At 66.3% G+C, this 110363-nt stretch carries 113 protein-coding genes, 9 tRNA genes, 1 pseudogene and 1 riboswitch (1 of these 124 only partly in view); of the genes and pseudogenes, 39 read left to right on the forward strand and 84 right to left on the reverse strand.

All coding sequences use genetic code 11. The annotated features are described in order from the left end of the window. From ispD to K5K93_RS04980, 8 genes are all read right to left on the reverse strand, one after another. On the reverse strand, window positions 1–402 hold the 5' portion of the coding sequence (gene ispD, locus K5K93_RS04945; RefSeq protein ID WP_032976507.1) for a 2-C-methyl-D-erythritol 4-phosphate cytidylyltransferase. Its footprint begins 297 nt before the window's first position; 402 of the gene's 699 nt are visible here — the first part of the coding sequence; it begins with the start codon at window positions 400–402; its stop codon lies off the left edge, out of view. Then, window positions 399–749 (reverse strand): cell division protein FtsB, encoded by a 351-nt coding sequence (gene ftsB / locus K5K93_RS04950; protein WP_093820071.1) that lies wholly within the window; start codon window positions 747–749, stop codon window positions 399–401. Before ftsB ends, ispD begins: the two co-directional genes overlap by 4 nt. Before the next feature lie 4 nt (window positions 750–753). Beyond that, on the reverse strand, window positions 754–2046 hold the full coding sequence (eno, locus tag K5K93_RS04955) for a phosphopyruvate hydratase (protein WP_080149197.1): 1293 nt from the start codon (window positions 2044–2046) through the stop codon (window positions 754–756). A gap of 97 nt (window positions 2047–2143) precedes the next feature. Further along, window positions 2144–2476: a hypothetical protein gene (locus tag K5K93_RS04960; RefSeq protein ID WP_093820073.1), complete on the reverse strand. Its 333-nt coding sequence runs from the start codon at window positions 2474–2476 to the stop codon at window positions 2144–2146. Then, window positions 2476–2823, reverse strand: coding sequence for a hypothetical protein (locus K5K93_RS04965; RefSeq protein ID WP_222389998.1), 348 nt, complete (start codon window positions 2821–2823; stop codon window positions 2476–2478). Before K5K93_RS04965 ends, K5K93_RS04960 begins: the two co-directional genes overlap by 1 nt. Next, the gene (gene kdsA / locus K5K93_RS04970) at window positions 2820–3650 is read right to left on the reverse strand and encodes a 3-deoxy-8-phosphooctulonate synthase (RefSeq protein WP_012510652.1); all 831 of its coding nucleotides are present in this window, start codon (window positions 3648–3650) and stop codon (window positions 2820–2822) included. The genes K5K93_RS04965 and kdsA overlap by 4 nt, the downstream gene beginning before the upstream one ends. A gap of 88 nt (window positions 3651–3738) precedes the next feature. Then, a complete protein-coding gene (locus K5K93_RS04975) occupies window positions 3739–5403 on the reverse strand; it encodes a CTP synthase (protein ID WP_222389999.1) in 1665 nt (554 codons plus the stop codon). Window positions 5404–5803: 400 nt separating this feature from the next. Further along, window positions 5804–6037, reverse strand: coding sequence for a hypothetical protein (locus K5K93_RS04980; RefSeq protein ID WP_025878895.1), 234 nt, complete (start codon window positions 6035–6037; stop codon window positions 5804–5806). A gap of 160 nt (window positions 6038–6197) precedes the next feature. Here K5K93_RS04980 and parE point away from each other — a divergent pair, with 160 nt between their 5' ends. From parE to K5K93_RS04995, 3 genes are all read left to right on the forward strand, one after another. Further along, entirely contained in the window at window positions 6198–8087 is a 1890-nt protein-coding gene (parE, locus tag K5K93_RS04985; protein WP_025878894.1) for a DNA topoisomerase IV subunit B, read from the forward strand. 230 nt (window positions 8088–8317) lie between these two features. Beyond that, window positions 8318–8896: a GNAT family protein gene (locus tag K5K93_RS04990; protein ID WP_059063745.1), complete on the forward strand. Its 579-nt coding sequence runs from the start codon at window positions 8318–8320 to the stop codon at window positions 8894–8896. Window positions 8897–8994: 98 nt separating this feature from the next. Next, window positions 8995–10491, forward strand: coding sequence for a S10 family peptidase (locus K5K93_RS04995; protein WP_088101354.1), 1497 nt, complete (start codon window positions 8995–8997; stop codon window positions 10489–10491). Between the two features lie 471 nt (window positions 10492–10962). Here the strand turns inward: K5K93_RS04995 and K5K93_RS05000 are convergent, their stop codons facing one another. Further along, entirely contained in the window at window positions 10963–12084 is a 1122-nt protein-coding gene (locus K5K93_RS05000; RefSeq protein WP_025878891.1) for an inorganic phosphate transporter, read from the reverse strand. A gap of 13 nt (window positions 12085–12097) precedes the next feature. Next, complete coding sequence (locus tag K5K93_RS05005) at window positions 12098–12724, reverse strand: DUF47 family protein (protein ID WP_025878890.1); 627 nt, start codon at window positions 12722–12724, stop codon at window positions 12098–12100. A gap of 277 nt (window positions 12725–13001) precedes the next feature. On the opposite strand from K5K93_RS05005, the gene K5K93_RS05010 reads away from it, so the two are divergent. Next, window positions 13002–14321 (forward strand): hemolysin family protein, encoded by a 1320-nt coding sequence (locus K5K93_RS05010; RefSeq protein WP_093820083.1) that lies wholly within the window; start codon window positions 13002–13004, stop codon window positions 14319–14321. Continuing rightward, window positions 14305–14958: an exopolysaccharide biosynthesis protein gene (locus tag K5K93_RS05015; protein WP_025878888.1), complete on the forward strand. Its 654-nt coding sequence runs from the start codon at window positions 14305–14307 to the stop codon at window positions 14956–14958. Before K5K93_RS05010 ends, K5K93_RS05015 begins: the two co-directional genes overlap by 17 nt. A gap of 89 nt (window positions 14959–15047) precedes the next feature. Here K5K93_RS05015 and K5K93_RS05020 read toward each other — a convergent pair whose 3' ends face one another. From K5K93_RS05020 to K5K93_RS05035, 4 genes are all read right to left on the reverse strand, one after another. Continuing rightward, window positions 15048–15545, reverse strand: a complete 498-nt coding sequence (locus K5K93_RS05020) for a pyridoxamine 5'-phosphate oxidase family protein (protein ID WP_025878887.1) — start codon at window positions 15543–15545, stop codon at window positions 15048–15050. A 67-nt stretch (window positions 15546–15612) separates the two neighbouring features. Beyond that, the gene (locus tag K5K93_RS05025; protein WP_032976501.1) at window positions 15613–16608 is read right to left on the reverse strand and encodes an LLM class flavin-dependent oxidoreductase; all 996 of its coding nucleotides are present in this window, start codon (window positions 16606–16608) and stop codon (window positions 15613–15615) included. Between the two features lie 122 nt (window positions 16609–16730). Next, the gene (locus K5K93_RS05030; protein WP_222390001.1) at window positions 16731–17498 is read right to left on the reverse strand and encodes a sulfurtransferase; all 768 of its coding nucleotides are present in this window, start codon (window positions 17496–17498) and stop codon (window positions 16731–16733) included. A gap of 308 nt (window positions 17499–17806) precedes the next feature. Beyond that, window positions 17807–18172, reverse strand: coding sequence for a DUF6164 family protein (locus tag K5K93_RS05035; RefSeq protein ID WP_222390003.1), 366 nt, complete (start codon window positions 18170–18172; stop codon window positions 17807–17809). 69 nt (window positions 18173–18241) lie between these two features. Here K5K93_RS05035 and K5K93_RS05040 point away from each other — a divergent pair, with 69 nt between their 5' ends. Beyond that, window positions 18242–18676, forward strand: a complete 435-nt coding sequence (locus K5K93_RS05040) for an FKBP-type peptidyl-prolyl cis-trans isomerase (RefSeq protein ID WP_025878883.1) — start codon at window positions 18242–18244, stop codon at window positions 18674–18676. Next, window positions 18663–19910, forward strand: a complete 1248-nt coding sequence (locus K5K93_RS05045) for a TIGR03862 family flavoprotein (RefSeq protein WP_222390005.1) — start codon at window positions 18663–18665, stop codon at window positions 19908–19910. The genes K5K93_RS05040 and K5K93_RS05045 overlap by 14 nt, the downstream gene beginning before the upstream one ends. A gap of 25 nt (window positions 19911–19935) precedes the next feature. Here K5K93_RS05045 and K5K93_RS05050 read toward each other — a convergent pair whose 3' ends face one another. The 5 genes from K5K93_RS05050 to K5K93_RS05070 all read right to left on the reverse strand — a co-directional run bounded on the left by K5K93_RS05050 (window position 19936) and on the right by K5K93_RS05070 (window position 25000). Beyond that, on the reverse strand, window positions 19936–20397 hold the full coding sequence (locus K5K93_RS05050) for a GNAT family N-acetyltransferase (RefSeq protein ID WP_222390007.1): 462 nt from the start codon (window positions 20395–20397) through the stop codon (window positions 19936–19938). 43 nt (window positions 20398–20440) lie between these two features. Continuing rightward, entirely contained in the window at window positions 20441–22063 is a 1623-nt protein-coding gene (locus K5K93_RS05055) for an FMN-binding glutamate synthase family protein (protein ID WP_222390009.1), read from the reverse strand. 44 nt (window positions 22064–22107) lie between these two features. Beyond that, complete coding sequence (locus K5K93_RS05060; protein ID WP_222390010.1) at window positions 22108–23394, reverse strand: nucleotide sugar dehydrogenase; 1287 nt, start codon at window positions 23392–23394, stop codon at window positions 22108–22110. Between the two features lie 111 nt (window positions 23395–23505). Next, window positions 23506–23958 (reverse strand): BLUF domain-containing protein, encoded by a 453-nt coding sequence (locus tag K5K93_RS05065; RefSeq protein ID WP_261311929.1) that lies wholly within the window; start codon window positions 23956–23958, stop codon window positions 23506–23508. Between the two features lie 58 nt (window positions 23959–24016). Then, window positions 24017–25000, reverse strand: a complete 984-nt coding sequence (locus K5K93_RS05070; protein WP_222390011.1) for a TraB/GumN family protein — start codon at window positions 24998–25000, stop codon at window positions 24017–24019. Between the two features lie 154 nt (window positions 25001–25154). Between K5K93_RS05070 and K5K93_RS05075 the strand changes: the two genes are divergently transcribed. Beyond that, a tRNA-Leu gene (locus K5K93_RS05075) sits at window positions 25155–25241 on the forward strand. A gap of 176 nt (window positions 25242–25417) precedes the next feature. Next, window positions 25418–25897, forward strand: a complete 480-nt coding sequence (locus K5K93_RS05080; protein WP_222390012.1) for a hypothetical protein — start codon at window positions 25418–25420, stop codon at window positions 25895–25897. A 9-nt stretch (window positions 25898–25906) separates the two neighbouring features. Here the strand turns inward: K5K93_RS05080 and hemN are convergent, their stop codons facing one another. Next, window positions 25907–27316, reverse strand: coding sequence for an oxygen-independent coproporphyrinogen III oxidase (gene hemN, locus K5K93_RS05085; RefSeq protein ID WP_222390013.1), 1410 nt, complete (start codon window positions 27314–27316; stop codon window positions 25907–25909). Between the two features lie 44 nt (window positions 27317–27360). After that, entirely contained in the window at window positions 27361–27801 is a 441-nt protein-coding gene (locus K5K93_RS05090) for a group III truncated hemoglobin (protein WP_032976493.1), read from the reverse strand. A gap of 180 nt (window positions 27802–27981) precedes the next feature. Between K5K93_RS05090 and K5K93_RS05095 the strand changes: the two genes are divergently transcribed. Together K5K93_RS05095 and K5K93_RS05100 are read left to right on the forward strand one after the other, a co-directional pair. Next, window positions 27982–28266, forward strand: a complete 285-nt coding sequence (locus K5K93_RS05095) for a hypothetical protein (RefSeq protein ID WP_032976492.1) — start codon at window positions 27982–27984, stop codon at window positions 28264–28266. After that, entirely contained in the window at window positions 28263–29312 is a 1050-nt protein-coding gene (locus K5K93_RS05100) for a 4Fe-4S dicluster domain-containing protein (RefSeq protein WP_222390014.1), read from the forward strand. The genes K5K93_RS05095 and K5K93_RS05100 overlap by 4 nt, the downstream gene beginning before the upstream one ends. Here the strand turns inward: K5K93_RS05100 and K5K93_RS05105 are convergent, their stop codons facing one another. Continuing rightward, window positions 29313–29549, reverse strand: a complete 237-nt coding sequence (locus tag K5K93_RS05105) for a hypothetical protein (RefSeq protein WP_093817858.1) — start codon at window positions 29547–29549, stop codon at window positions 29313–29315. 351 nt (window positions 29550–29900) lie between these two features. Further along, a complete protein-coding gene (locus tag K5K93_RS05110; RefSeq protein ID WP_025875167.1) occupies window positions 29901–30110 on the reverse strand; it encodes a transcriptional regulator in 210 nt (69 codons plus the stop codon). A gap of 78 nt (window positions 30111–30188) precedes the next feature. Here K5K93_RS05110 and K5K93_RS05115 point away from each other — a divergent pair, with 78 nt between their 5' ends. Both K5K93_RS05115 and crcB read left to right on the forward strand, forming a co-directional pair. Beyond that, window positions 30189–30629 carry a helix-turn-helix domain-containing protein gene (locus tag K5K93_RS05115; protein WP_223485056.1) on the forward strand — a complete coding sequence of 147 codons (441 nt, stop codon included), beginning with the start codon at window positions 30189–30191 and terminating at the stop codon, window positions 30627–30629. 22 nt (window positions 30630–30651) lie between these two features. Beyond that, window positions 30652–30715: riboswitch (Fluoride riboswitch) on the forward strand. 81 nt (window positions 30716–30796) lie between these two features. Next, window positions 30797–31189, forward strand: a complete 393-nt coding sequence (crcB, locus tag K5K93_RS05120; protein WP_222390015.1) for a fluoride efflux transporter CrcB — start codon at window positions 30797–30799, stop codon at window positions 31187–31189. A gap of 3 nt (window positions 31190–31192) precedes the next feature. On the opposite strand, the gene K5K93_RS05125 is transcribed toward crcB, so the two are convergent. After that, entirely contained in the window at window positions 31193–32026 is an 834-nt protein-coding gene (locus tag K5K93_RS05125) for an AraC family transcriptional regulator (RefSeq protein ID WP_222390016.1), read from the reverse strand. A 150-nt stretch (window positions 32027–32176) separates the two neighbouring features. Here K5K93_RS05125 and K5K93_RS05130 point away from each other — a divergent pair, with 150 nt between their 5' ends. Then, window positions 32177–33259: an alpha/beta hydrolase gene (locus K5K93_RS05130; RefSeq protein WP_222390980.1), complete on the forward strand. Its 1083-nt coding sequence runs from the start codon at window positions 32177–32179 to the stop codon at window positions 33257–33259. Window positions 33260–33272: 13 nt separating this feature from the next. On the opposite strand, the gene K5K93_RS05135 is transcribed toward K5K93_RS05130, so the two are convergent. Together K5K93_RS05135 and K5K93_RS05140 are read right to left on the reverse strand one after the other, a co-directional pair. After that, window positions 33273–33542, reverse strand: coding sequence for a hypothetical protein (locus K5K93_RS05135; RefSeq protein ID WP_025875177.1), 270 nt, complete (start codon window positions 33540–33542; stop codon window positions 33273–33275). Between the two features lie 134 nt (window positions 33543–33676). Further along, window positions 33677–34315 carry a helix-turn-helix domain-containing protein gene (locus tag K5K93_RS05140; protein WP_261311930.1) on the reverse strand — a complete coding sequence of 213 codons (639 nt, stop codon included), beginning with the start codon at window positions 34313–34315 and terminating at the stop codon, window positions 33677–33679. A gap of 171 nt (window positions 34316–34486) precedes the next feature. Here K5K93_RS05140 and K5K93_RS05145 point away from each other — a divergent pair, with 171 nt between their 5' ends. After that, complete coding sequence (locus tag K5K93_RS05145; protein ID WP_314819829.1) at window positions 34487–35128, forward strand: flavin reductase; 642 nt, start codon at window positions 34487–34489, stop codon at window positions 35126–35128. A gap of 9 nt (window positions 35129–35137) precedes the next feature. Here K5K93_RS05145 and K5K93_RS05150 read toward each other — a convergent pair whose 3' ends face one another. The 5 genes from K5K93_RS05150 to K5K93_RS05170 form a co-directional block, all read right to left on the reverse strand. Next, window positions 35138–35683 carry a DUF4124 domain-containing protein gene (locus K5K93_RS05150; protein ID WP_261311931.1) on the reverse strand — a complete coding sequence of 182 codons (546 nt, stop codon included), beginning with the start codon at window positions 35681–35683 and terminating at the stop codon, window positions 35138–35140. A 91-nt stretch (window positions 35684–35774) separates the two neighbouring features. Next, the gene (locus K5K93_RS05155) at window positions 35775–36473 is read right to left on the reverse strand and encodes a DUF998 domain-containing protein (protein ID WP_222390018.1); all 699 of its coding nucleotides are present in this window, start codon (window positions 36471–36473) and stop codon (window positions 35775–35777) included. A 1-nt stretch (window position 36474) separates the two neighbouring features. After that, window positions 36475–36548, reverse strand: a tRNA-Cys gene (locus tag K5K93_RS05160). Between the two features lie 66 nt (window positions 36549–36614). Beyond that, window positions 36615–36690: transfer RNA gene (locus K5K93_RS05165), tRNA-Gly, on the reverse strand. Between the two features lie 154 nt (window positions 36691–36844). Further along, a tRNA-Gly gene (locus K5K93_RS05170) sits at window positions 36845–36920 on the reverse strand. Window positions 36921–36994: 74 nt separating this feature from the next. Here K5K93_RS05170 and K5K93_RS05175 point away from each other — a divergent pair. Next, entirely contained in the window at window positions 36995–37447 is a 453-nt protein-coding gene (locus K5K93_RS05175; RefSeq protein WP_222390019.1) for a hypothetical protein, read from the forward strand. Between the two features lie 12 nt (window positions 37448–37459). Here the strand turns inward: K5K93_RS05175 and K5K93_RS05180 are convergent, their stop codons facing one another. Genes K5K93_RS05180 through K5K93_RS05195 form a run of 4 tightly spaced genes read right to left on the reverse strand, consistent with a single transcriptional unit; the run spans window position 37460 to window position 41586 of the window. Further along, window positions 37460–38371: an HlyD family efflux transporter periplasmic adaptor subunit gene (locus K5K93_RS05180; protein ID WP_222390020.1), complete on the reverse strand. Its 912-nt coding sequence runs from the start codon at window positions 38369–38371 to the stop codon at window positions 37460–37462. Beyond that, entirely contained in the window at window positions 38368–39096 is a 729-nt protein-coding gene (locus K5K93_RS05185; protein ID WP_025875189.1) for an ABC transporter ATP-binding protein, read from the reverse strand. Before K5K93_RS05185 ends, K5K93_RS05180 begins: the two co-directional genes overlap by 4 nt. Window positions 39097–39106: 10 nt before the next feature. Next, window positions 39107–40246: an ABC transporter permease gene (locus K5K93_RS05190; RefSeq protein ID WP_222390021.1), complete on the reverse strand. Its 1140-nt coding sequence runs from the start codon at window positions 40244–40246 to the stop codon at window positions 39107–39109. Beyond that, the gene (locus K5K93_RS05195) at window positions 40243–41586 is read right to left on the reverse strand and encodes a TolC family protein (RefSeq protein ID WP_261311963.1); all 1344 of its coding nucleotides are present in this window, start codon (window positions 41584–41586) and stop codon (window positions 40243–40245) included. The genes K5K93_RS05190 and K5K93_RS05195 overlap by 4 nt, the downstream gene beginning before the upstream one ends. A 314-nt stretch (window positions 41587–41900) precedes the next feature. Between K5K93_RS05195 and K5K93_RS05200 the strand changes: the two genes are divergently transcribed. Further along, window positions 41901–42248 carry a hypothetical protein gene (locus tag K5K93_RS05200; RefSeq protein ID WP_261311932.1) on the forward strand — a complete coding sequence of 116 codons (348 nt, stop codon included), beginning with the start codon at window positions 41901–41903 and terminating at the stop codon, window positions 42246–42248. A gap of 67 nt (window positions 42249–42315) precedes the next feature. Here the strand turns inward: K5K93_RS05200 and K5K93_RS05205 are convergent. The 15 genes from K5K93_RS05205 to K5K93_RS05275 all read right to left on the reverse strand — a co-directional run bounded on the left by K5K93_RS05205 (window position 42316) and on the right by K5K93_RS05275 (window position 57601). Then, a tRNA-Gly gene (locus tag K5K93_RS05205) sits at window positions 42316–42391 on the reverse strand. A 105-nt stretch (window positions 42392–42496) separates the two neighbouring features. Continuing rightward, entirely contained in the window at window positions 42497–43603 is a 1107-nt protein-coding gene (locus K5K93_RS05210) for an NAD(P)/FAD-dependent oxidoreductase (RefSeq protein ID WP_222390022.1), read from the reverse strand. A gap of 138 nt (window positions 43604–43741) precedes the next feature. Then, window positions 43742–43817, reverse strand: a tRNA-Gly gene (locus K5K93_RS05215). A 201-nt stretch (window positions 43818–44018) separates the two neighbouring features. Then, on the reverse strand, window positions 44019–44645 hold the full coding sequence (gene pgsA / locus K5K93_RS05220; RefSeq protein WP_025875200.1) for a CDP-diacylglycerol--glycerol-3-phosphate 3-phosphatidyltransferase: 627 nt from the start codon (window positions 44643–44645) through the stop codon (window positions 44019–44021). A 17-nt stretch (window positions 44646–44662) separates the two neighbouring features. Continuing rightward, entirely contained in the window at window positions 44663–46507 is a 1845-nt protein-coding gene (uvrC, locus tag K5K93_RS05225) for an excinuclease ABC subunit UvrC (RefSeq protein ID WP_222390023.1), read from the reverse strand. Further along, entirely contained in the window at window positions 46504–47916 is a 1413-nt protein-coding gene (locus K5K93_RS05230; protein WP_222390024.1) for a hypothetical protein, read from the reverse strand. Before K5K93_RS05230 ends, uvrC begins: the two co-directional genes overlap by 4 nt. Next, a complete protein-coding gene (locus K5K93_RS05235) occupies window positions 47913–48401 on the reverse strand; it encodes a low molecular weight protein-tyrosine-phosphatase (protein ID WP_222390025.1) in 489 nt (162 codons plus the stop codon). Before K5K93_RS05235 ends, K5K93_RS05230 begins: the two co-directional genes overlap by 4 nt. Next, window positions 48398–49171 (reverse strand): 3-deoxy-manno-octulosonate cytidylyltransferase, encoded by a 774-nt coding sequence (gene kdsB, locus K5K93_RS05240; protein WP_222390026.1) that lies wholly within the window; start codon window positions 49169–49171, stop codon window positions 48398–48400. The genes K5K93_RS05235 and kdsB overlap by 4 nt, the downstream gene beginning before the upstream one ends. A gap of 75 nt (window positions 49172–49246) precedes the next feature. Then, window positions 49247–50266: a tetraacyldisaccharide 4'-kinase gene (lpxK, locus tag K5K93_RS05245; RefSeq protein ID WP_025875213.1), complete on the reverse strand. Its 1020-nt coding sequence runs from the start codon at window positions 50264–50266 to the stop codon at window positions 49247–49249. Beyond that, window positions 50266–52014 (reverse strand): lipid A export permease/ATP-binding protein MsbA, encoded by a 1749-nt coding sequence (gene msbA, locus K5K93_RS05250; RefSeq protein WP_025875215.1) that lies wholly within the window; start codon window positions 52012–52014, stop codon window positions 50266–50268. Before msbA ends, lpxK begins: the two co-directional genes overlap by 1 nt. Beyond that, window positions 52011–52433, reverse strand: coding sequence for a biopolymer transporter ExbD (locus K5K93_RS05255; protein ID WP_025875217.1), 423 nt, complete (start codon window positions 52431–52433; stop codon window positions 52011–52013). Before K5K93_RS05255 ends, msbA begins: the two co-directional genes overlap by 4 nt. A gap of 3 nt (window positions 52434–52436) precedes the next feature. After that, entirely contained in the window at window positions 52437–53099 is a 663-nt protein-coding gene (locus K5K93_RS05260; RefSeq protein WP_059063709.1) for a MotA/TolQ/ExbB proton channel family protein, read from the reverse strand. 3 nt (window positions 53100–53102) lie between these two features. Then, the gene (locus K5K93_RS05265) at window positions 53103–55514 is read right to left on the reverse strand and encodes a DNA internalization-related competence protein ComEC/Rec2 (RefSeq protein ID WP_222390028.1); all 2412 of its coding nucleotides are present in this window, start codon (window positions 55512–55514) and stop codon (window positions 53103–53105) included. Between the two features lie 70 nt (window positions 55515–55584). Further along, window positions 55585–56928 (reverse strand): HAMP domain-containing sensor histidine kinase, encoded by a 1344-nt coding sequence (locus tag K5K93_RS05270; protein WP_032975720.1) that lies wholly within the window; start codon window positions 56926–56928, stop codon window positions 55585–55587. Window position 56929: 1 nt separating this feature from the next. Further along, window positions 56930–57601, reverse strand: a complete 672-nt coding sequence (locus tag K5K93_RS05275; protein ID WP_025875225.1) for a response regulator transcription factor — start codon at window positions 57599–57601, stop codon at window positions 56930–56932. A gap of 144 nt (window positions 57602–57745) precedes the next feature. On the opposite strand from K5K93_RS05275, the gene K5K93_RS05280 reads away from it, so the two are divergent. Together K5K93_RS05280 and K5K93_RS05285 are read left to right on the forward strand one after the other, a co-directional pair. Next, window positions 57746–58513: a MipA/OmpV family protein gene (locus K5K93_RS05280; RefSeq protein ID WP_222390030.1), complete on the forward strand. Its 768-nt coding sequence runs from the start codon at window positions 57746–57748 to the stop codon at window positions 58511–58513. A gap of 38 nt (window positions 58514–58551) precedes the next feature. Continuing rightward, window positions 58552–58839, forward strand: coding sequence for a hypothetical protein (locus tag K5K93_RS05285; protein ID WP_093817841.1), 288 nt, complete (start codon window positions 58552–58554; stop codon window positions 58837–58839). 8 nt (window positions 58840–58847) lie between these two features. Here K5K93_RS05285 and K5K93_RS05290 read toward each other — a convergent pair whose 3' ends face one another. Then, window positions 58848–58988 (reverse strand): hypothetical protein, encoded by a 141-nt coding sequence (locus K5K93_RS05290; RefSeq protein ID WP_162887621.1) that lies wholly within the window; start codon window positions 58986–58988, stop codon window positions 58848–58850. Window positions 58989–59095: 107 nt separating this feature from the next. Here K5K93_RS05290 and K5K93_RS05295 point away from each other — a divergent pair, with 107 nt between their 5' ends. The 4 genes from K5K93_RS05295 (at window position 59096) to K5K93_RS05310 (ending at window position 60728) form a co-directional block, all read left to right on the forward strand. Further along, window positions 59096–59665, forward strand: a complete 570-nt coding sequence (locus K5K93_RS05295) for a TlpA disulfide reductase family protein (protein ID WP_093817840.1) — start codon at window positions 59096–59098, stop codon at window positions 59663–59665. 11 nt (window positions 59666–59676) lie between these two features. After that, window positions 59677–59871 (forward strand): hypothetical protein, encoded by a 195-nt coding sequence (locus K5K93_RS05300; protein WP_025875233.1) that lies wholly within the window; start codon window positions 59677–59679, stop codon window positions 59869–59871. A 65-nt stretch (window positions 59872–59936) separates the two neighbouring features. Then, window positions 59937–60131, forward strand: coding sequence for a hypothetical protein (locus tag K5K93_RS05305; RefSeq protein ID WP_032975716.1), 195 nt, complete (start codon window positions 59937–59939; stop codon window positions 60129–60131). A gap of 264 nt (window positions 60132–60395) precedes the next feature. After that, window positions 60396–60728 (forward strand): hypothetical protein, encoded by a 333-nt coding sequence (locus K5K93_RS05310; protein ID WP_222390031.1) that lies wholly within the window; start codon window positions 60396–60398, stop codon window positions 60726–60728. 113 nt (window positions 60729–60841) lie between these two features. Here K5K93_RS05310 and K5K93_RS05315 read toward each other — a convergent pair. The 3 genes from K5K93_RS05315 to uvrB form a co-directional block, all read right to left on the reverse strand. Next, window positions 60842–60916 (reverse strand) — tRNA-Val (locus tag K5K93_RS05315). 97 nt (window positions 60917–61013) lie between these two features. Further along, window positions 61014–61088, reverse strand: a tRNA-Val gene (locus K5K93_RS05320). A 107-nt stretch (window positions 61089–61195) separates the two neighbouring features. Further along, window positions 61196–63220, reverse strand: a complete 2025-nt coding sequence (uvrB, locus tag K5K93_RS05325; protein ID WP_222390032.1) for an excinuclease ABC subunit UvrB — start codon at window positions 63218–63220, stop codon at window positions 61196–61198. A gap of 150 nt (window positions 63221–63370) precedes the next feature. Here uvrB and K5K93_RS05330 point away from each other — a divergent pair, with 150 nt between their 5' ends. Beyond that, entirely contained in the window at window positions 63371–63904 is a 534-nt protein-coding gene (locus K5K93_RS05330; RefSeq protein ID WP_222390033.1) for a GspH/FimT family pseudopilin, read from the forward strand. A 61-nt stretch (window positions 63905–63965) separates the two neighbouring features. Here the strand turns inward: K5K93_RS05330 and K5K93_RS05335 are convergent. From K5K93_RS05335 to grxD, 11 genes are all read right to left on the reverse strand, one after another. Next, window positions 63966–64042 (reverse strand) — tRNA-Asn (locus K5K93_RS05335). A gap of 56 nt (window positions 64043–64098) precedes the next feature. Further along, window positions 64099–64470: a type IV pilin protein gene (locus tag K5K93_RS05340; protein WP_105164961.1), complete on the reverse strand. Its 372-nt coding sequence runs from the start codon at window positions 64468–64470 to the stop codon at window positions 64099–64101. Window positions 64471–64535: 65 nt separating this feature from the next. Beyond that, window positions 64536–68237: a PilC/PilY family type IV pilus protein gene (locus tag K5K93_RS05345; protein ID WP_261311933.1), complete on the reverse strand. Its 3702-nt coding sequence runs from the start codon at window positions 68235–68237 to the stop codon at window positions 64536–64538. 34 nt (window positions 68238–68271) lie between these two features. Beyond that, window positions 68272–68805 carry a PilX N-terminal domain-containing pilus assembly protein gene (locus K5K93_RS05350; RefSeq protein ID WP_164280331.1) on the reverse strand — a complete coding sequence of 178 codons (534 nt, stop codon included), beginning with the start codon at window positions 68803–68805 and terminating at the stop codon, window positions 68272–68274. A 2-nt stretch (window positions 68806–68807) separates the two neighbouring features. After that, window positions 68808–69959, reverse strand: a complete 1152-nt coding sequence (locus K5K93_RS05355; protein ID WP_105163801.1) for a PilW family protein — start codon at window positions 69957–69959, stop codon at window positions 68808–68810. Further along, a complete protein-coding gene (pilV, locus tag K5K93_RS05360; RefSeq protein ID WP_222390035.1) occupies window positions 69956–70435 on the reverse strand; it encodes a type IV pilus modification protein PilV in 480 nt (159 codons plus the stop codon). Before pilV ends, K5K93_RS05355 begins: the two co-directional genes overlap by 4 nt. Beyond that, window positions 70432–70962, reverse strand: a complete 531-nt coding sequence (locus K5K93_RS05365; RefSeq protein WP_222390991.1) for a GspH/FimT family pseudopilin — start codon at window positions 70960–70962, stop codon at window positions 70432–70434. The genes pilV and K5K93_RS05365 overlap by 4 nt, the downstream gene beginning before the upstream one ends. Before the next feature lie 172 nt (window positions 70963–71134). Then, complete coding sequence (ppnN, locus tag K5K93_RS05370; protein ID WP_222390036.1) at window positions 71135–72523, reverse strand: nucleotide 5'-monophosphate nucleosidase PpnN; 1389 nt, start codon at window positions 72521–72523, stop codon at window positions 71135–71137. 251 nt (window positions 72524–72774) lie between these two features. After that, a complete protein-coding gene (locus K5K93_RS05375; protein ID WP_222390992.1) occupies window positions 72775–75969 on the reverse strand; it encodes a carboxypeptidase regulatory-like domain-containing protein in 3195 nt (1064 codons plus the stop codon). 226 nt (window positions 75970–76195) lie between these two features. Then, entirely contained in the window at window positions 76196–76993 is a 798-nt protein-coding gene (locus K5K93_RS05380) for an SDR family NAD(P)-dependent oxidoreductase (protein WP_093817828.1), read from the reverse strand. Beyond that, a complete protein-coding gene (grxD, locus tag K5K93_RS05385; protein WP_025875264.1) occupies window positions 76990–77310 on the reverse strand; it encodes a Grx4 family monothiol glutaredoxin in 321 nt (106 codons plus the stop codon). Before grxD ends, K5K93_RS05380 begins: the two co-directional genes overlap by 4 nt. A 119-nt stretch (window positions 77311–77429) precedes the next feature. Here grxD and K5K93_RS05390 point away from each other — a divergent pair, with 119 nt between their 5' ends. Beyond that, a complete protein-coding gene (locus tag K5K93_RS05390; protein WP_093817827.1) occupies window positions 77430–78008 on the forward strand; it encodes a superoxide dismutase in 579 nt (192 codons plus the stop codon). 154 nt (window positions 78009–78162) lie between these two features. Here K5K93_RS05390 and K5K93_RS05395 read toward each other — a convergent pair whose 3' ends face one another. Together K5K93_RS05395 and purE are read right to left on the reverse strand one after the other, a co-directional pair. After that, the gene (locus tag K5K93_RS05395) at window positions 78163–79311 is read right to left on the reverse strand and encodes a 5-(carboxyamino)imidazole ribonucleotide synthase (RefSeq protein WP_222390038.1); all 1149 of its coding nucleotides are present in this window, start codon (window positions 79309–79311) and stop codon (window positions 78163–78165) included. Continuing rightward, window positions 79308–79811 (reverse strand): 5-(carboxyamino)imidazole ribonucleotide mutase, encoded by a 504-nt coding sequence (gene purE / locus K5K93_RS05400; protein ID WP_049466980.1) that lies wholly within the window; start codon window positions 79809–79811, stop codon window positions 79308–79310. The genes K5K93_RS05395 and purE overlap by 4 nt, the downstream gene beginning before the upstream one ends. A 58-nt stretch (window positions 79812–79869) precedes the next feature. Here purE and K5K93_RS05405 point away from each other — a divergent pair, with 58 nt between their 5' ends. The 4 genes from K5K93_RS05405 (at window position 79870) to K5K93_RS05420 (ending at window position 82500) form a co-directional block, all read left to right on the forward strand. Continuing rightward, complete coding sequence (locus K5K93_RS05405) at window positions 79870–80139, forward strand: Trm112 family protein (protein WP_025875269.1); 270 nt, start codon at window positions 79870–79872, stop codon at window positions 80137–80139. Continuing rightward, window positions 80136–80987 (forward strand): carboxylating nicotinate-nucleotide diphosphorylase, encoded by an 852-nt coding sequence (gene nadC, locus K5K93_RS05410; protein WP_093817825.1) that lies wholly within the window; start codon window positions 80136–80138, stop codon window positions 80985–80987. The genes K5K93_RS05405 and nadC overlap by 4 nt, the downstream gene beginning before the upstream one ends. Window positions 80988–81099: 112 nt before the next feature. Next, window positions 81100–82080, forward strand: a complete 981-nt coding sequence (locus tag K5K93_RS05415; RefSeq protein WP_222390040.1) for a DUF2272 domain-containing protein — start codon at window positions 81100–81102, stop codon at window positions 82078–82080. Between the two features lie 69 nt (window positions 82081–82149). Beyond that, window positions 82150–82500, forward strand: a complete 351-nt coding sequence (locus K5K93_RS05420; protein WP_093817823.1) for a DUF3301 domain-containing protein — start codon at window positions 82150–82152, stop codon at window positions 82498–82500. Between the two features lie 37 nt (window positions 82501–82537). On the opposite strand, the gene K5K93_RS05425 is transcribed toward K5K93_RS05420, so the two are convergent. From K5K93_RS05425 to K5K93_RS05455, 7 genes are all read right to left on the reverse strand, one after another. After that, on the reverse strand, window positions 82538–82993 hold the full coding sequence (locus K5K93_RS05425) for a ClpXP protease specificity-enhancing factor (protein WP_025875278.1): 456 nt from the start codon (window positions 82991–82993) through the stop codon (window positions 82538–82540). A gap of 84 nt (window positions 82994–83077) precedes the next feature. After that, window positions 83078–83713: a glutathione S-transferase N-terminal domain-containing protein gene (locus K5K93_RS05430; RefSeq protein ID WP_025875280.1), complete on the reverse strand. Its 636-nt coding sequence runs from the start codon at window positions 83711–83713 to the stop codon at window positions 83078–83080. A 134-nt stretch (window positions 83714–83847) separates the two neighbouring features. Continuing rightward, entirely contained in the window at window positions 83848–84597 is a 750-nt protein-coding gene (locus K5K93_RS05435; RefSeq protein WP_025875282.1) for a cytochrome c1, read from the reverse strand. Beyond that, window positions 84590–85849 carry a cytochrome bc complex cytochrome b subunit gene (locus K5K93_RS05440; protein ID WP_222390041.1) on the reverse strand — a complete coding sequence of 420 codons (1260 nt, stop codon included), beginning with the start codon at window positions 85847–85849 and terminating at the stop codon, window positions 84590–84592. The genes K5K93_RS05435 and K5K93_RS05440 overlap by 8 nt, the downstream gene beginning before the upstream one ends. Continuing rightward, a complete protein-coding gene (gene petA / locus K5K93_RS05445) occupies window positions 85849–86469 on the reverse strand; it encodes a ubiquinol-cytochrome c reductase iron-sulfur subunit (protein WP_025875286.1) in 621 nt (206 codons plus the stop codon). The genes K5K93_RS05440 and petA overlap by 1 nt, the downstream gene beginning before the upstream one ends. Before the next feature lie 195 nt (window positions 86470–86664). Next, a complete protein-coding gene (locus tag K5K93_RS05450; RefSeq protein ID WP_093817820.1) occupies window positions 86665–87603 on the reverse strand; it encodes a lytic transglycosylase domain-containing protein in 939 nt (312 codons plus the stop codon). A 46-nt stretch (window positions 87604–87649) separates the two neighbouring features. Continuing rightward, window positions 87650–88618, reverse strand: coding sequence for a WYL domain-containing protein (locus K5K93_RS05455; protein ID WP_222390043.1), 969 nt, complete (start codon window positions 88616–88618; stop codon window positions 87650–87652). A gap of 80 nt (window positions 88619–88698) precedes the next feature. Here K5K93_RS05455 and K5K93_RS05460 point away from each other — a divergent pair, with 80 nt between their 5' ends. Both K5K93_RS05460 and miaB read left to right on the forward strand, forming a co-directional pair. After that, entirely contained in the window at window positions 88699–89319 is a 621-nt protein-coding gene (locus tag K5K93_RS05460) for a glutathione S-transferase (RefSeq protein WP_093817818.1), read from the forward strand. 159 nt (window positions 89320–89478) lie between these two features. Further along, window positions 89479–90897 carry a tRNA (N6-isopentenyl adenosine(37)-C2)-methylthiotransferase MiaB gene (gene miaB / locus K5K93_RS05465; RefSeq protein WP_222390044.1) on the forward strand — a complete coding sequence of 473 codons (1419 nt, stop codon included), beginning with the start codon at window positions 89479–89481 and terminating at the stop codon, window positions 90895–90897. A 126-nt stretch (window positions 90898–91023) separates the two neighbouring features. On the opposite strand, the gene K5K93_RS05470 is transcribed toward miaB, so the two are convergent. From K5K93_RS05470 to K5K93_RS05480, 3 genes are read right to left on the reverse strand one after another with little or no spacing between them, the layout of a single operon-like run. Further along, entirely contained in the window at window positions 91024–92136 is a 1113-nt protein-coding gene (locus tag K5K93_RS05470) for an ABC transporter permease (RefSeq protein WP_080149299.1), read from the reverse strand. Further along, complete coding sequence (locus K5K93_RS05475) at window positions 92133–93056, reverse strand: ABC transporter ATP-binding protein (RefSeq protein WP_222390045.1); 924 nt, start codon at window positions 93054–93056, stop codon at window positions 92133–92135. The genes K5K93_RS05470 and K5K93_RS05475 overlap by 4 nt, the downstream gene beginning before the upstream one ends. Window positions 93057–93076: 20 nt before the next feature. Then, the gene (locus K5K93_RS05480; protein ID WP_093817814.1) at window positions 93077–94033 is read right to left on the reverse strand and encodes an HlyD family efflux transporter periplasmic adaptor subunit; all 957 of its coding nucleotides are present in this window, start codon (window positions 94031–94033) and stop codon (window positions 93077–93079) included. A 364-nt stretch (window positions 94034–94397) separates the two neighbouring features. Here K5K93_RS05480 and K5K93_RS05485 point away from each other — a divergent pair, with 364 nt between their 5' ends. From K5K93_RS05485 to K5K93_RS05520, 8 genes are all read left to right on the forward strand, one after another. Further along, on the forward strand, window positions 94398–95381 hold the full coding sequence (locus tag K5K93_RS05485) for a PhoH family protein (protein ID WP_093817813.1): 984 nt from the start codon (window positions 94398–94400) through the stop codon (window positions 95379–95381). A gap of 38 nt (window positions 95382–95419) precedes the next feature. Further along, window positions 95420–96286: a hypothetical protein gene (locus K5K93_RS05490; protein WP_261311934.1), complete on the forward strand. Its 867-nt coding sequence runs from the start codon at window positions 95420–95422 to the stop codon at window positions 96284–96286. A gap of 56 nt (window positions 96287–96342) precedes the next feature. Then, window positions 96343–96828 carry an rRNA maturation RNase YbeY gene (ybeY, locus tag K5K93_RS05495; RefSeq protein ID WP_093817812.1) on the forward strand — a complete coding sequence of 162 codons (486 nt, stop codon included), beginning with the start codon at window positions 96343–96345 and terminating at the stop codon, window positions 96826–96828. A gap of 47 nt (window positions 96829–96875) precedes the next feature. Continuing rightward, on the forward strand, window positions 96876–97484 hold the full coding sequence (locus tag K5K93_RS05500) for a hypothetical protein (protein ID WP_222390046.1): 609 nt from the start codon (window positions 96876–96878) through the stop codon (window positions 97482–97484). Between the two features lie 79 nt (window positions 97485–97563). Continuing rightward, window positions 97564–98118: a hypothetical protein gene (locus K5K93_RS05505; RefSeq protein WP_222390047.1), complete on the forward strand. Its 555-nt coding sequence runs from the start codon at window positions 97564–97566 to the stop codon at window positions 98116–98118. A gap of 64 nt (window positions 98119–98182) precedes the next feature. After that, entirely contained in the window at window positions 98183–99064 is an 882-nt protein-coding gene (locus K5K93_RS05510; protein WP_033830752.1) for a transporter associated domain-containing protein, read from the forward strand. Beyond that, window positions 99061–100302 (forward strand): DUF4105 domain-containing protein, encoded by a 1242-nt coding sequence (locus K5K93_RS05515; RefSeq protein WP_093817810.1) that lies wholly within the window; start codon window positions 99061–99063, stop codon window positions 100300–100302. The genes K5K93_RS05510 and K5K93_RS05515 overlap by 4 nt, the downstream gene beginning before the upstream one ends. Before the next feature lie 6 nt (window positions 100303–100308). Further along, window positions 100309–101343 (forward strand): magnesium and cobalt transport protein CorA, encoded by a 1035-nt coding sequence (locus K5K93_RS05520; protein WP_222390048.1) that lies wholly within the window; start codon window positions 100309–100311, stop codon window positions 101341–101343. A gap of 295 nt (window positions 101344–101638) precedes the next feature. Here the strand turns inward: K5K93_RS05520 and K5K93_RS05525 are convergent, their stop codons facing one another. The 7 genes and pseudogenes from K5K93_RS05525 to K5K93_RS05555 all read right to left on the reverse strand — a co-directional run. Next, complete coding sequence (locus tag K5K93_RS05525; protein ID WP_222390051.1) at window positions 101639–103003, reverse strand: NAD-dependent succinate-semialdehyde dehydrogenase; 1365 nt, start codon at window positions 103001–103003, stop codon at window positions 101639–101641. A gap of 62 nt (window positions 103004–103065) precedes the next feature. Further along, on the reverse strand, window positions 103066–103908 hold the full coding sequence (locus K5K93_RS05530; RefSeq protein WP_093817808.1) for an ABC transporter permease subunit: 843 nt from the start codon (window positions 103906–103908) through the stop codon (window positions 103066–103068). Continuing rightward, window positions 103905–104837, reverse strand: a complete 933-nt coding sequence (locus tag K5K93_RS05535; RefSeq protein ID WP_093817807.1) for an ABC transporter permease subunit — start codon at window positions 104835–104837, stop codon at window positions 103905–103907. Before K5K93_RS05535 ends, K5K93_RS05530 begins: the two co-directional genes overlap by 4 nt. After that, entirely contained in the window at window positions 104834–105970 is a 1137-nt protein-coding gene (gene potA, locus K5K93_RS05540; RefSeq protein ID WP_093817806.1) for a polyamine ABC transporter ATP-binding protein, read from the reverse strand. Before potA ends, K5K93_RS05535 begins: the two co-directional genes overlap by 4 nt. A 110-nt stretch (window positions 105971–106080) precedes the next feature. Then, window positions 106081–107541, reverse strand: a complete 1461-nt coding sequence (locus tag K5K93_RS05545) for an efflux transporter outer membrane subunit (RefSeq protein WP_261311964.1) — start codon at window positions 107539–107541, stop codon at window positions 106081–106083. 92 nt (window positions 107542–107633) lie between these two features. Beyond that, complete coding sequence (locus K5K93_RS05550; RefSeq protein ID WP_222390055.1) at window positions 107634–109190, reverse strand: DHA2 family efflux MFS transporter permease subunit; 1557 nt, start codon at window positions 109188–109190, stop codon at window positions 107634–107636. After that, a pseudogene (locus tag K5K93_RS05555) lies at window positions 109187–110293 on the reverse strand (HlyD family secretion protein); the annotation flags it as partial. The gene K5K93_RS05550 and the pseudogene K5K93_RS05555, both read right to left, overlap by 4 nt. Window positions 110294–110363 lie beyond the last annotated feature (70 nt).

Consider the following 110363-nt stretch of genomic DNA (forward strand, 5'->3'; position numbering starts at 1 on the left):
CAGGATGGCGCCGACCGGATCGGTGCGGCCCACTTCCAGCAGGCGGCCAAGATCGGCCTGCGACAGGTTCGGACGCGCCGCGTCGTGCACCAGCACGAATTCATCGGCACGCACGCTGTCCGGCAGGGCCTGCAGCCCCGCCAGCACCGAGGCGGCGCGGGTGGCGCCACCGGTGCAGGTCAGCACCGGCTTGCCGGCCCATTCGCTCCAGCCCGGCCAATCGGCATCGTCCGCACCGATCACCACCATCGCCCCGGCCACGGCCGGGTGTGCCAGCAGTGCGTCCAGGGTGTGGGCGAGCAGGGTCTGCCCGCCCGCCTGCAGGTACTGCTTGGGCAACGGCGCACCAAAACGCGTGCCGCGCCCTGCGGCCGGAACAACCACCCAGATCGCCGCGCTCATGGCACGTCCGCCGGATGGTCACCGGCCGGGGCCACAACCGGCGCAGGCTGCGCCGGACGCGTCGGTGCATCTTCCACGACGCGGTAGAACTTCTCGCCGGGCTTGATCATGCCCAGCTCGCTGCGCGCGCGCTCTTCGATGGCGGACTGGCCTTCCTTGAGGTCCTTCACTTCGGCAGCAAGCGCATCGTTGCGCTGCTGCAGGCCGTCATTGTCCCGCTCCTGGTTGGCGACCTGGGCTTCGAGCATCATCACTTCACCCGAATTGCCCGGGCCGAACCAGAAACGGTACTGCAGCCATGCCAGCAGCAGGGCCAGCAACAACAGCAGCCAGCGCCAGTCGCGCATCGGCTCAGCGCTTCAGCGACACGAACGCGTCACGACCCGCGTAACGCGCGCCGGCACCGAGGGCTTCCTCGATGCGCAGCAGCTGGTTGTACTTGGCCACGCGATCGCTGCGGCACAGCGAGCCGGTCTTGATCTGGGTGGCGGTGGTCGCCACCGCAATGTCGGCGATGGTGGTGTCCTCGGTTTCACCCGAACGGTGAGAGACCACGGCGGCGTAACCGGCACGGTCGGCCATGGCGATCGCTTCCAGCGTTTCGCTGAGGGTACCGATCTGGTTGACCTTGATCAGGATCGCGTTGGCGGTGCCCGAATCGATGCCTTCCTGGAAGATCTTCGGATTGGTGACGAACAGATCGTCGCCGACCAGCTGCACTTTCTTGCCGATGCGATCGGTCAGCAGCTTCCAGCCCGCCCAGTCGTTCTCGGCCAGGCCGTCTTCGATGGTGATGATCGGGTACTGCGCGGCCCAGTCGGCGAGGAAGTCGACGAACTGCTCGGAGGTCAGGCGCTTGTTCTCGCCGACCAGGTTGTACTTGCCGTTCTCGAAGAATTCGCTGGAGGCCACGTCCAGGCCCAGCAACACGTCTTCACCGGCGGTGTAGCCGGCCTTGCCAATGGCTTCGAGGATGGTGTCCAGCGCTTCGACGTTGCTGCGGAAGTCCGGCGCGAAGCCGCCTTCGTCGCCCACCGCCGTGCTCAGGCCGTGGCCCTTCAGCACCGACTTCAGCGAATGGAAGATTTCGGTACCGGCACGCAGCGCTTCGGAGAACGAGGTGAAGCCGACCGGCAGCACCATGAACTCCTGGAAATCGACGTTGTTGTCGGCGTGCGCGCCGCCGTTGATGATGTTCATCATCGGCACCGGCAGCGACGGGGTCGCGCCGGTCTTGGCGGCCAGGTACTGCCACAGTGCCTGCTTGCTGGAGGCAGCGGCGGCGTGCGCGGCAGCCATGGAAACACCCAGCAGTGCGTTGGCGCCCAGGCGGCCCTTGTTCTCGGTGCCATCCAGATCGATCAGGCGACGGTCCAGGCCGGCCTGGTCGGTGGCCTCGAAACCCTTCAGTGCGTTGGCGATGGCGCCGTTGACGTTGTCGACGGCCTTGCGCACGCCCTTGCCGAGGTAACGGGTCTTGTCGCCGTCACGCAGCTCCACCGCTTCCTTGGTGCCGGTCGATGCGCCGGAGGGAACCGCGGCGCGACCGAACGAACCGTCCTCCAGGGTGACTTCGGCTTCCAGCGTGGGGTTGCCACGGCTGTCGAGGATTTCACGGGCATGGATGCTGCGGATCGTACTCATGGTCGGGCCGGTTACCTGTATGGAGAGGGGGCGACAAAAACGAATGCCGCGTGATTATCCCCGGCTACCCCTCACTTGCCAAATGGCGTGATGGGCATCAGCCCCAGCTGGACCCGATCACGATCAGCAGCAGCGACACCAGCATCACCAGCAGGGCTCCGGCAATGGCCGCGCACACCGGCCCGCGCCGACGTCGCCAGGCCATCACCATCGCCACCAGGCTGCCCACGAAGGACAGCACCAGCGTGACCAGCGCGCCCAGCATCCAGTACTGCATGGCCTGCACGCCGTTGTTGCCATCCCCCGGCGGACGGAAGCTGGCGGCGAAGGCCAGCACGCCCACGAGCAGGCCGCCCCAGGCGAGCACCGACAGCAACAGGGCGATCAGGCCCCACGGCCAGCCGCGCGAGGGTTCAGGCGTCGTATTCATCAAAGAAGATCGTGCAGCAGGATGCCCGCCCACAGCGACAGCAGGACCATCGCCAGTGCAGCGGTAACCCTGCCCCGGTTCAGGCGCCAGCCGAGCACCGCGGCGAAAAGCCCTGCGGAAATGGTCAGCACTTCGGCCACCGCCAGGGCGATGACGAAGGGCATCAGGTTCACTACCGGACCGCCGGCACTGGACGGGCGCATGCCGGCACCGAACAGCATGCCGATGGCGAACACACCCGAAACCGACAGCAATGCCAGGCCGAGTGCGATCGGGCCCCACGGCCACTGCTGCCAGCGCCGGCGACGACGCTGGATCTCCAGCGCCGCCTGCGAGTGCTGGCTCACGCGAAGCGCGAGAAGCCGTGCTTCTTGGTCACCGCGTCGAGCTCCATCAGGGTCTCGAGCAGGGCTTCCATCTGGTCCAGCGGCCACGCGTTGGGGCCGTCGGACAGCGCCTTGGACGGGTCCGGATGGGTTTCGGCGAACAGGCCGGAGATGCCCACGGCAACCGCGGCACGCGCCAGTACCGGCACATGCTCGCGCTGGCCGCCGGAACTGGTGCCCTGCCCGCCCGGCAACTGCACCGAATGGGTGGCGTCGAACACCACCGGGCAGCCGGTATCGCGCATCACCGCCAGCGAACGCATGTCGCTGACCAGGTTGTTGTAGCCGAAGCTGGCGCCACGCTCGCAGACCATGATCTGCTCGTTGCCGGTGGCCTTGGCCTTCTCGACGACAGGCTTCATGTCCCACGGCGCCAGGAACTGGCCCTTCTTGATGTTGACCGGCTTGCCGGCCGAGCACACCTTGCGGATGAAGTCGGTCTGGCGGACCAGGAACGCCGGGGTCTGCAGCACGTCCACCACCGAGGCCACTTCGTCCATCGGGGTGTATTCGTGCACGTCGGTCAGCACCGGCACGCCGATCTGCTTCTTGACCTCGGCCAGCACCTTCAGGCCCTCTTCCATGCCCGGGCCACGGAAGGCCGTGCCGGAGGTGCGGTTGGCCTTGTCGAAGCTGGACTTGAAGATGAAGTTCACACCGAGCCTGTCGGTCACTTCCTTCAGCTTGCCGGCGGTATCCAGCTGCAGCTGCATCGACTCGATCACGCAGGGGCCGGCGATCAGGAACAGGGGCTGGTCCAGCCCGACCTCGAATCCACACAGTTTCATGGCGTTTCCTTGTTGTCCGCTACACCGGCAGTGCCGGTGCGCTGGGGTTGAAGCGAGCAAGATGGGGGCCGGCGGCCCCCATGACAAGTCAGGCGCGCACTTCCTGCAGCAGCTTGCCGCCGGCCTTGCGCTCGCGCGCGGCACGGATGAAGCCGATGAACAGCGGGTGGCCATCACGCGGGGTGGACAGGAATTCCGGGTGCGCCTGGCAGGCCAGGAACCACGGATGCTGGTCGCGCGGCAGTTCAATCACTTCCACCAGGGTGTCGTCCATCGACTTGCCGGCGATCACCAGGCCGGCGTCTTCCAGCTGGGTGCGGTAGCGGTTGTTGAACTCGTAACGGTGGCGGTGGCGCTCGGCGACCACGTCCTTGCCGTACAGTTCGCGGGCCAGCGTGCCCGGCTTCAGGCGCTGCTCCTGCAGGCCCAGGCGCATGGTGCCGCCCAGGTCACTCTTGTCGTCACGCTTTTCCACGTCGCCGGTGGCAGTGCGCCATTCGGTGATCAGGCCGATCACCGGGTTAGGCGACTGGCGATCGTTCTCGGTGCTGTTGGCGTCTTCCAGGCCCACCACGTGGCGCGCGTAGTCGACCACCGCAGCCTGCATGCCGTAGCAGATGCCGAAGTACGGCACCTTGTGCTCACGGGCGTACTGCGAGGTGAGCACCTTGCCTTCGAAGCCACGGTCGCCGAAACCACCCGGCACCAGGATGCCGTCGACATCGGCCAGCGCGGACATGTCGCTGCCTTCCAGGTCCTGCGCTTCCAGCCACTTCAGGGTGACCTTGGTGCGCTGGCGCAGGCCACCGTGCTTGAGCGCTTCGCCGACCGACTTGTAGGCGTCCTGGTGGTCGATGTACTTGCCGACCACCGCGATGGTCACCGCATCCAGCGGATGCAGGGTGGCATCGACGGCGTCTTCCCACATCGACAGGTCGGCCGGGCCGGCCTTGTCGGCCAGCTTCAGCTGGTTGATGACGATCTCGTCCAGGCCCTGTGCGTGCAGGCCCATCGGAATGCGGTACAGCACATCGACGTCGGGCACGCTGATCACCGCGCGCTCGGAGACGTTGGTGAACTGGGCGATCTTGCGACGCTCCGAATCCGGTACCGGCTGTTCCGAACGGCACAGCAGCACGTCCGGCTGGATGCCGATCGAGCGCAGTTCCTTCACCGAGTGCTGGGTCGGCTTGGTCTTCAGCTCACCCGCCGCAGCGATGTACGGCACCAGGGTGAGGTGCATGAACAGCGCCTTTTCCGGGCCGCGCTCGGTGCGTACCTGGCGGATCGCCTCCAGGAACGGCAGCGACTCGATGTCGCCGACGGTGCCGCCGATCTCCACCAGGGCCACGTCGAAGCCCTCGGTGGCTTCGTCCATGCAGCGACGGATCTCGTCGGTGATGTGCGGAATGACCTGCACGGTCGCGCCCAGGTAGTCGCCGCGGCGCTCCTTGCGGATCACTTCCTCATAGATGCGACCGGTAGTGACCGAGTTCTTGCGGCTCAGGCGGGTGCGCACGAAGCGCTCGTAGTGGCCCAGGTCGAGATCGGTTTCGGCGCCGTCGTCGGTGACATACACCTCACCGTGCTGGAACGGGCTCATGGTGCCCGGGTCGACGTTGATGTACGGATCGAGCTTCATCATCGTGACCTTCAGGCCACGCGCTTCGAGAATGGCGGCCAGTGACGCGGCGGCAATACCTTTGCCGAGCGAGGACACCACGCCGCCGGTTACGAAAATCAAGGGAGTCATGGCTGCAAGCATCCTGTCTGGAAATGGAAAACGGCAGCGCCACGCCTGCCCGGGGGGCGGGCGTGGAGCAGAAAGGGGGTTTTCCGGTTCGCTGGAGCAGCGAGGGAGGTGCGGGCCCGGCCAGCGCAATGCGCCAGCGGGGAACCACCCTGCGAGGTCGGGGCGGCCGTGCCGGTCACTTCGACCGTCACCTGCGACCCGCTTTGCTGGAGGCCACGCTTGGCCGTGCCAGCCCATTCGCAAATGGTGGACACGCACTTACTCCCGGAAAGCCATAGTTTACAGATAGATGGCCGCCAACCCAAGGGGCAGATGGCGCCATCGGCAAAAAGAAACGCCCCGCTGGGCGGGGCGTTCGAGGGGGAAACCCTTGTGGCAAGGGCCTCGAAGGGCAGAAGAATTACTTCTTCTTGCGTGCCTCTTCCTCTTCTTCCTGCTGCGGCACCGGCTGGCCCTTGGCCTTCATCTCGGCATTGGCCTGCGCGCGGCGCTTGGCCTTGGCCTCGGCTTCGGACTGCGCCTTGTCGGCCTGGTCACCCTGCTGCGGAGCAGGCTGGCCGGCGTTCTGCGCCAGCACCATCGGCACTGCAACAGCGGCGGCAGCCAGGATCGCAATGGTCAGCAACTTCTTCATGGAGTCCTCCTCGCGGTATGGCTCGGATGTGGGGGGCGCCGGTGTTCGGTTCCAGCGGTTGCCATTTTACCCCCTCCCCGCCAACGAGGCTGAACCGCAGGCGTGCAAATTCCCGGTCCAGACCGCACACTTGCCCGTCGCTCCACGCTTTCGAAGACAGATGAACGCCCGCTATAACGCCGCCGATATTGAAGTCCTGTCCGGCCTTGACCCGGTCAAGCGCCGCCCCGGCATGTATACCGACACCGCGCGCCCGAACCACCTGGCGCAGGAAGTGATCGACAACTCGGTGGACGAGGCCCTCGCCGGCCATGCCCGCTCGATCGAGATCACCCTGTTCAAGGACGGCAGCGTGGAGGTCAGCGATGACGGCCGCGGCATGCCGGTGGACATCCATCCGGAAGAGAAGATCCCGGGCGTCGAGCTGATCCTGACCCGCCTGCATGCCGGCGGCAAGTTCAACAACAACAACTACACCTTCTCCGGCGGCCTGCATGGCGTCGGCGTCAGCGTGGTCAATGCGCTGTCGACCCTGGTGGAAATCCACATCAAGCGCGACGGTGCCGAACACCGCATCACCTTCCGCAACGGCGACCGCGCCTCGCCGTTGGAAGTGGTCGGCACCGTCGGCAAGAAGAACACCGGTACCCGCCTGCGCTTCTGGCCGGACCCGAAGTACTTCGATACGCCCAAGTTCGCCGTGCGCGCGCTCAAGCACCTGCTGCGCGCCAAGGCCGTGCTGTGCCCGGGCCTGACCGTCAAGCTGACCGACGAAGCCACCGGCGAGGTCGACACCTGGTACTACGAGGATGGCCTGCGCGATTACCTGAAGCTGGAACTGGGCGATCGCGAGTCGCTGCCGGCTGATCTGTTCGTGGGCAACCTGAAGAAAGACACCGAGATCGTGGACTGGGCCGTGGCCTGGCTGCCGGAAGGCGAGCTGGTGCAGGAAAGCTACGTCAACCTGATTCCCACCGCACAGCACGGCACCCACGCCAACGGCCTGCGCACCGGCCTGACCGAAGCGCTGCGCGAGTTCTGCGACTTCCGCAACCTGCTGCCGCGCGGCGTCAAGCTGGCCCCGGAAGACGTGTGGGACCGCGTGTCGTTCGTGCTGTCGCTGAAGATGACCGACCCGCAGTTCAGCGGCCAGACCAAGGAACGCCTGTCCTCGCGCCAAGCCGCCGGTTTTGTCGAAGGCGCCGCGCACGATGCGTTCAGCCTGCTGCTGAACCAGAACGTGGAGCTGGGCGAGAAGATCGCGCAGATCGCCATCGAGCGCGCCAGTGCGCGCCTGAAGACCGAGAAGCTGGTCGTCCGCAAGAAGGTCACCCAGGGCCCTGCCCTGCCCGGCAAGCTGGCCGACTGCATCAGCCAGGACCTGTCGCGCACCGAACTGTTCCTGGTCGAGGGCGACTCGGCAGGCGGCAGCGCCAAGCAGGCCCGCGACAAGGATTTCCAGGCGATCCTGCCGCTGCGCGGCAAGATCCTCAACACCTGGGAAGTGTCCTCCAACAGCGTGCTGGCCTCGGAGGAAGTGCACAACCTGGCGGTGGCCATCGGCTGTGACCCGGGCAAGGAAGACATCAGCGGCCTGCGCTACGGCAAGGTGATCATCCTGGCCGACGCCGACTCCGACGGCCTGCATATCGCAACGCTGCTGACCGCACTGTTCCTGAAGCACTTCCCGGCGCTGGTCGATGCCGGCCACGTGTTCGTGGCGATGCCGCCGCTGTTCCGCATCGACGTGGGCAAGCAGGTGTTCTACGCCCTGGATGAGGAAGAAAAGCGCTCGATGCTGGACAAGATCGAACGCGAGAAGATCAAGGGCGCCATCAACGTGACCCGCTTCAAGGGCCTGGGCGAGATGAATCCGCCGCAGCTGCGTGAATCCACCATCCATCCGGACACCCGTCGCCTGGTGCAGTTGACCATCGACGATGGCGAGCAGACCCATTCACTGATGGACATGCTGCTGGCCAAGAAGCGCGCGTCGGACCGCAAGGGCTGGCTGGAGAGCAAGGGCGATCTGGCTTCGCTGGAAGTCTGATTCCGGTGCGTCATTGCACGGGGCCGTGGCGACGGCCCCAACCTCGCCGTGCGGGCATTGTTCACTCGGCGCGGGCGATCTGGCTTCGCTGGAAGTCTGATTCCCGGACCGGCACTACCGGACCTCTTCGTGCTGCCGGCCAGCGGCCGGCATTACCGGGCCGTTGGATCGGCCGCCATCGGCAAACCCTGCGGGTCCATAATGCGCGTTCATCCGCGTGGACGACCCCATTGCCCGCCAACTCACTGCTGTTCCCCGGGCTGCCGCTGCACAGCGCGCGCCTGGTACTGAGCCCCATTCGCCGCGATGACGCCGCGGCCCTGTTCGCCCTGCAGTCCGACCCGGACGTGATGCACTGGTGGAACCACCCGGCGTGGACGCGTCCGGCCGAAGCACGCGCGCAGATCGACGACGACCTGGCTGCACAGGCGACCGGCACGCAGTTGAAGCTGGCCCTGCGCGAATCGGTGGACGGCCCCCTGCTGGGCATCTGCGTGGTGTTTGCCCTGGATCGGGATGCGGCGCGCGCGGAAATCGGCTATCTGCTGGCACCTGGCAGGCAGGGCCACGGCTACATGCATGAAGCGCTGCAGCAGGTGCTGGCCTATCTGTTCAACACCCTGCAACTACACCGGGTGGAAGCGGAGATCGATCCACGCAACCACGCCTCGGCACACGTGCTCGAACGCCTGGGCTTCCACCGCGAAGGCCTGCTGCGGCAGCGCTGGCGTATCCAGGGTGAACTGGCCGACTCGGCCGTGTATGGGCTGCTGGCCGACGACGCGGTGCGCTCAGCCACCGTCGCTTGACCGGATCAGGCCACAACGCCGGCCCATGCCTTTGGACACATACGGTGCGCGGCACCCCGCCCTAGCATCGGGGTCCCTTCCGCTGCCGTTCCGGTGCCATGAAGTTCCTGCTGCACTCTGCCGCGCTCTGCGTCGGCCTGCTGATCGCCCCTGCCTGCGTGCTGGCCGCGCCTGCTGCTGACGGTGCCTCCGAAACGAAAGAAGAGAAGACCGAAGCCGCTCCCCTGCCGGCCGATGCGTCGGCTCGCCAGAGCATGCGCCTGGCTGGGCGCACCCTCGACTACACCGCCACCGTCGGCACCCTGCCGGTACGCGATGCGAAGGGCAAGGTGATCGCCGATGTGGTGTTCACCGCCTACACGATGCCGGGCAAGGACCGGCCGGTGACCTTCGCGCTCAATGGCGGCCCCGGCGCGTCTTCTGTGTACCTCAACCTGGGCGCCATCGGCCCGAAGGTGGTGACCTTCGGTTCGGAAGGCGACAGCGCATCGGCGCCGGCGAAGCTGCACGACAATCCCGGTACTTGGCTGGACTTCACCGACCTGGTGTTCATCGACCCGGTCGGTACCGGCTTCAGCCGCGCCCGCATCGGCGATGAGGAGGCGAAGAAACAGCTGTATACGCCCAGTGCCGATGTCGAGTACCTCTCGCGCACGATCTACGACTGGCTGCTGCGCAACCAGCGCATGGCCTCGCGCAAGTACCTGACCGGCGAGAGCTATGGCGGCTATCGCGGCCCGCGCATCACCCACTTCCTGCAGACGCGCCTGGGCGTGGCGATGAACGGCCTGGTGCTGGTGTCGCCTTACCTGAGCCCGACCCTGGAAGACAACGCCGATGTCTCGCCGATGGCGTGGATGCAGACCCTGCCGTCGATCGCTGCCGCGCACCTGGAACGCCAGGGCAAGCTGACCGACGCGGCGATGCGCGAGGTGGTCGAGTACACCCGCGGTGACTACGCCACCGCGCTGATGAAGGGCCGCAGCGATCCGCAGGCGACCGAGGCGATGCTGCGCCGGGTAGCCGAGTTGACCGGCTTGGACCCGCAGTTCGTACGCCGCGCCGGCGGCCGTCTGGAGACCCAGGCCTACCTGCGCGAGGTGTTCCGCGACAAGGGCACGCTGGGCAGCCGCTACGATTCCAACGTCACTGCGTTCGATCCGTTCCCGAACGATCCGGAGCAGCGCGCCAACGACCCGCTGCTGGACAGCATCATCGCCCCGACCACCACCGCGATGGTCGACTTCGTCACCCGTGAGGTCGGCTGGAAGGTGGATGCGCGCTACCAGGCACTGAACTACGACGTGAACCGTCTGTGGGATCGCAATGGTGACCTGCGCGAAGGTGCGGTGACCCAGCTGCGCCAGGCCGTGGCGATCGACCCGCATCTGCAGGTGCTGATCGTGCATGGCTGGAATGACCTGTCCTGCCCGTTCATGGGCTCGATCCTGACGGTGGACCAGATGCCGACGATGGGCAGCAACCCGGACCGCGTGCAGGTGCGCAGCTATCCGGGCGGGCACATGTTCTACAGCCGGGCTGACAGCCAGGCGGCGTTCCGCAGGGATGTGCAGGCATTGTTCCAGCGCAATTAAGGGGTTGTCGGCCGGGCCTGCGGCCCGGCACCCGCAGAATCGACGGCAACGGCAACGGCAACGGCAACGGCAAGGGCAACGGCAACGGCAACGTCAAAAACTGGCTTTCCGTGGGTTGGCGGGGTGGGCCCGGTTGCGGGGGACGCCGTAAACCCCCAGACCGGCCCAGCCGCTGGCGGCTGTGCGTTCGGGCGCTTGCGAAGCAGTGCTTCGCAAGCAAAGCGCCCTCACCCTTGGGGGCTTGGCCGCGGCATCCATGCCGCGGACACCCCCGCAACCGGACCCACCCCGCCTTCGACAGGTTCCGCTGCTGTTGGTGGGTGTCGACTTCCTGCTGCTGTTGGTAGGTGTCGACCTTGGTCGACACTGTAGATCCACGCCATGCGTGGATAACGGAAACCGGATGCTTCATGAAATGAAAAAGCCCGCCGGAATCCGGCGGGCTTTTTGTTTCCAGCGTTGGCGTGGAACTCAGGTCCAGCCGAGCAGCTCGAACAGCTTCAGGATCAGGTAGGCGCAGCCGCCTGCCGCCGGGATGGTCAGGATCCAGGCCCAGACGATGCGTTCGATCACGCCCAGGCGCAGCGAACGCGGGTTCTTGGCGAAGCCTACGCCCATGATCGCGGTGGAGATGCTGTGGGTGGTCGATACCGGCATGCCGAAGTGCGCCGCCAGGGTCAGCACGGTGGCCGAGCTGGTTTCCGCGGCGAAGCCGTGGATCGGGTGCAGCTTGACCATCTTGTGGCCCAGGGTCTTGATGATCTTCCAGCCGCCCGAGGCGGTACCGGCGGCCATCACCACCGCACAGGTCAGCACGATCCACATGGCAATGCCGTCGCCGGCGTGCGCGTCCGGATGCATGAAGGCCAGCCACGACGGCAGGTCGTTCAACGCGCCGGTCGCCTCGGCACCGATCAGGGTCATCGCGATGATGCCCATGGTCTTCTGCGCATCGTTGTGGCCGTGGGCAAAGCCCATGTAGGCCGCCGAAGCGATCTGTGCCTTGCCGAAGAACGCATTGACGATGCGCGGACGTGCCAGCCGGCCGATCGCGCCGCCGATCTTGGCCAGGCCTGCGATCAGTGCCCACAACAGCACCATCACTGCGATGCCGAGCAGGAAGCCTGCGATCGGCGAGGTGATCATCGGCACGAACACCTTCCACAGCAGGCCCTTGTTCTGCGCCCAGCTGCCAAGCCGTTCGGACCAGATCAGCGCGTCCCAGTTGTTGTGGGCCGCAGCCAGGCCGGCGCCGCACAGGCCACCGATCAACGCGTGCGAGGACGAGGACGGCAGGCCCTTCCACCAGGTGATCAGGTTCCAGATGATGCCGCCGAGCAGCGCGCACAGGATCACCTGCGGGGTCACGTCGACCACGTTGGTGTTGAGCAGGCCCGACGCGATGGTCAGTGCGACCGCGGTGCCGGTCAGGGCACCGATGAGGTTCATGAAGGCGGCAAGCATGACCGCCCAACCGGGCGACAGTACTTTGGTTGCCACCACGGTAGCGATGGAGTTGGCGGTATCGTGGAAGCCGTTGATGAACTCGAAGACGAGCGCGGCCAGGATCACCACCAGGACTAGGGTGAGCATCGGTACCGGCCCGTCAGCTGTTCTTCAACACGATCTGGTACGCCACCACACCGGCCTCGCGGCAGCGGTCGATGGCCTTTTCCAGGATCTCGAAGAATTCCTTGAGCAGGAACATCTGCAGGTTGTCCAGGCGACCGGAATAGATGTCACGGTACAGCTCGAGCATCAGGCGATCGGCCTCGTTTTCCAGCGAGCGCAGGCGCTCGTTGAGCGCGGTCATCCGGTCCAGGTTCATGTGGCGCAGGTCGGCGACCATCTCCACCACTACGCCAGCGGCCTGCTCCAGCATCGCCGCGCGCGGCGCGAAGTCGATGTGTTCCAGGTGGGTGGTGGCCAGCGAATAGCGATCGGCGAACTTCTCGATCTGCTTGGGAATCTTGTACAGGGCCGAGCCCAGCGCTTCGATGTCTTCGCGCTCGATCGGGGTCATGAAGCTGTCCACCAGCGCCTGGCTGATCTTGTCCGAGGCCGCGCGTTCGCGCAGACGGGCCAGCTTGAAGGCATCCAGGGCGGGCTGGCGATCGGCGTCGCGCAGCATGGAATGCAGTGCCTTGGCGGCGTCGGAAGCCGCGACGGCAGCCTCATCGAGCAGGGTGTAGAACTGTTTGCCGGAACCGAAAATGGTCTGCAGAGAGAACATTGAGAAACCTGTCAGCCGTCGCGGGAAGGACGGCACCAGTGCGAATTATGACGGCTAGATGACCATCACGGGTATCCCTGCCCCTTTCCGGGGGTCAGGACGCCCAAAACTGAACAGGCATTTGCCACCGAGCCACGGCCCTTTGCTAAGATGCCAGCGCGCCTTCGGGCGCACCTTATGGACGACGACCCTTATCCCCCAGCGCCGCGCCGGACCCCGTTCCTGAGCGCCTGCCGCCATCGCAAGCACCCGCCCTCCCTGCCACCAACCGGGGACGATGCCCGTGTTTGAAATGATCCTGATTGTTTTCGCGCTTGTTCTGCTGAACGGCTTCTTTGCCATGTCCGAGATGTCAGTCATGACCTCGCGCAAGAGCCGGCTGAAGCAGCTGGCCGGCAATTCCAAGCGCGCGGCCAAGGCCCTGGAGCTGTCGGAGAAGCCGGAAGCCTTCCTGTCCACCGTCCAGATCGGCATCACCGTGATCGGCGTGCTGACCGGCTTCCTCGGCGGCGAGGCCCTGGGTGAAGCCATCGGCGGCTGGATCCAGGGGCTGATGCCGGGCTTCGCCTACGCCGGCGGCATCGGCAAGGCCCTTGCGGTCACCTTCATCACCTTCATCACCCTGATCTTCGGCGAACTGGTGCCCAAGCGCCTGGCCCTGACCCGCTCGGAGGACATCGCCGGCCTGGTGGCGCTGCCGATGAGCTGGCTGGCCAAGCTGGCCTTCCCCTTCGTCTGGCTGCTGTCCAAGACCACCCAGCTGGTGCTGCGCCTGTTCGGCCTGGGCAAGGACGAGGTCGCGTCGGTGACCGAAGAGGAGATCCGCATGCTGGTGGCCGAGAGCCACGAGGCCGGCGTGATCGACAGCCACGAGCGCGACATGATGAACCGCGTGATGCGCCTGGGCGACCGTACCGCCGACAGCCTGATGACCCCGCGCAACCGGATCGCCTGGCTGGATACGCTGGGTGGCCTGGACAAGAACCTGGAGATCATGGCCGAGCACGAGTTCTCGCGGTACCCGGTGTACCGCGACAACGACATGGACGTGGTCGGCGTGCTTGAGCTGAAATCGCTGGCCACGCGGATGGCACGCGGCGACAACGCGCTGTTCCAGACGTTGCGCGAACCGCTGTACGTCTCCGAATCCACCCATGCGATGAAGCTGCTGGAGATCTTCCGCGAAGAACAGCAGTCGATGGCGCTGGTGGTGGACGAGTACGGCGAGATCCAGGGCCTGGTAACCATCAGCGATTTGATGGGCGCGGTGGTCGGCCGCCTGCAGGCAACGGAAAATGCCGACGAGGACGCGCTGGTGGTGACCCGTGAGGACGGCTCGCTGCTGGTGGACGGCTCGCTGCCGATCGAGGACCTGCGCGAGCTGATCGGCAGCAACGACCTGCCCGACGCCGAGGATGGCGATTACTACACCCTGGCCGGCATGTGCATCCACTTCTTCGGCCGCATCCCCCACGCGGGCGAGTACTTCGACTGGGCCGGCTGGCGCTTCGAGGTGGTCGATCTGGACGGTGCGCGCGTGGACAAACTACTGCTTCGCACCCTGTCCGACGAGCAGGCCGATGAGCTCACCGCCTGACGCCGGCCCCGGCGCTGCATCGCCGGAGTACCGCAACGAGGGCATCCGGACCCTGCTGGCGATGTTCGCCTTCGGTGACCCGGCCCAGCACATGAAGCTGGGGCAGATCCTGCAGGATCTGCAGCAGAGTGCCTTTGGTGTATTCCTGTTCGTCGCCATCCTGCCGGCCTTCATCCCCATCCCGGGGCTGGGCGGCGCAGTCAGCGGTCCGTTGGTGATCCTGATCGGCCTGCAGATGCTGTTCTGCATGCGCCGGCCCTGGCTGCCCGGCTTCATTGCCCGTCGCGGGCCGAAGCGCGGCACCATGCACCGGTTCCTGGATCGCATCGATGGTGCCCTGCGCCGCCTCGACCGCATGCTCAAGCCGCGCATGCCGCAACTGCTGACCCCGGCTCCCGCCCACGCCTTCAGCGGCCTGCTGCTGGTGCTGCTGGGCCTGCTGCTGTCGTTGCCGATTCCGTTCACCAACTATCTGTTCGGCTTCCAGTTGCTGCTGTTCGCGCTGGCCCTGCTTGAACGCGACGGCGCGCTGATGTTGTTCAACTGGGTGGCTGCGCTGGTGGCGATCGCTTTCTTCGGCTTCAGTTCCGGGCAGCTGGTGGGCTACACCGTCGACCTGTTCCAGCGCTGGTTCTGAGCGCCTGCCGCTGCGCTCGCCGGGCATGGTCCGGCGCTACCCTGAGCCCCGCCCGGTAGCGCCGGGCCATGCCCGGCGGGTTGCTGCAATCAACGCAGATCGATGAATCCGTTGTCGCCCAACCGTGCCGGTTCATCCTGCACCGCCGACAACACGAAACTCAACGCCGAGCCGAGCAGCGTGCCCGGTCCGTCCCAGTACTCGGCGGTCTCTGCACGCACGTGGATCAAGCGCAGGCTTGGGTCATCCGGGCCGCCCGGGAAGAACAGCTTCATCGCCGGCGACCACAGCTCTTCGACCTTCGCGCGGTCGTCGATGATCCGTGCCACGCCGGCTACCGACACATACGTATTCTTCGATGGCGAGGCATAGGCCACGTTGACCCGCGGGTCGAGCGCGATCTCGGCCACCTTCGGGCTGTCGGCCGCAGTGGCGAACCACAGGTCGCCATCGAAGGCGACCTGCTGGGTGCCAAGCGGACGGCTGTAGAGGCGCCCATCGACACCACGGGTGGTGAACATCGCCACCTCCACGTCCTTGATCAGTTCAGCCAGCTGGGCAATGTGCTCGGTACGCGATTCGTCCATGGGGGACTCCGGAAGTGGGAGTCCCCATCAGACGCGTCCGCACCGCAAATTGCCGTGACGCAATTGTTCAGCCCGCGTGGCGGGCATGCCAGGCGTGCATTGCCAGCTCGAACGAGCGAAGGCGCGCGCGGTGGTCGTACAGGTTGGCGGTAAGCATCAGTTCGTCGGGCTGATGGCGCTCGACGAACGCCGCAATGCCATCGGCGACCTGCTGCGGATCACCCAGCACGGTGCACGCCAGCGCCCGCTCCACGCCGAGCTTCTCGTGGGGTTCCCAGAACGCTTCGATGTCATCGATCGGCGCCGGAATCTTGCCCGGACGGCCGCGACGCAGGTTGACGAAGCTCTGCTGCTGGCTGGTGAACAACCGCCGCGATTCGGCCTCGCTGTCACTGGCCACCACGTTCAACGCCAGCATCGCGTGCGGCTGCTTGAGCGTGGCCGAAGGGCGGAATTCGCGGCGATACACCGCAAGCGCTTCATCCATGGAATCGGGGGCGAAGTGCGAGGCGAAGGCGTACGGCAGGCCCATCGAGGCGGCCATGCGTGCGCCGAACAGGCTGGAACCGAGGATCCAGGTCGGCACCCGCAGGCCGCCACCCGGTACGGCCTGCACCGCCTGCCCAGGCTGCACCGGTTCGAAGTAGTGCAGCAGCTCGCGTACGTCCTGCGGGAACTGGTCGGCACTGTCGAAATAGCGGCGCAGGGCGCGGGCGGTCGGCTGGTCGGTACCCGGCGCGCGGCCCAGGCCCAGGTCGATGCGATCGGGATACAGCGAAGCCAGCGTGCCGAACTGCTCGGCCACCTGCAGCGGCGCATGGTTGGGCAGCATGATGCCACCGGCGCCGACGCGGATGCGTTGGGTGCCACCGGCCACATGACCGATCAGCACCGCCGTGGCGGCACTGGCGATGCCAGGCATGTTGTGGTGTTCGGCCAGCCAGTAGCGGCGGTAGCCCAGCGCATCGGCATGCTGGGCCAGCTCAAGCATGTTGGCAAAGGCGGCAGTGGTATCGCTACCCTCGCAGACCGGGGCCAGGTCGAGAATCGACAACGGGATCATCAGGCGGTTTTCCGTCACAGGATCCCCGTTTGATGGGGTCGCCCTGCCGCCACGGCCAGTGCCGGTGGCGGGACGCTGATTCCTGCCTGGCCGGTTCAGGCCCGCAGGCCAATGTGGAAGGGTCAGAACGCGCTGGGGCGTGGCTCGGGCAACGGCTCGTCCACCAACGGCTTCAGTTCGGCATCCAGCGCCACCCGTTCGTCGAACACAAAACAACGACCTTCGTAGCCCTCACCGCCGACTTCCTCGAAGTAACCGAGGATGCCGCCATCGAGCTGCAGCACGTTGTCCATGCCGTCGTTGAGCATCCACAGCGCCGCCTTCTCGCAGCGGATGCCACCGGTGCAGAAACTGACCACGGTGCTGTCCTTCAGCGCTTCACGATGGGGCGCCAGCGCCTCGGGCAGATCGGTGAACTTGTGGATGGGCAGTACCAGCGCATCCTTGAAGGTGCCGTACTCGATCTCCTGCAGGTTGCGCGTATCGAGCATCACCACGCGCTTGCCAGCATCATCATGCCCCTGCCGCAGCCAACGCTGCACGGTGGCAGGATCGATGGCCGGCGCGCGCGGGTAGTCCAGCGGCTGGCCATCGTCACGACGGAAGCTGATGATCTCGTCCTTGACCTTGGCCTTCAGCCGCGCGAATGGCTGGTGCTCGCTGAAGCTGGTCTTGACCCGCATATCGGCGAAGCGCGCATCAGCACGCAGTTCCGCGTAGAAGCCATCGATCGCGGACGGTGCACCCGCCAGGAACAGGTTCAGCCCCTCGCCCGCCACCAGGATCGTCCCCTGCAGGCCGGACGCCTCGGCACACGCCTGCAGCTGGTCGCACAGGGCCTGGGGGGCGTCGATGACGGCGAAATGATAGGCAGCGGTATTGGCGATCATCCCGCCATTTTAGCGCCTGACCGCCCCCGCATCAGCCTCCACCGTTCATCCACGCATGGCGTGGATCTACCACAGTGTCGACCAAGGTCGACATCTACCGACAGCACCCGGAACGCGTCCGGGGCGGGGCGGTATAGGCAGGCGGGACCGTTGGCGCGATGGATGGCGCCATCGAGCCCCCAAGGATGGGTCTACGGCGTGTCCCGCCTGCCTATACCGCCCCGCCCACCACGGAACGCCCGCTGTTGCTGTTGCTGTTGCTGTTGCCGTTGCCTCTGCGGGTGCCGGGTGCAACCCGGCCGGACCCCCTACCCCCGCAGCAGCATGAACGGCAGCAGCACCAGTGCCGCCGCCACCGCCATGCCCAGCAGCACCAGCACCACGAACACAGGGCGGCGCCGGAACAGGCTGCCAAAGGTCTCGGCAGTGCCGTCGCGCAGGGCCTGTTCGCGCTCGGCACGGACCCGCACGCCACGGGCCGCCTGGTAGTCGGCCATCAGCGCCTTGGCACGCGGCTGGTCGGCATCCTCGCGCAGCCACAGGCCACCGTTGGAGATGCCCCACGGACTGGGTTCGGTGCGGTACCAGGCGATGCCGTGCTGGTCCAGCAGCGTGCAGACATCGGCATATTCGTCGTTGCCGACATTGCGCAGATTGAGCAGGAGTTTTGCCATGCCACCATGATACCCGGCGCCGATGCGCTAACCTTGCCGCCCTCGACTCATCGCCCCTGGAGACGCCTGATGCGCCGCCTGCTGCTTCCCCTGCTGCTGTCCCTCGCCGCCGTTGGTTGCTCGTCGGAGCCCTCCGGTCCGCCGCCGGGAGGCACCATTGCCACGTTCGAGCGCATCGACACCCAGCCGGGCAGCGGTGCCGAGGCCGTGCCGGGCCAGAAGGTCAGCGTGCATTACACCGGCTGGATCTACGACGAGCGCGCCGACAACAAGCACGGCAAGACCTTCGACAGTTCGGTCGAGCGCGGCGAGCCGTTCACCTTCACACTGGGCGCAGGCCAGGTCATCCGCGGATGGGATGAAGGCGTCGCCGGCATGAAGGTCGGCGGCAAGCGCACGCTGATGATTCCGCCCGAATTCGGCTATGGCGACCGCCAGGTCGGCCCGATTCCGGCAGGTTCGTCGCTGGTGTTCGACGTCGAGCTGCTCAATGTCCAACAGTGACGTCCGCCCGCCGCGCCGCATCGCCGTCATCGGCGGCGGCCCGGCCGGGTTGTTTGCCGCCGAGCGGCTGCGCGCGGCAGGCCTGGATGTCGATCTGTACGAGGCCAAGGGCTCGCCGGGCCGCAAATTCCTGATCGCCGGCAAGGGTGGGCTCAACCTCACCCATTCCGACCCGCGCCCACTGTTCGACAGCCGCTACCGCGAGCAGGCCACCCGCGTCGGCCGCTGGCTGGATGGTTTCGACGCGCAGGCGCTGCGCGACTGGGCCGCTGGCTTCGGCGTGGAGACCTACGTCGGCAGTTCCGGCCGGGTGTTCCCGGTCGACCGCAAGGCGGCACCGTTGCTGCGCGGCTGGGTCCGCCGGCTGAAGGAACAGGGCGCGCGCCTGCACGTCAACCATCGCTGGCTGGGCTGGAGCGACGACGGCGCTCTGCGTTTTGCCACCGACAACGGCGAACTGGAGGTGCGTGCCGATGCGACCGTACTGGCACTGGGCGGCGGAAGCTGGCCGCAGCTCGGCAGTGACGGCGCATGGGTTCCGGCGTTGCAGGCCCGCGCCGTGGACATCGCGCCGCTGCAATCGGCCAACTGCGGATTCGACGTTGCATGGACGCCGTTCTTCGCGCAACGCCATGCGGGTGCACCCCTGAAGCCGGTCGTCGCACATTGGCATGGCCTCGACGGTGAGCCCCGCGCCCTGCAAGGGGAGTGCGTGGCCAGCGAGTACGGTATCGAAGGCAGCCTGATCTACGCCCTGTCGGCCGACCTGCGCGAAACCCTCAACCGCGACGGCCATGCCACTCTGTGGCTGGACCTGGTTCCGGGCCGCGACGAGGCACGGCTGCTGGCCGACCTTTCGCAGCCGCGCAAGGGACGAAGCTTCGGCGAGCACCTGCGTCGCCGGGCTGGACTGGACGCAGTGAAGACCGCACTGGTGTTCGAAACACTGGGCAAGGATGCCGGCAACGATCTGGCCGCGGTGATCGCCACATTGAAGCGCCTGCCACTGCGCCTGCTGCGCCCGCGGCCGATGGCCGAGGTGATCAGCACGGCCGGCGGCGTGCGCCTGGACGCGCTGGACGAGGGCCTGATGCTGCGTGCCTTGCCCGGCGTGTTCTGCGCCGGAGAGATGCTGGACTGGGAAGCGCCGACCGGGGGTTACCTGTTGACGGCGTGCTATGCCAGCGGACTGCGTGCGGCAGAGGGCGTGAACGCGTGGTTGGCCACGCGTTGATCAACGCGCGATAGCGCCGGAAATTTCACGCCGGCCGGCGCATCTTCACCGACGCCAATGCCACGCCACTGGGATGCGGATACAGTTCCTCGCGCTCGGCGACGAAGCCCTGCCGCTGGTAGAACGGCACGGCGTTGAGCGAGGCCGACAGCACCACCTCCCGCGTCGGGTCGGCCAGGGCCAGCAACCGCTGCATCAGCGCCTGGCCGATACCCTGCCCGCCCCGATCCGGATCGACGAACAGCGCATCGATCTCGTTGCCCTCGGCATCGAACACACCGAACCCCAGCACATTGCCCCGGTCATCCTCGGCCACGACGCAGCCGCCCTGCCCCAGCAGCCGCGAATACTGCACCGGCGGCGGCGATGCCGACCAGGGTGCAATCACCTCCGGCGGATAGTGGCTGCTGCACAGCTCACGTACGCAGCGCGTTCGCAGGGCCCACAGTGTGCCCACATCATCGTCGGTACCCGTCCTGAACTGCATGCAGCCTCCGTATGCCTCTGCTTTTCATGCCCTGCAACGCGGGTCACCGCGACTTGCTGGCCCGCAGCGCCTGGATCTTCGGTGGCGGCTGGAACGAATCGCTGCGTGCGTCCGCCCAGAACGAATGGAACACCGCGTGGTCGGGCACCTTGTGCAACAGCTCGCCCGGTTCCAGGTAACGATACAGCGAGGCCAGCGAACGGATCTCGACCGGTGACACCCGGCGCAGAATGTGTTCCGGGCCGAGCTCGGCCGGATCGTTCAAGCCCGCCGCGCACAGCAACTCCTTCAGCGCGTGCAGGGTGTGCTCGTGGAAGCTGTACACGCGCGTGGCCTTGTCCGGTGCATCCAGATGCTTCCAGCGGGCCGGATCCTGGGTCGCGATGCCGGTCGGGCACTTGTCGGTATGGCAGCTGAGCGACTGGATGCAGCCCAGCGCGAACATGAAGCCGCGCCCTGCATTGCACCAGTCGGCACCCATGGCAATGGTGCGGGCGATATCGAACGCGCTGGTGATCTTGCCTGCAGCACCAATACGGATGTGCTCGCGCAGGTCCAGGCCGACCAGGGTGTTGTGCACCAGCAGCAATGCTTCGTGCATCGGCACCCCCACGTGATCGACGAACTCGGCCGGTGCCGCGCCGGTACCGCCTTCGGCGCCATCGACGACGATGAAATCAGGCAGCAGACCGGTCTCGTGCATCGCCTTGGCAATGCCGAACCATTCCCACGGGTGGCCGATGGCCAGCTTGAAACCAACCGGCTTGCCACCGGACAGTTCGCGCAGGCGGGCGACGAACTGCAGCAGTTCAACCGGCGTGGAGAAGGCCGAATGGCGCGATGGCGACACGCAGTCCACGCCCATCGGCACGCCACGCGTCACCGAGATCTCGGCGGTGACCTTCGGCGCCGGCAGCACCCCGCCATGGCCGGGCTTGGCGCCCTGCGACAGCTTGATCTCGATCATCTTCACCTGATCGTGGTTGGCATTGGCAACGAAGCGTTCCTCGCTGAAGCCGCCCTTCTCGTCACGGCACCCGAAGTAGCCCGAGCCGATCTCCCACACCAGGTCGCCGCCCATCTCCCGGTGATACGGCGAAATCGAACCTTCGCCGGTGTCGTGGTAGAAACCACCCCGGCGCGCGCCTTCGTTCAGTGCACGGATCGCATTGGCCGACAGCGAGCCGAAACTCATCGCCGAGATGTTGAACACGCTCGCCGAATAGGGTTTGGCGCAGTTCGCGCCGATCAGCACGCGGAAATCATGCTTGGCGATAGTGGTGGGCGCCAGCGAATGGTTGATCCATTCGTAGTCCACCGCATACGTGCTGCGCAGGGTACCGAAGGGCACCGTGTCCATCTGGTTCTTGGCGCGCTGGTAGATCAGCGCACGCTGCTGCCGCGAGAACGGCACATCCTCCAGGTCGCTCTGCACGAAGTACTGGCGGATCTCCGGGCCGATCGATTCCAGGCCATAACGGAAGTGCGCCATCACCGGATAGTTGCGGCGCAGGGTGCTGCGCTTCTGCAGCAGGTCCCAGGTCCCCAGCGCCACCATCGCAGCTGTAATGCCGACGCCCCAGTACCAGGCCGGCCAGATCGTGGCCAGCCACAGGCAGATCGGAAACATCACGATGGCGAGCAGGTAGACGATATACCGGTGCATGGCGTTCCTCGGTTGCAACTGCCCCGAGTCTACCGCGCAAGCACCTACAGGCGATCGTCGACCACGCTGCGCGGCCAGGCGGACTTCACGTCATAGACCAGCCCACCGGGCGCCAACAGGCTGCGGATATGGGCATCGTCCATCGCCTTGAAGCTCTCATGCGCCACCGCCAGCACCACCGCGTCGTAGCTGCCGGGCACCGGCTCGGCCAGCCAGTTCACGCCTTCGTCCGCCATGGCAGCCGGCCCCACCCACGGATCGCTGACGTCCACCTGCGCGCCGCTGCCGGCCAGCCGCTGGGCCAGTTCCAGCGCGCGGCTGTTGCGCAGGTCCGGGCAGTCCTCCTTGAAGGTCACGCCCAGCACCAGAATGCGCGAGTGCGCTGGCATGCGGCCACGTTCGGCCAGCATCGCCAGCACCCGTTTGGCCACATGTTCCCCCACCCGGTTGTTGACCTGCCGGGCGGTGTGGATGAGGTCGGGGTGGTAGCCCATGCTTTCGGACTTGTGCAGCAGGTAGTACGGGTCCACGCCGATGCAGTGGCCTCCCACCAGCCCCGGCCGGAACGGCAGGAAGTTCCATTTGCTGCCTGCGGCGTCGAGCACATCCTGGGTGTCGATGCCAAGCCGATCAAAGATCAGCGCCAACTCGTTGACCAGCGCGATGTTGACGTCGCGCTGGATGTTCTCCACCACCTTGGCCGCTTCGGCGACCCGCATCGACGGCACCGGGAACGTGCCGGCGGTGATGATCCGCTGGTACAGGCCATCGACCACCGCAGCCACGTCCGGCGTTGAACCGGAGGTGATCTTGCGGATGTCGGCCAGGCGCCGTTGGCGGTCACCCGGGCTGACCCGCTCGGGACTGTAGCCGCAGTAGAAATCCTCGTTGAAGCGCAGGCCCGAGCCCTGTTCCAGCAGCGGCACGCAGACTTCTTCGGTGGTGCCCGGGTAAACAGTGGATTCGTAGATCACCAGGTCACCGGCGCGCAGATGGCTGGCGATCAGTCGCGTCGCCGAGCGCAAAGGCTCCAGATCAGGCTGCTCGTAGGCATCGATCGGCGTGGGCACGGTGACGATGTAGACGTTGCAGGTGTCGAGCTGTGCCGGATCGCTGCTGTAGCGCAGCAGCGACGCGCTGGCCAGTTCATCCGGTTCCATCTCCAGCGTGTGGTCCTGCCCGCCGGCAAGTTCGGCGATGCGTGCGGAATCGATATCGTATCCCAGGGTGGGCAGCTGGCGGCCGAAAGCCACCGCCAGTGGCAGCCCGACATATCCCAGGCCGATGATGGCCGGGGACGGGCTCTGTGCTGCGCCGATCGGCGCACTCATGCGCGGTGTCCAACAGGTGGCAACGGTGTCCACTGGGTCATGCGAGGATCCGGGAGCAGGCAAACGTGCCGACAAGGTTAACCGCGGCAGCGGCGCCAGACCACGCCCGGATCAGGATCCGAGGCTGACGGCAGCCGGCTCGAGTTCGCCGTGCCGCCCCGTCCAGGCCCGCAACAACAGGCAGAAGCCATGCTCCGGAGGCTCCTGCTCCAGGCTGAAACCATGCCACGGGGCCGCCACGATGCTGTCCAGCGTCGCCGCATCCACGTGCCGGTTGGCCATCGTCCAGCGCGGGAACCAGCGGCTCGGGATCGGGCCTGCGGCAAGTTGGATGATGCTGCCGTGGCGACGCGCGTTGCCGATCCGCGCGTGCACCGAAGCCAGCCCATCCCGTGGGCCTTCGATGTACTGCAGGAAACGGCTGCCATCGAACATCAACGCCCCGGTCACCCCGGCCATGCGGTTGAACGCGGTCGCATCGGCCAGCAATGCATCGAGCTCGGGCACGTCCAGTCCCTCCCTGGCCGTGCTGACATAGGCGTACGCATGCAACGGCATGTCCATCACTCCCCTCCTGAGTGCAGAGGAATATGACAGGAAGCACGAGGACTTCAAGCGTTGGTTATTCCGGCGGCGACTCGACCTGGTAGCCGCGTTGCACCAGCGCATCCAGATAGCCCTCGCCCAGCAGCAGGCTGACCGGCACCGTCGCGAAGGTGCCTGGGTGACGGCTCAGCGCGGCATCCACGCCCTGCAGCCAGCGCGTGCGTACCTGCTGCGGCATATCGCTCCAGCCGCGCCGGCGCACGAAGGCCGAATCCTGCAGCAGTTCGCGGCAGGTCTGGGCCATCGACGAGCCCGACAGCCGACGCAGTGCCGCGACATCCCCCAGCGCCCAGGCGTTGGCGCGCTCGCGCAGCACCGGTGCCTGGAATTCCACCGTGTCGAGCGTGCGTTCGAAACACGCGCGGTCATCGACTTCGGTGGCCTGCAGCTCCTTCAACGTGCCACGGATGTCGTCGACCTTCAGCTTGACCTGCACGTCTTCCGGCTTCAGATCGTGCGCCTTGTACGCGCGCCCGAGTGCTTCCTTGACCTGCTTGCCATCGCGCAGGCCGTTGCGCTTGAGGAAGGCCTGGTACAAGCGGCCGGAGGCCACCAGCGGACGGTCCTTTTCCACGCCACGGTCATTGCCCAGGTAGGTCTGTTTCAGGCCGAGCCAGCGCGCGTGCGTTGCCGGCGGCAGGATCTGGTCAAGCGTGCGCCCCTGCGGATCGCGCGCGGTCTTCAATGCCAGTGGCAGCAGGGTCAGGCCCTTGAACACACCGATCTTCGCATCGAGGGCGAAACCCGGATCGCCCAGCACATGGTCGACGCCGGCAATGGTCCGTTCGACTTCGTCAGAGCGCCATTGCACACCGCTTGGCAACGGTGAGACCGTGCCCAGGATCCACAGCACGTGCCCCTGCGGAGCGGTGACCTTCCAGAGGCCGGGGCCGGGCTGTTCGCCGGTCACCTGCACCGTGTCCATGTCCACCACCGGGCCAGTGGGCGCTGGTGCCTGCTGCGCGGCGGCCGCGCCTATCGCCAGCATCAGCCCCAGCACGGCACTGCATCCGATCCATCGCCTGCCACGTGCACGCATATCGCCATCCCCGGGTACGTTGGCGGACTGTACCCAGCGCCGCGCCCGGTTGCGTAAAAGCCGCGTTAGCCGGCGGCAGTGGCGGCGATTCCGTTACAATCGGCGCGCGCTGCAGGCCCGGATGGCGAAACTGGTAGACGCATCGGACTTAAAATCCGCCGGGGGCAACCCCATGCCGGTTCGATTCCGGCTCCGGGCACCACCCAATCAAGCATCGACGCCCCCGCACCACGTCCGCACATCGCTGGTTGCACAGCAGCCCGCCGGAGGGAATGCGGCCATTCGGCTGCCCTCTCCCCGATCAGGACGCCTTCAGGCCGGCATGGCAGAATCGAACGCGCCATACCGGCCGCCGAACGACGCATAAGGAGATCAGCCATGAGGTGGATAGGGATCGCATCATCGCTGGCGCTGGTCACGCTGCTCGCCCAGGCTGCTGCACCGGCATCGGCGCAGAGCCGTTCGGACAGCCACCGCAACCTCGACGGAAGCCTGGATATCCGCAACAGCGACGGATCGGCCAGCCGCATCAAGCGCGACCTGTCCGGCCGGGTGATCGCCGAGCACAGCAACGGCAGCCGTTCAACCACCACCACCGACCTGAGTGGCCGCAAGCGCACCACCCACAGCGATGGCAGCTACTCCAACAGCAGCACTGACCTGAGCGGCAACATCCGCACCCAGTACAGTGACGGCAGCTACTCGGTCAGCAAGCGTGACCTGAGCGGCAGGTGGCGCACCGAGTACAGCGACGGCTCCTACTCCACCAGCGTGCGCGATCTGAGCGGCAACTGGAGCACCACCTCCAGTGGTGGCATGGCCGCTCGCCACCCCGAACGCGGCGTCGGAAAGCGCTGAGACCTGCGCTCAGATCGCACGCGAATAACGCGGCTGCTCCTGCGCAGCGCGCAGATAGGGATCGAAGCACATCGCCAGCAGACGCAGCAACGGCCGCCCCGGCTCGCTGGCACGCACCACGCCATCGCGGTACTCGGCCAGGCCATCGTGTTGCAGGCGTTGCACGGCCTGCAGGTCTTCGGCGAAGTAGGTCTCGAAATCAATGCCGTGGCGCTGGGCCAGTGACATTCCATCCACCTCACCCTGGCACATCAACTGCTGGATCAGCTCGGCGCGCAGCTGGTCGTCGGCACTGAGTGCGACGCCGCGCCAGACCGGCAGCTGTCCCTGGTCCACCGCGCTCTCCCACGACGGCAGGTCACGCGGATTCTGGCTGTAGGTGGCACCGATGTGACTGATCGCACTTACGCCAAGGCCGAGCAGATCGGTGTCGGCGTGGGTGGTGTAGCCCATGAAGTTGCGATGCAGCTGGCCGGCGCGCTGGGCACGCGACAGATCTTCTTCCGGCAATGCGAAGTGGTCCATGCCGATGTACTGGTAGCCGGCTGCGGACAGGCGCTCCACCGCCAGGCCCAGCAGCGCCAGCTTGTCTTCCGGCGAAGGCATCCGGCTTTCGTCGATCTGCCGCTGCGCGCGGAACAGGTGCGGAAGATGCGCATAGCCATACACCGCCAGTCGATCCGGACGCAGCGCCAGCACAAGTTCCAGGGTGCGGCCGAAGCCCTGCAGACTCTGCCCTGGCAGGCCGTAGATCAGATCGACGTTGACCGAACGCATGCCGCTGTCGCGGCACGCACGCAGGATATCCAGCGTCTGCCGTACGCCCTGCACCCGGTTGATCGATTCCTGCACCTGCGGGTCGAAATCCTGCACGCCCAGGCTGGCGCGGTTGAAGCCCAGCCGGGCCAGCATCGCTACGTCGCTGGTGTCGATGAAACGCGGGTCCAGTTCGATGGAAAAATCACGCTGCGGCGAACCGCTGAAATCGAAGCGGCGGCGCAGGCCCTCGACGAGCGCGGTCATCGCATCGGCATCGAGGAAATTCGGCGTACCACCGCCAAGGTGCAGCTGGATCACTTCACGACCATCGGCGAACTGCGGTGCCAAAAGGTCCGCCTCGGCCAGCACGCGTGACACGTAACTGTGCCCACGCCCGCGATCGCGGGTGATCACCCGGTTGCAGCCACAGTAGAAGCAGGGGCTGGAGCAGAATGGAACGTGGACATACAACGACAGCGCGCGCGCCAACGGGTTGCTGTCGGCGATCGCCTGGCGCAGCGCGGGTGCATCGAAGCCGTCATGGAAGTGCGGCGCGGTGGGATAGGAGGTGTAGCGTGGGCCGGGACGGTCATGCCGTCGCAGCAGATCGGGATCGAAGGTCCAGGCCAGGCCACCGGCAGCGGGAGAGAACGTGTCCATGGCGCCAGCATCGCCCCAATCCTGGCGGTACGCCTTGACCCAGATCAATCCTTGGTGGGCACGCCCAGCACCGGCAGCATGACCTGCGGCCAGCGCAGCATCTGGTAGCGGCGCCAGAAGGTGTCGGCGATGCGGGCGGCCACATCGTCGGCCAGTGCCTGCATGGGCGGGTTGTTGCATTCGGCCGTGGTGATGTGGAACAGCACCAGCCAGCGGTCGAACAGATCCTTTTCCAGATCGATCGCCATGTGCTTGGACATCGGCGAGCCCTTGAACCTGCGGGTCCCGCGCAGCATCGCCGACCAGAAATCGACGAGCTGGGCCAGGTGTTCCGGCCAGTCGCGCACATGCCCTTCGAATACCGGCCCCAGACGCTCCTCTTCACGCACGCGCGCATAGAAATCGTGGACCAACCGGGTCACTTCCTCCTCGCTGCACAACTCTGGCGAAGCAATGGGAAGGGCAGTCGTGGGCGTTGCGTTCATCAGGGCACCAAGTGCGGATCGGCAGTGTGCCGCATGCCGCCACCACCGCTGTTGATCCAGATCAATGTCAGCGCACTGCGGCGCACCTAGGCTGGCACGCTTGCAGGAAGCATGCCCTGCGGATGCTGCGCCAACCACGGCGAAGTATACGCGCCGCCCTCTTCTTCAACCCGAACCCGCATGAACACACCGACTTCCAGCCGCCAGCGGCGTATCCAGCATTGGGGTGCAGTCCTGTGGCCCAGCTTCATCGCCGCCGGCCTGGCCTGCGTGGTGTTCTTCGCCTTCGTCGATCCACTGCGGCTGCAGGCGATCAGCTTCCCGGGTACGGCCATCAGCCGTGAGCTGGGCTACACCGCAGGTTTCTTCATGTTCTGGGCGGTCACCGCACTTTCCAGCGCGGTGACCGGCTACCTGCTGCGGCCGATGCCGAACGAAGAGGATGAGGAGCTGCCACTGGGATGAGCATCACCGCATCCTCGCCCCTGCGCGCATGGCGTTGGCGCCGCACCCTGGGCCTTGCGTTGCTGGTCCTGTTCCATGCGCTGCCGTGGCTGCAGTGGGATGGACGGCAGGCCCTGCTGCTGGACCTCAACGCGCGCCGCTTCGACCTGTTCGCCTGGACCCTGTGGCCGGATGACATCGGTGTGTTGCTGGGGCTGCTGGCGGTGATGGCGGTGGGTCTGGCCCTGCTCACCCACTTGGCCGGTCGCGTGTGGTGCGGACATGCCTGCCCGCAGACGCTGTGGACACGAGCGTTCGACGGAATCGCGCAGGCATTGGCCCGCATGCTGCCAGCGAAGCTGGCGCGGCCGGCCACCCAGTTGGCCTGGTTGCTGCTGTCGCTGTGGACCGGGATCACGTTCGTCGGGCTGTTCAGCCCGATCCGCGAACTGGTCACCGGCGCGTTGGATGGCGCATGGAGTGGCTGGGAGACCTTCTGGGTGCTGTTCTATGCCGGCGCCACGTGGGGCAATGCCGGGTTCCTGCGCGAGCAGGTGTGCCGATCACTTTGCCCGTTCGCGCGCATGCAGCCGTTGCTGACCGACCCGCACACCCCGCGCATGTTGTATGACCCACGCCGCGGCGAGCCGCGCGGCGCCCGCCCGCCGGCATTGGGCGGCGTGCTCGGCCGCGGCCGCGGCCTGCTCGACGCGACCACCGCGCAGGACTATGTCTTCCGCGCCGCGCATCCGCTGCTGGCCGGACCGATGCCCACCTTCAGCGCGGATCGGCTGGGTGACTGCCTCGATTGCATGGCCTGCGTACGCGCGTGCCCGATGCAGCTGGATATCCGCCATGGCCCACAGGCCGACTGCCTGGCCTGCGGTGCCTGCCTGGACGCGTGCGCGCAGCAGCAGCATCAGGCCGGTTTCGGTCCCAGCCTGGTGCGCTACTGCAGTCCGCAGGTGATGGCAGGCCAGCCGCGCCGGTGGTGGCGCCCCCGCACCACGGCCCTGGCATCGTTGCTGCTGGCGCTGCTGGTGTGCGGCGCTTGGCGCCTGCTCTGATCAGCCCGGCTCGCCCGGGCGTGGCGGTACCAGCTGGGCGCGACGGACGATGCCCAGTTGTTCGATGATCAGCGCCATTTCATTGGTGACATCGGTACGCCCGGTCCCCTGGGGAACCAGACGATCAAGCACCTGCTGGTAGGTATCCCAGAACGCCGGACCGCATCCGTGTTTGTGATAACTGGCTTCCAGTTCGCGGCGTACCCGTTCAGCCAAGCCATGCATGCCGTATTCCATACGACCTCCGTTGGACTTGTTCTGCATCGTTGACGGTCGACCGATTCACTTGCGAGCTACTGAAAGACTCCCGGCCTTCACAGCCGGTTGATGCCAATTAGTCATAGATTTCACGACACGTCAATTACAGGCCGCGACTTTCGCGATTGAAATTATTAATCGTTCATGAAAGGCCGTAGCGACCGGGATCAGAAACGTCCGTGCCGATGTCGACAAAGCCAGCCGGCGAACCAAGGTATCCATCACAGATCGGACCATCGCTGGGCACACGTCGATCGATTCTGTCTATGTTGCTAAGCATACTTAGCAAATCGATCTTGGCGGCTTGTCTGCGACAACCATCGACGCATCTCATGCGGTTTCGTCGTGCGAGTCGTCATCCATCGGGAACAACGCAGGGTATCGCTGCTGCAGGATGTAGCGCCTGAGCGGCGGGATGGGAAAGCCCCTGGGCCACTGCGAGACAGCGGATCTGCTGATTCCAAACAACCTGGCGAGCTCTGCGTCGGTGGAAAAGCCCAGCCGCGTGCGGACCTGCCGCTTGCTCCAGAATTCGTCCATTTTCGATCCCTTTCATCATCAAACTTATTCTTGCGCCAAGGCCTCTTTCGCTTCCACGCGTTAAGCTGGCTTGCATAGATGAATACTCTTGGACAACGACTCGCGGTCGCCATGAAGGACGCCGGGCATGCACGCCCGGCCGACCTGGCGCGTGCCGCCGAAACGACGACGGCAACGGTCAGCAACTGGCTCAACGACCACGTCAAGGCCAACCACGTGAAAGCCGAACAGCTGTTCCGCATTGCCGATGCGGTGAAGCTGGACCCTCGCGAGCTGCTGTTCGGCCCGCTGGGACGGGGAGTCGGCGAGCGCGGCACGGCCTACATGCACATGCCCAGCGAAGCCCATCTGGATGTCTGGCAAGCAGCCTATGAGCTGGTCGCCCACATCCTTGACGAGCGCGGCCTGGAGGTGGGCTACCGTCGCGAAGCCACGCTGGGATTGATGGCCCATGACCTGCTGATGGAGGGCGTCAGCCGCGGCAAGGTCGCACGCGTGGTGATGACTGCCCTGCCCTGACCCATCGCGGGCTGGTAGCATGGCCATCGATGGGGATGGGGCTCCCCCGATAACCGCCTGAGATGGCTGATGGCTCCTGCTGAGACGAACCCGGCGTTCGTCGATGGCAGGCCGTGCCCGCCATTGCGTCCGCCGTCGAACCTGCGAACACGCACTCGAGGCAAGCAATGCAGACGTTCAACAACTATGTGCTGGTATTCCTGGGCGGCGGTGTCGGCGCCTGCCTGCGCCATGCCTGCAATCTGATCGGCGCCCGCGTCGCCATCGGCAGCTCCTGGCCCTGGTCGACGTTCCTGGTCAACATCAGTGGCGCCATGCTGATGGGCGTGGTGGTGGAGGCGTTTGCGCTGCGCAATGGCGCGTCGCCGCAACTGCGCCTGCTGCTGGCCACCGGCATTCTTGGTGGCTACACCACGTTCTCCACCTTCTCGCTGGAAACCGGCCTGCTGCTGCAGCGGGGCCAGCATGGCCTGGCCGCACTGTACGCCGGCGGCTCGGTAGCCCTGGGCCTGGCCGGGCTGTTCGCCGGCATGAAGCTGACCCGGCTCGCGCTGGGGTAACAGTCAGCCGGCAGCAGCGCGCGCCTGTCCGCGCCACTGCCGTGGCGATTGCCCGGTGTGTGCCTTGAACGCCCGCGACAACGCGGCCTCGCTGCCATAGCCAACCTCGTCGGCGATCCGTTTCAACGGTCGCCCCTGCCGCAACGCCTGCTGCGCCAGGCCTACCCGCCAGCCCTGCAGATACTGCCCGGGCGTGGTACCCATGGCCTCGCGGAAACTGGCGGCGAACACGCTGCGCGACATGCCTGCAACGTCGGCCAGATCTTCCAGTGTCCAGGCCTGGGCGGGGGCCTCGTGCATGGCCACCAGCGCCAACCGCAGCCGTGGATGGCCAAGCCCGGCGAACAGGCCGCCGCGCATCTCGCCCCCCTCCATCAACTGCCGCAGCACCTGGATCATCACCACCTCGAACAGGCGGTTGACCATCACCGTGCGACCGCAGCGCTGCTCGAATGCCTCCTCGAACAGCAGCTCCAGGGCGGCATGGCCGCCATGCAGTTCGGCCAACGGCAGGCAGATGAAATCGGGCAGCGCGGCACTGATCGGGTTGAGCCTGCCGCCCTCGAAATGGAGATTGGCGCAGGCCATGTCCGCGCCATGCTGTGGATCGGTGTGGAAGCGGTGTGGCAGCGGACGCGGATACAGCAGCAGGCTGGGAACGTCGACCTGCACCGTCTGCGTGCCATGACTGACCTGCAACGGACCGCGCCGCACCAGGTGCAGCTGGCCGGCGTCGCCTTCGGCCTCCTGGCTGTTGATGCCGCACAGCGCGCCGGCATGGAACACCGAGGCGGTGACCGCGAAGCGTTCGAGCAGGATGGCGAGGCGATCGACCATGGTGGGACTCCAGATCAAATTGAATGGAGAATATACGGCAGATCGTATCGAATTCGATTGCATTGCGTCAGGGGCTAGCCACCGTGCAGGGGCAGCGCTATACAGGCGGCACCTTCCGCGCAGACCGCACCGGCCAGGGCAAAGACCATGATGCGAACCTTCCACCGGCTGGTCCTGGCACTGATCCTGCTGCTGCCGCACGTGTCGCAGGCCGCCGCGCCGCCCGCCCCGCCACGCACCTCCAGCGGCGAGCTGCAGGGCGCGCGCTGGCGCCTGGACGTGCCCGCCGGCTGGAACGGCGAACTGGTAATGCTGGCGCATGGCTATGAACCAGTGGGCGTGCCGCAGCCATCACCGATGCCGGCCAACGACAGCACCGCCAGCCTGCTTGCAGCGGGCTATGCCGTGGCGCAGAGCGCCTATGCCAGCCAGGGCTGGGCGGTGGCAGATGCGATCGTGGACATGGAACGCCTGCGCGCGCACGCCCTGTCCGAATTGAAGGACGTGCGTCGCACCTGGATTGTCGGCTTTTCGATGGGCGGTGCCGTGGCCATCGCCACCCTCGAACGCCTGCCACGGCACTACGCCGGTGGCGTGTCGCTGTGCGGGGCCAACCTGCCCGGCGAACAACTGGCCAACGACCTGCTGACCACCCTGGTGGCGTTCGACTATTTCTTCCCCGGGGCGAAGGGATTGCCCCGGCAGGGCCTGGCATCGGCGGAAGCTGCGGCACTGCCGCAGATGGAGCTCTATCAAGGCATCGCTGCCGCGCTTCAGACCCGGCCGGCCGTGGCTGCGCAACTGGCTGCACGGCTGCAGGTAAGCGTGGAGGCATTGCCGGGCACGATCAGCCTGCACGCGATGATCCTGCACGAACTGGCCACGCGCGCCGGCGGCATGCCGGTCGGCAACGTTACGACCGTCTACCGCGGATTCGGTGACGACAAGGCGTTCAACGCGGGCGTGCAGCGGCTGGCACCTGTTGCGCCGGCACAGCGATACGTGCGCGAAAAGCTGGCGTTGACCGGCGCGGTCAAGCGACCGCTGGTGATCCAGTTCAACAACAACGACCCGAGCATCGTGCCGCACATGCAGACGGTGTATCCGCAACTGGCCGAGCGCGCTGGCGCCACGCCATTGCCGCGCGTACTGCCTGCGGTGGGCGAGGGGCACTGCGGCTTTACGGATTCACAGGTGGTCGAGGCGTTGAAGGCAGCCGCGGCTCCCTTCTGAGCAGCCGACCGCATCAGTGGCCGAGCGTACCCATGGTGAAGGTATAGCCGGAGCGCATGAGGAAGTCGCGCATACGCAGTTCGGCGCGGCGCGGAGACGGAAGATCCGGCGGGCCATACAGGGCATAGACCACGCCAGCGCCCTCGATACTCTCCCGGCGCACATCGCAATGACGGCTCTCCGAGGCGACGACCCAGCCATCCTTCAGTTGATCGGGGCCGATGGACTGCCCGTTCTTCAGCCGGAATGTAAGCCAGCGCACATCTGCGGTTGACCTGCTCATTGCCGACCAGCCGCATCGTGCATGCGGCCCCTCATGTCCTTGCCTGCCATTGCTGCTCCCGAAGACCAGGACTCCGACCATACCCCGTCGCAATGTCGTGGCCGGCTGAGACTGCCGGCGGCGCGCGGCGGGCTTCACGCGCGTACGTCAAACAGCCTGCGTAATGCCTCCTGCCCGGCAGGTGTGACCTGCAGGTCGCGCCGCCCCGCGAGGCGACGCAGCCAGTGGTTCTGCAGGAAACTCTCCAGCAGTGCTTCACCCACCATGCCGGCCATGTGCGGGCGCCGCTCGGTGCAGTCCAGGCAGCCGCGGCAGTATCGCGCGGGCGTCACCTGTGGCGATCGCGCGATCAATTCTTCCAGCGGCTGCCCCACCGCGCGCAGGACGTCAGCGCCATGAGCCGTCATCTGCCAGTGGTCTGCCGCCGCGGTAATCGCCCCGATGGTCAGCAGGTGGTCACAGATGGCAACGGCGTATTCGCCCGCCAGGTGCCGGTAGCAGGTGCGCGCCCGGCGGAAGCCGGCATCAAACCGTACGGTTCGTGGAGAAAGCGGTGGCCGTTGATCGCTGAAACGCAGGATGCCTTCCAGCATGTCGGCGACCTCGGTCGAGGCAATCCGGTGATAGCGGTGGCGTCCCTGCACCTCCACGGCCAGGATGCCGCCGTCGAGCAACCGCCGTAGATGACTGCTTGCCGTCTGCGGCGAGATGCCAGCCACGCCGGCCAGCTCGGACGCCGTGTGCGCCCGGCCATCCATCAACGTCAACAGCATGGCCGCGCGTGCATGGTCACCGACCAGCGTGCCGACATGGATGAAGGAGCGGGACGTCTGGACCATGGCCGCATTGTGGCATGCCGCTTTCCGCGCATCGTTCGACCCGGATCGAAGCATGCTCTCCCCTGCACAGTGCACAGTCATCGCCCGCACCCCACGAGCCCAGGCATGCCACCGGAAGACTTCCAGCGCCGCTGCATCACCCCCTCCGTGCTCTACCCGGGAACACCGGTAGTGCTGATGACCACGTTGAATGAAGACGGCAGTGCGAACATCAGTCCGCTTTCATCATTCTGGGCGCTGGGCGACCGCGTGGTGCTCGGTATCGGCGAACAGGGCCAAGGCTGCAGCAACCTTCTGGCACGCGGCGAATGCGTACTGAACTTCGCAGATGCCACGCAGGCGGCGCAGGTTGAAGCCATTGCCCGCGCCACCGCTCGCACCCCGGTGCCGGAATCGAAGCGTTCCATGGGTTACGTGCACGTGCCTGACAAGTTCGCACTGGGCGGCTTCAGCCGCGTCGATTCGGTGCAGGTGGCACCGCCCGCGATTGCCGAATGCCCGCTGCAGGTGGAGGTCACGCTGCTCGCCTCGCATCGGCCCAGCGGAACGCAGGATCAGGGCTTCATGATCGTCGAAGGACGGATCTGCCGGGTGCATGCGCACGAGGCGATCACCGTTGCCGGAACCCAGCACATCGACGTGCAGCGCTGGGCACCGTTGATCTACCTGTTCCGGCACTATGTGGGCACCACCACGCCGGTGGCGCGCAATTTCCGTGCTGACGATCCTTTGCCGCTGACTGCATGACAGCTGCAATCAGGAAGAAGACGCGGGCGCGTTGGAGTACTTCTCGCGAACCTCCTTTTCGCGGTCGCGACGCGCACTCGAGCAGCGCTCGCGGGCTGTCGTCATCTGGCTGTCGGCCGAGGTCCGTTCAGAACTCAACGACTGCTGCAGACTGGAAATCTGCGCACGGATGCCGGATTCGCTGGTGGCACCGGCGAGATTGCTGCTCGCTGCAGCCAGCTGCCGGTTCAGATCGGCCACCTGCTGATTGACCGCCTGGCTGCGCGATTCCAGCGGGCCGTAGATGCGCGACTGCTCGCTCTGCAGGCAGTTGCGCTCGACAATGCCGGCGTCATTCAATTCGGCAGTGCGATAGACCGCGGTGCGGTTGGCAAGCTCGCCAGCCGATTCCGCTGCGGCGCGGTTGGAGCGCAGCTTCATCGGTTCTGCGCCGGCACCGCACGGATGCTGTGAATAGGTGGTTTCACCGGACGCACCCTTGCACTTGTAGACCTGTGCCGATGCCAGCGGCGCGACCAGCAGCAATGCCAGGACGATGCCAGGTTTCATGTTCATGCCAGACCTCCTGTCCCGGGCCCTGCGGCCCCGTTTGGCCATACGCTACGACTGATCGTACCTGCGGGCAAATGCCACCGCGCCAGGCCAATCAGCGCCGGGATCGACGCAGCTCCAGCGCGGCGAAGGTGTACCAGCCGAACGCCGGCAGCAGCGCGATGCGCTGGGTGAGGCCGCGATAGGGCTCCGGGTCGAAGCCGGAAAGCATCAGCCACAGATAGGCCATCCCCAGCAGCGAGGTGGCGCGCGCAATCCAGGCCATCCGCGTCGACGCAGCAGGGCCCAGCTCAGCCAGGAACAGCAGCGGGGTCAGGATCGAGAAGATGCCGATGCCATAGAGGCCATGCAGCGGGCTGCCCGTGGTGAAGACGCCATTGCTGACCATGGACACCCCGAACAGGGTGGAGGTGAGCACCGTGAGCGCGAAACGGCGGCTTTGTGCGAGCAACGCAAGGCTGAAGACGATGATGGCCGAGCCACTGACCACCGCGCCGACCTGCACCGCCTTGGCTGGCAGCCCCGGTATCAGGCCCAGCTCGCTGAGGTGCTGGGAGAGCGGGTGGTAGCCGGGCACGGTGAAAGCAAAAGCGATCAGCGCCAGCATGGCGCCGAGGGGAACGTATACCGCCTGCTGGATCGCCAGGTTCCGCACTGCAGTCACCACCGCTGAAGAGAAGTGCGGCGACGCTAGCAGCCGGTCCCGCCGGGTCGCATGTGCAGTTTGGTACCCCTGCTGGCGCCAGGGGTCCGCACAAAGAAAAAAGCCCTGACCGAAGTCAGGGCTTTTCAATTGGAGGCCTCAAGCGGAATCGAACCGCTGTAAACGGATTTGCAATCCGGTGCATAGCCACTCTGCCATGAGGCCAACGTACTGCGATCAGGAACGACGCCCCTGACATGACAAAACCCCGCGATGGGGCCTGTCGGAACATGGAGCGGGAAACGAGACTCGAACTCGCGACCTCAACCTTGGCAAGGTTGCGCTCTACCAACTGAGCTATTCCCGCATAAGCCGTCATGGTACCGGAAGCCCGGGACACACACCAGCCATTTCACAACAGTTTTCACTTTTCTGACTGCGCGAAGAGCCTTGTGGCTCAACGTGCCCCGCCTTGCCGTGGCAGGAGAAAAACAAGGCCCCAACCGGGGCCCTGTGCAATCTGGAGCGGGAAACGAGACTCGAACTCGCGACCTCAACCTTGGCAAGGTTGCGCTCTACCAACTGAGCTATTCCCGCAGATTCTCCGACCTGCGTCGAAGGAGCGCTATTGTGTCCAAATTCCTTCACGCCGTCAACAGTCGGCTGCACCGATGAACCCGACCACGAGACCTCGTTTCGCCCGCCTGTGCTGGAGCCTTGTCGCCCTGGCCTGGCTTGCGGTGATTGCTGCACTGATCAATGCAGGCTTCACCCCGGACTACTGGATGCTGCGCCACTTCGAAGGCGCAACCCTGCCCTACCCCACCGGCGCGGTCATCCAGTTCGCTGTACTGGCGGGAGTGGAACTGATGGTCACCGTGCTGATCGTGCGTCCCTGGAAACCAGGGCGACTGTGGCTGCGGCTGCTGATCGCCCTGGTGCTGCTGCTGGCCTGGTCGTTCCCCTGGCTGGCCGCTGCCCTGCACCAGGCGCCGGTACAGGGCATGCATCTGCTGTGCCTGCTGCTGCTCGACCTGGCTGTGCTGCTGGCGCTGTGCGTGGTGTCGCTGGCCAGTGCGTGGCGGGCGTTGACCGGGAAACAGACCCGACGCGCGCTCCCCTAGCGAAGCACGCCCCTACCTGTGGAACTCCACCCGCACATGCTGGCCGACGCGCGCCTTGGCGGCGCTGTCGAATTCCAGCACGCACTCCACCACCTTGGCCACGCCGCGCCCTGCGTCTTCGGGCAATCGTGCCTGCGCGAACACCGGGCTGATGCGGACCACGCGTGCCACCGGCAGTGGCTTGCCCTCTGCGCCATCGCTATCGATCACCACCGTCGCACGCATGTCAACCTGCACGGCATCGGCGTAGGCCGCACTCAGCTCGGCACGCACCTGCAACGGTCGCGCCGGTAACAGTGACATCGCCGGCTTGCCGGCCTGCACGAACGCACCCACGCCCGGCACCTGGCCGACCACGATGCCGGCGTCCGGTGCGGTCAGCGACATCTGTCGCAGCTTGAGCCTGGCGTGCTCCAGCTTGTGCTGGGCCAGGTCGACCTGCGCTCCGGCCACATCCACATCGGCGCGGACGCCGGCCAGCTGCTGCCTGGCTGCGTCGGCCTGCTGGCTGGACGACACGCCTTCGCTGGCGCCGGTGGCCAGGCGGGTGGCGTTGCGCTCCAGTTCGCGCAGTTGCGCCTGGCTGCCCTTCAGCCGGTCGGTGGCCAGCGCGAGATCGGCATTGGCCATGCCCACCTCCTGTTCAAGCAGTGCGCCATCCAGGGTGAGCAGGACATCGCCCTTGCGCACCACCGCCCCTTCCTTCACCGGCGCGGTGCTGACGGCGCCATCCATCGCTGGCACCAGTGCAATCAGCCCGCCTTCCACATCGATGATGCCGCGGGCGACGGCGACGTTGTCCGCGCTGGCGGACGTGGCAGCGGTCGGCTGCGCGGGTACGGGTGCATCCTTGCTGCAGGCACCCAGCAGCAATGCCGCGCCCAAGGAGAAGCTGAGGGAGAACAACGGCGGCATTCTGGTCATGGGCTGGGCTCTACGGTTTCGTTCTGGCGGCGATCATCGCGGACCGTGCCGTCTTCCATGGCGATCACCCGATCGGCATGGCGGATCAGGCGTGGATCGTGGCTTACACACAACACCGTGGCCTGATGCGCACGCGCATAACGGTGCAGGATGTCGATGACGCGCTGGCCGTTCTCGGCATCCAGTGCGCTGGTGGGTTCGTCGGCGAAGATCAGCGTGGGTGACTTGGCGAACGCCCGGGCAACGGCTACGCGCTGCTTTTCGCCGCCGGACAGCTGCGCCGGGCGCATGTGGCTGCGGTGCGAAAGGCCGACCTCGTCCAGCGCCTGCCGCGCCAACGGCTCGCTGTCGCGGTTGCGCATGCCGCGATAGCCCAACGGCAGCTGCACCTGCTCCAGCGCCGTCAGCGCCGGGAACAGGTTGAAGCCCTGGAACACGAAACCGACGTGGTGCAGACGGAAGCGCTCCACCTCGCTGCGGGTCATGTGGCTGACGTCCTGGCCAAGCGCATGCACGCGACCGCCATCAGGCGTTGAGAGCCCGGACATCAGCGACAGCAGCGTGCTCTTGCCGCACCCGGAGGGGCCCGATACCAGGGTCAATTCGCCGGGATAGATGTCCAGCGACAGGCCACGCAGCACGGGCACATGCACATCGCCGGACACGAAGCCCTTTTCGAGTGCGTCGGCACGCAGGGTCGGGATCGCGATGGGAGCATTCGTCATCGGTGGCCCCTCAACGCAACAGCAGCGATGGATCGGAACGGACGACGCTGCGCACCGCCATGATGCTCGACAGCATGGCCATCACCGCGACCAGCGCCACGCAGCCAAGGACCACCATCGGCGTGAGCTGTACCGGTACGCGCTGGGACTGCGCGGCCATCAGCACCACTGCGCTGAAGGCTGCGGCGAGCAGCATGCCGACACCACCGATCAGCACGGCCTGTTCGAACACCACACGGGCCAGCGCATAGCGGCCTGCGCCGAGCGCATTGAGGGTGGCGTACTCGCGAACCGACCCGGCCACCACCGCGGCAAACGACTGGTTGGTGATCACCGCGCCGACGAAGCAGACAATGACCGCCATGAACAGCACTGCGATGCCGGCGCCGGTATCGAACAGCCAGTACTGCTGCGAACGACTGGCGAACTCCGGCGCTGTCCAGAACTCGACGGGCGTGGCGCGGCCCGTCGATGCACCGAGTCGATCGCGCACGCGCGCGGCCAGCTCCGGTGAGCGCGTGCCCGCCACGAAATAGGTGCTGCCTTCATGCGGATCGGTTCCGGCGATGGCACGCGCGGTATCCAAAGACGCCAGCACGTTGACGCCGCCAAGGCCACGTAGGCCGGGTTGCGCGGCAACCACACGCACGGCCTTGCCATTGATCCACGCGCGGTTGCGGTGCAGATCGACGCCCAGCGTATCCAGGTCCGCGCTGTCGACGATCACCGCACCGGGTTCGCGCAACCGGGCACGCAGGTCGGGCGACAGGATGCGCGAGAACATCATCGCGTCGCCTGCCGTGGAGATGCCGGACAGATACACCGACACGTTGCCGGCACCCTGTGCGCTGGAGCGCCACTCGCCATCGACCCACTCGTAGGGTTCGACGCGGGTGACATCCGGGTCCATCCGCAGGCGATTCTCTACATCCGCACTGATCGCATGACCGTAGTTCACGCTCTGCGTGCCGGCAAAGCCCGCCCAGACATCGGCGCTGGATGCCTTCACGTAGATCGCGGCGGTGCCGAAGATGCCCAGCACCAGCGCCGCCTGCACGATCAGCAGCACGCCGGCGAAACACATGGCCAGCACTACCGGCAGGAAACGGCGCCACTCGTAAACCAGGGTCTTGCGGGCAAGCGCGATCATTGCGCGTCGCCTTCAGGCTCGGCTGGCAAGGGAGCACCGCCCACTGCGCGATAGAGCGATGCGAATGCAAGTACGCGAGCACCCTGCGCGCCGATCAGGTCGGCCTGCGCGGACAGCGCGGCACGCTGGGTTTCCAACCCGTCGAACTCGCTGGAAAGACCAAGCTGCACCTGCCGGGCCTGTCGTACGACCTGCTGCCGGGCTGCTTCGTCGGCCACCTGCAGCGACTGGATGCTGCTGTCCTGGCGGGCCAGGCTGCCCAATGCACCCTCCACTTCCGCCACGCCCTGCAGCACTGCCTTGCGATACCCCAGCAAGGCTGCATCCAGCTGCTTGTCGTCGGATTGATAGCGCGCGCGACGTTGGCCCCAATCCCACAGAGGGATATCGATGTAGGGACCGATCGATGGGCTGGAATCGGAATTGGAGCGAGCGTTCTGGGTCAGGTTGTAGGCGTACAGGATGGAACCGCCCAGGCTCAGCTTCGGGAACATCGACGCGCGTGCACTGCCCTTTTCGGCGGCAGCCTGCAGCACATCAGCCTCGGCCAGCAGGATCTGCGGGCGATGGCGCAGCAGATCGGCGGGTACCTGCTGCAGGGTGAAGGCGCTCAACTGCGGTGGCGTGCGGTAGGCATTCCAGGCCGGATCCGGACCATCGCGACCCAGCAGCAGCGCCAACGCGCGCGCGGCGTTGCCCGCGTTTTCATTCGCCTGTGCAATGGCCGCGCGCGTGGCCGCCCGCCGCGCGCGCAGGCGATCCAGTTCACCGGGCTCGTCCAGATGCAGGCGCTGCCGCACCAGGCCCAGTTGCTCGCCACGTGCGTCAACGGCCTGCTGCCTGCCGAGCAGATCCACCTGCGCCTGCGCGACGGAAAGATCCAGGTAGCTGCGCACCACATCCGCGATGACCGCCACCTGTGCCGCATCGCGCAGTGCTTCGGCATTTCCGTTGGCCGCCTGCGCGCTCAGACGGGCACTCTCCGCTGCGCCAAACAGGCCAAGATCCCAGATCGCTTCAACGCCGGCGTGGAAGTACGTGTCGACCGCGGCGGCGTCCTGCACCTGCTTGGCACTGGCGGAGATTTCCGGACGGAAGCGCGCATCGGAAGTGCCCGACAGCAGGCGTACCGCCTGCAACCGCAGGGTGGCCTGGCGCAGGTCCAGATTGCCGGCGATGGCCTCGTCCACCAGCGCGTTCAAGCGCGCATCGGCCAGCACCTTCCACCACTGCCGCGCGTCGACCGCTACGCCCTGCCCTGCCGCGGTCTGACTCCACACTGCTGGTACGCGATCAGGCAGATCGGGAACCGGCACCGACATGCAGCCCACCAGCATCATGCCGGTCAGCAGCGCCCCGGTACCCAGGACGATGCGTGGGACGACGGCATACCGTTTCGCGAACGCTGCCGGGAAAGTGATACGACTGGCCACCCGCCCGCCTTCGTGGAGAGAGAAGCCGAGGAGGCTACGCCGCGATTGTGGAGTGGACATGGAGAATCGGTCGGAGGTGCGTTACAGCGCGTGTGCGGTGCATGCATTGCGAACCCTCGGCCTTTCCACAGCCTTTCATCGGCGCCGCCAAGCTGAACGCTGGACTGTCCGCGGGCGCTGCGGCACATTGTCCTGAACGCTTCCACTGGCAGGCAATACGCTTGAAATCCGCCCTTCGCCGCACGCTCGGCATCTTCGCGACCGTGCTCATCGTGGGCACGACGTCGATCTGCCTGACCACTCCGTTGGCGTCGAACGCGGCCATGCTGCTGATGGACCGCAGCAACTTCATTCCCGCGCAGTCGTCGATCTTTTCCTTCGAGCCCTACGTGATCAACGAGGGCTCGTCGAACTACTGGTTGTACGGCCAGGACCGGACCTATTACTACCACTTCACCTACCAGGCCGACGCCCCGTATCTGTACATCACGCGGAAGAACGCCTGCGCCGGCTTCGATCGTGCGGACGTGCGAACCTGGTGCGGTGCGGGCCGAGGCAGCCCGCGCTAGCGCGATCGCAATCCCTTTCCGGTGCGCAAACGAAAAACGCCCCCTTGCGGGAGCGTTTTTCTGAATCTGGAGCGGGAAACGAGACTCGAACTCGCGACCTCAACCTTGGCAAGGTTGCGCTCTACCAACTGAGCTATTCCCGCATATTCCGTTCGACCTGCGTCGAAGGAGCGCTATTGTGTCGGGATTGCTGCACGGCGTCAACAGGATTCTGCTGCCCCCTCATGAAGCAGCATTCAGCTTCAGGATCACATCCGCACGCCCCGCCGATGGAAGTAGATCTGCTCGGCCAGCCGGCGCATCGGGCCGGTGCGCAGCAGCGCATTGACCGGCCAGTCCCGCTGCAGGTGGTCCATTGCCCAGCGCAGCATGCGCTTGCGGTGAAAGGTGGGGGCGGCCTGACGCGCCACCTGCTCTGCGGCCGGCCCCTTGCCGCGCCGGTGCAACCCGATCGCATCACCGACCGCCCAGCCATGCCGCCATGACGAGTGGATGCCGCCGGCCGACAGCGGCGAGACGACACCTGCCGCATCACCGGTCAGGATCACGCCCGGCGCAGTGATCGGGCCATCCGGCAACCCGCAGGGCACCAGGCCCGCGCGGGTGCCGGCAACCTGGGCCGAGTGCGGAAGTCCCACAACGTCGCGCACGTGTTCAAGGAATCCCTCGATATCCGGCGCGCGTGCATGTGCGGGATCATGCCGCAGCGCCAATCCCACCTGCACGCCGGTGGGGTTCTGCGCGGCCCAGCCTATGTAGCCAGGTGCGAACCGGCGGCTTACGAAGCAGTGCAAGGCATCGCCTTCCGGCAGCTGCACGCCGGCAAACTCGCGCTCCACGCCATACAGATTGTCGCGCACCTGGCCCAGGCCGGTACGCTGGGCAACACGTGATCGTGCGCCATCAGCGCCGACCAGACAGGCCGTGCGCCCCACCCCTTCAACCTGCCACGCGTCGCCGTCGCGGCAGGCGTCGGTGAACGACTGCTGCAGCCGCAGGTCCACGCCACTGGCACGCAGTTCGCTGGCCAGCCAGCGCATCAGGTTCGGCGTATCGGTGGTGAGGAAGTAGTAGCCCGGTGCAGTCAGCAGCACGTTGTGCAGGTTCGGCGCATACAGGCGCACGCGTGCGACGCGTTGCACGAGATGATCGGGCATGCGCCCCAGCCAGGTCTGTTCCATTGCCTCCTTCACCACGATACCGGTGGTGTGCAGGCGTTCGCCAGGGTCGGCCTTGCGCTCGAGCACGCAGACGCGCAGGCCGTACTGAGCGGCGGCAAGTGCGCAGGCGGCGCCGCCGAAGCTGGCGCCGACGATCACCACGTCGTAGTCGTTGGCAGGGGGAGTGTGAGGCATCGCGGCATCACCGGATTGGAACGGAGATGCAGCTTCGCCAACGCGCGTGTTGAGGCGATGGGGTGGCGGTGAAGTGGGAATGAAGCGCGCTGGAGACAAACGAAAAACGCCCCCTTTCGGGAGCGTCTTTCTTGAATCTGGAGCGGGAAACGAGACTCGAACTCGCGACCTCAACCTTGGCAAGGTTGCGCTCTACCAACTGAGCTATTCCCGCTTGGGAGGCGAAATTTTACCTGTTCCAAGAACTGCGTCAAGCGCTTTTTTTCAGGGATTTGTGGGAGTGGCCGACATTGCGTATCCACGCATGGCGTGGATCTACCGCAGACCCACATTCCCGTAGATCCACGCCATGCGTGGATGAAGACGTCCCCGGTGTCAGAGCCCTTTCCTGCGGAAAGGGATCCGACCCCGGTGCTCAGTTGCCCAGCTTCTTCTGCCGCGAACGCTCGCGCGCGGCGCGCTCGTCGTCACGCAGGCTGGGCCACGCGGCGTGCAGGTACTGCAGGCCCGACCACAGGGTCAGCACCGCGGCAATGGCCAGGGTCCAGTCACCGATATGGAATACCGGCGGGCCCATCCAGATGTCGTCGACCGGAACGTTCGGCGCCACCGAATACAGCAGGCACAGCAGCGCGACCATCTGCGCGGTGGTCTTGACCTTGCCGATCATCGCCACCCGCACCTTGGCACGCTGGCCGAGTTCGGCCATCCACTCGCGCAGCGCCGACACCGCGATCTCGCGGCCGACGATCACCGCCGCCCAGAACGCCATCCACGGGGTCGGATGACCCTGCACGATCAGGAACAGCGCCACCGCCACCATCAGCTTGTCCGCGACCGGGTCGAGGAAGGCGCCGAACGCCGACTCCAGGCCATAACGGCGCGCGATCCAACCATCGAGCCAGTCGGTGATCGCGGCCAGGCCGAAGATCGCCGCCGATGCGAAGTTGGTCCAGGTGTAGGGCAGGTAGAACACCAGCACCAGCACCGGGATCATCACGATCCGCAACAGGGTCAGCCAGGTGGGCAGGGTCAACGTCATGCGGCTTTATTCTCTCTCTACTCGGCCGGATCCGGCGCGGCCAACCCGTGCAGGTTAGCGTAGATGCGCGCTGCGAGGGCGTCATTGATGCCTTCCACCTTGGCAATTTCCGCTTCTCCGGCCGCTTTCAGGCCAACCAAGCCACCGAAATGCTTCAGCAGGCTGGCGCGCCGGCGCGGCCCGATGCCGGGGATGTCTTCCAGTTTGCTGGTCATCCGGGCCTTCTGCCGGCGCCCGCGATGGCCAGTGATGGCGAAGCGGTGTGCTTCATCGCGCACCTGCTGGATGAACTGCAGGGCGGGATCGGCCGCACCCGGGCGCAGTTCGCGGCCATCGGGCATTACCAGCGCTTCGTGGCCGGCACGGCGTTCCACACCTTTGGCCACGCCCACCAGCAGCACGTCTTCCACGCCCAGATCGGCCAACGCTGCCTGGGCCTGTGCCAGCTGGCCGGCACCACCGTCGATCAGCAGCACATCCGGCAACACGCCCTGCTCTTCCACTGCGCGGCGGAAGCGGCGGTCGATCGCCTGGCGCATCGCGGCGTAGTCATCGCCCGGCTCGATGCCATTGATGTTGAAGCGGCGGTACTGCGCACGCACCGGGCCGGCAGCATCGAACACCACGCAGGAGGCCACGGTGGCTTCGCCCATGGTGTGGCTGATGTCGAAGCACTCCACCCGCTTTACCGGCTCGGCCAGCCCCAGCATCACCCGCAGCGCTTCGCTGCGCGCGTGCTGCGCGGTGCGGCTGTTGATCTCGGTGGCCAGGGTCAACTGCGCGTTGCGGCTGGCCAGTTCCAGGTAGCCGGCGCGCTCGCCGCGGACGTTCCATTTCAACTGCACCTTGCGCTCGGCCGAGGCCGACAGTGCAGAACCGATCAGATCGGCATCGGGAATTTCGCGGTCGAGCAGGATCTCGCGCGGCGGCTCGAATTCGATGTAGTACTGCGAAACAAAGGCCGCCAGCACTTCATCCGGGCTTTCCTCGCCATTGGTGCGGGGAAAGAACGGGCGGGTGCCCAGGTTGCGGCCATCGCGGAAGGCCAGCAGCATCACGCAGGCCTGCGAGCCCTGCATGGCCACCGCCAGCACGTCGAGGTCGGCCGCGCGGCCGTCCACGTACTGGCGGGTCTGCATGCTGCGCAATGAAGTAATCAGATCGCGCAGTCGCGCGGCCTGCTCGAATTCCAGCGCTTCGCTGGCCACCTGCATCTGCTCGCCGAGCTCCCGGGTCAGCTCATCGCTCTTGCCTTCCAGGAACATCGCCGCGCGGCGCACCGACTCGGCGTAGTCCGCTGCTGGCACCAGTTCCACGCACGGCGCGCTGCAGCGTCCGATCTGATACTGCAGGCAGGGCCGCGAACGGTTGCGGAACACGCTGTCTTCGCAGCTGCGCAGCTTGAACAGTTTGTGCATCAGGTTCAGCGTCTCGCGCACCGCGGTGACGCCGGGATACGGCCCGAAATAGCGGCCAGGAATGGCACGCGGGCCACGATGCAGGGCGATGCGCGGCCAGTCTTCGCGGGTCAGCAGCACATGCGGATAGGTCTTGTCGTCGCGCAGGGACACGTTGTAGCGCGGCGACAGCGACTTGATCAGCTGGTTTTCCAGCAGCAGGGCTTCGGCTTCCGAGCGCGTTACGGTCACGTCCATGCGCACGATCTGCGAGAGCATCGACATGATGCGCGCGTTCTTCGGACTGCCGTTGAAATAGCTGCCCACGCGGTTGCGCAGCGCGCGGGCCTTGCCGACGTACAACAGCGTGTCGTCGGCCGCGTACATGCGGTACACGCCCGGGGCGGTACTCAGCTGGGCCGCGAATGCCTTGCCATCGAAGGTCGGGACAGGAACAACGGTCATTCGCTGATCGGCACTTCGCTGAGCACGCCGCTGTCAGGGTCCAGGCGCAGTACGGTGTGGGAATCGGTTTCGGCGATCCACACCGCGCCGGCACCGACGGCCAGGCCGGCCGGGCCATGCAGGCGCCGCGGCAAGGGCTGGGTGGTCAGTTCGCCACCGCCCAGGCGCAACGTGCGCAGGCGGCCATTGCCGGTGTCGGCGATCCACAGCAACGGGGCATCCGGGCTCAATGCGATCGCCTGCGGGAACTGCAGGCTGGCCTGCGCACGCGGGCCATCGTCCTCGCCGAAACGCCAGGTGCCCTGCCCGACCAGGGTCTGCACCAGGTCTCCGCGCAACTGCAATGAACGGACCGAAGAGCCCAGCGCATCGGCCACGTACAGCACCTGCTGGACCACCGCCACGGCAGTGGGCTGGGCGAACGCGGCCAGATGGCCACTGCCGTCGCGCTCGTCGATGGCGCCGCTGCCGGCGCGCCACTGCAGGCTGCGCTGGCCAAGGTGGTAGCTCCAGATGCGGTTGTCGCCGGCCATGGCAATGTGCAGCTGGTTTTCGGCGATGGCCAGGCCCACCGGATGATCCAGCGACACCTGCCGTGGCTGCGTCACCAGCCCTTCCACGGGGGCGCCCGGACGGCCGTTGCCACACAGGGTGTCGACCAGGCCGGTCAGCAGGTTGATGCGGCGCACCGCATGATTGCCGGTGTCGGCCACGTAAAGCGACTCGCGCTCCAGCGCCAGCGCCTGCGGCCGGTGGAAAGCGGCTTCGGTGAGATTGCCGTCCATGAAGTCGGCGGTACCCAAGCCGAACTGACGCAGCACGCGGCCGCCATGACTGCATTCCAGGATGCGGTGGTGGCCGCTGTCGGCGATGTACAACCGTTCCTGGTTCACCGCCAGACCCATCGGGAATCGCAGCGCCTGGCGGGGTTCGGGGTGCAGCTCGCTGCCGCCACGCGAAGGGGCCGACGGCGCACCCTCGCAGAGGGCATTCAGGGCCCGCTCCAGCTCGCCGGGCACGCCCTGGCCGATCAAGCGCTGCTGTTCGCGACCCTGCGCGTCCAGCAGCACCATGGTCGGCCAGGCGCTGACGCCGAAGCGGCGCCAGCCATCCCAATCGGCATCAAGCAGCACCGGCATGGTCAGGCCCTGGCGGCGCAGCAGTTTCAGCGCAGCCGTGGCATCACGCTCGAAGTCGAAGCGCGGCACCTGCAGCACCAGAGGTTGCAGCTTGCCGGGGTGGCGTGACAGCCACTGGCTGAACTCGGCCAGTCGTTGCGCGCTCCATGCGGAAGCCGCGTTGACGAACAACAGCGCGACCGGCCGGCCACGCAGTTCGGTCAGGGTGCAGGGCGCGGCATTGAGCCAGGCGGCGAACTCGGGCAGGTCCGGGACGGGCTGGATGTTCATGGCCCGATTATGCCGGAGTCGGCGTGATGCAACAGGCGTGCCACGGTGCGTTCGGCAGCAGCGTCGACCAGCGACCAGACCTGTTCGAAATGATCGCTGCCGCCGGTATAGGGATCGGGAATCGCACGTTCGCCCTTCCCGCCCGACCACGGCAGGTACAGCGCCAGGCGCTCGCGCTGGGTGGCAGTGGCAAGGCGTGCGGCATCACGCAGGTTGGCCTCGTCGGCGCACAGGATCCAGTCGAAAGCGTCGAAGTCCTGCCGCTGCAACTGCCGCGCGCGCAGGCTGCCAAGGTCCACCCCGTGTCCGGCCGCGCATGCAATGGCACGCCGGTCGGGTGGCTGGCCCACGTGCCAGTCGCCGGTACCGGCCGAATCGACCTGCACCCGCCCAGCCAGCGCCGAGGCATCCAGGCGGGCACGCAGCGCGCCTTCGGCCATCGGCGAGCGGCAGATGTTGCCGAGGCAGACGACCAGCAGCCTCATCGCGCGGCCATCGCCTGCAGCAGCGTTTCGGCGCGCTGCAGGTCTTCAGGGGTGTCGATGCCCGGCGGGAAGGGTTCGGGCGAGATCGCCACGGCAATCGGGTAGCCCGCTTCCAGCACGCGCAACTGCTCCAGCGATTCCACCTGTTCCAGCGTGCCCGGCCGCATCGAGGCGAACTGCTGCAGGAAACCGGCACGGTAGCCATAGATGCCGATGTGGCGCAGCCACTGATGGCCTTCGGGCAGGGTGTCGCGGCTGCGGGCGAAGCCATCGCGATGCCAGGCGATGGGCGCACGGCTGAAGTACAGGGCCTCGTTGCGCACGTTGCGCACGAGCTTGACCACGTTGGGGTCGAACAACGTGTGGGCATCCTCGACCGGCGTGGCCAGGGTCGACATCGGTGCGCTGCCCGCCACCAGTGCCTCGGCCACGGTGCGGATGCCGGCAGCCGGCGCGAACGGCTCATCGCCCTGCAGGTTGACCACCACGGTGTCATCGGACCAGCCCGCGATGCGCGCGCACTCGGCCAGGCGATCGGTACCCGAGGCATGCGAGGCAGCGGTCATCGCCACCTTCACTTCCCCCAGGCCGGACAATGCGTCGGCAATGCGCTGGTCGTCGGTCGCGACCCATACCTCACCCGCGCCGGCCTGCAGCGCGCGGCGGGCCACATGCAGCACCATGGGCTCTCCGCCCAGCAGGCGCAGCGGTTTGCCCGGCAGCCGCGAAGCGGCATAGCGGGCCGGGATGGCAACAACGAAGTCGGTCATGCGGGCGGTACTCGGCAGGCGCGATACAGCAGGAATGCGGCCGGCGGCGTCCATTTGCAAGCGCCGCACGGCCCCTCAGTTCGGTCGCAGCTTGTCCAGGCGATCGGTCAACGCGATCCAGAAAGCAGCAGGCATCTCGGCGCGCAGCGGCACCGCGTACTGCCAGTCATTGGCGAACGCGCGGCACTTCACGGCATCCTTTTCGGTCATCAGCACCGGCAACTGGCTGCCAAAGGACAGATCCTGCGGCTGGTAAGCATGATGGTCGGCGAAGGCGTGCGGCACCACGCCGATCGCACGCGCGCGCAGCATGTCGAAGAAGCGTTGCGGATGGGCGATGCCGGCCACGGCATGCACGCGCTGGCCCGCGAAGTACGAAAGGGGACGTGCGCGCCCGCCGGCCAGCGGCTGTGCACTGTCGATGTGCAGGGCCATCGGCCATTGGCCGAAGCCACAGGCCTGGGCAGCCGCCGCTCCATCCGCCTGGCCCAGGTTGACCACCCGGAAATCGCATTCCGCTGCGCGGCTGACCGGCTCGCGCAGCGGGCCGGCGGGAATCATCCGGCCATTGCCATAGCGGCGCTGGGCATCAACCACCTCGATCTCGATGTCGCGCGCCAGCCGGTAGTGCTGCAGGCCGTCATCGCAGACGATCACGTCGCAGCCGGCGGCGATCAACGCCTTGCCCGCTGCCACGCGGTCACTGTCCACGCGTACCGGCACGCCGGTTTTCCAGGCGATCAGCACCGGCTCGTCGCCCCCCAGGGCGGTCGGCGTATCGGCTTCCACCCAACGTGCCTTGTCCGCTTGCTCACGGCCGTAGCCGCGGCTGGCGACACCGGGCTTCCAGCCCGCGGCCCGCAGGCGCTCGACCAGGGCGATGGTCAGCGGCGTCTTGCCGGTGCCGCCGGCGGTGATGTTGCCGACCACGATGACCGGCACCGCCAGCGCATGGCGCTTGCGCCAGCCACGCCGGTACAGGCGCCGGCGCAGCGCGGTGACACCGGCATACAGCGGTGCCAGCAGTCGCATCGGCCACGGAGCCGGGCTGCCGTCGTACCAGTACGGCGGGGTCTGGGTACCTTTGCCCGCCATCAGTCCTGCCTTTCGCGGAACTGCATGTTGTGCAGGTGCTGGTACAGGCCGCCCATCGACAGCAGCTCCTGGTGGGTGCCGCGTTCAACGATGCGGCCATGGTCCATCACCAGCACCTGGTCGGCATGCTCGATGGTCGACAGGCGATGCGCGATCACCAGCGTGGTGCGCTCGGGCATCAAGCGCTGCAGCGCATCCTGCACCAGGCGCTCGGATTCGTTGTCCAGCGCCGCGGTGGCCTCGTCCAGGATCAGGATCGGTGCATCGCGCAGGATCGCGCGGGCGATCGCCAGGCGCTGGCGTTGGCCGCCGGACAGCAGCGCGCCATTCTCGCCTACCGGCGTCTGCAACTGCTGCGGCATGCGTGCGATGAACTCCCAGGCATTGGCCGCCTCGGCAGCTGCACGGATCTGCTCGTCGGTGGCATCCATGCCGTAGGCGATGTTGGCCGCGATGGTGTCGTCGAACAGCATGACCTTCTGGCCGACGATGGCCACCTGCCGGCGCAGATCGGCCAACGGATACTCATCCAGGGCAACGCCGTCGAGCAGGATGCGGCCACCGTTGGGTTCGTAGAAGCGCGGCACCAGCCGGATCAGGCTGGTCTTGCCGCTGCCGGAACGACCGACGATGGCGGTGACCGTGCCCGGCCTGGCAACGAAGCTGATGTCGTCCAGGGCGATGCCACTGTCTTCACGGTAACGCAGCATGACGTGCTCGAAGGCCAGTTCGCCGCGTACGCGCTGCACCGCGTGCTTGCCCTCGTCGCGCTCGACCGGCATGTCGATGATGCCGAACAGGCGCTCGGCCGCAGCCACACCGCGCGAGATCGAAGTCTGCACGCTGGTCAGCCGCCGCAGCGACGGAATGATGGCCATCATCGACGTCATCAGGCCCATGAACTGGCCCGCATTGAGCTTGCCGGCCAGTGCCTCGCGGGTGGACACCCAGACGATGACCGCCAGCGCCAGCGCCGCCAGGAACTGGACCACGCTGGAAGCCGCCGCGCGGGTCACTTCCACCTTCATGTTCAGCGCCAGCATGCGGTTGGCCAGGCGCGAGTAGCGCGAGATCTCGTGCTGCTGGGTGCCATGCACCTTCACTTCCTGCTGCGCGGCCAGCGACTGCTCGGCGGTCTGCGCCATGGTGCCCATGCCGTCCTGGATGCCGCGGCTGATGCGCCGGTAGCGCTTGCCCACGTAGGACACGATCACGCCGATCAGCGGCACCACCACCAACATCGCCAGGGTCACCTTGACGCTCATCTGCAGCATCACCGCCAGCATGGCGATGATGGTCAGGGTATCGGCCACCACGGTCTTCAGCGCGTCGGCACTGGCCTGGGTGACCTGTTCGGTGTCGAAGTTCAGGCGGCTGACCATCACCGGCGTCGCCTCGGCATCGAAATGCGAGGACGGCAGGTGCAGGTACTTCTGCAGCACCTGTTCACGCAGGTCGCGGACCACGCTGCGGCCGGTCTTGGCCAGCGTGTAGTCGCTGACCCAGGTGGCCACGCTGCGCATCAGGAACAGGCCGAGAATGGTCAGCGGCAGGATCACCGCCATGCGCGGCTCGGGGTTGACGAACCCGCGGTTGACCAGCGGTTCCATCAGCTTGGTGAAGTGATAGCCGGCCAGAGCTTCGACCACCATCGCGATGACCGCGCCGATCATGAACACCCAGTAGGTGCGGGTATAGCCCAGCAGACGTTTGTAGATCGGCCACACTGGCGCGTGATGGGAACTCATGGACGCACCTCTGGCGCTGTTGCAATGGCGATACGACGGAAGCCGAGCTGGCCCAGCGCGTCCTGCGCGGTGACCACGGCCTGGTAGGGAGTGCGCGCGTCGGCACGCAGCAGCACGGTCTGTTCGCGGTCGCTGCCGGCGACGGCCGCAATGGTCTGCTTGACCGACTCGACGTCGCTGCGCAGCACTTCCTGATCGTTGACGAAGTAGCGGCCGTCAGCGTTGATCAGCACGCTCAGCGAGCGCGGCGGCTCGTTGGTCTGCTGCTGGCTGGCGGTCGGCAGCTGCACCTGCAGGGTCGATCGCGCGTCGAAGGTGGTGGTGACCACGAAGAAGATGATCAGCACCAGGATGACGTCGATCAGCGGCACCAGGTCGATATGCGGCTCATCCTGGGACCGGTCGTTGCCGATACGCATCGATCAGGCCTTTGCCGTAGCGGCGGAAGGCGCGCGCGCAGCGGGGGCCGGGGTCATCACCCCGGGGCGACCGTCCAGCGTATCCAGCAGCGCGCTGGCTTCCTGCTCCATCTCCACCACGTAGCCGTGGATGCGGCCCTTGAAGAAGCGGTGGAACATCAGCGCCGGGATGGCCACGATCATGCCGGTGGCGGTGCACACCAGTGCCTTGCCGATACCGCCGGCAAGCTGGTTCACATCACCCACGCCGTGGTCGAGGATGCCCAGGAACATCTGGATCATGCCGACCACGGTGCCCAGCAGGCCCAGCAACGGGCCGGCCGAGGCGATGGTGCCCAGCGCGTTGAGGAAACGCTCCATGCGGTGCACCAGATGGCGACCGGTGTCCTCGATGCGCTCGCGGATCTGGTCGCGCGGGCGGTTGCGCGCTTCCAGCGCGGCGGCCAGCAGGGCACCCAACGGTGAATTGGCACGCAGGGTCTGCAGGTGCGCCGGGTCCAGCTTGCCGCGCGCGGCCCAGTTGCGCACCTCCTGGCCCAGGCCAGGCGGCAGCACCTCGTTACGCCGCAAGGACCAGAAACGCTCCAGGACGATCGCCAAAGCCAGTACGCCCAACAGCAGCAGCGGCACCATCGGCCAGCCACCGGCCTTGACCAGTTCCCACACGTTTCAACCCTCCGGCCCAGCGGCCGCTTGTTCGATCGGCGATAGGATAGCAGCCGACCGCGCCCGCCCAGCGGCATCCCACCACCGGGCGGCGTGGATACGCTGTTCACGCAGCTGCAGGCCTTGTGCGCCAAGCCATACGCGGATCGCGCCGGACTCGGCGGTGGACAGCACTTCGGCGCCCGCCGCCTGCCAGCGCCGCACCACGTCACGTTTCGGGTGGCCAAAGTGGTTCCGGTGCCCGGCCGAGACCAGCGCCAGCCGCGGCGCCACCGCCTTCACCCAGTCCGGCGTGGAACTGCCTCCGCTGCCGTGATGGGGCACCAGCACCACGTCCGCACGCAGCATATCGGCAGCGCCCGCCAGCAGCGCCTGTTCGCCTTGCCGGCCGATGTCACCGGGCAGCAGCACCACCCCGTGCGCGCCAGCAACCCGCAGCACGCAACTGGCTTCGTTGTCGGCGCCCTTCCCGCCAACGGCAGGGAACGCGGCGGGCGGATGCAGCACCTGGAAATCGACCCCGTCCCATTGCCAGCGCAGGCCCTGTTGGCAGCTGCCGGCCGTGGCAATCGCACTGCCCGGTGGAGCCAGGACGTCCAGTCCCGGCAGTTGCTGGCGCAACGCGACGAGGTTGCCGCTGTGGTCCAGGTGGTCGTGACTGATCATCACCTGTGCCGGCGGCTCCAGCCCCAACGCCCGCAACGTCGGCAGCAGCATCCGCTCCTCGCCCCCGCTGGCGGCTGGTGGGCCGACGTCATACCAGAATGCGTGCTGGGCGGTCCGCAGCAGTACCGCAGCGCCCTGGCCGACATCGTGCACCACCAGTTCCAGCTCACCCCATTGCGGTCCCGACCGTGCCGGCCACAGCAACGGCAGGCATAGCAGAGAGCCGGCAATCCCGGCCCCGGCACCGCGTGGCAACAGCCACCAGAACACCCCCAGCAAGGCCGCCGGCAACGCCCAGGCCGGCCCCTGCGCCAGCCACCACATCGCCTCCGGATGCGCGGCCAACGGCTGCAGCAGCTGCCAACTGGCCTCGAACACCCAGGCGGCTGCTCGCCAGGGCAACTGCCCTGCCCCGGTGCACAGGGCCTCCAGAGCAGTTCCCAGCAGAGCCAAGGGCACCACCAGCAGGCTCCACAGCGGGATGATCGGCAGGTTCACCAGTGGCCCCAGCCGTGCGGTGCCACCGAACAGTGCCACCGCCAGCGGCAGCAGAGCGACGCTGGCCACCCCCTGCCCTGCCAGAGCGCCGCGCAGCATTGCGGCGAACCCTTTCGGCCGCCCCTGCGGCAAGCACCACAATAACCACAGCACCCCGCCGAAACTGAGCCAGAAGCCCGCAGACAGCACCGACAGCGGTGCCGGCAGCAGCATCGCCAGCGCGGCCAGCGCCAGCCCCTGCGCTACCGTCACCGGACGGCGGGCGACGCGCGCCAGGGCCAGCACCGCGATCATCAGCGCGGTACGCACGGTCGGCAGCTCGCTGCCTGCAACAAAGGCATAGCCGGCTGCTGCCACCGCCGCCGCACAGGCCGCCGCCTGCGGTCGTGGCCAGAACCGGGCAAGCCCCGGCCAGAATCGCCAGAGCGCAGAGCACAGCAATGCGGCGAAGCCCGCGACCAGGCCGACATGGAAGCCGGAGATGGCGATCAGATGGGTCAGGCCCAGCGCGCGCAGCTGCGCCCAATCGGTGTCGGACAGGCCGCGCGTATCGCCCAGCGCCAGGGCCTGGATGAACCGCGCAGACGGGCGTGCGACCTGCCTGGCAATGGCGGCACTGGTGCGCTCGCGCCACGCGGGCAATCCATGCGCAGGACGCAGCTGCCGCGTGGAATTCAAGTCGCGCACGCTGGCGTTCCCTGCCAGCCCACGCAGCAGCGCATGCCGCTCGCCATCGAAGCCCCCCGGATTGATGCGTGAACGTGGTGGTCGCACGCGCAGCGACAACTGCCAATCCGCCCCGGCGTGAAGGCGCCGTCTCTGATCAACCCCGGCGTCGGTCGGCCCACCCCGTGGCGCGTGCCAGAGCACCTGCAGCCGCTTTCCACGCAGCGTCGGCATCGCATCGGACATATCCACCCGGAACTCGAACCGGGTGTGTGCAGGGGTTTCCTTCGGCAGATCGATGACCTGCCCCCGGACGAGCACATCCTGCGCGGCAGAACCGGCCGGCAGCTGCGTCTGCATTGCCCAATACCCGTGGCAGCAAGTCCAGGCCAAGCCGAACAGCAACGCAGCCGCCGCGCGTCCGCGCCAGCGCAACACCCAGCCAAACGCGGCCACGGCGGTCGCCGCAACAGAAGCCCACAGCGGTGGCAACACCGGCAGCAGCACGCAGACCAACGCACCGGCAACCAGAGCGGCGGCGCACGCGGGGCCAAACAGGGGCGACAAGGTCCGATCGGCAGCCATCGACACAGCGTGCCGAGGCGCGGCCTCACCCAGCCATCAGGCAACGCCGTGTGGCGTTGTCAGCGCCCGGCTAGCGACGCACGCTGCCGCGGTGGAAGTTGACCCGGAAGCTCGCGCCGCCCCCAACGGCCTCGCCCACGCTCACCGTACCGCCGTGGTGCTGCACGATCTCCTTGACCAGATGCAGGCCGAGGCCGCTGCCACTGCCAGCAGCACGCAGGCGGTGGAACGGCTCGAAGATCGCCTCGCGGTCACCGACCGGCACGCCAGCGCCCTGGTCACTGACTTCCAGCAGGCCCTGCCGGTCCAGACGCACGCAGATGGTGCCGCGCCCGCCGCCGTGGACGATGGCGTTGTGCACCAGGTTGGCGATCACCCGCCCCAGGGCGAGGCCATCGCCATGGATCCATACCGGCGTCTCCGGCGCATCCACTTCGAAGCCGTAGCCGGCGCCAACCACCAGAGGCGCAAGGTCGGCGGCCGCTTCGCGCACGACATGCGCCAGGTCCAGGCGCTGCAGCGCTGCGACGTTCCGGTCCAGGCGCTGCAGGTCGAGCAGGTGCTCGGCGACGTTGCCGAGACGGGCGACATCGGTCAACAGCTGCGATTTGAGCTCCCCCTGCGGCAACTGCGACAGGCGCGCCTGCACCACCGCAATCGGTACCCGCAGCTCATGGGCGGCGTCGGCCAGGAATTTATCGCGTGCTGCGTAGCCCTGCTGCACCTTGTCGATCGCATCGTTGAACGCTTCGACCAGAGGCGCGACCTCGGTCGACACCAGCTGCGCGTCCAGGCGCGCACCGGGCTGGCCGATATCCAGCTCCTTGGCCTGCTGCGCGGACCGGCGCACGCCACGCATGGCGCGATGGATCACTGTCGGCATCACCAGCAGCGTGACCACGATCAACGGCAGGAAAAACCACAGGCCGATCAACCGCAGCACCATCAATGCGCCATCCAGCAGGCCGCCCTTCGGCGCCCCACCCACCATCACCGTGATGCGGCGGCCGTCTTCGTTGCGGATCATCACCCGCGCCACATCCAGGTACGGCGGCACCAGCGAACCCAGCTCGGTGGCACCCAGTGTCGGCAGGCGGGCCAGCAGCGGCGCGTGAATGGCAGGCAGCGTGCCGCGCTGCAGCCATGCACCGCGATCGTCCACCGCCGCGAACCACAGGTTGCCACCGGCACGCGCATCGAGCTTCTGCCAGCGCGCTTCGTCCAGCACCAGACGGCCGCCTTCGCTGTGCACTGCGTTGGCCGCACTCTCGGCCATGAACATGTCCATGCCCCAGGTGTCCTTGTCGCCCCAGGTCAGGATCAGCGCGACGACGGCGAACAACACCGTGAACGCTTGCGCCAGGAACAGCCGCCATGCCAGTCCAAGGGTGATCGAACGGATCGGTCGTGCCATCTCAGGCCTCCGCCAGCAGGTAGCCGACGCCGCGGATCACGTGGATCTCCACGCCCGCCCCGGCCTGCTGCAGCGCCTTGCGCAGCTTGGAAATATGCGCGTCGAGCGCGTTGGACTGGATCTCATCATCGAATCCGTACACCGCCGCTTCCAACGCGCTGCGGGTGACCGTGCGCCCCTGCCGCATCGCCAGCGCCTGCAGCACCAGCACCTGCCGCCGCGGCAGTGCAACCGGCTGGCCATCCACCTGCGCCTGCAGCGATTCGAAATCGAACTCCAGCCGGCCCAGCCGCAACCGGGGGGTCACCATCGCCGACGGTCGACGCGAGACGGCGCGGATGCGCGCCATCAGCTCTTCGATCGCCACCGGCTTGACCAGGTAGTCATCGGCACCGACATCCAGCCCCTCCACCTTGTCCGACAGCCCACCCTTGGCAGTGAGCATGATCACCGCCAGGTTCGGCCGCAGCGCACGGGCAGTCGCCACGAAGCCCACGCCATCACCATCGGGCAGCTGCCGATCGAGCAGCATCAGCTGATGCACCGGCTCACGCAGGGCGAGCGCAGCCTCGGCCAGGCTGCCGACCACGTCGGCGACCACACCCTGGCGCTCGAGCCCGGACTGCAGGGCTCGCGAGAGATCGGGGTCATCTTCGACCAGGAGAATGCGCATCGGGGGCTCGGCAACCGGAAACGGTGCCGATCATAGTGCCTTCGGCGTGCAGGTGGCGGCGGTGCCAGCAGATTGCGCCTGCGCAATGTTCCGACAATGTTGCGCGCGCAGCATGCATCGCCATCCCTGCAACGCACTACATCGATGACCTCACTGTCCCCCGCCCTGCTGCGCCCCCTGCTGTGCACCGTCGCTCTGTCCACGCCGCTGCTGGCCACCGCGCAGGAACAGGCTCCGGGGATACAGGCCGGCATCACCTTCGGCGCGACCACTGGCGCCTACGCGCACTATGACGACAAGCCGCTGGTGCTGCCGGCACTGTCCTGGCAGGGCAAGCGCTTCTTCGCCAGCCCCGGTTCGCTTGGCATGAACCTCTACAAGGCCGACGGCCTGCGCCTGTCGGCGGTGGCGACGCCCTACACGTTGCGTTTCAAGACCGACGACGTGAACGATCCGCAGCTGCGCCGACTGCACAGCCGGCAGATGTCGGCGATGGTCGGCATCAACGCCGACTACAGCGCGGACTGGGGCGCGGTGGCGGCCAGCGTGAAGCGCGAAGTGAGCGGGCACGGCGGCGGCGTTGAATCCAGCCTGCATTACAGCTATCCGATCCAGGCCGGCCGTTTCACCTGGGTTCCTCGCGTGGGCGTGGTGCATTCCAGCGCCCGCCTGCTCGACTACTACTACGGCATCAGCGACGAGGAAGCACTGCGCTCCGGGCTGGCGGCCTACACGCCCGGCAGTGCCACCTCGCCGAGCCTGCAGATCGCAGTCAGCACGCCCCTGGGTACGAAATGGCGCGCGACCGGCGTCGTCGCCAACCAGTGGTTCGGTGATGCCGTCGAGGACAGCCCGATGGCACGGCGCAGCAGCCAGACCTCCGCTTTCATCTCGCTGATGCGCGCGTTCTGACCGAACCTGCATCCCCCCTCGGACAACAAGGATCCCGCATGGCCGCTGCCCCCCCCACCGCCGATGCCAACGCGATCCTGCGCGCGCCGGATCTGGACAGCGCCGAGCGCGCCTACCTGGGCCTGCTGCCGGACATGGATCATGTGGACGCGTTGACCCGACGTGCACTTGGCCTGTCACGCGCTGCCGATGCCGCGCGCGGATACGCACTGTCGATGACCCTGGTCGGCCTGCGCCTGCAGGAGCTGGAAATGGGCGAACCGTGTGCAGCCGAATATCGCCAGGCGACGCTGCGCAGCCTGCGCCAGGCCTTCACTGCGGCCTGAGCGTCCCGTCAGCGGAAGGTCGTCCAGGCCAGCACCGCAGACAGCAGTGCGACCCAGATCACGGCCTTGAAGGTGCCTTCCAGCATGTTGCCGCCGAACAGCAGTTCGATGATCGGGTTAGGCCGGGAAACGGGAGCATGGTCACTCATTGTGGCGTCCTGAGGTTTGGGAACTGCGTCACCGATGATACAAAAGCTTGACATTCCTGTTGCTGTTTCCGGTATGGTCGATGCAACGCGGCGTTCAAGGATGATCGATGCTCAAGCGTGCACTGTTTCCCGTAGTCGCCCTGCTGCTGGCCGCACTGGTCATCATGCTCTCCTGGCAGAACCGCCAGTTGCGCCAGGTCAACGAACAGATGGCGGCGCAGCTGCAGCAGACGCAGCTGGACGCACATGGTCTTGCAACCGGCACCCGGCCTGAACCGTTGACCCTGCGGACGACGCAGCAGACCCATGTCGATATCGGTGGCGCGCGCGGCGTGCCGCAGATCCTCTACTTCTTCTCTACCGCCTGCCGTTACTGCCTGGCCTCGGTGCCACAACTGCAGCAGATCGCGGCTGCGCGAGGCAGTGCCGAGCTGGTGGGCGTGGGCCTGCCACCGTACGACCAGCTTGCCGACTACGCAGGCAAGCACGCGCTGGCGTTTCCGATCGCCGTCGACGATCAGGGCGAAGTCTCCAAGCGCTACCGCGCCACGCTGACACCGATGCTGATGGTGCTGGCCGCAGACGGCAGCATCGCCTACAAGCATGTCGGCCAGCTCGACACCGGGACGGTGCAGGCCGTCGCCAACGCAATGAATCCGGGAAGCCACACCAACTGAAGGAGATACACATGATCGGGAAGAAAACGCTGTTCTCGTCCGTCGCCGGTATCGTCATCGTTGCTGCAATGTCATTCGGGGCCGCACAGGCCTTCGCCACGCCGGTGAAGACCGGCTTCGCACCAGGGTGCGTGGATACCCCCGGGTGCATGTTCGGCGGCAATGGCCGCGCCGGCGGCACGCGCATCTGCTGCGTCGCCAACTGATCCCGCTTCGACACCGCCCCGCACGCGGTGACTTCATGTTCCATCGCCATTCCAAGGAGATACACATGATCGGAAAGAAGAAGCTGTTCTCGTCCATTGCCGGCCTCGTCGTGGTGGCCGCCATGTCATTCGGTGCCGCGCAGGCCTTCGCCACTCCGGCCAAGGCCGGGTTCGCACCGGGCTGTGAATTCACCCCGGGTTGTCCGTATGGCGGCTCAGGGCATTGGTCCGGCCCTCGCCTGTGCTGCGATCCGCTCTGAGCCCGCCTGATGGTTCCAGCCATGTCGTGACCTGAGCCCAGGCTTCCCGGCCAAAGAGGGTCACCTACAGGCAAAACGGGCCGGACTGCCTTCACGGGTGGCCCGGCCCTTTTTCATGATCGTGTTCTGCCGCCGCCCCGGCCGGGCACGGATTCATCCTTGCTGGCTCTGGTTGGCACGCGCTTTTCCGGTTTTCGTCGCATGCCGGTTTCACAGCGCGGGCCGCAGTGCAACGCTGGGCTCCCTTCTCCGGAGCACCGTGCCATGCCGATGCTTGCCCTGCTGCTGTTGATGGCCGGTCTATGCAACCGCGACGACAGCATTGGAAGCGATTCACTTCGGATGCAGATCCTGCAGGCCGACGCCCAGCATGCCGTCCGCGCGCCTGCCACGTACGGCCAGACGCACAGCCAGAGCGTGCGAATCCTGCGCCTGAGTGCTGATCGCGTACTCGAGGTGGCCCACGCTCGCGTGCACGGTGATGTGCACGATGTACAACGTGGGCAGTCGCACACCCGGGGACTGCTGCAACTGTGGCAACGCGTGGATGGCCGTTGGCAGCTGCAGCGCAGCGCCAGCGTCGAGCAACGCGGTTGACGGTGGCAGCAAGCCGGCCAGGCTGGAACGAGCGCGGATCGCAGGCACAAAAAAACCGGCCCAGGGCCGGCTTTCATCGTGTCCACCGCTGCTCCGGCCATGCCGGGAACCGGTGGTGGGCGGTACAGGGTTCGAACCTGTGACCCCTACCATGTCAAGGTAGTGCTCTACCGCTGAGCTAACCGCCCAAATATTCCGTGCAGCCCGCAGGCTGGTGCTTCTACGTAAAAACCCGGCGCCAGGGCCGGGCTTTTCATGCTCACGACAGCCCCCGGGGGGACTTCGTGGTGGGCGGTACAGGGTTCGAACCTGTGACCCCTACCATGTCAAGGTAGTGCTCTACCGCTGAGCTAACCGCCCGTTTGTTGCTTCTGCAGCGCCGCCATTGCGTCGGTGCAGGCCGCGTATAATACGGACGACGACCGGCAAGCGCAATACTTTTGTGAAGAAAAGCCGCTTTACCGCGTTCAGCCCAGGCTGGCTTCCTTCAGCTGCCTGATCTGGTCGCGCACCCGGGCGGCATCCTCGAATTCCAGGTCCTTGGCATGCTGGTACATCCGCTGCTCCAGGGCCTTGAGGCGAGCGGCCAGCTGCGCCGGACTGAGCGAACGGTAGTCGACCGTGTCCTCAGCCACCCCGGAACGGCCTTTGCCCTTGCCCTTGCGGGACTCCTTCTCGGCCGCGTCCGAGCGCGCCCCCTCCAGCACGTCGACGATCGGCCGCGCCACGGAGCGCGGAGTGATGCCATGCTGCAGGTTGTACTCGACCTGCTTGGTGCGACGGCGGTCGGTTTCATCAATCGCTGCCTGCATCGAACGGGTGATCTTGTCCGCATACAGGATCGCCTTGCCGCGCACGTTGCGGGCCGCACGGCCGATGGTCTGGATCAACGAACCGGTCGAGCGCAGGAAGCCTTCCTTGTCCGCATCCAGGATCGCCACCAGCGAGACCTCGGGCATGTCGAGCCCCTCGCGCAACAGGTTGATGCCGACCAGCACATCGAACTTGCCCAGACGCAGGTCACGGATGATCTCCACGCGTTCAACGGTATCGATGTCCGAGTGCAGGTAGCGCACGCGGATGCCGTGCTCGGTCAGGTACTCGGTGAGGTTTTCGGCCATGCGCTTGGTCAGGGTGGTGACCAGCACGCGGTCACCGGCCTTGATCCGCTCGTTGGCCTCGCTCATCAGGTCATCGACCTGGGTGCCGACCGGGCGGATCTCCACCACGGGGTCGATCAGGCCGGTCGGGCGCACGACCAGCTCGGCCATGTCCTCTCCAGCCTCGCGGAACTCATACGGACCCGGTGTCGCCGACACATAGATGCTGCGCGGGCAGCGCGCCTCCCACTCCTCGAAGCGCAGCGGACGGTTGTCCAGTGCCGACGGCAGGCGGAAGCCGAACTCGACCAGGGTTTCCTTGCGCGACCGGTCACCCTTGAACATGGCACCGATCTGCGGAATGGTCACGTGCGATTCGTCGATCACCAGCAGCGCATCAGCCGGCAGATAATCGAACAGGGTCGGTGGCGGCTCGCCCGCGTTCTTGCCGGTCAAATGCCGCGAGTAGTTCTCGATGCCGTTGCAGAACCCCACTTCGGCCATCATCTCGAGGTCGAACTGGGTGCGCTGGGCCAGGCGCTGCGCCTCAACCACCTTGTTTTGTGCATACAGCTGCTCCAACCGCTCCTTCAGCTCGACCTTGATGGTCTCCACCGCCGCCAGCACCCGTTCACGCGTGGTCGCATAGTGGGTCTTCGGGTACACGGTGAAGCGCATGAGGTTGCGCATGGTCTCGCCGGTGAGCGGATCGAACATCGTGATCTTTTCCACCTCGCCATCGAACAGTTCGATGCGCAGGGCCTCACTGTCCGATTCCGCCGGGAACACGTCGATCACTTCACCACGCACGCGGAAGGTGCCGCGCTGCAGCTCGTATTCGTTGCGCGTGTACTGCAGCTGGGTCAGGTGATTGATCAGGTCGCGCTGGTCGATGCGCTCGCCCTTGGACAGGATCAGGCGCAGCGAGAGGTAGTCTTCCGGCGCACCCAGGCCGTAGATGGCCGACACGGTCGCCACCACGATCGCATCCGGTCGCGACAGCAGGGTCTTGGTCGCCGCCAGCCGCATCTGTTCGATGTGCTCGTTGATCGAACTGTCCTTCTCGATGAAGGTGTCCGACGACGGCACGTAGGCTTCCGGCTGGTAGTAATCGTAATAGCTGACGAAGTACTCCACCGCGTTGTGCGGGAAGAACGCCTTGAACTCACCGTACAGCTGCGCTGCCAGGGTCTTGTTCGGCGCCATGATCAGCGTCGGCTTCTGCACCTGCTGGATGACGTTGGCGATGGTGTAGGTCTTGCCCGAGCCGGTGACGCCGAGCAGGGTCTGCTTGGCGACGCCAGCCTCGAAATTGCTGGTCAGCTTGGCGATGGCATCGGGCTGGTCTCCCGCCGGCGAATACGGCGAGACAAGTTGAAAACTGTCGCTCATGGTGTTGCCAGGTCTCGGGGGAGATAAGTATAGAGGGCGTCCGGTGACGGTCGGCTGAGGGAAAGCCCCTCTCAAAGGTGGGGGTCAGGCTGATGGTTGCAACCGGGTATCGAGGCGCAGGTTGGGACCTCCCCCACTGGAGCGCATCCCATGCCTTTCCCGCCCCCCTGCCACAGGCATCTTCCGGGCCTCACCCTTGTCGAGTTCGCCGCCGCCGTGGCGTTGCTGGCAATACTCGTCGCCATGGCATTGCCTGCGCTGGTACAGCCCTTGGAACGCAGCCGAGCGGACACCACTCGCATGCGGCTGGTATCGATGTTCAACACCGCCCGCGCCATGGCCATCACCCATCGCCGTGCGGTCACCGTTTGTCCAAGCCTCGATGGAACCGGCTGTGATGCCGACTGGGCCCGCGGCTGGTTGATCCTGGCGGACCGATCACCCAACGCGGCCGAAGAGGCAAGCCCGCGTCAGTTCATGGGCGGAACCAGATCTCCGCGGATACGCGTCGACAGCACTGAAGGCCGCAAGTACCTGCGATTCCAGGGCGACGGGCGTAGTGGCGGCAACACACTGACGGTAAGCATCTGCGTGGGAGCGGAGCTGCACAGCTCGGTGATCGTCAACAACGTCGGCCGTACCCGCTCGGCCCGCCAACGAAGCCGGGCCCCTTGCCCATTCTGAGCTGAGGCGGCGCTGACGCAGAAAAGCAGAAGCCGCGATTTCTCGCGGCTTCTGCAGGATCTGGCGCCCGAAGTTGGACTCGAACCAACGACCCCCTGATTAACAGTCAAGTGCTCTAACCGGCTGAGCTATTCGGGCGGGGAGGCGCATTCTAGATGCTCATCCGCGACGATGCAAGCCTCCGTTGAAACCACTCACCAGCAGGTCAGGCTACCGGAGTTGGCCGGGGTCTTCACGCCCGCCTGGTTGAGGGTCAGCGTGCCGCACTTGTCCTTGGCCTGGTTGCCCTGCGGCACTGCCGTAATGGTGTAGGCCGTGGCGGTCGGCACGATGGTTACCGCATACATCGTGGCCCCACCCTCACGGGGCGAATTTATCTTGGTGCTGTTGGTTTCACTGAAGGTGAACGAGGCGTAGCTGTTGTTCAGCGTGTGGTGACGCTCGGCGCGCTGCGCATACTCCACCATTTCCGCCTTTGCCGCTGCACGGCGCGACTTGCGCACGTGCTCGGAGTAGTTGGGATAGGCCACAGCGGCCAGGATGCCGACGACGATGACCACGATCATCAGTTCGATCAGGGTGAAGCCCTGGGCAGACGAGCGCAGCGAGCGAGGGGAAAAGGAGGGCTTGCTCACTGGATCTGTCTCCACGATTGGCGGCCGCACGGATAGGGAACGTAGAGCGTTTCATCGCCCTTGTTGATTGGCTGCACGCAGGCCGGGGTCGGCGGCGCGGGTGGATTTTCTCCCCCGGGCGTGCCCGGCACCATGTTCGGTGGCGTGTCACGCGACAACGCACCGGCCTTGATGTCACGCACCACACCGCCGCTGGCGCCGGTCGAATTGATTTTCAGCGCCGCCGTACCGGATGCCACCTGCACACCGTCCGGTGAATTGATCGTCGCACGGCCCAGCGCACCGCTGCCGGTCAATGCCTGCAGGCCGAACAACCAGTTGTTGCCCGATGAAGCGCAGCCTGTGCTTCCCACCATGGGCACATAGGTCGGCATGTAGACGATGCCATTGGAGAGGGTCGGGTTGCCGACGAAGCGTTCGCCGGCCGGCAGGTCGATGTACCAGCCGCGCGCATTGCTGGGTGGAGTCCCCTGCGACAGCATGCGCTGATCACCGGTGGTACTGACCGCACCTGATGTCAGGCTGGCGCGGGTCAGCGTGCCGGTGACCGGACCGTTCACCGTGTCATTGACTGCGTACAGGCTCTGCAACGAAGTATCGGTCGGATCACCGACGAAGGAGAAGCTGCCACTGCCGAAGTACAGCATCACGCCGCCGGTGGCACCATTGCCTGCGGTGATGCCGCCGGTGATCGGCTGGCGCAGGGTGCGACCACCTTCGGTGTAGGAGCGCGTAGTGAACAGCGGCGTGGTCAGGCCGCTGGAGGTATCACGCAGATCGAACTTCCAGACTGCGCCCTTCTGGTCGGTGCCGTAGACGGTATCGGAATAACCATCACGACGACGTTCGTTCTGCTTGCTGCCGCCCCAGCGGTCAACCACCACGATACTGCCCAGCCCATTGTTGCCCGCCGGGGCCGCCGCTTCCACCGCTTCGATCATGGTCACCCGCGGCGTACCGGTGCCGATGTCGACCATGAACAGCACCGCCTTCTGGTTGGCACTGTTGAAGCCATTGCCGAAGATCGCTTTCCACACCGGCGCGCCGTTCTCCAGCACCGGCACGATCACCGGCTTGCCCAGCACGTGACCGATGTTATTGCGCACAGCTAACGGCAGGCTGCTGTCCAGATCACTGATTTCCCACAACTTGCTGCCGGCACCAAAAGTGTTTCCCGCCGTCACGTCGAGCGCGAAAACGCTGCGTCCGCCTGCGCCGGCTGCGCCGACCAGGGTGGTATGCCAGTTGCGTCCATAGTAGCTATCGCCCACCGCGATCTGGCCATCGACGTAGTAGCGATGGTCGAATTTCTGATCGTTCAGATCGGTCGAGTTGTAGGGGAACAGCAGGTTGCCCATGTGCCCCAGCGCGGTGGCCGGGATATAAGCGAAGTCCTCACTACCACCACCGCCTAGAACCTCGCCCTTGGCGTTGATGCCACCATTGAAAGCATGCAGCATGCCATCGTTGGCCCCCACGTAGACCATGTACTTGGCCGACTTGGCCTTGCCATCCAGATACAGCCCGTAGCTGGTACCCAGGTCGCCGCTGAAGCGCCGGTAGCCGTAGTCGTCGATCGGCGCGCTGACCACCGGGCTGGAGGTCACGATGTCACCCAGCCGCGTGGTGCGATCGCGCAGCGCGCCACCGCTGCGCTTTTCGCCGCTGGTGTCGCCCAGCAGATAGTTCACCGCCGAAGCAGCGTTGGCACCCAGCTTCTCCAGCTCGGCCTTGTTGCAACGGGACATACCCGGATACAGCGTGGCGGGCTTGGTGCACAGGTCGTCCAGAGTGACGTTCGCACCGCTGAACTTGCTCGTAGCACCGTTCTTGGTGAAATACACAGAGCGCGACGTGGGCGCTGGCAGCTGTGCACTGGCCTCCCATATCGGCGTGGCGATCACGGCGCGCGTCTTCTGGTCCACCGACAGCGTGCTGGCCGTCAGGCGGCTGAACCAGTCGGTACCTTCATTGGCGATCTCATAGCTGGGAGCCACCGAGATCGAGCCGGCACCGATGCGCGCACCACTGGAGCCCACGCCGCCGGACGGCGAGGCGCCGCTGGTCACCGCTGACAGGACACGACGCATCGCGGTGGTGATTTCCTCCGGCGTCCGCGCATTGATGTACTCGCCACGGGTGTTGACCGCGGCGTGCCAGATATCATCGACGGTGCTGCGGTCATCGTCCTGACGGGCCGGCCAGTTGTTGTACACGGAGGCGTCGGTGTAGGCGTCCTGTTTCAGATCGGGATTGAACAGGTTGCCACGCGCGCCGAGGGTAACCCCGTAGAAATTCAGGTGCAGATTGGTCTGGCAGTCCAGTCGCTTGTCCGGGTTGCCGGCCTTGCACGCATTTACCACCGGAACCTGGCCCGCCAGCAGGTCCGCGCGCAACGGCGGTTGACCAGATCGGTTGTTGTAGTACTGGCTGACAATGTCGGCCATGGTGTTGGAGTTGCCATCACTGAACGGGGTGCCCATGCCGCCATCGGCGTTGCCGGCGGTGCTGGGTCCGCCCTGGTTGCTGAAGCCATCGGTGAACAGCATGACAGCGTTCTTCTGGCAGGCCAGCTGAACCGGCGCAGCCGAATCGATGCGGGTGAACTGCAGGGCCGCCGCATCGACGGCGAAACGGTTGGGCGTACCACCACTGGCGGTAAGCGCGATCATATCCGTGTACAGCGCCGCTTTGTCGTTGGGCACCGCCATGTCACGCATGGCTAGGCGCTTGTTGTTGTCGGTGCCACTGTTGTAACTGCTGTACTGATTGATACGGAAGTAACCCACGCGGAGATTATTGACGTCGGCCAAGGAGCGCGTCATGCCAGCGATCATCGCGCGGTTGCGGTTTCCATAGTACGAGTACCAGTTCGCAAAATTCTGCAGTGCTGCGGTGTTGCCCGGCTTGATCGTGTACTTCCACAGCGCACAGCCGCTGCCGCAAGCGTTGCTCACCTTTTTGCGATCAACCCCGGAGTACGCATTGGCCGCGCCGTCCAGCTGGGGATAGGGATCGCTGTCGGAGGTCCAGGGGGTGAAGAACGTAGCAGGCCAATACTGCATGTAGACAGTTGCCGCACCATTGTTCCAGGTGTAATCGTAGTTGAGGTTGTAGTTGCTGTTGCCATAGCGGAACGGCGTATTGGCGGGAATCACCATGCCGTTCTGCATGCGGAAACTGTTGCTGGCGGCCGTGGTGTAGTAGTTACCCGCCAGTGCAACGGTGTCGGTATTGCGGGGATCGATTTTCGTCGCATTCAATGCTGCGTTCGGGTACGGTGCGCCGGTACCATCAACCCATGGCCCGTAGTTCACCGCGGGATTGAAATAGGTCGGGTTGTACGCCGAAGAGCGCGCAAAACCCAGCGAATCAAGCGGCGGGATACCGTAGTAATTGTTGATCCTGGCGCCCGGCAGGACATAGAAGTAATCGCAGCTGCCAGAGGTGTTGATGTTGCCGTTGCGGTCGAAGAAGCTCTGCCGGTTGCTGTCCCAGCAACCTTCGCCGTCCTGGCCCGGGAACTGGGTCTGGAAGGTCATCGAGCCGGAATCGTCCACCGCCATGATGAAAGCCGGTGGCGTCTGCACCTGGTTGTTGAGCGGCGCCTGGGCCAGCACGCCCTGTGCCTGCGCGGCAGTCAGGTTGTAGGCGACCACAGCCAGACCGGCGACCACGACCGCCGATCCGACAGCCATCCATTGGGTTCTACGCGTAGCCATCGCCGCGTCCTCAGAGCTTGAAAATGGTATCGACCACCGACGACGAGGTCGGATTGGCCGGATCGTCGGCGGCGAAGGCCGTGATCTGGTAGGTGCCGGTCGCCTGATCGTCCGGTAATCCTTCGTCGATGGCATTTCCACCGGGACCACCACACTTGTCGATGCGACGCACGTTGACGCTGGGCACCGAGGCAACCGTCTGCTTCTGCGCCCAGGCGATCGCGTCGAACTGATCTTCACAGTCGTAGCTGATCGAGCTCGAGCTGATGAGGCTGCCCGACGGCAGGTCCTTGCGGTCGAGGATCGCTTCAGCTGCGCGCTCGGCGTTGCGGACCACCGCCTCGGAGTTCTGGAAGGATCGGTTGGCGGCGCGATAGTTGGAGGCCATCTTTTCCTGCATGCCCGCCACCTGCATGCCGGCGATGCCGATCAGAGCAAGCAGCAGGAGCATGATCAGTGCCACGTACAGCACCACGCCACGCTGCTGCTGCGGCAACTGTGGCGGGCGACGGCCTGGGTGGCGCACGGTCGGGATAGGGCGCATGGTCAGTTTCCGAACAGTCGATTGCGCAAGGCGATGCTCACTTCATAGGAAGTGCGGTAGCGCCCATCGGTGACACCGTCCTGGTCGTAGGTCATCCCCAGCACGCCCAGCTTGGCGGCGGCGTCCTTCGGCTTGGACGCCGATGCCGAAGACGGGCTGCGGGCGATCAGCCCTACCTGTACCTGGCCAACCCGTCGCCATTGATTGGCACCGGTCGCGTTGGCCTGGGTGGTAACTGCCGAGGCCGTATTGAGGGTGGTGATGTTGCCCACCGGCGGCGTCGAGGTGGAGATGTTGGTGGTGGTATCCAGGCCGAACAGTACCTGCATGTTCTCGATGCCTTCCACCAGCTCTTCGTTGATGGCGTAGGCGCCGGCCGAATTGGCCCGTGCACGGCGCAGACCGGGACCGCTGGCGCCATTGCCGATGTAGTAGACCAACGATTCAGCGCGATAGACAACCGTAGGCTCCGGCTGCGGCGCATAACGCGACAGATCCACGCCGGACGCGGTGATGGTGCCGGCGCTGGTGGTGCCGCCGAAGAAGTCAACCGACTCGCAGTTGGCCACGCCGAACAGCGTCGGTGACGCCACGCCGCCGCCGGTAAGGCGCTGCCAACGGGTCGCGTCCACAGTCAGTTTCGAGCCGGCCACGCCGAGTACCGGCACGCCTTCCGGGGCGAGAAAACGCAGCACCAGGATGTCGCTTCCTGGCATCGGTGCCGGATTGAGGCTGGCGATCGCCCCTGGCAGCCCAGTGGGCACGCTGCCCTTGCCCACCGCCAGCGTCGCCGTCGGCCCGGTATTGGGTGCTTCGTACCCCTGCACCGCCACACTGAAGTCCAACGGACTGCCGCTGCCGGTGGCGGCGCCGAGGTTGTAGTGCGGCTCCCCCAGCCCCAGCGTCATGTGCGCCTGGTCGTTGACGCAGCCGGTGTGGCCCGCCATGCGGATGTCCCGCTCGAGGAAGTCGAGTGCGAAGCGACCATTCTCCTGCGCGCGCGCCACGCCCTCGGACAGCCGCGACGCGGCCTGCGAGGCAATGAAGATCTGGATGACGCCCAGCATCAGCAGCAGGCCGATGACCATGGACACCATCAACTCGATCAGCGACAGGCCGGCCTGCCGGAACCGTGGGGACTGCGGAAGGGTCATAGCTGTGTCTGCAGGGCGAAGGTGGTCGGCGTATCCGGGCTCTTGGCGTTCCAGCGCTCATCGGCCCAGGTGATCGCCACGGTGGCCACACCGTTGTTGACGGTGACCGTAGCGGCAGCGTTGTCGCCCAGCGCCTTGACCACCTTGCACTGCCAGGCGGCCACGTTCTGCGCGATGGTGACCGCAGCGACCGGCCGGGCGCAGACGCCGGTGGCACTCCTGCTGCCTGCGGAGAAGGTTGCAGTGGAGTACCACGCGGCCTGGTAGCGGTTGCTGCGCATCTGCTCGGTCAGGTCGTACGCCAGGTTGGTCGCCTGGGTGCGGTAGTTGGAGCTCTGCACGTAGCGCACGTTCATGGTCTGCAGCAGGGCGAAGCCCAGCAGGCCGAAGGCCAGCACGACCATCGCGATCAGCACTTCCAGCAGGCTGAAGCCACCTTGGTGGCGCCGGGCATTGAACGGGGAACGGTTCTTCATGGACAGGGTCCCTTGCTGCTGCTGGCCTGGCCGGAGGCGTTGATGGTGACCGTGCTCATCAATGGGTTCTTGCCGCATTTCTCCGGCCGCAGGGTAATGGCCTGGTCGCCGGCGGCGCGGCGGCGGCCACGGGCGTCGAAGGCGATCAATGCCTGTGGGCCGGTCGCGACCATGCCGGGGCTGACCTGGGTGAAGCGCAGGACGGTCTCACCCGTGTCGAACTGGCCGTTACCCGAGGTCGCACTGTTGCTGGAGGCGTCACTGAAAGCCAGCATGCCAGCCGACCAGTTGCCATCGCAGCTGGTTCCGTTGCTGCTGCCACAGACACCACCGCCCCGGTTGTTGCGCACCGCGTCGCTTCGCGCCAAATTGACCAGTCCGATCACTTCGTTGTGGCCAGCGGCGACCCGGTTGGAGCGGATCAGGCCCTGGAAGGCAGGAAATGCCGTGGTCACCAGAATTGCCAGCACGGCAATGGTGACCACCAACTCGACCAGCGTGAAGCCATTGGACCGGCGAAAGAACATTGGACGCTCCCCAGCGTGTTGGTGGCCACGATGGCGCACCGGCCTGCCGCCGGCAAGCGGCGGCAGGATGAACGGTCAGATCCGGGCGACGGGCGTCAAACACTTGACATCCCGCCCTCCCCCACCGGTCCGGCACGGTCCCCGCCGCGCCATCCAGCCACCCTCGCCTCGCTTACGCCAGCACCTGGTAGCAGGGCTGGTATTCGCCGGAGATCTTCATCCGGCGCTGCTCGACGAAGGCACGCAGCAGCGCGTCAAGGGCCTGCATCATGTCGGGGTCGCCATGGATCTGGAACGGCCCGAATTCCTCGATGCGGCGCATGCCGTCCTCCTTCACGTTGCCGGCCACGATGCCCGAGAAGGCCCGACGCAGGTCGGCTGCCAGGGCGTGCGGCGCACGCCCGTGGTGCAGGTCCAGCGCCGCCATCGCTTCGTGGGTCGGCACGAACGGCTGCTGGTATTCCCACGGAATCTCGATGGACCAGTTGAAGAAGAACGAATCCTTCTGCGCCAGGCGATGCTCGCGCACGCGCTTGATGCCGGCCGACATCTTCCTGGCCACCGCCACCGGGTCGCCGATGACGATTTCGTAGCGCTCGGCCGCGGCGTCGCCCAGGGTCAGGCGGATGAAGCGGTCGATCTGCTCGAAATACGGCGCGGCCACGGTCGGGCCGGTCAGGATCAGCGGGAACGGCAGGTCCTTGTTCTCCTCGCGCAGCAGGATGCCGAGCAGGTACAGGATCTCTTCGGCGGTACCCACGCCACCGGCGAACACGATGATGCCGTGGCCGATGCGGACGAAGGCCTCGAGGCGCTTCTCGATGTCCGGCATGATCACCAGGTGGTTGACGATCGGGTTCGGCGACTCGGCGGCGATGATGCCCGGCTCGGTCAGGCCGATGTAGCGCGTCACGGTCCGGCGCTGCTTGGCGTGGGCGATGGTGGCGCCCTTCATCGGGCCCTTCATCGCGCCCGGGCCACAGCCTGTGCAGATGTCCAGGCCACGCAGGCCCAGCTCGTAACCGACCTGCTTGGTATACAGGTACTCGTCGCGCGAAATCGAGTGGCCGCCCCAGCAGACCACCAGGTTCGGATCACCCGGGTTGAGGATGCGCGCATTGCGCAGCAGCCCGAACACCGCATTGGTGATGCCCTCGGACGACTCCAGCTCGGCCGCGTAGGCCGGGCCCATCTCGATGGCCATGTACGCCAGGTCACGGACCACCGCGAACAGCAGCTCGGCCACGCCGCGGATGATCTCGCCATCGACGAACGCCATCGCCGGCGCATTGGCCAGGTCGATGCGCACGCCGCGATCCTGCTGTGCGACCTGGATGTCGAAATCGGGGTAAAGATCGCGCGCGGCGCGCGGATCATCGGAGGCACTGCCACTGGTCAGCACGGCCAGCGCGCAGCGGCGCAGCAGCTCGTGCATGCCACCACTGGAGGCGTCGCGCAGGCGCGCAACCTCGGCCCGCGACAGCACATCCAGGCCACCACGCGGGTAGATCCGCGCGTCCTGCACCGGCAGCGTCCGCGCTGCCTTTTCATTCGTTGTCATATCCACTTTTCTGCTTCCTTTAAGGTGTCCGACTGTACTGCCGCCCCCTTAAAAAGCAAAACGGCCGGGAAGCCCGACCGTTGGATAGGTGCGTCCCGCGTTCGCCGCTCCGGGACCGCTTCGGCGGCATCTGCGCCGCGCACGTGTCTGGATGCTACGCCGATGCACAACCTCCCGCAAGGACTTTCGCCTGAACGGAAAACGGCCGGGTTTCCCCGGCCGTTTCCGTATACAGCAACTACGTCAGTTCATCAGAACTGGTAGCGGAAGCCCAGCTGCAGCGACCACTGCGACACACCCACGTCGAAGCCATCGGCGTCGGCGTTGGCAACGGTCGGCGTGTCCGCACCACGGTAGTTGTACACGTACTTGCCCTGGTACATGCCCTGCAGGGTGGCAACGCGGCTGTCGGCGAAGAAGCCGTAGTCGTAGATGTTGCCCCACTTCTTGTTCAGCATGTTGCCGACGTTCTGCACGTCCAGCCAGATCTCCGACTTGTGGCCCTTCATGAAGCCCGGCAGCTGCTGGCTGATGCGGATATCGAAGGTATTGATCCAGCCACTACGGAAGCCGTTGGCCGGGGCTGCGCTGCCGGCGTACTTGGCCAGGTCCGGATTGGCGGCCAGCCAGGTGAAGAAATCCTTCTCCATCTGCGCGTTGGCAGTGAACTGGCCATTGGCAGCCAGGTTACCGAACAACACGTCGCCCGGGCCCTTCGGCACGTAGAACAGGTCGTTGGCCGAACGGCCATCGCCATTGGCGTCGTTGGCGTAGACGTAGCTGTACGGACGGCCGCTGCGGCCTTCGTACACCAGGCCGATCTTGGTCTCGTAGTCACCGAAGAACTTGTGCTTCCAGTTCAGCGAGCCCGACAGGCGATCGCGGATCTGGTAGCGCGAGGTGTTCTCGACCGGGCTGTTGGCGTCGAAGGCGTACTGGTAGTTCCAGCCCGAACTGGCGGTGGAGCTGGTCAGCGAGCCGACTTCGGTGGCATCGGTGTAGGTGTAGCCGATGTTCCAGGACCAGTCGCTGGTGTCGCTCCACGGCTTGGACAGCGACGCGGTGAACTGCGAGGTACGGCCCTTGTCGGTGTTGTTGATCAGGTAGACGTTGTTGTACGCAGTATTGCGCTGCACGCGCGCGTCGCCGTTGGCCCACGCACCGACCTTGTTCTGCGCGTAGTACATGTCACGACCATCCGGCCCCTGGTACTGCACCGGGCCCAGGTTCAGGTTCTGGTAGAACAGGCCGTCCTTGACCTTGGTGACCAGCAGTTCGGCCGAAGCCACGATGCCGTACCACGGGGTTTCATGGTCGAAGGCCAGGTTGGCCTTGTAGATCGACGGCAGCTTGAAGTCGTTGCCGACGAAGTTGACGTTCTGCTGGGTCGAGCCCGGGCCGGTCGGCACCGGCTGGCTGTCCTTGTCGCCGTTGAACTTCAGACCAGCGTTGTAGGCGTTGGAGCGCAGGCTGTAGACGGTGGTGTTGAAGCCGGTCGCCGAGTAGCTGTTGCTCAGCCACACCTGCGGGGAATCGCCCTGGAACAGGCCGACGCCACCGCGCAGCTGGGTCGGGCGCTCGGTGTCGAAGGTGTAGTTGAAGCCGAAGCGCGGCTGCACCAGGAACTTGCTTTCGAAGACCTTGCTGTTGTTGTAGCCGAAGAAGCTCGACGCAGCAGCGTTGTAGGTCGGGTTCGGGCTGGTGTCCGGACGGTCAGCGCGCAGACCCAGGGTCAGGGTCAGGTTGCTGTTGACGTACCAGGTATCCTGCACGAACAGGGCCAGGTTGCTGTACTTGTAATCAGCTGCGATCGAACCCGGGGTACGCTCCGGAGCGTAATCGTAGGTGCTCCAGCGGCCGGCAGCAAAATTGTCCAGACCGTAGAAGGTGTAGGCGCCCCACGAGTTGGCGCCGTAGTAGTTGTAGATGTCGTTGGTGTCGTACGACGCACCGAACTTGACGTCATGGTTACCCAGGGTCAGGGTACCCGCACCGTAGTAGTTCCACGCCTTGGTGGTCAGGATGTTGTCCTGCGAGTTGACTTCGGTACCGAGGTACAGCGAGTCACCCGACGGCGCAGCCGTGGTGCCATCGAAATAGATGCGCACGCTCGGAGCGTTGGTATTGACCGCGCGGATCGCCGAGAACTCGCGGTACGACGCCTTGAACTCGGTGGAGAAGGTGTCGGTCCAGTCGCTGAACAGCTGGGCGACGTAGCTCTCGTTGGTCTTGTTGTGCTGGTACCAGTACGAGTTCAGCGACGCCGAGCTCGTGGTCATGCCGTTGATGCGCAGCTTGCTCTGGTCAATCTTGCTGTAGCGGATGTTGGCGCGGTGGTTGTCGCTGATGTTCCAGTCCAGCTTCAGCGCGTACTCTTCCATCGAGGTGTCGCCGTTGCTTTCGATGCCACCGGCGTCGATGCCGTAGCCCTGCGCGATCTGCTGCGCACGGGTCACGTCAGCCAGGTTGAACTGGCCATTGGCCTTGCCCAGCGGGGTGGTTGCCAGGTCGGCACCGGGAGCGGACTGCTCGAACTTTTCGTAGTTGGCGAAGAAGAACAGCTTGTCCTTGACGATCGGACCACCGACGGTCATGCCGTAGGTCTTTTCCTTGGTGAAGCCATTGAACGGCTGGCCTTCCGGGTTGTCGCCGAACCAGTCACCGTCACGGTAGGTGCCGTACACCGAACCGTGGAATTCATTGGTACCCGACTTGGTCACCGCGTTGACGGTGGCGCCGGCGGCAGCAGCGATGCTGACGTCGTAGTTGGACAGGTTGATGTCCAGTGCTTCGATGGCTTCCATGGCGACCGGCTGGCGGCGGGTCGGCATGTTGTTGCCTTCCAGGCCGAAGGTATCGCTGGCCGAGACGCCGTCGATGCTGATCGAGTTGAAGCGCGGGTTCTGGCCGCCGGCCGAGATCGAGCCCGAAGCGCGATCGATGAAGGTCACGCGCGGATCCAGACGCATCAGATCCTGGATGTTGCCGCCGATGGACGGCGCAACTTCGATCTGCTGCTGGCTGATGTTGGTGCCCGAACCCATCTTGGTGGCGCTGAACACTTCCGAGCCGCCGCCGACAGCGGTGACCTGCACGGTGTCCAGGTTGGTCGCGGCGAGGTCACCGGCCAGGGTGGCGTTGATGGTGCCGGTCTGGTTCACGCCCAGGTAGACGCCATCTTCGGTCTTGGTGCCTTCACCCGGCTTGGTGATGGTGATCGAGTACGGACCACCCACGCGCAGGCCGCGCGCGTTGTAACGACCCGCCGCATCGGTGGTGGCACGCGAAACGGTGCCCGACTCGGTGTGGGTAATGGTGACTTCAGCACCGGCGACGGGCTGGCCGGCGCGGGACACGACCTGGCCGCCGACACCGGCAGAGGTGCTCTGGGCGAAGGCGGGAGCGGCGGCGAGCGCAGCCACGAGACCAAGGGTAAGCTTGGACATCCGGAGTGGGTGGGTCATTTTTCGGTAGCCTCGATGCGAGTTGGGCGATGGCGGAAAAAAGCGCATCCAAGCAGCCTTGCGGGTGGCTGACTGGACATTTATCTGGGGTTCCCTACCGTGAACGGCAGCTGCCGCAACGGTTAACACTAGATTAACACGCTACGCCTTGAATGTGACGGTTGTGCGACAAACGGCACCGGATCGCAACGCTATCGTGACGGAACCTTCATTCCGCTTTACGAACGCCTTCACCCGCCGATGGCGGATTGCCCGCATCGAGCACCTGCCCACGCCATGCCAGCCCAGCGGCGGACAAGAGGGTTACGGCCGCTGCAGCAGCAGCCTCCGGACCACATGCGGCCGGGTCCTGGTCGATCGAATAGGCCCGCGCACGCAGGGCGGTACGCAAGGGGCCGGGATACAGGCCACTGACCCGCACCGGGCTGCGGGCCAGCTCGTCATGCAGGCTGCCGATCAGCCCGCGCAGGCCGTGCTGGGCGGCACCGTAGCCGCCCCAGTACGCCTGCCCCACCCGCTCAGGGGCATCGACGGTGAACACCAGTGCCGCATCTTCACGCTGGCGCAGCAACGGCAGGCAAGCCTGGGCCAGCCAGGCCGGAGCGGTCAGGGTGACGTGCACGGCGCGGGCGAAGCTGGCCGGGTCGGCCAGCTCGAACGGGGTCAGGCCGGGAAAATGCGCTGCACAGACCAGCAGGCCATCAAGGCGCCCCAGCTCCTGCGCCACCGCCTGGGCCAGTTCGGCATAATCGTCGGGACCGGCACCTTCCAGGTCCAACGGGTACAGCAGGGGCTCTGGCCCAACCGCCTGTACCTGGGCGTAGACCCGGTCCAGCCTTCGTGGCTTGCGCCCCAGCAGGACCACGGTCGCCCCCGCCTCAGCGGCTGCAACAGCGGCAGCGCTGCCGAGCCCGCCGCCCGCACCGGCAATGAGCACCACACGGTCCTGCAACGGGCGGCCATCGAGCGCCCCGTCTGCCGGTGACGTCGATGGCCAGGCGCTCATCCCTGTGCGGCCTCTTCGACGATGCGCTTGAGCTCGCCGGCTTCGAACAGTTCCATGACGATGTCGCAGCCGCCGATCAACTCACCGTTGATGAACAACTGCGGGAAGGTGGGCAGATTGGAGAAGCGCGGCAGGTTGGCGCGGATCTCCGGCTCTTCCAGCACATTGACCGTGCGCAATGCGACGGCGCCTGCGGCCATCAGCGCCTGCACGGCGCGGCTGGAATAGCCGCACATGGGGTATTGCGGGGTGCCCTTCATGAACAGCACGAGCGGGTAACGATCCACCTCGGCCTGGATTTGCTGCATTACCGCCACACCTCACTCCTTGCTTCGCCGGACGAACCAACCGCGATGGTCGGCTAGACTGCCCACGGTAGCCGCCATTGTAAGCCGATGGTACCGGCTGCCGCCGCCCCCTGGCCACGAACCTGTCCATGCCCCTCGAACTGCCCGCCCTGCCCTACCTGCCATCGTCCCTGCAGCCGCACCTGTCGGCGCAGACCGTGGAACTGCATCATGGTCGCCACCATCGCGCCTACATCGAGGCGGTCAATGCCGCCATTGTCGGCACCGAATGGGAAGAAGCCACGCTGGAGGACATCGTCCGCCACGCCCAGGGCGCGCTGTTCGACGCCGCCGCACAGGCCTGGAACCACGGTTTCTACTGGCAGTGCCTGCGCCCGCGCGGCGGTGGCGAGCCGCAGGGCCGCCTGGGCGAGCTGGTCAAGCGCCAGTTCGGCGACGGCCAGCGCCTGCGCGAGGAGTTCAATCGAACCGCGCTTGGCCTGTTCGGCTCCGGCTGGGTGTGGCTGGTGCAGCACCCCGGCGGGCAGCTCGGCCTGCAGGCCACCCGCAATGCGGGTACGCCGCTGACCGGCGACAGCACGCCATTGCTGTGTTGCGATGTGTGGGAGCACGCGTATTACACCGACTACCAGAATGATCGTGCGCGTTATCTGCTGGCATTCTGGCAACTGGTGAACTGGGAGTTCGCCGAGAGCCAGCTGCGCTGAGGCCGACGGGCATCCGCATCCGCCGGGCATGGCCCGGCGCTACCGGCATCACGCCTGGCCGTGGTGGATGCTCATCCTGGTGGGCGTCGCCGGCCAGCGGCCGGCACTACCGGGTTCAGCGGCGCCTGCCGGCCGACGGTCGGCATCACCTTGGTCAACCGTTACGCAGCGCGTGCACCGCGGGGGCCACCTGGGCCTGGCGGTCGAGCTCCAGGCCTACCTGCTCCAGCGCATCGGCCAGTGCATCGGCATCATCATCGCGCAGGGTGGCGTGACCCACCTTGCGGCCGTCACGCGATTCCTTGCCGTAATCGTGCCAATGGCCACTGGCCTGCTGCAGCACCGGCGTCGGGTCAGGCATCGCCCCCAGCCAGTTCAGCATGCAGGCATGGCCGAGCATGCGGGTACTGCCCAGCGGCAGGCCGAGCACCGCACGCAGGTGGTTCTCGAACTGGGAGGTTTCGCTGCCTTCGATGGTCCAGTGACCGGAGTTGTGCACGCGCGGCGCCATCTCGTTGGCCAGCAGTTCACCGTCGCGGCAGAACAGTTCCAGCGCGAACACACCCACGTACTGCAGGTGTTCGGCAACACGACGGGCATAGCCGATCGCTGCTTCGTGCTCGGCAGCGGACAGCACCGCCGGAGCCACGCTGGCCGACAGCACGCCGTCGACATGCCAGTTGCCGGTGACCGGCCAAGCCTGGAAGCTGCCATCGCGGCCGCGCACGGCAACCACGCTGACTTCGCGCTGGAAGGCGACAAAGCCCTCGAGGATCAGCCCGGTGCGCTCGACCTGCGCGCCCAGGGCCTGCCATGCCGCATCGATGTCCGCTTCGCTGCGCAGGCGGAACTGACCCTTGCCGTCGTAGCCCAGGCGGCGGGTCTTGAGGATGCACGGCAGGCCGAATTCGGCGGCCTTGGCAGCCAGCTCGTCGCGGCTGCGGATATTGGCGAAGGCCGGCAGCGGGATGCCCAGCTGCTGGAACAGGGTCTTCTCGCTCAACCGGTCCTGGGCCACGGCCAGCGCCGACGGCGGCGGATAGACCGGCACGCGGTCGGCCAGCCATTGCGCGCTGTCAGCCGGCACGTTCTCGAAATCAAAGGTGATCACGTCGACCCTGGCAGCGAAATCCGCCAGTGCCTGGCGATCATCGAAGGCGCCGACGGTGAGCGGCGCCAGCGGGCCGCTGCAGGCGTCGGCCGCCGGATCATACAGTTCGAAGCGCAGTCCCAGCGGCGCACCGGCCAGGACCATCATGCGGGCGAGCTGACCGCCGCCGAGGATGCCGACGGTCAGGCTCATTGGCGCGGATCGTCGTGGGCCATCACGTCTTCGGTCTGGCGCGCGCGGAAGCTGTCCAGCGCCTGGCCGATGGCCGGCTGGTCGCTGGCCAGCATCGCGGCGGCGAACAGTGCGGCATTGGACGCGCCGGCATTGCCGATGGCGAAGGTGGCGACCGGGATGCCGGCCGGCATCTGCACGATCGACAGCAGCGAATCCATGCCGTTGAGGGCCTTGGACTGCACCGGCACGCCCAGCACCGGCACTGCGGTCTTGGCCGCGATCATCCCCGGCAGATGCGCGGCACCGCCGGCGCCGGCAATGATCGCGCGCAGCCCGCGCGAAGCCGCCTGCTCGGCATAACTGAACAACACATCCGGCGTCCGATGGGCGGACACCACCTTCACTTCGAACGGAACGCCCAGAGCTTCAAGCTTCTGGGCGGCGTGCTGCATGGTTTCCCAGTCGGAGCGGGAACCCATGACGATGCCGACAAGCGGCGCGATCGGGTTGGGGGTCATTGGCCGTCACCTGCCTTAAAGACGTATTCTAGCCATCTTCCACGCAAGACGAAGAACCATGGATCGCAAGCTGCTCGACCTGCTGGTGTCGCCCGACACCCGCCAGCCCCTGTCCCTGCTGGATGGCAAGGGCCTGGAAGCCCTCAACCGGGCGATCGCCGCCGGTTCCGTCAACCGCGCCGATGGCAACCCGCTGGCGCAGCCGCTGCGCGAAGCCCTGGTCACCCGCGACCGCAAGCAGGTGTTCCGCGTCGACGACGGCATCCCGGTGCTGCTGGCCGAAGAAGCCATCCCGACCGCACAGATCGCCGACTTCCCGGCCGCATGAGCGCGCTGCCGACGCCGGATCCAGCCGTCGTCGCGGCCGATGTCGCCCGCGCGTTGGCCGAGGACCTGGGCAGCGGTGACGTCACCGCCGCCCTGCTGCCCGACCAGCCCGACAGCGCCTACCTGCTGTGCAAGCAGGATGCGGTGATCGCGGGCCGCCCGTGGTTCGACGCCACCCATCGCGCACTCGATGCGGACGTGCAGATCGAGTGGCGGGTGGCCGAAGGCGACAGCGTCAGCGCCGGCACCGTGCTGGCCCTGCTGCATGGGCGCAGCCGCAGCCTGGTCAGCGCCGAACGCACCTCGCTGAATTTCCTGCAGACCCTGTCCGGCACCGCCACCACCACGGCCCGCTATGTGGCTGCGGTGGCAGGCACGGGCACACGCATCCTTGATACCCGCAAGACCCTGCCCGGCCTGCGCCTGGCCCAGAAATACGCGGTGCGGTGCGGTGGTGGCGACAACCACCGCTTCGGCCTGTACGACACGGTGATGCTGAAGGAGAACCACATCCGCGCGGCCGGTTCACTGGCTGCCGCTGTCTCGGCCGCCCGCCAGCAATGGCCACAGCTGCCGCTGGTGGTCGAGGTCGAGGACCTGGAACAGCTGCGGCAAGCGCTGGAAGCTGGCTGTGAACGCATCCTGCTGGACGACTTCAGCCCGGAACTGCGGCGCGAAGCGGTGCGCATCACCGAAGGCCGCATTCCACTGGAGGTGTCCGGCAGCGTCGGCCTCGGTGGCCTGCGCTCGATCGCCGAAGATGGCGTGGACTGCATTTCCATCGGCGGCTTGACCAAGCACGTGCAGGCAATCGACCTGTCGTTGAAACTGGGTCCGCCACCGGGTTGAGGGTGGATTGGCGGATCGTGATGTTGCCGGCCAGCGGCCGGCACCACCGCTCTCACACCCGGCGTTCACAACGGCGCTGCGACGCTGCGGCCATCCCCCACAGGAGCCGCGCATGCGCCGGATGCTCTTGCCTGCCTGCCTGCTGCTGGCGGCGACGCCTTTCTCGGCCGCCGCTGTCGAAGCCTGCGATGTCCCACCGCGTTTCGGCCTGAGCCCATTGGCGGTCGCCATCCGCAACACCGCCTGCAACGAGCATCGGCTCTGGTATCGCCCCTTCATCGACCGTGACGGCCGCGCCGCCAGCCTCAGTGTCACCGAGGCCGAAGGCGATCATCTGGCCGACAACGGCCTGATCGCCTGGCAACGGGTCACCAGCTACTGGCGCGAAAGCGGCACGCTCAACGCACTGGGCAGCCAGCCCGGCGCCAGCAGCTGCCTGGCGCCGCTGGGCACGCGTTACACCGACAGCGACTGCCGCGCCTTCCTGATCGACAATCCGTGGTCGGCGGCCTTCATTTCCTGGGTGATGGTGCGTGCCGGCGTACCCGGCTTCAATACTTCCCCACGCCATATCGACTATATCCGCGCCGCCTACCAGGCAGGCCCTTCCGGCGTGCCCTACCGCCTGGTGGACCCGGCCACCGCCAAGCCTGCGCCGGGCGATCTGCTGTGCTTCCTGCGCGACCGCAGCAGCACGCTCAGTTACAGCGGATTGGTGCAGGCCCTCGGCAACGGCTCGGTCGGCCACTGGAAGTCGCATTGCGAAGTGGTGGTGGCGGCCAACCTCGGTGGCGACCAGACGCTCTACCTGGTGGGCGGCAATGTCATGAATACCGTGGCGATGCGCCTGCTACAACTGGATCGCACCGGCACGATCAAGCTGCCGCCGCCGCGCGAGCGCGACACCACCGGCATCGACCCGACCTGCACACCGGGCCGTGAGGACGAATGCAGCTTCAACCGGCAGGATTGGGCCGCGTTGCTGCAGTTGAATGCCACTGCGCCGCAGCTTGCACCGCTTCCAACAGTGATTCCCGCTGCACCGTCACCGGTGCCGCCGCAGCAGTCGGTGGAGCCTGGCAGCGTTCGCTGAGCACATGCCGCTTGATCCGGTCGCCATTCGTCGCCATCTTTGGCGGATCGACACCTGACGGCTGACGCTATGCCCACCCTGCTGTTGCTGCTGATTGCCGGCGGTATCGTCTACTTCTTCTGGAACGCAGCGCGTTCGGCCGCCGAACGTGCGATCGAGCTGGGCCGCAACGCCTGCCGTGCCGCCGATGTGCAGTGGCTGGACCAGGCGGTGCACGCCACGGGCCTGCGCCTGTCGCGCGGGGAAGACGGACGCCTCGGCTTCGAACGCACCTTCAAGTTCGAGTATTCGTACGACGGCATCGATCGCCATGTCGGCCGCATGGTGCTGCGCGGCGACCAGCTGGTTTCCTTTACCGGCCCGGGCGCGGCACGGATCAGCCAGATCCGTGCGGACAACGAAGAGGCCGAGGATGTGTAGGGGCTGAAGGTGTGCCGACCAACGGTCGGCCCCACCATTACTTGACCACGCGCAGCGTCGGACGGCCTTTCGGCGGCGGACCAGCGGGCGGCGTGTCGTCCGGCGGCGTCTGCTCATCGTCGTGCAGCAGCTCATCACTGGCCGGCGCCGGCTCGCCACCGGGAATGTCATCCGGCAGTGCCATGCCCTGCCCGGTTTCGCGGGCATATACCGCCAGTACGGCGCTGATCGGCACCTGCACCGGATAGCTGGTGCCGGAGAAGCGCGCCGAGAAGCTCACCGACTCGTTGTCGATCACCAGCCGTACCACGGCGCGTTCGGCGATGTTGAGCACCACCCGGCCATCCTTGATGGCTGAAGGCGGAACCTGCACGCCGGGAACGCCGGCGTCGACCAGGATGTGCGGCGTCAGCTGGTTGTCATTGATCCATTCCACCAGGGCCCGCAACAGGTACGGTCGGTGGCTGGTCATGTGGAAGAAGTCTTCGGTCATGCGTGAAGTGTAGCGCCCGACGCCCCGGCCGGGGCGGATCGTCTGCACGCCGGTCGGCGTGCAGACGGGAAAGCGGATGGCGGATCAGCCCGGCAGATCGCGCAGTTTCTTTTCCTGATCGGTCAGGCTGCGGACGAAACCGGGGTGGCGGAAGATCCGGTTGCCGTAGTCCTCGATCGCCTTGCCGTCCTTCGGCAGCGGTACATCCAGCGACTGCAGGCGCCAGATGATCGGGGCCATCGCGCAGTCGGCCAGGCTCATTTCCGGGTTGAGGAAGAACTTGCTGGCCTTGAACAACGGCAGCGAGGCCGTCAAAAGTTCCTTCAGCCGCTTGCGCCCTGCCTCGGCCTGGGTCTTGTTGCCCAGCTGGATGGCCTGCACCTGCGGCACCCAGTCGTGCTCGATACGCAGCATGGCCAGGCGGATGCGCGCGCGCGACAGCGGGTCGACCGGCATCAGCGGCGGATGCGGATAGCGCTCGTCCAGATACTCGCTGACCACCGACGCGGCATACAGCACCAGCTCGCGCTCGACCAGGGTCGGCACCGAGTGGTACGGATTGAGATCGATCAGATCTTCCGGCGGGTTCTGTGGATCCACCGGTACGAAGTCGAAACTCACGCCCTTGGCCGCCAGCACCAGGCGCACACGGTGGCACAGTACATCGTCGTTCGAGGAAAACAGCGTCAGTGTATTGCGCATGCGTACGCTCGCCGCCATCAAAGGCTCTCCTACGACAGGAGACCGCCTGCCGTATCGGCGCCGCCAGCACCGTGCTGACGGTCGACTCCTCCCCGAGTGTGCAACCGACCATCACAAAAGCCAATAGGCCCGTTGCGATGGCCGGCCCTGGATCAGTGCACGTCCTTCCAGTATTCCTTCTTCAACAGGTACACCAGGAAGGTCAGCAGGGCCAGGAACAGGATCACCCAGACACCGAGCTGCTGCCGCTTCAGCGCGGCCGGCTCGCCGGCGTATTCAAGGAAGTTGGTGATGTCGCGCACGGCCTGGTCGTACTGCGCCGCATCGACCGAACCCGGGCTTTCGATGCGCAGGCCCGTCACCGGCGGGTCCATGCCCGCTGCTTCGGCCTTGCCATGTACCGCATGCTGCAGGCCCTGCATCTCCCACAACGGATTGGGCATGGATGCGTTGGCGAACAGCGCATTGTTCCAGCCCAGCGGGCGGCTGCTGTCCAGGTAGAACGACTTCAGGTAGGTGTAGATCCAGTCGCTGCCGCGCACCCGGGAAATCAGGCTCAGGTCCGGCGGCATCTTGCCGAACCACTTTTCGGCCTGCTCCTTGGGCATCGCCACCGGCACCGGATCGCCGATCGCCGAGCCGGTGAAGTTGAGGTTGTTCATCACCTCTTCCTCGCTCAGCCCCAGGTCCTCGCCCATCCGCGAATAGCGCAGGTACTTCAGTGCATGACAGCCACTGCAGTAGTTCATGTACAACTGGGCGCCGCGCTGCAGCGACGCCCGGTCACCCAGGTCGTTACCGGCCTGCAGGAGCTTGGTGCCGCCCTCGGCGGCCATGGCCAGGGTACTGCCCAGCATCAGGGCGGCCGCCAGGGCCAGCCGGACCATCCAGCGCTCAGTCATGCGTGGTCACCCTTTCCGGTACCGGCTTGGTCTTGTCCAGCCTTGTCCATATCGGCATGGTGATGAAGAAGGCGAAGTACAGGAAGGTCAGCACCCGCCCGACATAGGTCTCGTGTGCATCGGTGCCCGGGCCGGAGCCGATCACGCCGAGCCAGACGAAACACACTGCAAACACCCCCAGCAGCACCCGCGAGAGCGCGCCGCGGTAGCGGTAGGACTTGACCTTGGCCCGGTCCAGCCAGGGCACCAGGAACAGGATGGCGATGGCCGAGAACATCACGATCACGCCACCCAGTTTGTTCGGCACCACGCGCAACATCGCGTAGTACGGCGTGTAGTACCAGACCGGCTTGATGTGCTCGGGGGTGACCAGGCGATTGGCTTCGGTGAAGTTGTCGTGTTCCAGGAACAGGCCACCGAAGGCCGGTGCGAAGAAGATGATGAAGGCCGCGATGATCAGCAGGAAGCCCGCACCGACGCCGTCCTTGAGTGTGTAGTAGGGATGGAACGGGATGCCGTCGGTCGGCGCGTTCGGTGACCAGCGGTTGCCCTTCGGGCCCTTCTTGATCTCCACGCCATCGGGATTGTTCGATCCCACTTCATGCAGCGCGCCCAGGTGCAGCACCACCAGCAGCAGCAGGACCAGCGGCAGCGCGATCACGTGCAGTGCGAAGAACCGGTTGAGCGTGGCGTCGCTGGGCAGGTAATCGCCCATGATCCATTCGGTCAGGCCGTTGCCGATCACCGGAATGGCGCCGAACAGCGAGATGATCACCTTGGCGCCCCAGAACGACATCTGGCCCCACGGCAGCACGTAGCCCATGAAGGCTTCGGCCATCAACACCAGGTAGATCAGCATGCCCAGGATCCACACCAGTTCACGTGGCTTCTGGTAGCTGCCATACAGCAGCCCGCGGAACATGTGCAGGTAGACCACGATGAAGAACAGCGAGGCACCGGTGGAGTGCATGTAGCGGATCAGCCAGCCCCACTCCACGTCACGCATGATGTATTCGATGGAGGCGAATGCTTCAGCGGCATTCGTCTTGTAGTGCATGGTCAGAAAGATGCCGGTGACGATCTGGTTGACCAGCACCAGCAGCGCCAGCGAGCCGAAGTAGTACCAGATGTTGAAGTTCTTCGGCGCGTAGTACTCGCTGACGTGCTTGCGATAGATCGGCATCAACCCCGGCGCGCGGGCATTGACCCAGTCGGCCACGCCGGTGGCGGTACGGCTGAGGATGTTGAACATCAGGCAGCCCCCTGCGGATCGACACCGATGATGATGGTGTTGTCGTCCTGGTAGTGGTGCGCGGGCACCTTCAGGTTGATGGGTGCGGGCACGTCCTTGAAGACGCGGCCGGACATGTCGAAGCGCGACTTGTGGCAGGGGCAGAAATAGCCGCCCTTCCACTGCGGATCGTAGGGCTCGGGGCGGATTTCACCGACCATTTCCGGCGAACAGCCCAAGTGCGTGCAGAGACCCACCAGCACCGAGATCTCGGGCTTGATCGAGCGCAGCTCCGGGTTCTGCTTGAGCACGTACTCCGGCTGCTGGTCCTTCTCGCCGGACTCGGGGTCCTTCAAGCGGCCATCCAGCCCATGCAGCGCGTCAAGGATCGCCTTGGACCGCTTGACGATCCAGATCGGCTGGCCACGCCATTCCACGATCAGGCGTTGGCCTTCCTGCAGGGCGCTGATATCGGCCACCACCGGTGCGCCGGCAAGCTTGGCGCGGGCACTGGGGTTCCAGGATTTGATGAAAGGAACTGCGGTGAATCCGACGCCGACGGCGCCCACCACGGCTGTGGTGGCAGTAAGAAAACGCCGACGTCCGGTGTTGACTGGATCGTGTACCCCATCGTTGGCCATCCGGCACTCCGATATTGATTAGGTAGCTTTAAGGCTGCCAGCGGTTCCGGTGGGGGCCAGAGCCGCATTGAATCTCGGTCGAGTGTAGCGGAACCGTCGCGCGCCACACAACGCATTGCAGCAACTCTTTCAGATCCGTGCCGACTGACAGTCGGCACCTACCTGTTCAAAGGTGTGCCGACAAACGATCGGCACCTACTGCTTGGTCAGGGCCGTGCGATAGCGCTCGGCCAACTGGCCGACCCGGCGCACGTAATACTGGGTCTCGCTGTAGGGCGGCACGCCGCGATGGCGATCGACCGCGCCCTCGCCCGCGTTGTAGCCGGCAGCGGCCAGGGTCAGGTCTCCATTGAAACGCTTCAACAGCCAGGCCAGATACTGCACCCCGCCACGGATGTTCTGCCCCGCGTCGTAGGAATCGCTGACGCCGAAGCGCGCGGCGGTGGGCGGCATCAGCTGCATCAGGCCTTGGGCGCCGGCACGGCTGAGTGCGGTCGGGTTGTAGGCCGACTCGGCATGGATGATCGCGCGTACCACGGCCTCTTCCACCCCGAATTCGCGTGCGGCCGAGGTGATCTCGCTCTGGAAGGCCGTGGTGTTCAGGCGCACGCTGCCGAAATCGACGCGCGGATTGACCCCACAGGCGTAGCAGCGCTCCATGAAACTGTAGCGGATGGTCCGCACCGGGCCGAGGTTGGCGACCTGGGTCGGGCGTGCGCTGGTGTAGTGGCGCACCCCGTCCTGCATGTACGAATAGACCTGTCCGCTGACCATCCTGCCGCCGCGTGGACTGGCCGGCGTAGAGGTCGTTGCGGGTGCCGGGGTCGCTGCGACAGCGGGACTGGCCGCAGCGGCGGCGACCGCGACCGGATTACGCTCAGCGCTGGCCACCACTGCAGCAGGTGCCGCAGGTGCTGGTAGCGGCGCCGGCGCCGGCGTGGCAACGGGAGCGCGTGCTGCCCTGCCCGCGCTGCGGGTGTAGCTGATGGTGCTGCATTGGGCACCGGCCACCCGCTTGCTGACATAGCTGGTGACACCGTCGGCGCCGAGGCACTTGTACAGGGTACCGGCGCTGGCCGGCGCAGCGGTCAGCGCAGCGATGATGATCGCCGTTATCCCCAGTCTCCCCTTCATGGCCGCGAGTGTCCCAGCTTCGCTGCGGCTTGCCAAGGGCGCCGGCTCAGACCGTGACGGCGGGCACGGCCAGGACCTGGCCAAGCCCGGCCAGGCGCTGGGCCAGCTCCTCGCGCAGCTCGGCCGGCGTGGTCCACACCGCCACCGGCAGGCGATCCAGGCTGAGGATCTGCGCCAGAATCATGCCGCGGCTCTCCGCGCCCATCCGCAACAGGCAATGTTCTGGCCCGTCGGCCTCCAGCACACCGCACCAGGGCGGAATGCACCCGGTCAGCTCCGCTTCGCTGCCGGCCAGGCGCAGGACGGCCTGCAGCGCGAACGGCGCCTGGCTGACCGCCTGCCGCACCATCACATCCGGTGGCGCCGGAGTGCGCCGATGCAGGCCGGGCTCTGGCAGCGGACGCACTGCGCCCATCCGGTCCACGCGCAGCGTGCGCCAGTCCTGCCGCCCCAGGTCCCAGGCCAGCAGATACCAGCGCCGTCCGTAGTTGACCAGGTGCTGGGCCTCGACTTCGCGTTGCGTCACCGCGTCCTGCGCGCTGCGGTATTCGAAGGCCAGCCGCGCGGCCTGCCGGCAATGCTGGGCCAGTCGCCCGAGCAGGCGCGCGTCGGTGGACGGCAGGTCGGACAGGGTTGCGGTCGCGGCATGTACTTCGCCGGCCTGCTGGCGGCGACGCGCCGGCACCAGCGGGTCGAGCTTGGACAGCAGGCCGCGTGCGGTGTCGTCGATGCCGGACACCGTGGCCGACGCCGCGCGCAGGGCAATCGCCAGTGTGGTGGCCTCCTCCTCATCCAGCAGCATCGGCAGCACCGGCGCACCGGCGCCCAGCCGGTAGCCGCCACCTACACCGGCCGAGGCCTGTACCGGATACCCCAGCTCACGCAGGCGCTCGACATCGCGACGGATGCTGCGCCGGTCCACGCCCATGCGCTCGGCCAGCTCGGCGCCGGACCAGTGACGGCGGGCCTGCAGCAGGGAAATCAGGCGAAGCAGGCGATGGGCGGTATGGCGCATGACGGATCGCGGACAGAAGTCGTCCGCAATTGTGCCCCAGCATGGGCCCCACTTCACCACCACCTGCAGGGAGCAATGCCATGACGTCACGCCAGATCACCCTCTACCACGCCGCCCGTTCACGCTCGAGCGGCGCTGTCGCCCTGCTCGAAGCGCTGGGCGCCGACTACCGCATGCAGGTGCTGGACCTGAAGGCCGGTGCCAACCTGGCCCCGGCCTATCTGGCTATCAACCCGATGGGCAAGGTGCCGGCAATCGTCCACAACGGCGCCCTGGTGACCGAGCAGGTGGCGATCTATCTGTACCTGGCCGACCTGTACCCGGAAGCCGGGCTGGCACCGCCGATCGGCGACGCCCTGCGCGGCCCTTACCTGCGCTGGATGGCCTTCTATGGCGCCTGTTTCGAGCCGGCGATGATCGACAAGGCGATGCGCCGCGATCCGCCGCCGCATGCGATGTCGCCCTATAACGATGCCGATACGGTGCTGCAGGTGATCGAAGCGCAGCTGGCGCAGGGACCGTACCTGCTGGGCGAGGTGATGAGTGCCGCCGACGTGCTGTGGGGCAATGCATTGGCTTGGACCAGTGCGTTCGGCCTGGTGCAGCCGGCACCGGCGACGGCCGCCTACATCGCACGGATGAGTGCTCTGACCGCGTTCGACCGCTCGCGGCAGATCGATGCGGAGCTGGTCGCGGCGTAAGGCACCCGGCCCGGCGCTGCCGAACGGCACGGGATGCAGGCAGCGCGGGGCCATGCCCCGCGAGCGCGCAGCGTGGCGCCGCTGCCGTTGCGCCGGGCGCATGCCCTGGGATGCGGGTAGAATCGCCCCCTTTCCCGCCACCCGAATGGATTAAGCGCCATGAACGGGACGCCAGACGTCTTTCCGCCCACCACCCAGGGCGGCACCCCGCTCGTTGCCCTGCCCTCTGGTCCGCGCAAGCCTGACCAGGTGAAGGGCAAGCTGTACATCAAGACCCACGGTTGCCAGATGAACGAGTACGACTCGGCCAAGATGGCCGACGTGCTCGCCGCCAGCGATGGCCTGGAACTGACCGATCGCCCGGAGGACGCAGACGTCATCCTGGTCAATACCTGCTCGATCCGCGAAAAGGCGCAGGAGAAGGTGTTCAGTCAGCTGGGCATCTGGAAGAGCCTGAAGAACCAGGGCCGCGAGGTCATCATCGGCGTCGGCGGTTGCGTGGCGTCGCAGGAAGGCGAGGCGATCATCAAGCGCGCGCCATTCGTCGACCTGGTGTTCGGCCCACAGACACTGCATCGCCTGCCGGAGCTGATCCGCGCCCGTCGCGAGCAGCAGCGCCCGCAGGTGGACATCAGCTTCCCGGAAATCGAGAAGTTCGATCGCATGCCCGAACCGCGTGCTGATGGCGCGTCGGCATTCGTATCGATCATGGAAGGCTGCTCCAAGTACTGTTCGTTCTGCGTGGTGCCCTACACGCGTGGTACCGAAGTCAGCCGCCCGTTCGAGGACGTGGTGGTGGAAGTGGCACAGCTTGCGGCACAGGGCGTGCGCGAGATCAACCTGCTCGGCCAGAACGTCAACGCCTACCGTGGTCCCTATGGTGACGGCGAGCTCGCCGACCTGGGCCTGCTGATCCGCACCATCGCCGAGATCGACGGCATCGGCCGCATCCGCTTCACCACATCGCACCCGCTGGAGTTCAGCGATTCGCTGGTCGACGCGTTCCGCGATGTACCGCAGTTGGCCAACTTCCTGCACCTGCCGGTGCAGGCAGGCAGCGACCGCGTGCTGTCAGCGATGAAGCGCGGTTACACCGCACTGGAATTCAAGTCGAAGATCCGCAAGCTGCGTGCGGTGCGCCCCGACATCTCGATCAGTTCGGACTTCATCGTCGGTTTTCCCGGCGAGACGGATGCTGATTTCGAGAAGACCATGAAGCTGATCGAGGACATCGGCTTCGACCACAGCTTCTCCTTCATCTATTCGCGTCGCCCGGGCACGCCGGCTGCAGACCTGGAAGACACGATCAGCGACGCGGAAAAGCATGCGCGCCTGTCGCGGCTGCAGGAACGGATCAACGCGCATGCCGCGCAGATCTCCGAAAAGATGGTCGGCAGCGTACAGACCGTGCTGGTGGAAGGCCCTTCGCGCAAGAACCCGAACGAACTGACCGGCAAGACCGAGAACATGCGTTCGGTCAACTTCCCGGCGCACCCGCGCCTGATCGGCCAGTTCGTGGACGTGGTGATCACCGAAGCGTTGACCAACTCGCTGCGCGGGCGCGTCGTGACGGAATAAGGTGTGCCGACCAACGGTCGGCACCCACCGCAATTGATGCCGGCCAGCGGTCGGCACCTACCGAAATTGATGCCGGCCAGCGGTCGGCACCTACCGGGGTGGATGCCGACCGTTGGTCGGCATGCTTCAATCCAGGCGTTTGCGGAAGCGCAGGATGGCCAGGGTCATCATCGCCACGATGAACACCAGCAGCGCCAGCGCGTCCGGCCACAGCTCCCACAGCGAAGCCCCGCGCAGCATGATGCCGCGTACCAGGCGCAGGAAATGGGTCAGCGGCAATACTTCAGCCAGCCACTGCACCGGCCGGGGCATGCCGGCGAACGGGAACATGAAGCCCGACAGCAGGATGGAGGGCAGGAACAGGAACAGGGTCATCTGCATGGCCTGGAACTGCGAACGCGCCCGGGTTGAAATCAACAGGCCCAGCGCCAGGTTGGCCAGCACCAGCAGCACGGCGGCAAGATAGACATCCAGCAGGCTGCCGCGGATCGGGACCTCGAACAACCACGTGCCCAGCAGCAGCACCAGGGTGGTCTGCAGCAGACCGATCGCTGCGTATGGCAATACCTTGCCGACCATCAGTTCGCTGCGCGATACCGGCGTGGCGATCAGCAGCTCCATGTTGCCGCGTTCGCGCTCGCGCACCACCGCCACCGCAGTGAACATCACCAGGGTCATGGTCAGGATCACCCCGATCAGGCCGGGCACGATGTTCACCGCAGACCGTCGTTGCGGGTTGTAGAAGCTGATGACGCTTACCGGCCCGCTGGCGATGCTGCCTTCGCGCAGCGGCCGCGTGTTGCTGGTCGGGCGCGTGTCCAGCGGCACCTGCGCCAACTGGATCGCCGCACTCTGCACCACCGTGTCGCTGCCATCGACCAGTACCTGCACCGCTTCGCGGCCTTCGTAGCGGCGTCGTTCGAAATCGGCGGGAATCACGATGCCCACGCTGATCCTGCCCCGTCGCAACGCCTCCATCAGCTGGTCGGGCGTATAGGCCTGTGCGCGCGGGGCGATCACACCGGTGGCGACCATGTCCTGCACCAGCGCGCGCGACGCCGCACTGTTGGCCTGGTCGGCGATGCCGGCATCCAGGTGCCGCAGGTTGAGGTTGATCGCATAGCCGAACAGCAGCAGCTGCATCACCGGGATGCCGATGATCATCGCCAGGGTGATCCGGTCGCGGCGCAGCTGGCGCAGCTCCTTGAGCATGATCGCCCACAGCCGTCGCAGGCTCATGCCGCCGGCTCCCGGCCACGGCCACGGGTAGCGGAAACGAAGACGTCTTCCAGGTTGGGCGCCACCGGCTCGATCCTGGCCTGCGGATCGGCGGCGGCAAGGGCCTGCGCCAGCACGGCGGTATCGACCGCACCCTCGCTGCACAGCACACGCAGCTCGGTGCCGATCTGCGCCACGCTGAGCACGCCCGGCAACGCCGCCAGCGCGCGGCTGGCCTGCCGGGGTTGCGCGGTGGTGACGGCCAGGGTGCGGCCCTGCAGCTGCCCGCACAGTTCGGCCGGCGTGCCATCGGCTACCAGGGCACCCCGATCGAGGATCGCCAGGCGGTGGCAGCGTTCGGCCTCGTCCATGTAGTGGGTGGACACCAGCACCGTGGTGCCGGCATCGGCGAGTTCGAACAGCGCTTCCCAGAAATCGCGGCGCGACTCGGGATCGACCGCACTGGTCGGCTCATCCAGGAACAGCAGTTCCGGCGCATGGATTACCGCACCGGCCAGCGCCAGCCGCTGCTTCTGCCCCCCGCTGAGGGTGCCGGCCAACTGCACCTGGCGGTCCTGCAGGCGGTATTGCTGCAGCAGCGCATCGATCCGTTGCCGCGCCTGCGCGCGTGGCAGATCCTGGATGGCGGCAAGAAATTCCAGGTTCTCCCGCACCGACAGGTCTTCGTACAACGAGAAACGCTGGGTCATGTAGCCGATGCGACGGCGCAACGCTTCGGCCTGCGCCGGGATCGCCAGCCCCAGCACGTCGATCTCGCCCGCGCTCGGCTCAAGCAGCCCGCACAGCATGCGGATGGTGGTCGATTTGCCCGAGCCGTTCGGGCCGAGGAAGCCGTATACCTGCCCACGCGGCACCTGCAGATCAACGTTGTCCACCGCCAGCAGGTCGCCGAATCGGCGACTCAGGCCCCGCGCACGCACAGCGATGTCATCGACCGGATTCAGAAACGCACCTGCACCGGCAGCCCGGCGGGCAGCGCCTGCATGTCGGCACTGTCGTCGATCTCGATCTCGGCCAGGTAGCTCAGGCGCGAGACGTCATCACCAGTCAACGCGTAATAGGGGGTAAAGGAAGGTTCGCTGCGGATCGACCGCACATGCCCCTTCAATACGGTGTTGGCGCCGTCCAGCTGCACCAGCGCGGCCTGCCCGACCTTCACCTGCAGGCGCAACGGCTGCGGCAGGTACACGCGCGCATACGGCCGTTCGCCCACCAGCATCACCACCAACGGTGCACCGATCGGTGCCTGGTCGCCTTGCCTGTAGGGCAACGCATCGACCACGCCATCGCGCGGCGCGCGCAGCTGCAGTTTCTGCAGGTTGACGGCCTGGACGACCTCCTGTGCCAGCGTCGCCCTGGAGGCGGCCTGGCCCTGGGCGATGTCCTCACGACGGTTGCCGCGCTGCAGCTGCAGCCACGCCTGTTCGGCAGCGCGCACGCTGGCCACGGCGTTGCCGGCGGCCGCGCGGGCCCGGTCCAGATCAGCGGCAGCCACCAACCGCTGACGGGCCAGCGGTTGCACCCGGCGGTAGTAAGCGGTGGCTTCCGCCGCCTGCGCGCGCAGCGCGGTGAGCTGTGCCTGGGCCTGGGCGATCTGCTCCGGACGCGGGCCCACCTGCAGCTCCTCGAGTTGTGCCTGCGCGCGGGCCGTTTCGGCCTGTGCGGCGTCGAGCTGGGCTGCGCCACGGACAGGGTCCAGGCGCATCAGCAGCGCGCCCGCCTTGACCGCCTGCCCCTCGCGCACGTCAACGGTACTGATCACTTCAGCCGCCGGTGCGGGCACGCTGATCCGGTCCCATTCAAGCGTACCCAGTGCTGCTGGCGGTGCTTCGCCGCAGCCCGCCAGCAGGCAGCTGCCCAGCAACCCCATCCTGCGCACCCACGTGCCCACGGCCATGCGCCACCTCCTGCGATGGCGCCAAGGTGCCATGCTCCCTGTGCACCCGCAATGATCCAGATCAGCGCTGGCCAATAATTGATCAGTCGCTGCCAACGCCACTGCCGCAAGGCTCGCTGCCACCTATCCACAGGTTCGTGGCAACACCGTCCACACCGCATGTGGAAAACCCAGCAGCCACTGGCACAATTTTCACCACGGCATCATCTTCCTTGTGGCACAGGCCCTGCGAAGATCTATCCACAGGTTTCTTCGGCGCCGGTCCACACCCGGTGTGGAGAACTGTCGTCATGCCGGCTTGCGCGTTACCCTTGTCGTCCCTGACGCCATCGCGGTGGACGGCGACCCCGCCCCACCCCAAGCAATGAAAAGCATCGAGCATCGAGACTTCACCCTGTCGCCGGAAGACAACGCGCAGCTGGCCAACCTGTGCGGCCCGTTCGACGGCCACCTGCGCCAGATCGAACTGAAGCTTGGCGTGGAAATCGCCAACCGCGGCTTCGTGTTCCGCATCAGCGGCCCGGCCGAGGCCAGCGCCGAGGCGCAGAAACTGATCGAGGCGCTGTACGAAGAAGCCGCCGAAACCACCTTCGACAACCACGCCATTCACCTGCGGCTGAACGCGGCCAACATCGAACAGATCGCCGACCGCTCCTACCAAGCGCAGGACGTGGCGATCAAGGTCAAGCGCGGAACCGTGCGCGGGCGGGGTTCCAACCAGAGCCGCTACCTGCACCAGATCGCCAGCCACGACATCAACTTCGGCATCGGCCCGGCCGGTACCGGCAAGACCTTCCTGGCCGTGGCCAGCGCGGTGGAAGCACTGAACGAATCACGCGTGCAGCGCCTGATCCTGGTGCGTCCGGCGGTCGAGGCCGGCGAGAAGCTGGGCTTCCTGCCCGGCGACCTCAGCCAGAAGGTCGACCCGTACCTGCGCCCGCTGTACGACGCCCTGTATGAAATGCTGGGCGTGGAAAAGGTGCTCAAGCTTCTGGAAAAGAACGTCATCGAGATCGCGCCGCTGGCCTACATGCGCGGCCGCACGCTCAACGATGCGTTCGTGATCCTGGACGAAGCGCAGAACACCACCATCGAACAGATGAAGATGTTCCTGACCCGCCTGGGCTTCGGTTCCACCGCCGTGGTCACCGGCGACCTGACCCAGACCGACCTGCCCAAGCATGTGAAGTCCGGCCTGCGCGATGCGATCGACGTGCTGCGCGACGTGGAGGGCGTCAGCTTCACCTTCTTCGAAGCCCGCGACGTGGTCCGCCACCCGCTGGTGGCGCGCATCGTCAGCGCCTACGACCGCCGCGACCTGCACCAGATCCAACCTGGAGCGGAATGACACTACACTGCGGGCTCCTGTGCACATAAGGACGTGTCATGGTTCGCCCGGGTCTGCTGCTGTCGTTGTGCCTGCTGGCCCTCGGGCCGGTCCCTGCACTCGCCGCTTCCCCGCCTGCCGCCGAAGCGCGGGCGTATGTTGAATCCAGCTATGTGATTGCTCCCTACCAGGTGGAGGATTTCACGCTCGTACGCAGCAGTTACAACCCGGACGACCGATTGGCGGGGGCCGGGTTCAGTTACCGCAGCCGCCTGCACCCAGAGGCGGCGATCAGTGTTTTCGTGTATCCGGCGGGCCGATTGGACCCGCAGGTTGCCGTGGACCGCGGCATGCAGGCCTTGCAGGCGGACCTCAGGCAGGCGGTTGCGTCCGGCATCTACGCGGACCTGCAGGAGCTGGGACAGGAGCCCTTCCCGCTGTCGGCCGAGGCAGTTCCTGCGAAAGGTGCCAATGACATCGACGCGGCGGTGATCCAGGCCATTGCCAAGGCCGAGCAGGTTCGAGGCGAGAAGCTGCGCCTGGGCCTGCTGCAGGTGTCCAGCAACCAGCCGCTGCATTCCAATGGCTATCTGTTCTACAAACAGCTGCATTTCTTCAAGCTGCGCATCTCGGCCAACCAGTCCGTCCTCCCGCGCGAGGCATTCGATGTCCTCGCTGATCGCGCCACGCGCGGCCTGATCCCGGCGCTGGAAGTGGCCAACGTAGGCGGCTGTGCCAACGCCACCCTGTATGTGGATCCCGATGCAGCGCCGGAGCAGGGGGCAATCCAGTTGGCCAGACAGGTGACGCTGCAGAACGGCTACAACTGCCACGCATCGACCGGCGATGCCGATATCCAGGGGCGTGCGGCCAAGGCGTCGGTGATCGAAATCGCCTACGAAGCCGGCGACTGGAAGTCGCAGTGAACGGCGACACGCGCGATACTGTGACCTCCTGTTCGATCTGAAATGCCGGTGTTGCCATGACCAAGGGTCCCGTCCGCCTCGATGTAGCCGTCAACTACGCCCTGCCCCGTGCCGGGCTGCCCTCGGCCGTCAGCTTCCGCAAGTGGGTGGCGGCGGCGCTGAAGGGCCGGATCCGCGAGGCCGACCTGGCCATCCGCGTGGTCGACAGCAAGGAAGGGCAGTCGTTGAACCGGCACTACCGGGGCAAGGACTACGCCACCAACGTGCTGAGCTTCCCGGCCGACGTGCCGGAGGGCCTGCCCAAGGGCGTCAAGTTCCCGCTGCTGGGTGACCTGGTGATCTGCGCACCGGTGGTGGCGCGTGAAGCCGAGGAGCAGGGCAAGGTGCTCAACGCCCACTACGCGCACCTGACCGTGCACGGCGTGCTGCACCTGCTCGGCTGGGACCACGAGGACGACAAGGAAGCCGAGGCGATGGAACAGCTGGAGCGCGAGATCCTGGCCGAGCTTGGCATCGACGACCCGTACGCGGGCGAGCGCTGACGCCGGGCCCGGTCCCGGCCCACGCACTCACGGAAGAGGAGCGCAGCATGACCCTGCCTGCACTGTTGCTTGCCGCGCTGCTGCAGACCGGGGCAGGCCTGATGCCCGATCCTGACCAACCCTCGCCCTTCCCCGCCAGCGACAGCGAGGCCGACATCAGCGCAAAGGTCGCCGAACTACGAGCGTTCTTCGGCAGCAGCGAGCAGGACACCCGCGACACCGTCGCCACCGCCCAGCAACGGGCGCTGATCGAGCGCCTGGAAGCCCGGCATGCGGCGCGGCTGGCGGGTATCTGGGTGGACAACGATCCGGGCTGGCACGTCGTGGTGCGACTGACCGGTGATGAACCGGTAGCAGATGAGGTACATGGCGGCGCAGATGGCCCGCAGCATGTGCACTTCCGCACCGGCGCTGCGCTGACGGAGGCGGAGATGCAGCGCCGCATGCGGGCGCAACACCCCTGGATCCGCAGTCAGATCCCGCACCTGGACGCTCTGGCGTTGGACGTCAGAACCGGCGAGCTGGTGCTGGATGTGGAAGAGGGCCACGAGGCCCGGGCAACGGTGACCACCGTTCGTGATCACCTGGAAGCGCAATTGGGCTTCCCGGTCAGGGTCCGCTGGCAGCCCGCCTCCAGTCAACGGTACCCACCCTGACCCACGCTCCCTGCTCGCCGCCCGCCTGCATCGTCGTTACCATGCACCGCTTCCATCCTGCCGACGGGGTGCTCCCGCCATGTCACCGCTGCGTCTCCTGCCCATGTTGCTGGTCGTCGCCCCAACCGCTTCCGCCGCGCCGCTGGACCTGCCTGCCCTGATCGAATGCCGCCAGGGCGTGGCCGAGCACGCCGCACTGGCACCGCTGCTGGCCGATCCGCTGAAGGCCGTGGCGCATGGCCTGCAGCCGCTGCCGCAGGGCAACCAGTTCATGAGCGAGTACCGGCTGGCCAGCCCGATCACCGTGTTCGGCCAGCAGACCGAGCGTGTGGCCGTGGCCGGCGCCAGCATCATGGCCGTGCTCGACCAGGCCGATCCGCGGCCGCTGGCCAGGCAGCTGGCCCTGGAGATCGGCTACGACCAGGACGGCAAGTTCATGGCCGGGCGCGAGCTGGTCAGCCGCGATGTGACCGACCCGAAGACCGGGGAGGCGCAGATCGAGTCGATCATCCTCAGCGTATCCACCGTCGCCAGCCACCCCGGCAGGACCCTGGCCGGCTGCACCTACAGCCTGGACCTGCCGGCCGATGACGAGGGCCCGGCCGCCACCGCCCCGGCGGCCGACGGTCACTGACAGGCCCCCACATCCTGCTAGACTTGGGCCATCGCCCGGCCTGCCGGGTGCCTTTTTTCCAGAGATGTCAGAAGACGACAGTAGTAGCTCCTCCGTGGAGCACAGTGAAAAGAAGCGCGGCTGGCTTGAACGCCTGACGTCTGCTTTTTCCGGCGAACCCCACACCCGCGACGAGCTGGTCGCTGTCCTGCACACCGCGCAGGAAGAAGGGTTGATCGCCGCCGATACCCTGAAGATGATGGAAGGTGCCATTTCGGTGGCCGAGCTGACCGTGGGCGACGTGATGATCTCGCGTTCGCAGATGGTCTCGCTGCCGGTCGAGGCGCCCTTCCTGGAGCTGATGAAGCAGGTGGTCGAGTCCGGCCATTCGCGCTTCCCGGTGCATGGCGAGAACAAGGACGACATCCTCGGCGTGTTGCTGGCCAAGGACCTGCTGCGCGGCGTGGTTGCCGACAACGGTCCCGGCAACGTGCGTGAGCTGCTGCGCCCGGCGGTGCTGATTCCCGAAGCGAAGAAGCTCAACGTGCTGCTGAAGGAATTCCGCCTGTCGCGCAACCACATGGCGATCGTGGTGGACGAGTACGGCGGTGTCGCCGGGCTGGTCACCATCGAGGACGTGCTGGAGCAGATCGTCGGCGAGATCGACGACGAACACGACGAGGCCGAGGATTTCTCGGCGCAGATCGCCATCCAGGCCGATGGCCAGTACGTGGTGGATGCGCTCACGCCGATCGGCGATTTCAACGAGCGCTTCGGTGCAACCTTCTCCGATGAGGACTACGACACCATCGGTGGCCTGGTGACCGAAGCGGTGGGCCATCTGCCGGAAGTCGGTGACGAACTGGCGCTGGACCGCTTCATGTTCCGCGTAGCCCGCGCCGATGCGCGCCGGGTCCAGGCCTTCCATGTAACGGTGCTGGCACCGGACGCGCAGGACGACGCTTGAAGCACCGTGGCCTGATCCTGACGGTGTGGCTGGCACTTTGCGTGCTGGCCACGACCCTGCCACTGACCGCGTTCGCGCAGGCGGCGGCGCCGGCCGTTTCGACGGCCAGTGATGCCCCGGCCCCGCGCGTCGGCGTGGTCACCATGCAGCCCGGCACCGTGTTCTTCGAACGCTTCGGCCACGATGCCATCGTCGTGCTGGACCCGGTGAGCGGCGAGGCGATCTCGTACAACTTCGGCTACTTCGATCCGTCCGAACAGGATTTCATCGGCCGCTTCGTACGTGGCGACATGATGTACTACCTGGTGGCGCTGCCACTGCAGCAGGACCTGTCGTACTACGACGAGACCGGCCGCGGTGCCAGCGTGCAGTGGCTGGATATCACCCCTGACCAGGCGCGCTCGCTGGCCGCCGACCTGGCCGAACGGGCCAAGCCGGAAAACGCGCGCTACCACTACGATTACTACACCGCCAACTGCGCCACGATGGTGCGCGACACGCTCGACAAGGCTCTGGGCGGCGGCCTGCACTCGCAGCTGTCGGGCCGTTCGCGTGGCAACACCTATCGCAGCGAGTCGGTACGCCTGGCGTCCCCGGCCGCGTGGATGTGGCTGGGCTTCGATATCGGCCTGGGTCCGTTTGCCGACCAGCCGCTGTCGCGCTGGCAGGAAGCCTTCGTGCCGATGCGCCTGGCCGATGCCCTGCGGCAGGCCCGCAACAGCGACGGCCGCCCGCTCGTGCAGTCCGAGCAGGAACTGCTGCCGCACCGCATCGATCCCGAACCGAAGGAATTCGCGCGCCACTGGTGGCCGTGGCTGCTGTGTGGCCTGGTGATTGCGGTCGGCGTGCTGGCGCTGCGCAGGCGTACGCGCCTGCTGGCCGGCCTGGCCTTGCCGCTGTGGCTGCTGTGCACGATCGCCGGTGGCCTGCTGGTGTTCCTGTGGGGCTTCAGCACGCACTACGCTGCCTGGGCCAACCGCAACCTGCTGCTGCTGTCGCCGCTGTGCGTGCTGCTGTTGCCGGGGGCGATCAGCCTGCTGCGGCGGCGCGTGCCCGGCCGCATGTTCAGGATCGTGCTGTGGCTGGTGGCGGTGCAGGCCGTGGCTGCCCTGGTGCTGCACTGGCTGAGCCTGCAGGCGCAGTACAACGTGCAGTGGATCGTGCTGCTGCTGCCGGTCCACGCGGCGCTGGCCTGGGTGCTGGGGCGCCGTCCTCACTTGTCGGAAACGCAGCACTGACGCACGATGGCGGGCATGTCATTGCCCGCCCCACTGCCCGCCCCTGCTGCCGCCTCCGCCGCAGCCAATCCCACCTGCGTCATCAACTGCGTCCACTACGATGACGACGGCAAACGCCACGACATCAGCCTGGATGCCATCAGCGATGTCATCGCCAGCAACAATGGTTTCGTCTGGGTCGGCCTGTACGATCCGAACGAAGATGTACTGCTGAAGCTGCAGGAAGAATTCTGCCTGCACGACCTGGCCGTCGAGGATGCGCGCAACGCGCACCAGCGCCCCAAGGTGGAGGCCTACGGCAACTCGTTGTTCGTGGTGGTGACCACCGCGCAGATGGTTGACGAGCGCATCCAGTACGGCGAGACCCACGCCTTCCTCGGCCCACGGTTCCTGGTGACCGTGCGCCATGGCGCCTCGCTCTCGTACGCACCGGTGCGTGCGCGCGTGGAGCGCGAACCACAGCTGCTGAAAATGGGTCCTTCGTACTGCCTGTACGCCGTGGCCGACTTCGTGGTCGACAATTACCTGCCCATCACCAACCGCTTCCGCGACACCCTGGAACTGCTTGAGAAGGACATCTTTGCCGACAGCTACAAGCGCAGCACGGTGGTGCGCCTGTATGAGCTCAAGCGCGAGTTGAACAAGATGCGGATGGCGGTGGCGCCTCTGCAGGATGTACTGGCACAGCTGCGCCGCTACCAGGGCGAGCTGTTCCCGGACGAAGTGAAGCTGTATATCCGCGACGTGCACGACCACGCGGTACGCATCAGCGATGTCATCGACACGCTGCGCGAGATGCTGGGCACGGCCCTGAGCGTGAACCTGTCACTGGTGACGCTGGCCCAGGGTGAGACGGTGAAGCGGCTGGGTGCATGGGCCGCGCTGCTGGCCGCACCGACGCTGATCACCAGCTGGTATGGCATGAATTTCAGCCACATGCCGGAATTGAACCAGCCGTGGGCCTACCCGCTGATGATTGTCGCTGTCGGTGGCATCTGCATTGGCCTGTACCGGCTGTTCAAGCGGGTGAAGTGGCTGTAGGGCGTATCGACCAACGGTCGATACCCACCGGACCGGTAGGCCACGACCGTTGGTCGTGGCACATGACCTGCCTTGGGTAGTGCCGGCCGCTGGCCGGCAACACGGTCGATACCGACCGGACCGGTAGGCCACGACCGTTGGTCGTGGCACATGACCTGCCTTGGGTAGTGCCGGCCGCTGGTCGGCAACACGGTCGATACCCACCGGACCGGTAGGCCACGACCGTTGGTCGTGGCACATGACCTGCCTTGGGTAGTGCCGGCCGCTGGCCAGCGGCCGGCACTACCGTTGGGAATCAAGCCACGTAGATGGTCTTGATGTTCATGAACTCATGGATGCCGTGGTCGGCCAGTTCACGGCCGAAACCTGACTCCTTGCTGCCGCCGAACGGCAACCGCGCATCGCTCTTGACAATGGCGTTGACGAAGGCCGCACCGCATTCCATGTGCTGGGCGAAGGACTCGCCACGCACCGGGTCACGCGTCCACACGCTGCCGCCGAGGCCGAAGCGGGTGTCGTTGGCCACGCGCAGCGCTTCGGCTTCATCCTTGACCCGGATCACTGCGGCGACCGGCCCGAACAGTTCTTCGTCATAGGCCGGCATGCCCGGCCCCACCTGGTCGAGCACGCTGGCCGGGTAACCCGCGTGCGAACCGGCGATCGGTTCGCCGCCGATCAGCACCCGCGCGCCTTTGGCGACGCTGGCCTGCACCTGCTTGTGCAGTTCGTCGCGCAGGTCGGCACGGGCCATCGGCGCCAGCGTGGTGCCGCGCTCGTTCGGGTCGCCGTACTGACGCTCGCCCGCGGCCTCGACGAAGCGCCGGGTGAATTCTTCGGCCACCGCTTCAACCACGATGAAGCGCTTGGCGGCAATGCAGGTCTGCCCACTGTTGTCGAAGCGCGACTTCACCGCGGCGGCAACCGCCTTGTCCAGGTCGGCATCATCGAGCACCACGAAGGCGTCGCTGCCGCCCAGCTCCATCACCGACTTCTTCAACTGGCTGCCAGCGTTGGACGCGATGGAGCGCCCAGCCCGCTCGCTGCCGGTCAGGGTGACTGCCTTCACCCGTGCATCGCGCAGTACGTCGGCAGCCTGGTCGTTGTCGATGTGCAGCACGTCGAACACACCGTCCGGCAGGCCGCCATCGCGGCACACCGCCAGGATCAGGTCGGCGCACTGCGGCACGTTGCTGGCGTGCTTGAGCAGCGCCACGTTGCCGGCCATGAACGCCGGGGCCAGGAAGCGGAACACCTGCCAGATCGGGAAATTCCACGGCATCACCGCGAACACGCAGCCGATCGGCTCATAGCGCACGTAGCTGCGCTGGGCCTCGGTGTCGATCAGCTGCGGCTTCAGGTAATCGGCGGCATGGTCGGCATAGAACTCACAGGTGGTCGCGCACTTTTCCACTTCGGCCAGGGCCTCGGCCTTCAGCTTGCCCATCTCGCTGGTCATGGCCTGCTGCAGGTCATCGCAGCGCGCACGCAGCTGGCCGGCAATCTGCTTGAGGATCGCCCCGCGATCCTGCAGCGAGCGCTCGGCCCAGCGCGGGAACGCCTCGGCTGCGGCCTGCAGGCGCTGCTCGATGGCAGCGGCATCCATCAGCTCATGGCGGTAGGACACCTGGCCGGTGGCCGGGTTGATGATCTCGACGGTCATGGGGGGTCTCCATCAGGTAGACCCCCATTGTGCGCCGGCCGCCGTGAGCCGGATGTTGCGGCTCAGCCGTTGTCCTGGCGGGCCAGCTGCAGGTCGCGCTGGCGTCGCTTCTCCGCACGCGCATTGATGTACCAGCCGATCACCGCGGCGATGGACACTGCCGATACCAGCAGCGTGGCCAACGCGTTGATCTTCGGGCTGATGCCCATGCGTACCGAGGCGAACACCTTCATCGGCAGCGTGGTCGAGCCCGGTGTGGCAACGAAGCTGGCCACCACCACGTCATCCAGCGACAGGGTGAACGCCAGCAGCCAACCGGCCACCAGCGCCGGGGCGATGATCGGCAGGGTGATGCGGGTGAACACGGTCAGCCGGCTCGCGCCAAGATCCATCGCCGCTTCTTCCAGCGACAGGTCCATCTCCTGCAGGCGCGAGGACACCACCACGGTGACGAAGCACAGGGTGAAGGTGACGTGGGCGATCCAGATGGTGGCCAGGCCGCGCGCCGGGAAGCCCGGTATCGCGCCCATCGAGGCCAGCAGCGCCATCAGCGAGAAGCCCAGGATCACGTCCGGCATCACCAGCGGCGCGGTCACCAGCGCACCGAAGAACGGCTTGCCGCGGAAACGCTTGAAGCGGGTCATCACCATTGCCGCCAGCGTGCCGAGCACGGTGGCGGTACAGGCGGTCCAGAACGCGACCACCAGGCTGGTCCACATCGCCTCCATCAGCGCGCGGTCGGCAAACAGGTCGCTGTAGGCACGGGTGGAAAACCCGGCCCAGACCATGGCCAACCGCGAGCTGTTGAACGAATAGAACATCAACAGCAGGATCGGCAGGTACAGGAAAGCGAAACCGAGCAGCAGCACGCCCAGGCCCAGGCCCTTGGCAGAACGCGGGCTCATGCCTGCTTCCCTTCCAGCAACCGCTGCTGGGATCGGTTGAACAGCAGGATCGGCACCAGCAGCAACAGAATCATCGCCACTGCCATTGCCGAGGCGCCCGGCCAGTTGCGGTTGTTGAAGAATTCATTCCACAGCTGTCGGCCAACCATCAGCGTTTCCGAGCCACCCAGCATTTCCGGAATCACGAATTCACCGATCGCCGGGATCATCACCAGCATGCAGCCGGCGATGATGCCCGCCTTCGACAGCGGCAGGGTGATGCGCAGGAACGCCTGCCACGGCTTGGCGCCGAGGTCGTAGGCTGCTTCCAGCAGACGGTGGTCATGCTTGACCAGGTTGGCGTACAGCGGCAGCACCATGAACGGCAGATAGCAGTAGACGATACCGATGTAGGCCGCAGTCGGGGTGTCGATCAGCTGCAGTTTCGGCAGGCCCAGCGAGGTCATCAGCGACTGCAGGCCGGTGTACTGCAGGAACTGGTCGAGCAGGCCGTTGCGGTCCAGGATCGCTTTCCATGCATAGACGCGGATCAGGAACGAGGTCCACGAAGGCAGCACCACCAGCATCATCGCCACGTTGCGCGCGGCCGGCGACAGGCGGGCGATGGCATAGGCCATCGGATAGCCGATCAGCAGGGTGAGGAAGGTCGAGATCGCGGCGATCTTGATCGAGCTCAGGAACGCCTGCGCATAGATCGAATCACGGAACAGCGCCAGGTAGTTCTCGAGGTTGAGCTTGAGCGAGAACCCGCCATCGACGTACTGCAGCAGCCAGGTGTACGGCGGCGAGCCGACCCGGCTGTGCGAGAAGCTGATCATCAGCACGATCAGGAACGGCACGGCGAAGAACAGCAGCAGCCACAGGTACGGAATGCCGATCACCGTGGCACGCAGCCCCGGCAGCCAGCGCTTCAGGCCGGCGGCGCTCATGAGGTCAGCACCACGCCGTCGTTGTCGCGCCAGTGCACCCACACCTGGTCGCCCCAGGTCAGGCCATCACTGGCCCAGCGCTGCGAGTTGGCGAAGTTGGCCAGCACCTTGGCGCCGCTGGGCAGGCGCACGTGGTAGACCGAATGGCTGCCGAAGTAGGCGATGTCCTCGATCACGCCCTGCGCCTTGTTGGTGTGCCCTTCCGGCTCGTCCTTGCCGATCATCACCTTCTCCGGGCGCAGCGCGAACGCGACCGGCTGCCCTTCGTAGCAGGTGATGCCGTGGGCGATGTAGACCGGCGCCGGGAACAGCGGGGAACGCACGGTCACGTATTCGGGCAGGTCCTCGTCGATCACCCCGTCGAACAGGTTGACCGAACCGATGAACTCGGCGACGAAGCGATTGGCCGGCTGCTCGTAGACTTCGTCGGGCTTGCCGACCTGCTGGATCCAGCCGGCGTCCATCACCGCGATGCGGGTGGCCATGGTCATCGCCTCTTCCTGGTCGTGGGTGACCATCACGCAGGTCACGCCCGACGACTCGATGATGCTGACCAGCTCCAGCTGCATCTGCGAGCGCAGCTTCTTGTCCAGCGCGCCCATCGGCTCGTCCAGCAGCAGCAGCTTCGGCCCCTTGGCCAGCGACCGCGCCAGCGCCACGCGCTGCTGCTGGCCGCCGGACAGCTGGTGCGGCTTGCGCTTGCCAAGATGGCCCATCTGCACCAGGTCGAGCATCTCGCCCACGCGCTTGGCGATGGCCTCGCGGCCGAGTCCGTCCTGCTTCAGGCCGAAGGCGATGTTCTGCTCCACGGTCATGTGCGGGAACAGCGCATAGGACTGGAACATCATGTTGACCGGCCGCTGGTACGGCGGCAGCGCATCCATCCGCTGGCCATCGACGGTGATGCTGCCCTTGGTGGGTGTCTCGAAGCCGCCCAGGCAGCGCAGCAGGGTCGACTTGCCGCTGCCAGAGCCACCGAGCAGCGCGAATATCTCGCCCTTGCGGACGTCCAGGTTGACGTCGTCGACGGCGACGAAGCCATCGAATTCCTTGCGCAGATCACGAATGGAGAGATAGCCGGGCACACCGGTCGCTTCGACGACGGCGGCTTCCGGCTGGGCTTCAACGGGCATGGGGGCTCCGGGAGCGGGCGGTGGACAGCGGCCGCCATTCTAACGGCCGGGGGCCGCAGGGGATATGACGGGCTGTGGCGGGCGGCCGCCTCGCCATGCCATCGGGGCAATCAGCGGATGGCCACCGGCGGCGCCTCCTGCCAGCCCAGGCCCAGGCTCTTCTGCAGGGCCACATAGCGCACCAGCAGCTGCAGGCGCGCCTGTGCGGCGGCATCCTGGGCCTGCAGGCGCTGGCGCTGCACGTCCAGCAGGTCGATCTGCGAGGTCGCCCCAGCCTGCCGACGCTGGCGCATAAGGCCCAGCGAGCGGTCGGCCGAGGCCTCGGCGCGGACACTGGCCTGCAACTGCTGCCGCGCAGCGCCGAACCGCGCCAGCGCCGTGTTCGCATCCTGCAGCGCCGCCAGCACCGTGCCCTCGTAGGCCGCCAGCCTGGCCTCGTTGCCCGCCCGGGCCTGCGCTACACGGGCCTTGTTCACGCCGAAATCCAACAGCGACCAGCGCAGGAACGGAGCAACGATCGTGGCCGCCGAATCCCGCCCCAGGTCGGACAGCGAGGTGGCTCCGGCGCCGATGCTGCCCAACAACGTCACCTGCGGAAAGTACGCCGAGAGAGCCTGGCCGATCTGCGCCGACGAAGCTGCCAGCTCGCGCTCGGCCTTGCGTACATCCGGCCGGCGCTGGATAAGCGCGCCCGCATCATCCACCGGCACGCGGGCCGGCAGCGCTGGCAGCGGCTGGTCCGCCGCCAGCCGCGCATCCAGTGCACCGGGCTCGCGGCCAACCATCAGGGCCAGCACATCGCGCGCCTCATCGGCCTGTGCCTGCAGTGACGGCAGCGCGGCCTGCTGCTGTTGCAGCTGGGCCTGCGCCCGTTCCACCTGAAGGTCCGAATCTGCGCCGCGCTGGCGGCGCTGGCGGGTCAGCTGCAGGCTTTCATCGGCGGCGCGGAGGTTGTGTTCGGCCAGGGCGATACGCTCGCGGCTGCTGCGGTAGCCCAGGTAGACCTGGGTCAACTCGGCGGCCAGCTGCACCTGTGCGTCGGCCAGTGCTGCCGCGTTGGCCTCGGCCTCGGCGGCGGCCTGCTCGGCTGCGCGGCGCCGGCGCCCGAACAGGTCCAGTTCCCAGCTGGCGTCGAAGCCGGCCACGTACAGTTCGGTATCAAGATCGATATCAGCGAACTGCTGGCGCAGCTGCGCGGCTTCCTGAGGGCGGCCGTTGGCCTCGGCCACGCCGGCGATGTTCTCGCCAAGGCCACGTACGCTGTTTTCCAGGGAATCGGGCGCCGTGACGTTGGCGTAGCCGGCCACTGCCCCCACCTTGGGCAGCTGCTCGGCGCGACGCTGGCGCTGCAGCGCGCGCGAGGCCAGCAGCTTGGCCTGGGCCGCACGCAGGTTGGGGCTGTTGCGCAGCGCCTCGTCCACCAGCTGGTCCAGCAGCGGATCATTCAGCGCGCGCCACCACTGGCTGGGTGGCGTGGCCGGCTGCACGTCAGCCTGCGCGGCGCGCGGCAGCCGTGCCTGTGCGGTGGCATTGCCGGCAACGTCCGGCTTCACGTAATCCGGCCCCAGCATGCAACCGGCCAGCAGCAGCGGCACCGTGGCTGGCCACAGGCGGCGCAGGCGAAGGGACAGGGCCGGGAAAAGGGGCAAGGTCGTCGAAGTCATCAGTGCATCGCCAATGGAACGCCCTTGGGCAGGGGCTTGAGCAGGAAAACCAGTGGCAGGGTCGCCACCACGATCAGGCCGAAGATCCAGAACAGGTCGTTGTAGGCCATCACCATTGCCTGCATCTGCACGGTCTGCGCCAGCACAGCCAGCGCCTGCGTGGCGTCGCCGAGCTGTTGGCCGTAAGCATGCAGCGCATCCTGGGCCACGGTCGAATTGGCGGTGACGCTGCTGCCGATGGCATCGACGTGCAATGTGGTGCGGCGCTCCTGGAAGGTGGAGATAATGGCCAGGCCGATCGAACCACCCAGATTGCGCGCGGCGTTGAACAGGCCCGAGGCATCGCTGGTGTATTCGCGCGGCACCGAGGTGATGGCGGCCTGGTTCAGCGCCATCATCGCCAGCGCCAGCCCGCAGCCCTGCAACAGCTGGCCGATGACAAAGTGTGGGCCGATGCTGTCCGGGGTCAGGCCCAGATTGACGAAGCAGGCGGCGGCAAAGCACAGCATCCCGCCAAACACCATGATGCGCACGTCCACCGTTTCCAGCATCTTCGGCATCAACGGCATCAGCAGGATGGTCGGCAGGCCGGCCAGCAGCAGCACGTAACCGGCCTGTTCGGTGTTGTAGCCGGCGATGATCGCCAGGAACTGCGGGATCATGTACATGACCCCGAACAGGATCATGCCCACCGCCATCACCATCACGAACACCGCGCCGAAACTGCGCTGGAACAGGATGTTGAGGCGGATGACCGGCTCCTTGCTGATGAACTGCGAGAGCGCCAGCAGCGCGAACCCCAGCAGCGAGACGATGCTGAGCACTACGATCATGCTCGATTCGAACCAGCGCTCGCGCTGGCCGTCTTCCAGTACCACGGTGAGCGCGGACAGGCCGGCGGTCATGCCGACGATGCCCAGCCAGTCGGCGCGCAGCAGCCCGACCCAGTTCGATTTCTCATGCGGCAGGCCCAGCAGCAGCAAGGCAACCAGGCCAGCGCAGATGGGCACGTTGATGAAGAAGGCGTAGTGCCAGCTGACGTTCTCGGTCAACCAGCCGCCCAGCAGCGGGCCGATCACCGGGCCGAGAATGACGGTCATGCCGAACAGCGCGGTGCCCAGCGGCTGCTGTTTCGGCGGCAAGCGCGTGCCGACGATGGTCAGCGCAGTAGGGATCAGCGCACCGCCGGCAAAGCCCTGCCCTACCCGGCCGGCGATCATCATCGGCAGCGAATCGGCCAGGCCGCACATCACCGAGAATGCGGTGAACAGCGTGGCGCAGATCAGCAGGAAGGTGCGCAGGCCCAACGTGCGCACGAACCAGCCGGTCAGCGGAATCATGACGATTTCCGAGACCAGGAAGGCAGTGGAGATCCAGGTGCCTTCGGTGCCGCTGGCGCCGACCTCGCCCTGGATGGTGGGCAGTGCCGCGTTGACGATGGAGATGTCCAGCGTGGCCATGAACGAGCCGATGGTGCCGGCCGCCACGGCCAGCCACGCACCGGCATCGGCCTTGCCTTCGGCGGCGGGCGCTGCGGAGGCAGTGGTGGCATTCATCGCGCCGGCGCGGCCGTGGCCTCGGCCTCGTCCCGGGTGCGCTCACGCGCGTCCTTGGCGTTGCGGGTGTCCACGGTCACTTCCACCGACATGCCCGGCACCAGCACCTTGCGCGCCTCGGCACCGGCGTCCACCCGGATGCGCACCGGCACGCGCTGCACGACCTTGGTGAAATTGCCGGTGGCGTTCTGCGGCGGCAGCAGCGCGAACTGCGAGCCGGTGCCGGGCGAGATGCTCTCCACAGTGCCGTGCAGGGTAGTGCCCGGCAGTGCATCGACCTTGATCTCGGCCGGCTGTCCGGCACGCATCAGACCCACCTGGGTTTCCTTGAAGTTGGCGCTCAGGTACAGCGACTCGACCGGCACGATGGTCATGGTGCGGGTGCCGGCAGCGACGAACTGTCCCACCTGTACGGTCTTGTTGCCGACCCGGCCGTCGATGCGCGCGCGAAGCTCGGTGTCCTCGAAGGCGACCCGCGCCTGCGCGGCATCGGCCTGGGCCTGCTTCAGGCCGGCCTGGGCCTGTTCCAGTTGCGCCTGGCTGGCTTCGATCTGGCTCTGCGCGCCCTGGATCTGCGCCCTGGCCGCATCGTACTGGGCCTGTGCACGTTCGACGTCGTGGCGCAGGCTTTCCACGTGTTCGTGGGTGTCGGCACCGCTGGCAGCCAACGGGGTGAAGCGGGCCAGCTCGGCCTTGCCGAATCGCAGCGAGGCGGTGGCAGCGGTGAGTTGGGTGCGGGCCTGCAGCAGGCTGGACTGCTGGCCCTGCACGCCGGCGGCGGCGGCCGCGATATCGGCCTCGCGCACGGCGATCACCGCCTCGGCCTGGTCCAGGGTGGCGCGGTAGGTGCGCGGGTCGATGCGCAGCAGCGGTTCGCCGGCCTTGACCCACTGGTTGTCCTGCACCAGCACCTCGGTGACGTAGCCGTTGATGCGCGGGGCGACCGCCACCGCGTCGGCCTGCAGGTAGGCGTTGTTGGTGTCCTGCAGGTAGCGGCCGACCAGGAGGTGATAGGCCAGCCAAGCGATCAGCACCAGCACGACGAGGATGCCGATGATCGCCAGCATCCACCGGACCTTGGGGTTCTTCAGCGGTGAGGGCTTGGCGTGCTCCTTCCGCCGCTCGTTTTCATCATCGTGGGCGCTGTCGTCGCGCTGGGGCTGTTCGGTCATC

Source organism: Stenotrophomonas sp. DR822 (assembly GCF_019793815.1).
GTDB classification, from domain to species: Bacteria; Pseudomonadota; Gammaproteobacteria; order Xanthomonadales; family Xanthomonadaceae; genus Stenotrophomonas; species Stenotrophomonas indicatrix.

Coding starts and splice junctions, on each gene's coding strand:
- K5K93_RS05050 (WP_222390007.1), bottom strand. CDS start 20,397: ATGCAGTTCAGGACGGGTACCGACGATGATGTGGGCACACTGTGGGCC.
- K5K93_RS05450 (WP_093817820.1), bottom strand. CDS start 87,603: ATGAAGGGGAGACTGGGGATAACGGCGATCATCATCGCTGCGCTGACC.
- K5K93_RS05145 (WP_314819829.1), top strand. CDS start 34,487: ATGCCACCGGAAGACTTCCAGCGCCGCTGCATCACCCCCTCCGTGCTC.
- K5K93_RS05380 (WP_093817828.1), bottom strand. CDS start 76,993: ATGAGCGCCTGGCCATCGACGTCACCGGCAGACGGGGCGCTCGATGGC.
- K5K93_RS05520 (WP_222390048.1), top strand. CDS start 100,309: ATGGCGGGCATGTCATTGCCCGCCCCACTGCCCGCCCCTGCTGCCGCC.
- K5K93_RS05330 (WP_222390033.1), top strand. CDS start 63,371: ATGCCTTTCCCGCCCCCCTGCCACAGGCATCTTCCGGGCCTCACCCTT.
- K5K93_RS05420 (WP_093817823.1), top strand. CDS start 82,150: ATGCCCACCCTGCTGTTGCTGCTGATTGCCGGCGGTATCGTCTACTTC.
- pilV (WP_222390035.1), bottom strand. CDS start 70,435: ATGAAGAACCGTTCCCCGTTCAATGCCCGGCGCCACCAAGGTGGCTTC.
- K5K93_RS04960 (WP_093820073.1), bottom strand. CDS start 2,476: ATGAATACGACGCCTGAACCCTCGCGCGGCTGGCCGTGGGGCCTGATC.
- K5K93_RS05210 (WP_222390022.1), bottom strand. CDS start 43,603: ATGCCTCACACTCCCCCTGCCAACGACTACGACGTGGTGATCGTCGGC.
- K5K93_RS05440 (WP_222390041.1), bottom strand. CDS start 85,849: ATGTTCAACATCCTCAGCCGTACCGCCACCGGCGTGGCCGACTGGGTC.
- pgsA (WP_025875200.1), bottom strand. CDS start 44,645: ATGACGTTGACCCTGCCCACCTGGCTGACCCTGTTGCGGATCGTGATG.
- K5K93_RS05530 (WP_093817808.1), bottom strand. CDS start 103,908: ATGAGCCCGCGTTCTGCCAAGGGCCTGGGCCTGGGCGTGCTGCTGCTC.
- eno (WP_080149197.1), bottom strand. CDS start 2,046: ATGAGTACGATCCGCAGCATCCATGCCCGTGAAATCCTCGACAGCCGT.
- K5K93_RS05300 (WP_025875233.1), top strand. CDS start 59,677: ATGATCGGGAAGAAAACGCTGTTCTCGTCCGTCGCCGGTATCGTCATC.
- K5K93_RS05015 (WP_025878888.1), top strand. CDS start 14,305: ATGAGCTCACCGCCTGACGCCGGCCCCGGCGCTGCATCGCCGGAGTAC.
- K5K93_RS05280 (WP_222390030.1), top strand. CDS start 57,746: ATGACCTCACTGTCCCCCGCCCTGCTGCGCCCCCTGCTGTGCACCGTC.
- K5K93_RS05020 (WP_025878887.1), bottom strand. CDS start 15,545: ATGGACGAATCGCGTACCGAGCACATTGCCCAGCTGGCTGAACTGATC.
- ppnN (WP_222390036.1), bottom strand. CDS start 72,523: ATGACAACGAATGAAAAGGCAGCGCGGACGCTGCCGGTGCAGGACGCG.
- K5K93_RS05130 (WP_222390980.1), top strand. CDS start 32,177: ATGCGAACCTTCCACCGGCTGGTCCTGGCACTGATCCTGCTGCTGCCG.
- K5K93_RS05505 (WP_222390047.1), top strand. CDS start 97,564: ATGTCACCGCTGCGTCTCCTGCCCATGTTGCTGGTCGTCGCCCCAACC.
- K5K93_RS05175 (WP_222390019.1), top strand. CDS start 36,995: ATGAACCCGACCACGAGACCTCGTTTCGCCCGCCTGTGCTGGAGCCTT.
- K5K93_RS05460 (WP_093817818.1), top strand. CDS start 88,699: ATGACGTCACGCCAGATCACCCTCTACCACGCCGCCCGTTCACGCTCG.
- K5K93_RS05305 (WP_032975716.1), top strand. CDS start 59,937: ATGATCGGAAAGAAGAAGCTGTTCTCGTCCATTGCCGGCCTCGTCGTG.
- K5K93_RS05395 (WP_222390038.1), bottom strand. CDS start 79,311: ATGAGCCTGACCGTCGGCATCCTCGGCGGCGGTCAGCTCGCCCGCATG.
- K5K93_RS05100 (WP_222390014.1), top strand. CDS start 28,263: ATGAGCATCACCGCATCCTCGCCCCTGCGCGCATGGCGTTGGCGCCGC.
- K5K93_RS04975 (WP_222389999.1), bottom strand. CDS start 5,403: ATGACTCCCTTGATTTTCGTAACCGGCGGCGTGGTGTCCTCGCTCGGC.
- K5K93_RS05545 (WP_261311964.1), bottom strand. CDS start 107,541: ATGCTGGGGCCGGATTACGTGAAGCCGGACGTTGCCGGCAATGCCACC.
- petA (WP_025875286.1), bottom strand. CDS start 86,469: ATGGCCAACGATGGGGTACACGATCCAGTCAACACCGGACGTCGGCGT.
- K5K93_RS05125 (WP_222390016.1), bottom strand. CDS start 32,026: ATGGTCGATCGCCTCGCCATCCTGCTCGAACGCTTCGCGGTCACCGCC.
- msbA (WP_025875215.1), bottom strand. CDS start 52,014: ATGAGTTCCCATCACGCGCCAGTGTGGCCGATCTACAAACGTCTGCTG.
- kdsB (WP_222390026.1), bottom strand. CDS start 49,171: ATGACCGACTTCGTTGTTGCCATCCCGGCCCGCTATGCCGCTTCGCGG.
- K5K93_RS05000 (WP_025878891.1), bottom strand. CDS start 12,084: ATGCTCACCCTAGTCCTGGTGGTGATCCTGGCCGCGCTCGTCTTCGAG.
- miaB (WP_222390044.1), top strand. CDS start 89,479: ATGAACGGGACGCCAGACGTCTTTCCGCCCACCACCCAGGGCGGCACC.
- potA (WP_093817806.1), bottom strand. CDS start 105,970: ATGCCCGTTGAAGCCCAGCCGGAAGCCGCCGTCGTCGAAGCGACCGGT.
- K5K93_RS05025 (WP_032976501.1), bottom strand. CDS start 16,608: ATGATCCCGTTGTCGATTCTCGACCTGGCCCCGGTCTGCGAGGGTAGC.
- K5K93_RS05180 (WP_222390020.1), bottom strand. CDS start 38,371: ATGACCAGAATGCCGCCGTTGTTCTCCCTCAGCTTCTCCTTGGGCGCG.
- K5K93_RS05185 (WP_025875189.1), bottom strand. CDS start 39,096: ATGACGAATGCTCCCATCGCGATCCCGACCCTGCGTGCCGACGCACTC.
- K5K93_RS05275 (WP_025875225.1), bottom strand. CDS start 57,601: ATGCGCATTCTCCTGGTCGAAGATGACCCCGATCTCTCGCGAGCCCTG.
- K5K93_RS05090 (WP_032976493.1), bottom strand. CDS start 27,801: ATGAACGCAACGCCCACGACTGCCCTTCCCATTGCTTCGCCAGAGTTG.
- K5K93_RS05195 (WP_261311963.1), bottom strand. CDS start 41,586: ATGATGCTGGTGGGCTGCATGTCGGTGCCGGTTCCCGATCTGCCTGAT.
- nadC (WP_093817825.1), top strand. CDS start 80,136: ATGAGCGCGCTGCCGACGCCGGATCCAGCCGTCGTCGCGGCCGATGTC.
- K5K93_RS05455 (WP_222390043.1), bottom strand. CDS start 88,618: ATGCGCCATACCGCCCATCGCCTGCTTCGCCTGATTTCCCTGCTGCAG.
- K5K93_RS05010 (WP_093820083.1), top strand. CDS start 13,002: ATGCCCGTGTTTGAAATGATCCTGATTGTTTTCGCGCTTGTTCTGCTG.
- K5K93_RS05235 (WP_222390025.1), bottom strand. CDS start 48,401: ATGAGGCTGCTGGTCGTCTGCCTCGGCAACATCTGCCGCTCGCCGATG.
- K5K93_RS05470 (WP_080149299.1), bottom strand. CDS start 92,136: ATGAGCCTGCGACGGCTGTGGGCGATCATGCTCAAGGAGCTGCGCCAG.
- K5K93_RS05255 (WP_025875217.1), bottom strand. CDS start 52,433: ATGCGTATCGGCAACGACCGGTCCCAGGATGAGCCGCATATCGACCTG.
- K5K93_RS05510 (WP_033830752.1), top strand. CDS start 98,183: ATGTCAGAAGACGACAGTAGTAGCTCCTCCGTGGAGCACAGTGAAAAG.
- lpxK (WP_025875213.1), bottom strand. CDS start 50,266: ATGGCGGGCAAAGGTACCCAGACCCCGCCGTACTGGTACGACGGCAGC.
- K5K93_RS05190 (WP_222390021.1), bottom strand. CDS start 40,246: ATGATCGCGCTTGCCCGCAAGACCCTGGTTTACGAGTGGCGCCGTTTC.
- K5K93_RS05080 (WP_222390012.1), top strand. CDS start 25,418: ATGAGGTGGATAGGGATCGCATCATCGCTGGCGCTGGTCACGCTGCTC.
- K5K93_RS05115 (WP_223485056.1), top strand. CDS start 30,189: ATGAATACTCTTGGACAACGACTCGCGGTCGCCATGAAGGACGCCGGG.
- K5K93_RS05310 (WP_222390031.1), top strand. CDS start 60,396: ATGCCGATGCTTGCCCTGCTGCTGTTGATGGCCGGTCTATGCAACCGC.
- K5K93_RS04980 (WP_025878895.1), bottom strand. CDS start 6,037: ATGAAGAAGTTGCTGACCATTGCGATCCTGGCTGCCGCCGCTGTTGCA.
- crcB (WP_222390015.1), top strand. CDS start 30,797: ATGCAGACGTTCAACAACTATGTGCTGGTATTCCTGGGCGGCGGTGTC.
- K5K93_RS05110 (WP_025875167.1), bottom strand. CDS start 30,110: ATGGACGAATTCTGGAGCAAGCGGCAGGTCCGCACGCGGCTGGGCTTT.
- K5K93_RS05230 (WP_222390024.1), bottom strand. CDS start 47,916: ATGAACATCCAGCCCGTCCCGGACCTGCCCGAGTTCGCCGCCTGGCTC.
- K5K93_RS05295 (WP_093817840.1), top strand. CDS start 59,096: ATGCTCAAGCGTGCACTGTTTCCCGTAGTCGCCCTGCTGCTGGCCGCA.
- K5K93_RS05060 (WP_222390010.1), bottom strand. CDS start 23,394: ATGAGTGCGCCGATCGGCGCAGCACAGAGCCCGTCCCCGGCCATCATC.
- K5K93_RS05055 (WP_222390009.1), bottom strand. CDS start 22,063: ATGCACCGGTATATCGTCTACCTGCTCGCCATCGTGATGTTTCCGATC.
- K5K93_RS05135 (WP_025875177.1), bottom strand. CDS start 33,542: ATGAGCAGGTCAACCGCAGATGTGCGCTGGCTTACATTCCGGCTGAAG.
- K5K93_RS05405 (WP_025875269.1), top strand. CDS start 79,870: ATGGATCGCAAGCTGCTCGACCTGCTGGTGTCGCCCGACACCCGCCAG.
- uvrC (WP_222390023.1), bottom strand. CDS start 46,507: ATGACCGTTGTTCCTGTCCCGACCTTCGATGGCAAGGCATTCGCGGCC.
- K5K93_RS05035 (WP_222390003.1), bottom strand. CDS start 18,172: ATGGCAAAACTCCTGCTCAATCTGCGCAATGTCGGCAACGACGAATAT.
- kdsA (WP_012510652.1), bottom strand. CDS start 3,650: ATGAAACTGTGTGGATTCGAGGTCGGGCTGGACCAGCCCCTGTTCCTG.
- K5K93_RS05535 (WP_093817807.1), bottom strand. CDS start 104,837: ATGAGCGCCGCCGGCCTGAAGCGCTGGCTGCCGGGGCTGCGTGCCACG.
- K5K93_RS05065 (WP_261311929.1), bottom strand. CDS start 23,958: ATGGACATGCCGTTGCATGCGTACGCCTATGTCAGCACGGCCAGGGAG.
- K5K93_RS05355 (WP_105163801.1), bottom strand. CDS start 69,959: ATGACCCTTCCGCAGTCCCCACGGTTCCGGCAGGCCGGCCTGTCGCTG.
- K5K93_RS05095 (WP_032976492.1), top strand. CDS start 27,982: ATGAACACACCGACTTCCAGCCGCCAGCGGCGTATCCAGCATTGGGGT.
- K5K93_RS05150 (WP_261311931.1), bottom strand. CDS start 35,683: ATGAACATGAAACCTGGCATCGTCCTGGCATTGCTGCTGGTCGCGCCG.
- K5K93_RS05430 (WP_025875280.1), bottom strand. CDS start 83,713: ATGGCGGCGAGCGTACGCATGCGCAATACACTGACGCTGTTTTCCTCG.
- K5K93_RS05105 (WP_093817858.1), bottom strand. CDS start 29,549: ATGGAATACGGCATGCATGGCTTGGCTGAACGGGTACGCCGCGAACTG.
- ftsB (WP_093820071.1), bottom strand. CDS start 749: ATGCGCGACTGGCGCTGGCTGCTGTTGTTGCTGGCCCTGCTGCTGGCA.
- K5K93_RS05490 (WP_261311934.1), top strand. CDS start 95,420: ATGGTTCGCCCGGGTCTGCTGCTGTCGTTGTGCCTGCTGGCCCTCGGG.
- K5K93_RS04995 (WP_088101354.1), top strand. CDS start 8,995: ATGAAGTTCCTGCTGCACTCTGCCGCGCTCTGCGTCGGCCTGCTGATC.
- K5K93_RS05500 (WP_222390046.1), top strand. CDS start 96,876: ATGACCCTGCCTGCACTGTTGCTTGCCGCGCTGCTGCAGACCGGGGCA.
- ybeY (WP_093817812.1), top strand. CDS start 96,343: ATGACCAAGGGTCCCGTCCGCCTCGATGTAGCCGTCAACTACGCCCTG.
- K5K93_RS05045 (WP_222390005.1), top strand. CDS start 18,663: ATGTCCAACAGTGACGTCCGCCCGCCGCGCCGCATCGCCGTCATCGGC.
- K5K93_RS05550 (WP_222390055.1), bottom strand. CDS start 109,190: ATGAATGCCACCACTGCCTCCGCAGCGCCCGCCGCCGAAGGCAAGGCC.
- K5K93_RS05425 (WP_025875278.1), bottom strand. CDS start 82,993: ATGACCGAAGACTTCTTCCACATGACCAGCCACCGACCGTACCTGTTG.
- K5K93_RS05140 (WP_261311930.1), bottom strand. CDS start 34,315: ATGCTGTTGACGTTGATGGATGGCCGGGCGCACACGGCGTCCGAGCTG.
- uvrB (WP_222390032.1), bottom strand. CDS start 63,220: ATGAGCGACAGTTTTCAACTTGTCTCGCCGTATTCGCCGGCGGGAGAC.
- K5K93_RS05345 (WP_261311933.1), bottom strand. CDS start 68,237: ATGGCTGTCGGATCGGCGGTCGTGGTCGCCGGTCTGGCTGTGGTCGCC.
- K5K93_RS05435 (WP_025875282.1), bottom strand. CDS start 84,597: ATGACTGAGCGCTGGATGGTCCGGCTGGCCCTGGCGGCCGCCCTGATG.
- K5K93_RS05265 (WP_222390028.1), bottom strand. CDS start 55,514: ATGGCTGCCGATCGGACCTTGTCGCCCCTGTTTGGCCCCGCGTGCGCC.
- K5K93_RS05005 (WP_025878890.1), bottom strand. CDS start 12,724: ATGTTCTCTCTGCAGACCATTTTCGGTTCCGGCAAACAGTTCTACACC.
- K5K93_RS05270 (WP_032975720.1), bottom strand. CDS start 56,928: ATGGCACGACCGATCCGTTCGATCACCCTTGGACTGGCATGGCGGCTG.
- K5K93_RS05485 (WP_093817813.1), top strand. CDS start 94,398: ATGAAAAGCATCGAGCATCGAGACTTCACCCTGTCGCCGGAAGACAAC.
- K5K93_RS05375 (WP_222390992.1), bottom strand. CDS start 75,969: ATGTCCAAGCTTACCCTTGGTCTCGTGGCTGCGCTCGCCGCCGCTCCC.
- K5K93_RS05365 (WP_222390991.1), bottom strand. CDS start 70,962: ATGTTCTTTCGCCGGTCCAATGGCTTCACGCTGGTCGAGTTGGTGGTC.
- K5K93_RS05390 (WP_093817827.1), top strand. CDS start 77,430: ATGCCCCTCGAACTGCCCGCCCTGCCCTACCTGCCATCGTCCCTGCAG.
- K5K93_RS05285 (WP_093817841.1), top strand. CDS start 58,552: ATGGCCGCTGCCCCCCCCACCGCCGATGCCAACGCGATCCTGCGCGCG.
- parE (WP_025878894.1), top strand. CDS start 6,198: ATGAACGCCCGCTATAACGCCGCCGATATTGAAGTCCTGTCCGGCCTT.
- hemN (WP_222390013.1), bottom strand. CDS start 27,316: ATGGACACGTTCTCTCCCGCTGCCGGTGGCCTGGCCTGGACCTTCGAT.
- K5K93_RS05415 (WP_222390040.1), top strand. CDS start 81,100: ATGCGCCGGATGCTCTTGCCTGCCTGCCTGCTGCTGGCGGCGACGCCT.
- purE (WP_049466980.1), bottom strand. CDS start 79,811: ATGACCCCCAACCCGATCGCGCCGCTTGTCGGCATCGTCATGGGTTCC.
- K5K93_RS05525 (WP_222390051.1), bottom strand. CDS start 103,003: ATGACCGTCGAGATCATCAACCCGGCCACCGGCCAGGTGTCCTACCGC.
- K5K93_RS05480 (WP_093817814.1), bottom strand. CDS start 94,033: ATGGCCGTGGGCACGTGGGTGCGCAGGATGGGGTTGCTGGGCAGCTGC.
- K5K93_RS05040 (WP_025878883.1), top strand. CDS start 18,242: ATGCGCCGCCTGCTGCTTCCCCTGCTGCTGTCCCTCGCCGCCGTTGGT.
- K5K93_RS05340 (WP_105164961.1), bottom strand. CDS start 64,470: ATGATCGTGGTCATCGTCGTCGGCATCCTGGCCGCTGTGGCCTATCCC.
- K5K93_RS05290 (WP_162887621.1), bottom strand. CDS start 58,988: ATGAGTGACCATGCTCCCGTTTCCCGGCCTAACCCGATCATCGAACTG.
- K5K93_RS05350 (WP_164280331.1), bottom strand. CDS start 68,805: ATGCGCCCTATCCCGACCGTGCGCCACCCAGGCCGTCGCCCGCCACAG.
- K5K93_RS05030 (WP_222390001.1), bottom strand. CDS start 17,498: ATGATCGCCAATACCGCTGCCTATCATTTCGCCGTCATCGACGCCCCC.